The following is a 115343-nucleotide window of genomic DNA, read 5'->3' on the forward strand; positions in this document are numbered from 1 at the left end:
CACCGTTGACGTGGAAGATGGGCGCTTCGACCATCTTGAAGATGTCGGTGCAATACAAGGATGAACGATAGTCGCGCGGATCAGAGGTGGTGAAACCAATCTGGTTGTTGATCACGATGTGCATCGTCCCGCCCGTGCCATAGCCGCGGGTCTGGGAGAAGTTGAGCATCTCCTGGTTCACGCCCTGCCCGGCAACAGCGGCGTCGCCATGGATCAGCACCGACAGCACCTGGCTCTTCTCCGTGTCCTTTCTTCGCACCTGACGCGCATACACCGAGCCCACGACGACCGGGTTGATGATCTCGAGGTGCGAGGGGTTGAACGCCAGCGTGAGGTGCATCGGCCCACCCGCGGTCATGACGTCACTGGAGAAGCCCATGTGGTACTTGACGTCACCCGCGCTCAGATCGGCCAGCGCCTTGCCTTCGAACTCCGAGAACAGCATGGACGGCGACTTGCCAAGCGTGTTGACGAGTACGTTGAGGCGGCCACGGTGGGCCATTCCGATCACGGTTTCTGCAACGCCATGGCCACCCGCCACACGCACGATCTCGTCCATCGCAACGATCGCCGTCTCCCCACCCTCGAGTGAGAAGCGCTTCTGACCGACGTAGCGCGTGTGCAGGTAGCGCTCCAGCGTTTCTGCCGCGGTCGTGCGCTCAAGAATGCGCTTCTTGACCTCAACCGAGAACTTCGGCGTCCCCCGCACGCTCTCCAGACGGCTCTGGATCCAGCGCTTTTGCGCGATGTCGGAGATGTACATGTACTCCGAACCGATGGAGCTGCAGTAGGTCTGGCGTAGCGCCTCGAGGATCTCACGCAGGCTGGCGTGTTCGGTCGAAAAGCCGCTGAAGGAGCCGACATTGAAGCTCTTCGACAGATCGGCTTCGGTGAAACCGTAGTAGGACGGCTCGAGTTCCGCGATCTGGGGACGCTCGGTGCGCTTGAGCGGATCAAGACTGGCCCAACGGTTGCCCAGGAAGCGATAGGCGTTGATCAGCTGCAGCACGGACACTTGCTGCTTGTCCTCGCCACCGCCGGAAACAACAGTGCGTACCGGACCGCGCTTGGCCATCTGTTCGAAGGCCGCGATCACCGGCCCATGCGCGACGTCGCGGGCAGCCGCTCCCGACTGGCTTTGCAGCTGGTCGAAGTACGCACGCCAGTCATCCGAAACCGAACTCGGATCGGCGAGATAGTTTTCGTACTGCTCTTCAATGAACGGCGCATTCGAGCCGAACAAGTGCGAGGTTTTTTCGAGTTGCTTCATCATGATGAAAGCCACCTGTATTTTATGTTCCCTGCTCGCGGCCTGGCCTGCTTGCAGGTAATTGCGCTGATCGAAGGCGGCGTGGATCGAGGCTCGATGGAAAAACGGGATGACAGCGCACGCGCGATCACCCCGTCACCGTCAGACTCGGCGGCGCCTCCCTCCCCTCTCCATCGTCTCTTACGGACGCTGATCGATGGCGGTCACGTCGCGTCGCGCCGCACCGGTGTACAACTGACGCGGACGACCGATCTTGTATTCCGGATCGGTGATCATCTCTTCCCACTGGGTGATCCAGCCCACCGTGCGCGCGAGCGCGAAGATGCAGGTGAACATGGAGGTCGGAATACCCAGCGCCTTCTGCACGATGCCCGAATAGAAGTCGACGTTGGGATAGAGCTTCTTCTCGACGAAGTAAGGATCCTCAAGCGCGATTCTCTCCAGCTCCATCGCGAGCTTGAACAGACGGTCGTTCTCGAGACCGAGCTCCTTGAGCACCTCGTTGCAGACCTTGCGCATCAGCGTGGCACGCGGATCGAAGTTCTTGTAGACGCGGTGGCCAAAACCCATGAGCTTGAAGCTGTCGTTCTTGTCCTTGGCACGTTCAATGAACTCCGCCACGCGTGACACATCACCGATCTCTTCCAGCATGTTCAGGCAGGCCTCATTGGCGCCACCGTGCGACGGTCCCCACAGGCAGGCAATGCCCGCCGAGATGCAGGCGAACGGGTTCGCACCCGACGAACCGGCGAGGCGCACGGTCGAGGTCGAAGCGTTCTGCTCATGATCGGCGTGCAGCGTGAAGATGACGTCGAGCGCACGCACCAGCACCGGATTCGGTTCGTATTTTTCGCACGGCGTGCCGAACATCATGTGCATGAAGTTGGCGGTGTAGCTCAGATCGTTGCGCGGGTACATGAAGGGCTCGCCCTTGTTGTACTTGTAGGCCATGGCAACGATGGTCGGCAGCTTGGCAATCAGGCGGTTGATCGAGATGCTGCGATGCTTGGCATCGGAGAAATCCATGGCGTCGTGATAGAAGGCCGACAAAGCCCCCACCACGCCCACCATCACCGCCATGGGATGCGCATCACGACGGAAACCAGAGAAGAACTTCGTGATCTGGTCGTGCAACATCGTGTGGCTCTTGATGGTGTGCTCGAACTCGGCTTTCTGCTCTGCGTTCGGTAGCTCACCGGTCTTCAGCAAATAGGCCACTTCGAGAAACTCGCAGTTGTCAGCCAGCTGCTCGATGGGGTAGCCGCGATAGAGCAATTCACCCTTGTCGCCATCAATGAAGGTGATGTCAGACTTGCAGCTCGCCGTCGAAAGAAAGCCTGAGTCATAAGTGAACAAGCCGGTCTTGCTACCCAGCGTACGAATGTCGATGACATCCGGGCCATGGGTGCCGGTCATCACCGGAAATTCGACGGTCTTGCCATCGACGGTTAGCGTTGCCATGCGTTCAGTGCTCATAGATCGTCCCTTCTACTAGCCGGTTAAACTGCTTGTCGTATCGTGATCGTAGCTGCAGCCTCAGGACTGACGCAGCAGGCCGATCATCTCTTGCCAGCGGTCCACCTCACATGCCTTGCTGCCATTGACCAGAGCCCAGATGTCATAGTCATCGCAACGCAACAGATCGTCCAGATCCGCCAATTGATCGTCGGTGAGACGATCGAAATCCCGCTCCAGGAAACGCGTAAACACCAGATCGAGCTCAAGCAGCGCCCTGCGGCACTGCCAGCGGATACGGCCCCTGTTCATGCTCATGCACTTACCATCCTCAGACTGCACGCCGAACCATCATGTCCTTGATCTTGCCAATCGCACGCGTCGGGTTGAGACCCTTCGGGCACACGTCGACACAGTTCATGATGGAGTGGCAGCGGAACAGGCGATAGGGGTCCTCGAGGTCGTCGAGACGCGCGTTGGTGTCCTGATCACGGGTATCGGCGAGGAAGCGGTAAGCGTTGAGCAGACCGGCAGGGCCGACGAACTTGTCTGGATTCCACCAGAACGACGGGCACGAGGTGGAGCAGCACGCGCACAGGATGCACTCGTACAGACCGTTGAGTTCTTCCCTGTCCTCGGGCGTTTGCAGACGCTCACGCTCGGGCGCGGGGTCGTTATTGACCAGGTAGGGCTTGATCGAGTGGTACTGCTTGAAGAACTGCGTCATGTCGACGATCAGGTCGCGAATGACGGGCAACCCGGGCAAGGGGCGCAGGGTGATGGGCTGCGACAGCGCGTCCACATCGGTCAGACAGGCGAGGCCGTTCTTGCCGTTGATGTTCATCGCGTCCGAGCCGCACACGCCTTCGCGGCATGAACGACGGAAGGACATTGAATCATCCTTGGCACGCAGGCGAACCAGCGCATCGAGCAGCTTCTTGTCGGAGGGCTCAAGCTGGACCGAGATGTCCTGCATGTAGGGCTTCTCGTCCTTGTCCGGATCGTAGCGGTAGATCTTGAAATTGACGGTACGTTTGATCATGAATAGTTCTCCCGGCGCTCAGTAAGTGCGCTTGGCGAGCGCAATCGGCTCGACGTCGTCGGACAGCGGCTTGAGGTTGACCGGCTTGTAATCGAGGCGGTCGCCCTCGCTGTACCACAGGGTGTGCTTGAGCCAGTTGGCATCGTCACGGCCGTTCGGATTCTCCGCCGTGTCCAGGGCGTCATCACGCACATGGGCACCCCGCGATTCCTTGCGCGCCTCGGCCGAAACGATGGTGGCACGCGCGACCTCGATGAGGTTGTCGAGTTCCAGCGCCTCCATGCGGGCGACGTTCCACACCTTCGACTTGTCTGCGATCTCGGTCCGCTTCACGCGCTCGGCGATCTCGGCGATCTGCTGCACGCCTTCCTTGAGCAGGTGATCGAAGCGGAACACGCCAGCGTGCCTCTGCATCGAACGCCGCATGTCCGCACCCACCTCGAACACACTCTCGCCGCCGGTCTGCGACTCGAGTCGAGCCAGACGCGCCAGCGAAACATCGGCTGCATTCGCGGGCAGCGGCTTGAGCGCGAGCTGGCCAGACTGGAGGTCTTCGACCACGGTCTCGCCAGCCGACTTGCCGAACACCAGCAGATCGAGCAGCGAGTTCGTGCCCAGACGGTTCGCGCCGTGCACCGAGGTACATGCGCACTCACCTGCGGCGTAGAAGCCGACTACCGGGCTGTTGGGATTGCCCTCATGCGGCACCACGACCTGGCCCTTGTAGTTGGTCGGAATACCGCCCATCTGGTAATGGCAGGTCGGCACGACCGGGATCGGCGCCTTGATCGGGTCCACACCGGCAAACTGGATAGAGATCTCACGAATGCCGGGCAGGCGCTTCATGATGTTCTCGGGCGACAGGTGGGTGATGTCGAGCAGCACGTGATCCTTGTCCGGACCACAGCCGCGACCTTCGTTGATCTCGGTGGTCATCGCACGCGAAACGATGTCGCGCGAGGCCAGATCCTTCAGGTTGGGCGCATAGCGCTCCATGAAGCGCTCACCCGAGGCATTGCGCAGGATGCCGCCTTCGCCACGAACCCCCTCGGTGATGAGCACGCCGGCGCCGGCGACGCCGGTCGGATGGAACTGCCAGAACTCCATGTCTTCCAGCGGAATGCCTGCCCGTGCAGCCATCCCCAGTCCATCACCCGTATTGATGAAGGCGTTGGTCGAGGAGTGATAGATGCGGCCCGCGCCGCCGGTCGCGAAGATGGTGGCCTTCGAATGGAAGATCGAGACTTCTCCAGTCTCCATTTCCATTGCGGTCACGCCGATGACGTCGCCGTCGCCGTCGCGGATCAGGTCGAGCGCCATCCACTCGACGAAGAACTGGGTGTTCGCGCGCACGTTGCGCTGATAGAGCGCGTGCAGCATGGCGTGACCGGTACGGTCAGCGGCCGCACAGGAGCGCATGACCGGCGCCTGGCCGTAGTTCATCGAGTGGCCGCCGAACGGACGCTGATAGATCTTGCCGTTGTCGGTGCGATCGAAAGGCATGCCGTAGTGCTCGAGCTCGATGACGACTTCGTTCGCCTTCTTGCACATGAACTCGATCGCATCCTGGTCACCCAGCCAGTCCGACCCCTTCACGGTGTCGTACATGTGCCAGTGCCAGTTATCCTCAGTCGAGTTGCCGAGCGAAGCAGCCACGCCGCCCTGCGCCGCGACCGTATGCGAGCGCGTCGGGAACACCTTGGTCAATACGGCGGTCTTCAGGCCCGACTCGGAAAGTTGCAATGCGGCGCGCAGACCTGCACCACCCGCGCCGACGATTACGGCATCAAAGGTACGCTTAGCGACATTCACGCTTACAGCCTCCAAAGAATCTGGGCTGCCCAACCGGCATAACCGACGAGCAGGAAAAGGGTGACGAGATGCAAGCCGAGGCGCACGCCAGTGGGCTTGACATAGTCCATCCACAGGTCGCGCACGCCAACCCAGGCGTGATAGAACAGGGACAGGAAGAACAGGAAGCTCAGAAAGCGAAACAGTCCTCCGGAGAACAGGCCACTCCACGCCTCATGGGTGAATTCAGGCAAAGTCAGCGCACAGACCGCGAAGATGACCGTATAGATGGCCATGTACACCGCAGTGGCACGCTGCCCAATCCAGTCCTTGAGGCCGTAGTGCGCGCCTACAGGTTGACGGTTCACCATAGTTTCACCCCGATGATGACGGTGAGCACGATGCTCACGACCAGTACGATGCGCGACGAGCTGCGCGCCGCCGGAAGATCCGTGCCCTTGTCCAGATCGAGGAGAAGGAAACGGATGCCGGCACAGAAGTGGTGCATGTACGCCCACAACAGACCGAACAACAGCAGCTTGACCAGTGGATGCCCGACTACTGCACTGAAGGTCACGAAGGTCTCGGCCGAACCAAGACTGCGATCCAGAAGGTAAAGCAGGAAAGGCAACAACAGGAACAGGCCTACGCCGCTGATGCGATGAAGGATGGAAACAATGCCCGGCAATGGCAGCCGGATCTGGTTCAAGGCCAGAAACTTCGGCCTTGGTTTGCGTACAGTCACTTCTGACATGAAGACTCCCCTCTACATGCACGACGGCAGCGCCGCCGCCGACCTCGAAAATACCTACAGCCCATACGTAACGATACGTAATCTGTAATTATAACGCTGTAGCGCAGCGCAACATTAGGTCAATTCAGCTCATTCAGATAAAAGTGCTCTGCCGTCGAATACAAGCCACGACGCCACTCCACCGGCTTGTCGCCATAGGTGTAGGTGACCCGTTCCACCGACAGCAGCGGCGTACCCTCGGCGACCTTCAGCGCCTCGCTTGCGTTGCGATCGGCGGCCACCGCGCGGATTCGCTCCTGAGCACGAATCATGCGCAGGCCGAAGCGGGTTTCGAACAGACTGTAAAGAGACCCGTTCCAGCTCTGCAAGACTTCGGCAGTCAAGCCCTGGAAGGTCTCTCCAGACAGGTAGATCTCATCAATCACCACCGGCTTGAGCGCAAACTGGAGCAGACGGCGCACGATGATGATAGGTGCGCCCGGCTCGATTGCCAGCATGCGCGACGCCTCCTGCCCGGCCTTCGCGCGCCAGCAATCCAGCGGCACGCTGGTGGGGTGAGACAGGTCGCCATCGAGGGGCACCAGACGCAAGAAGCGAAACAGCGCGCGCGGATCGTTGTGCGACGCAACGTAAGTACCCTTACCCTGTTTGCGCACAAGCAGGTTTTCAGCCGCCATCTCGTCAATCGCCTTGCGCACGGTGCCCTGCGACACCCCGAAGCGCACCGCCAGTTCCTGCTCACTCGGAATCACCTGACCGGGTCGCCACTCACCCGCCTCGAGCGCCTGAGTGATGAGCGCTTTGATCTGGCGGTACAGGGGGCTGAAGGTGGGGGCATCCTGGGACATGCGCGGCATTTGATCACAAAAAAAAAGGCTCGTCTATAGCCTGTCTTATGTCTTATATAAGACATAAGTGATAATTTGACAGCCGGCATTTTTCTACTTAGTATCTGCGCGCCCCAATGTATGCGGCGCGGATGCCGCGGCAACATTTGCTGCAACACCTGCTACGACCTGCAAGCGAGGCACCAGTTCTCGAAACCGACACCACCGACCGTCTTATTCAGAGGGAGTATTCACATGAGCAAAGCCCCCATGCGCGTTGCTGTCACCGGCGCCGCCGGTCAGATCGGCTACAGCCTGCTGTTCCGTATCGCCAGTGGCGAAATGCTGGGCAAGGACCAGCCCGTGATCCTGCAACTGCTTGATCTGCCCCAGGCGCAGAAGGCGGTGAAGGGTGTGATGATGGAGCTTGAGGACTGCGCCTTTCCTCTGCTGGCCGGCATGGTCGCCACCGATGACCCCAACGTCGCTTTCAAGGATGCTGACGTCTGCCTGCTGGTGGGTGCCCGCCCGCGTGGCCCCGGCATGGAGCGTGCAGACCTGCTGACTGCCAACGGCGCAATCTTCACCGTGCAGGGCAAGGCCATTGCCGAAAACGCAAACGAGAACGTGCGCGTGCTGGTCGTGGGCAACCCGTGCAACACCAACGCCTACATCGCTCGCGCTGCGGCGATCAAGGTCGGGCGCACCAACCCCGATAACTACCACGGCATGCTGCGCCTGGATCACAACCGCGCACTGTCACAACTCGCCGCCAAGACCGGTCGCCCGGTCGCTTCGCTGAAGAAGATGGTGGTGTGGGGCAACCACTCGCCGTCGATGTACGCCGACTACCGTTTCTGCGAGTCCAACGGCGACAGCGTCAAGGCACTGGTCAACGATCACGCCTGGAACAACGACGTGTTCCTGCCCACCGTGGGCAAGCGTGGCGCGGCCATCATCGAGGCCCGTGGCCTGTCGTCGGCCGCTTCCGCCGCCAACGCCGCCATCGACCACGTGCGTGACTGGGTGCTCGGCTCGGACGACTGGGTCACCATGGGCGTGCCCTCGGACGGCTCTTATGGCATCCCCGAAGGCATCGTGTTCGGCGTGCCGTGCGAGTGCAAGGACGGCCAGTTCAAGGTCATCAAGGGGCTGGAGATCGACGAATACTCCCAGGGCAAGATCAGCATCACCCTGAAGGAACTCGAAGACGAGCGTGCCGCTGTTGCCGACATGCTGAAGTAAGACTCGCGAGCGCGGCCTGAAGCCGCGTTTGCACCGGGCCACGGGTTAAAATCCGTGGCCTTTTTTGTTTCTGCCGCCCCAAGGAGAACCCGCATGCGCCTGCACCCTGACGCCGTCCTGTTCGCTGGCGAGAAGCCCTTTCCGGCGCTGCCCGCGGTTGATCACTATGCCGGTGCCCACAAGCTGATGCTCAAGGCCCTGAAGCTGCAGCAGGAACTGGGCCCGATCTTCGACCTCACCTGCGACTGCGAAGATGGCGCACGCGCTGGGGCGGAGGCCGAGCATGCGCACATGGTGGCGGAGTTGGTGAATGGCACAGACAACCACTTTGGCCGCGTGGGTGTGCGCATCCACGACATCACTCATTCGCACTGGGTCGAAGACCTCGAGATTCTGGTGCGCGGCGCAGGCCAGCGCCTGGCCTTCATCACCCTGCCCAAGGTGCGCTCGGCACAGGATGTGCACACCCAGATCCGCGAACTGCGCCGCATCGAGACCGACTGCGCCCTGGCGCGGACCTTGCCGGTGCACATCCTGATCGAGACCCATGGCGCCCTGCGCGAGGTGTGGGATATCGCCGCGATCAAGGGCGTGGAGTCGCTCGACTTCGGTCTGATGGATTTCGTCTCTGCTCATCATGGCGCGATCCCGGGCAGCGCGATGAAAAGCCCGGGGCAGTTCGAACACCCGCTCATCGTCCGCGCCAAGGCGGAAATTTCGGCCGCCGCGCTTGCCAACGGCGTGGTGCCAGCACACAACGTCACCACCGAACTGAGCGATGTCGCCGTCATCCGCCATGACGCCGAGCGCGCGCGCAAGGAGTTCGCTTACCTGCGCATGTGGAGCATCCATCCCAACCAGATCCTGCCCATCATCGCCGCCATGCAGCCGGACTTCTCCGAGGTGGAGGAAGCGCTGCAGATTCTCATCGCCGCCCAGGACGCCGACTGGGGCCCCATACAGCACGGCGGGCGCCTGCACGACCGTGCGTCCTATCGTTATTACTGGGAGTTGTTGCAGCGCGCGCGCAACACCGGCGTGCACTTGCCGGACGACGCACGCAGCCGTTTCTTCCCGCTCTGAGCGCCACCGCCAATGAGCGAAAACGCGGCCGGGAGCACAGAGGCAGAGCTGACAGAAGAGCCCGCTTTTCTCGACGCAGGCACAGCCGCGTATCGGCGCGCCAATCTCGCCATGTTCGTCGGCGGCTTTGCCACCTTTGCCATGCTCTATGGCACGCAGCCCATCCTGCCCTTGCTGAGCGAGGCCTTCGACATCAGCCCGGCGAGCGCAAGCCTGTCCGTGTCCGCCGGCACCGCCGCGCTCGCGCTCTTGCTCATCCCGGCCAGCATCCTGTCGGACCGCATCGGGCGCATGCGGGTGATGAAGACCTCATTGACGCTCGCGGCCATCGTCGCGCTCGCCTCCCCCTTCGTCACCGACTTCAACCAGCTCCTGGTCCTGCGTGCCCTGCTCGGTGCTGCGCTGGCCGGTCTGCCCGCGGCGGCGATGGCCTACCTCGGCGAGGAGATCGCGCCCCAGGCCCAGGGCCGGGCAATGGGTCTGTACATCGCGGGCAACGCACTCGGCGGCATGAGTGGACGCTTCATCTCGGCACTGGTGGCGCAATGGAGCTCATGGCGGATCGCGCTGGGCGTGCTCGGCGTGCTCGGCGTCATTGCCGCATTCCTGTTCTGGCGCAGCCTTCCCGCCTCGCGTCACTTCAGCCCACGCGCCGCACGCCCTGCCAGGATCCTGTCCGACGTCCGCGCCCTGTTCAGCGATGAGGCGATGCCCTGGCTGTTTCTGACCGCCTTCCTGCTCATGGGCGCCTTCATCGGGCTCTACAACTACCTCGGCTTCCGTCTCATGGAAGCGCCCTTCGGCCTGAGTCAGAGCGCCATCGGCGCAATCTTCGGCCTCTATCTGCTCGGCACCTGGGCCTCGGCCTGGAGCGGCCAGCTCGCCGACCGCCATGGCCGACGCAACATCCTGTGGATCATGGTGAGCGTGATGGCGAGCGGCCTGCTCGCGACCCTGTCGCCAGCGCTGCCCATCATCATCGCGGGAGTGGCGGTCTACACCTTCGGCTTTTTTGCCGCGCACTCGGTGGCCAGCGGCTGGGTCGCACGGCGTGCCAACGAACGCCGCGCGCTGGCCGCCGCGCTTTACCTGAGCAGTTATTACCTGGGCGCAAGCGTCATCGGCACCCTCGCCGGCCCGGCATGGACACTCCATGCCTGGGGCGGGGTGGCGCTGGTGGTGGGCACCTGCCTGGCTGCGACCCTGCTCCTGGCTGGATTCCATCTGCGCCGCATCGAGCCGCCACGCCGGCCTTGAAAACACGGCCGCCATAGCGGCGAAGGCCCTGGCTACTTGAGATTGCCGGACAGGAACTGACGCAGACGTTCGCTGCGCGTGTTGCCGAACACCTCAGCGGGCAGCCCTTCCTCCTCCACCACGCCCTGATGCAGGAACATCACCTTGCTCGACACTTCGCGCGCAAAGCCCATCTCGTGCGTGACCACAATCATCGTGCGCCCCTCCTGCGCCAGGCCACGCATGACCTTGAGCACATCGCCGACAAGCTCAGGGTCGAGCGCCGAGGTCGGCTCATCGAACAGGAGCACAGCCGGCTCCATGGCGAGCGCGCGCGCAATGGCCACGCGCTGCTGCTGACCGCCCGAAAGATGGACGGGGTAGCTATCCCTGCACTGCGCAATGCCGACCTTGTCCAGGTAGGCCAGGGCACGCTCGCGTGCCTCGCGCCGCGACACACCCAGCACATGCACCGGCGCCTCGGTGACGTTCTCGAGCACGGTCATGTGCGCCCACAGGTTGAAATGCTGGAACACCATCGCCAGGCGCGTGCGCAGGCGCTGCAACTGTTTGGCATCAGCAACACGCAGATGGCCGTTCTTGCCCGCCACCAGGCGGATCTCCTCACCGGCCACCTGGATGCGGCCCGCATCGGGCTGCTCGAGAAAATTGATGCAGCGCAAAAAGGTACTCTTGCCCGAGCCGGACGAGCCGATGAGCGTGATCACATCACCTGCTTCGGCCGCCAGGGACACGCCCTTCAACACCTCATGATCGCCATAGCGCTTGTGCAGGTTTTCGACGCTGAGCTGAGTCATCTGGGAGTCCGGAAAATTGCGGTCACGCGGGCTTATGCAGCGCCTTGCGCGGCTGCAAATGGGCGAGCCAGCGCCGCTCGGCGAGGCGGAACAAGCCGACGAGGGCAAAGGTGAGGGCAAGATAGATCAGGCCCGCAAAGACAAAGGCCTCGAACGGCGCAAAGAACTGCGAGTAGGCGTTGCGCGCCGCACCAGTCAAATCGACCAGCGTGATCGTTGACGCGATCGCGGTGCCGTGCAGCATGAAGATGATTTCGTTGCTGTAAGCCGGCAAGGCGCGGCGCAAGGCACCCGGCAGCAGGATGCGGCGCAGCATCGTGAACCGGCTCATGCCACAGGCTCGTGCCGCCTCGATCTCCCCATGCGGCGTCGCGCGCAAGGCGCCTGCGAGGATCTCGATGGTGTAGGCACAGGTGTTGAGGGCAAAGGTGAGCAGCGCGCAGCCATAGGGGTCGCGCAACACCAGCCAGAAGCGGTTGCCGTCCGCCCACTGCGCCTGCATCCACTCGAACTGGCCGAGCCCGTAATACATCAGCAGCAACTGCACCAGCATCGGCGTGCCACGAAAGAAGTAGCCATACAGCCACACTGGCCCATGAACCCAGGGATTGGGCGAGACACGCAGGACGGCGAGCGGAATCGCGCACACCAGCCCGGCCGCCAGCGCAAACACCGTGAGCTGCAGCGTCAGCCACAGACCGGCTGCATACTGCGGCCAGCTCTCGCTGAATAGACTCCATTCGATCATGCCGTCGCCTTGCGCACGCCGACCGAATAGCGGCCTTCGAGCCAGCGCAGAGCCAGCCCGGAAAGCGCGGTGAGGGCGAGATAGAAGACGCACACCGCCAGGTAGAAGACGAAGGGCTCACGCGTGGTGCGACCGGCCTGGTCGGCGAGCCAGGTGATGTCGGAGAGACCGATGATGGACACCAGCGCCGTGCTCTTTTGCATCACCTGCCAGTTGTTGCCCAGCCCGGGCAAGGCGTGGCGCAACATCTGCGGCACAAGAATGCGACGAAACACCTGTGCCCGGCTCATGCCATAGGCGCGCCCGGCCTCGAGCTGCCCCACGGGCACGGCGAGAAAGGCGCCACGAAAGGTCTCGGTGAAATAGGCGCCGAAGATGAAACCCAGCGTAGCAACCCCCGCCACAAAGGGATTCACGTCGACATAGTCCCAACCCAGCGCGTCCGTCACCCGGTTGACCGCCATCTGCCCCCCATAGAAGACAAGCAGCATCATCACCAGATCAGGGATGCCGCGCACCACCGTGGTGTAGGCGGTGGCGGGCAGGCGCAGCACGGCATGCGAGGACAAGCGCGACGACGCCCCCGCAAGACCGAGGGCGAGCGCCAGCAGCAGCGACAGGAGGGCCACCTGCAAGGTCACCCAGGCGCCAGCGAGCAGGGAAGGAAAATAACCGTAGAGCATGATTCAGCCGACGCGCACGCAGCCAGCCATAGCGCAGCCGCAGCAGTCGGCACATCCGCCGCGATCAGTCACCGTAGATGTCGTAAGAAAAATACTTCTTGCGGATTTCGTCGTATTTGCCATTGGCGCGGATCGCCGTCAGAGCCTGATCCAGCTTGAGTTTGAGCTCCTTGTCCTGCTTGCGGATCGCAATCCCCACACCCTCACCGATCACCGCCTTCTCATCCGCGTTGCGGCCGTGGACGAGACCACCCATCACCGCAAAATCCGCCCCCGCCGGGGTTGCCAGGAAGCCTCCGTCCGCCATCAGGGCATCGAGCCAGCTGGCGTCGATGCGGCCGGCCTCGAGGTCGAGATAGGCTTCCTCCTGGCGCGCATAGCGCACCACCTCGACGCCCTGGTCGGCCCAGAAGCGGCTGGCGAAGTTGTCTGCGACGGTGCCGCGCTGCACACCGATGCGCTTGCCCTTCAAGGCCTCGGCCTGGGGCAGGAGCGGAGCCCCCTTGCGCGCCACCAGCGCGAGCGGAGTGGCGTAAAACTTGTTGCTGAAGGCGACGCGCTTCTTGCGCTCCTCGGTGATCGACATCGACGCCGCGATCGCGTCGAACTTGCGGCTCAGCAGCGCCGGGATCATGCCGTCCCACTCCTGCTTCACCCAGGTACAGCGCGCCTTCATCTGTTCGCACAGTGCATTGCTGATATCGACCTCGAAACCCTGCACCTCGCCCTGGGTATCGACCATGTTGAACGGCGGGTAAGCGCCCTCGGTGGCAAAGCGGATGCTGTCCCAATCCTTGGCGAGCGCGCCCTGCGCAACAAGTGTGAGCGCAGCGAGCAGAAGACTACGTCGAAGCATGGCCGAATCCTTCAAATCGTTGTAACCCGCGCATTGTAACCACAGCCATTGATCTCAACGCAGCGCCTAAAGCCTGTTCGTGCTGCTGCGCTGCGGCAAAGATGATCAGATCAGGCAACGTTTCACCGCCGCCGCAAACAGGTCAGCGGCCGGCGGATGGAAGCGAAAGAACAGCTCTGGCTCGATCAGTTCGAGTTCCATGAGCCGGAAGTCTCCTTCGCGCCGGGTGACGAAATCGACCCGCGCATACGATGGCGGACGTGGGCACGCAGCCACCGCAGCTTCTGCAAAGCGGCATTCAGCCGCGCTTGGCAGATGTGCTTCGACCTTGCCGCCATGGTCGTCCTGAACACGAAAATCACCGGCGCGAACCGTCTTGCGAATGGCATGCGAGGCACGCCCATCGATGACGATCAAGGACAGCTCACCCGTGTCCACGATGGCAGGCTCGAAGGCCTGCACCATCATCGCCTCACCCGCCACGCAACGCGCAAAGCACGCCTCGCTGGCCTCGACATCGGCACGGCCGACGCGGTAGGTCAGCCGCGCTGCACCGGACACCACGGGCTTGAACACCACCTCGTCCCAGCCACGCTCCTGCATGACGTCGGCCAGCGACGTCGCTTGTGCGCGTGCCAGAAAGTGCGTGGGGACGATCGCCACCCCGGCCCGCTCCAGATCAGCCAGGTAGCGCTTGTCGATGTTCCAGCGAATCAGCTCAGCATCATTGATCAGGCGGGTCTGTTGCGACACCTGCCCGAGCCAGGGCTCGAACTCATTGAAGCGCTCGAAATAATCCCAGGTACTGCGGAATACTGCAGCGCCACAGCGCGACCAGTCCATTGCCGGATCGCTCCAGGAGCGTCGTGCAACGCTCAGCCCCAGTTTCGCCAGCGCCGCAACGACGAGCCCCTCCTCCTGTGCAATCTGAGCCTGATACCAATTGTTCAGGTCGGGATGAAGGTAACGGTCTTCGGTGAGAATGACGATATCGACTGGTTGTTCAAGCATCGCGTCTTTTTGTGCAGATGGCGGCCGGTGATTCTAGCAAGCGCAGCAGACCTGCTGTGCTGGCCACGGCCAGGAGCTTGATGCTCGATTCAATCGACAACCTTGCCTACGGCGCCCTTTGGATCGCAGGCGATAGCAGGCGTCGGCAAAACAGTCACCCTTGGGAATATCAGCTTGGCAGCCCGGGCATTTCAGCTCTCAAGCAGTTCGGGCGCGTTTGATCACAAACTCCCAGCGCGCACCCTTCTTGCGCTTCGATGCCATGCACCCCCCCGCCGCGTTGCGTCCGCCTCTGACTGGGCGAATCTCGGGTGGATGATAGCGTTTTTTGGTTGGAAGTGACTGGCTTAGGCGGTGGTAAAAGCAGGAAAGCCCGCATCTGCGGGCTCTCTTTTTTCTAATGAATCAAAGAATTAGTGGTAGGTGCTGACGGGCTCGAACCGCCGACATTCGCCTTGTAAGGGCGACGCTCTACCAACTGAGCTAAGCACCCACTCTGGATTTGATGTTCAATCCAATGAAGCCAGTCAGTTTACTGCATCCTTGAGACCTTTGCCAGCGCGGAATTTCGGGACCTTTGCCGCCTTGATCCTGATGTCCTTGCCCGTACGTGGATTGCGGCCGGTCCGTGCCGCTCGTTCGCCAACGTAGAAGGAACCAAAGCCTACCAGGGTGACGGTATCCCCGCTCCCGAGCGCTTCCATCACCGTAGCGAGTGCCGCATCAAGAGTTCGACTCGCGACCGCTTTCGAAACCCCGGCGCGCTGCGCAACAAGCTCTGTCAATTCTGATTTGTTCACTGGTACCCCTCCGAAAGTTCACTGCGATGGGACTGAGGTCACTGCATTGCGCGCAAGCGGCGGGATTGCGGGTAAGAGCGCGGCAAATCCTGATTCCGGGTTTTATAGCGTGCGCAATTCGGCAATGTCAACGACGAAGCCACAAGCTGCTCGCGCAGTTTGTGGCTTCGTTATCTCAAGCGCCCTGCAAACTCATACCGAGCGCGCGCAGCAAGCACAGCTTAGTGGGGACGCGGCGCCGAGGCCGAGACCTCCTCCCCTTCAGTCGGCGTGGCGGGAACCGGTGCAGTGGCGATCTCCGGCAGCGGCTCGGGGCTACGCTCCAGGGCATGCTTCAGGACCTGATCGATCCACTTCACCGGCACGATTTCCAGCGCATTCTTGATATTCTCAGGAATTTCCGCCAGATCCTTGACGTTCTCTTCCGGAATCAGCGCCGTGCTGATGCCCCCGCGAACCGCTGCCAGCAGCTTCTCCTTCAGGCCGCCGATTGGCAGCACTTCGCCACGCAGCGTGATCTCTCCCGTCATCGCCACATCACAACGCACCGGGATGCCGGTCAGCACCGACACCAGCGCGGTGCTGATCGCGACACCTGCAGACGGGCCATCCTTCGGGATCGCGCCCTCCGGCAAGTGGATGTGCATGTCGCTCTTCTGGTGGAAGTCTTCCTCGATGCCCAGCGAGCGCGCACGCTTGCGCACCACCGAAAGCGCAGCCTGGATCGACTCCTGCATCACCTCGCCGAGCTTGCCGGTGGTGAGAACCTTGCCCTTGCCGGGCAGCTGCACCGCCTCGACCGTGAGCAACTCGCCACCCACCTCGGTCCACGCCAGACCGGTTACCTGGCCAATCTGGTTCTGCTTCTCGGCCATGCCGAAGCTGTACTTGCGCACGCCAAGGAAGCTATCCAGATTATCGGCATCGACGACGATCCTGGTATCGCGCGCCTTGAGCACGAGCTGCTTCACCACCTTGCGGCAAATCTTGGACAGCTCGCGCTCAAGACTGCGCACCCCCGCTTCACGGGTGAAGTAGCGCACGACATCGCGCACCGCATCCTCGGTCACCAGGAGTTCGGTCTGCTTGAGCCCGTTGTTCTTTATCTGCTTGGGGAGCAGATAGCGCTGGGCGATGTTGATCTTCTCGTCTTCCGTGTAGCCGGACAGACGAATCACCTCCATGCGATCAAGCAGCGGCGCCGGAATGTTCAGGGTGTTCGCGGTAGCAACGAACATCACATCCGACAGATCGAAGTCGACCTCGATGTAGTGGTCCTGGAAGGTATGGTTCTGTTCAGGGTCCAGCACCTCGAGCAAGGCCGAGCTCGGATCACCCCGGAAGTCCATGCCGAGCTTATCGACCTCGTCGAGCAGGAACAGCGGATTCTTCACCCCCGCCTTGTTCATGTTCTGCAGGATCTTGCCCGGCATGGAGCCGATGTAGGTGCGGCGATGGCCGCGGATCTCGGCCTCGTCCCGCACCCCGCCGAGCGCCATGCGGATGAACTTGCGGTTGGTGGCCTTGGCGATCGACTGCCCGAGCGAGGTCTTGCCGACCCCAGGCGGGCCAACCAGGCACAGGATGGGCGCCTTCACCTTGTCCACGCGCTGCTGCACGGCGAGGTACTCGAGAATGCGCTCCTTGACCCGGTCAAGCCCGTAGTGATCCTGGTCGAGGATCTTTTCCGCTGCTGCCAGATCCTTGCTGACGCGCGACTTCTTCTTCCACGGCAGGCCGATGAGGGTGTCGATGTAGTTGCGTACCACCGTGGCTTCGGCCGACATCGGCGACATCAGGCGCAGCTTCTTGAACTCGGACTGAGCCTTGGCCAAGGCCTCCTTGGGCATGCCGGCGGCCTTGATCTTCTTGTCCATCTCCTCGAGATCGGCACCCTCCTCGCCCTCTCCGAGCTCCTTCTGGATGGCCTTGACCTGCTCGTTGAGGTAGTACTCGCGCTGACTCTTCTCCATCTGGCGCTTGACGCGACCACGGATACGCTTTTCCACCTGCAGGATGTCGAGCTCGGCTTCGAGCTGATTGAGCAGCTTCTCGAGGCGCTCGCCGGTGTCGAACATCTCCAGCACTTCCTGCTTCTGCTCGAGCTTGAGCGGCAGGTGCGCGGCGATGGTGTCGGCCAGACGACCGGCTTCCTCTATCCCGGCCAAGGAGCTCAGGATTTCAGGGGGAATCTTCTTGTTGAGCTTAACGTACTGATCGAACTGGGCAACGATGGCGCGGCGCATGCCCTCCATCTCGTTGGAGTCGCGCTCGGTGAGCGGAACCGGTGACACTTTGGCAACGAACAGCTCGTGCAGGTCTTCCACCGAATCCACGTGTGCGCGACGCACGCCCTCGACCAACACCTTGATGGTGCCGTCGGGCAGCTTCAACATCTGCAGGATATTGGCAACGCAGCCGATGGAGTACAGATCTTCAACCGCGGGCTCATCCTTGGCTGCAGACTTCTGTGCGACGAGCAGAATGCTCTTGCCCGCCTCCATGGCACTTTCGAGTGCCTTGATCGACTTGGGCCGCCCCACGAAAAGCGGGATGACCATGTGCGGGAACACCACCACGTCGCGCAGAGGCAACAGCGGCATTTCCATTTGTTCCTGGGGGAGGTCAGCGGGACCCGACATTTTCATTTTCCTTAAGCGAAAGGTCACACCCATATATGGGCGTGACCTGGAAATTCAAGCGGCGGGTACGGCAGGCGGCGCTGAACTCTACGCCTCAGTTGGCGCCTGAGACCTTTTGCTGCTCCGCATAGATCAGCAGCGGCTTGCCGCCCTCTTCGATCGTGCTCTCATCGACCACGATCTTTTCCACCCCGGTGAGGGTGGGCAGGTCGTACATGATGTCGAGCAGTGATGCCTCGAGAATGGATCTAAGACCACGCGCGCCGGTCTTGCGCTTGATGGCCTTGCGCGCCACGGCGTGCAGTGCCGTCGGTCGAATCTCAAGTTCGACACCTTCCATCGAGAACAGTTTCTGGTACTGCTTGACCAGTGCGTTCTTGGGTTCGACCAGGATCCGGATCAAGGCTTCTTCATCGAGCTCCTGCAGGGTGGCAACCACCGGCAGGCGCCCGATCAGCTCGGGAATGAGACCGAACTTGATCAGGTCTTCGGGCTCGACCTGGCGGAAGGTGTCGGTGGCACGCTTGCCTTCCTTGCTCTTCACTTCGGCACCGAAACCGATCCCGGCCTTTTCGGTGCGGTTGAGGATGACCTTTTCCAGACCGTCGAATGCACCACCACAGATGAACAGCACATTGGTGGTGTCGACCTGGATGAAGTCCTGGTTCGGGTGCTTGCGTCCGCCCTGCGGCGGGATCGACGCGACCGTACCCTCGACCAGCTTGAGCAGGGCCTGCTGCACGCCCTCGCCCGACACGTCGCGGGTGATCGACGGGTTGTCGGACTTGCGCGAGATCTTGTCGATCTCGTCGATGTAGATGATGCCGCGCTGCGCCTTCTCCACGTCGTAGTCGCACTTTTGCAGCAGCTTCTGGATGATGTTCTCCACATCCTCGCCGACATAACCCGCTTCGGTCAGCGTCGTCGCATCAGCCATCACGAACGGCACGTTGAGCAGGCGCGCCAGGGTCTGCGCCAGCAAGGTCTTGCCCGAACCGGTCGGGCCGATCAGCAAGATGTTGCTCTTGGCCAGTTCGACGTCGTCCTGCTTGTCATCGATGTGGCGCAGGCGCTTGTAGTGGTTGTACACCGCCACCGACAGGTTGCGCTTGGCCTGGGTCTGCCCGATCACGTACTGGTTGAGGATGTCGCAGATTTCTTGCGGGGTCGGCAAGGCCCCGTTGTTGTTCTCCGGATCTGCAGCGCCGATGATCTCGTCACGGATGATGTCGTTGCACAACTCGATGCATTCGTCGCAGATGAAGACCGAAGGACCGGCGATCAGCTTGCGCACCTCGTGCTGGCTCTTGCCGCAGAAGGAGCAGTACAGCAGCTTGTCGCCGCCAGCCTTCTTGTCTGTCATGTCGGGGGTTCTCCTGAATCAGGTATCGTCACGGCTGGTCAGGACCTTGTCCACCAGGCCGTACTCCACTGCCGCCGCGGCAGACATGAAGTTGTCGCGATCAGTGTCCTTCTCGATGCGCTCGAGCGGCTGGCCAGTGTGATGCGCAAGCATGTCGTTGAGGCGCGAGCGCAGATAAAGAATTTCGCGGGCATGGATCTCGATGTCCGAGGCCTGTCCCTGGAATCCACCCAGTGGCTGGTGAATCATCACGCGCGCATTGGGCAGGATGAAGCGCTTGCCCTTCTCGCCCGCTGCCAGCAAGAAAGCGCCCATGCTCGCCGCCTGGCCGATGCACAGCGTGCTGACATTGGACTTGATGAACTGCATGGTGTCGTAGATCGCCATGCCTGCACTGACCGAGCCACCGGGTGAGTTGATGTAGAACGAGATGTCCTTGTCGGGGTTCTCAGACTCGAGGAACAGCAACTGCGCCACGATCAGATTGGCGGTCACGTCATTGACGGGTCCGACAAGGAACACCACCCGCTCCTTCAGAAGGCGCGAATAGATATCGTAGGCGCGTTCGCCGCGGCCACTCTGTTCGACCACCATCGGGACCAGGCCGAGACCGACCGGGTTCCATTCACTACCGTGCTGGGGTGTTCCTTGCATCATTCGTCAGACCCTTTGCGGACTCAGGCCGCGTTGCCCATCAGTTCGTCGAAAGCCACGTCCTTGTCAGTGGCTTGAGCCTTGGTGCTGACCCAGGCGACGACGTTGTCTTCGATCACCACGGCTTCGGCTTGCGCCAGCCGGTCTGGTTGAGCGTAATACCAGTCCACAAGTTCCGAAGGATCCTCGTAGCTCTGCGCCATCTCCTCGACCAGCGTGCGTACCTGCTCGGGCTTGGCGTGCAGTTCGTTGGCCCTGACCAGCTCGGCCATGATCAGGCCAAGCTTCACGCGCCGCTCGGCCTGGTCGGTGAACCACGAAGCCTCGACGGGAATGTCCTTGGTCTTGAGGCCACGCATCTCCAGGTCGCGGCGGGCGTTGTCGGCCAGCTGCTGCGACTCGGCCTGCACCAGCGCCTTGGGCACTTCGATCGGGGTGACGGCAAGCAATGCGTTCATCACCTGCTCCTTGATCTGCGCCTGGATGCGACGCTTGACCTCACGCTCGAGATTGCCTTTCACCTCTTCGCGCAGCTTGGAAACATCACCGTCAGCCACACCCAGCGAGCGCGCAAAGTCGGCATCGACCTCGGGCAACACCGGCCCTTCGACCTGCTTCACCACGACCTCGAACTGGACGGCCTGTCCTGCCAGCTCGGTGGCGTGATAGTCGTCCGGGAAGCTCATGTCGAAGGTCTTGCTCTCGCCCGCCTTGAGGCCGGTGACCGCGACTTCGAAGTCCTTCAGCATCGCGCCAGCGCCAATGACGAAGGGGAAGTCCTCAGCCTGCCCACCTTCGAAAACCTCACCCTCCTTGCGCCCGGTGAAATCGATGACGACGCGATCGCCTTCAGCGGCAGCACGCTCGGCCGTGGCGAAGGTGGAGCGCTGCTTGCGCAGGATATCGAGGGTCTTGTCGACCTCGGCATCACCCACGGCCAGGACGGGGCGTTCGATCTTCTGCTCGGCAAACTCACCGATCGCGATCTCCGGATAGACCTCGAATACCGCGCTGAACTCAAGCGTGCCTTCGGCCGCGCCTGCTTTGGGCTCGATGCTCGGGTAGCCGGCCACGCGCAGATTCTGCTCGCGCACCTGCTCACCGAAAGCCTTTTCAACGGCTGCACCAACGGCCTCGCCGCGAGCCTGGCTACCGTGCGTCTGGGCGACGATCTTCAGCGGCACCTTGCCCGGGCGGAACCCAGGCATCTTCACCGTGCGCGCCATGCGCTTGAGGCGCGCATCCACTTCCTTCTCGATGTCTGCCAGCGACACGGTAATGTCGATACGGCGCTCGAGCGCGCTGGGGGTTACCTGGTTCTGCTCCATTGAGTCGATCCTGAGAAGTCAAAAAATCTGTTCCCGCCGCGTCATGCAAAACGCCCGAATCCGGCCCGAGCGCATGCCTCGCCAGCGTTAACGCGTTGAACGAAGAGCGGGATTCTAGCACAGCGTGCGCGCCCCGCTTGACCACAGCAAAGACGAGTTCTCGCACCATGTGGTCCGTCTGCGCGGCTTTGGCGGACAACTCGAAGCCAGCGCCGACGGCGCGCCGGCTAGCGCCACGCACCAGGTCCATACCGAAAAACGCCGATCTTCCTTGGCGCGAGACGAGCGCCGCGCACAGAACAGGACGTAAAATCCGGGGCTGACCCCCGGAGCTCGAGCATGTTCAGTGCATCACTTCCCATCTACCGCATCGCAGGCGTGCGCGAAATCGAAGGCAAGCTCATCCCCAGCGCGCGCCCCTCACTGATGGAGCGCGCCGGACGCGCTGCGGCCGAGGACGCAGTGCACCTGATCATGGATCGCCCAGGCCCTATCCTGATTGCCTGCGGGCCGGGCAACAATGGCGGCGATGGCTTCGTGATGGCGCGCCAGCTACGACAGGCGGGCCGTGAGGTCCAGGTCGCCTTTGCCGGCAGTGCTCAGGCCCTGCCAGCTGATGCCGCCAAGGCCCATGCGGATTACACCGCGGCTGGAGGCAATGTGGTTTCCGATCTGCCGGCAGCGCCCGCCCACGGCTGGGCACTGGTGGTCGACGCCCTGTTCGGTATCGGCCTCAAGCGCGCCATCGAGGGCCGCTACGCTGGCTGGATCCAGACCCTCAACGCCCAGCCTGCGCCGCGCCTGGCGCTCGACGTGCCCAGCGGGCTCGACGCCGACACCGGACAGCCCTACGGCACCACCTTTCGTGCCACTCACACCACCACCTTCATTGCGCTCAAACCCGGCCTGCTGACCAACGACGGCCCCGACTACTGCGGTGAGATCAAGGTCCAGCGCCTCGACATCGATGCCCCCGCCTGGCTCGCCGCAGCGGGCCAGGCCATCACGCCCGCCCTGTTCAGGGACCAACTCCAGCCGCGTCCGCGCAACAGCCACAAGGGCCTCTATGGCGATGCCGGCATTCTCGGCGGCAACGCCGGCATGGTCGGTGCGGCCCTGCTCGCCGGGCGCGCCGCGTTCTGGCTGGGCACGGGTCGTGTCTTCATCGGCCTGCTCGACGCCAACGGCCCCGCCGTTGATTTTGCCCACCCTGAATTGATGCTGCGCCGCGCCGCGCATCTGCCCGAACGCCTGAGCGCGCTCGCGATCGGCCCCGGCCTGGGCACGGAAACCGGTTCGGCGGCATTGCTGAGGACCGCGCTGGAACGCGACATCCCGCTGGTGCTCGACGCCGACGCCCTCAATCTGATCGGTGCCGATCGTGAGCTGCAGGCAATTCTGGCAAGCCGCGCCGCGCCCAGCATCCTCACCCCGCACCCTGCCGAAGCCGCACGCATGCTGGGCGTCAGCACCGCCGCAGTGCAGGCCGATCGCCTGCAGGCCGCGCTCGACATCGCACAGCGCCACCGCGCCCTGGCGGTACTGAAGGGCTGCGGCTCCATCATCGCCACCGCCGACGGGCGCTGGTTCATCAACGCCAGTGGCCACCCCGGCATGGCCAGCGCCGGCATGGGTGATGTGCTCACCGGCCTGGTGGTCGGACTCCTCGCCCAGGGCTGGCCTGCAGAGCGCGCGCTGATTGCCGCCGTGCATCTGCACGGCGCCGCCGCCGATCGGCTGGCGCGCGAGGGCATTGGCCCCATCGGACTGAGCGCCAGCGAAACCATAGACGCCGCGCGCGGCGTCTTCAACGGCTGGCTGATCGAGGCCCAGCAAGGCAGCCCGCGTGACAAGGGGCACGAGGCCCGCCACCTCACTGCACGCAACGGACCTTGAGTGGCGCGCAGACTCGTCAGAGGGGGAAGGCAGTGCGGGCACAGGCATGCCGGGAAGACCGCGGTGATACCATGCGAGGGTCAATGACTCACCTCTGCCCAAGACCATGCTCTCTGAACAGCTTCGCGTCGAAATCCAGCGCAACATCGCCGCTTCCCTGGCCGAAGATATCGGCACCGGCGACCTCACCGCACGTCTGATTGCCCCCGAGACCGAGGCCCGGGGCCGGGTCATTACCCGCGAGGACGCGGTGATCTGCGGCACGGCCTGGTTCGATGCCACTTTCGCCGCGCTGAGTCCGGCCGCGGTGGTGAGTTGGCACGTCAAGGATGGCGACGCGGTGAAAGCCGGCGAGGTGTTATGCGACATCATCGCGCGCGCGCGCGTGCTGCTGACCGCCGAACGCAGTGCGCTCAACTTCCTGCAACTGCTCTCGGGCACGGCCACGGTCACACGTCGCTTCGTCGACGCGGTCGCGGGCACCGGCGCGACCATTGTCGACACCCGCAAGACCCTGCCTGGCCTGCGCCTGGCGCAGAAGTACGCGGTCGCGATCGGCGGCGGCAGCAACCACCGCGTCGGCCTCTACGACGGCATCCTGATCAAGGAAAACCACATCATCGCGGCCGGCGGCATCAGCGAAGTGGTGAAGCAGGCGCGCAGCATCGCCCCCTCAAACGTCTTCATCGAGGTCGAAGTGGAGAGCCTGACCGAGCTGAAGGACGCGCTCGATGCGGGCGTAAAAATGGTCCTGCTCGACAACATGAGCCTGGAAGACATGCGCGAAGCGGTCGCGATCAACGCCGGCCGCGCACAGCTCGAAGCCTCTGGGGGCGTCAACCTGGAGCGTGTGCGCGCGATTGCCGAAACCGGTGTGGACCGCATCTCGATCGGCACGCTCACCAAGGACGTGCGCGCACTCGATTTATCCTTGCGCCACGTCGAGGCCTGAGGGCTGGGTGATGGAAGACAAGCTGCCACGCTGGCCCAACGTACCCGCCTGTTATGGCTGGCTGTCGCTGGACGCCCGCGGACGCTGGCGCCTGCAGGACGAAACGATCTCCCACCCGGGCATGATCGCCTTTCTGGATGCCAACTACACCTGCGAGGCCGATGGCAGCTGGCTGGTCAACAACGGCCCGCAGCGGGTGTATGTCAGACTGGATTCCGCACCCTGGATCCTGCGCCTGCAGCCCGACCATCGATTTCTCACCCATAGCGGACGCTGCGTCAGCCCACACGGTGCGATCTTGCTCGACGGGGACGGCCGCGTGTTCATGGATACCGACGCTGGCCCGGCTGCGCTCGACGACCGCGACCTGGCGATGCTGTTTGCCGATGTGCGCACCACCGCCGGCGAGAGCGCAAGCGAGTCCGATCTGCTGGCACTGATGAGGCAGGCAGGGGTGAGGTCGGAGGCGACCCCGCCACCCGCGGCGGATTCAGCCGCCGCTACCGTCAATCTGCAATGGCACGGCCTCCCGGTTCTGAGCCTCGGACACGAGCACGCCGCGGCGCGCCTGGGCTTCATTGCCAATCCGGCCCCTGCAGATGCGGCGCCCGGGCAGGCTGCGCCGTCCTGAACGCAAGGTGCTGAGCGAGGCCGCTCAGACGTGAGCGCTGATGAAGCGCTTCACCAGATCAACGTCGGGCGCCATCACCTCGACCCGTTGCGGCAACTTCTCCATGCCTTCCATCTCTGCCGGGCGCTCGGGCTCGCGCCCCAGCGCCTCGACGATGGTCTCGGAGAACTTGACCGCCTGCGCCGTCTCCAGCACCAATATCGGCACAGTTGCCGGCACTTCATCCCTGCACTGCCAGGCCACCTTGAGGCCATCGGCGGTGTGGGTGTCGACCATCACACCGTAGCGCTCATAGACCTTGCGGATGGTTGCGATCCGGTCGGCATGACTGCTGGCGCCCGACACGAAGCCAAAGTCGGCGATGCGCGCGAATTCAGCCGAGCCGGACAGGTCGAAAGCGCGCCCGGCATCGACCTCAGCCCATAGCGCCGCGACTTTTTTCGGGTCGCGACCGACCAGATCGAACACGAAACGCTCGAAGTTCGACGCCTTGGAAATGTCCATCGACGGGCTGGAGGTGACATGGGTCTCGGCGGCCTTGCGCGGGCGGTACACGCCGCTGCGAAAGAACTCGTCGAGCACGTCGTTCTCATTGGTGGCGAGGATCAGCCTTGCCACCGGCAAGCCCATCTGGCGCGCAATATGACCAGCGCAGATGTTGCCGAAATTGCCCGAGGGCACGCTGAAGGCGATCTGTTCGTCGTTCGAGCGCGTGGCCGCGAAGTAGCCCTTGAAGTAGTACACGATCTGCGCCGCGACGCGCGCCCAGTTGATCGAATTGACTGCGCCAATCTTGTATTCGGCCTTGAAGGCGTGGTCATTGGAGACCGCCTTCACGATGTCCTGCGCATCGTCGAACATGCCGGTGACGGCGATGTTGAAGATGTTGTCGTCCTGCAGCGAATACATCTGCGCACGCTGAAAGGCGCTCATCTTGCCGTGCGGCGAGAGCATGAACACGCGCACGCCGTGCTTGCCACGCATGGCGTATTCGGCTGCGGAGCCGGTGTCGCCGGAAGTGGCACCCAGGATGTTGATGGTCTCGGCGCGCTTCTCCAGAACATACTCGAACAGGTTGCCGAGCAACTGCATCGCCATGTCCTTGAACGCCAGCGTGGGGCCGTTCGACAGTTCCAGCAGTCCCAGCCTGCCCTCCTCAAGCCAATGCACCGGCGTGATGTCGCTGGCCTTTTCGCCTGCGCGCGCATGGCGATACACCTCGGCGGTATAGGTTTTATTGCAGATGGCCCTGAGTTCATCCGCCGGAATATCGGTGATGAACCTGGAGAGGATCTCGAACGCCAGTTCTGCGTACGACAAACTCCGCCAGGCATCGAGTTCGGCGCGCGTCACTTGCGGGTAGTGCTCGGGCAGGTAAAGCCCGCCATCAGGCGCCAGGCCACCCAGCAGGATGTCGCAGAATTCAGGCTTGGCAGCCTGGCCGAGGTGGCCACGGGTGGAGATGTACTTCACGGAGCAGTCCTTCAGAAATCATGATGGGCAGGCGCAAGCGCACGAAGCTCGAATTCTAACGAATTCGTCTGCTGCTTCGGGCCTTTGCGAGCACTACAGCGGCTCACCCTGCAGTCCGGGTCCCACACAGCACATCGGCCCGCAAGCGGGCCGATTGTAGGGGCGAATCTGCGTGCACGCCCCGGAGAGCGCACAGCGCTCAAACTTCTTCGAGGCGAAAACCGATCTTGACCGTGACCTGAAAATGGCCAACCTTGCCATCCACGACATGACCCCGCGTTTCGACGACTTCGAACCAGTCGATGTGACGGATGGTCTGAGCAGCCGATTCGATTGCGTTGCGGATCGCGGCATCGGTGCTTTCGGGGGAGGATCCAACAACTTCAAAAAGCTTGTAGATGTGATTGGACATTTCTTGTCTCCTGTTGGCTGTGGCGATGTCGGCCAGGGAGCACACAGAATCCACTCAAAGCAAACGCTCAGCCTTGCCGGACCTCAGCTTGCCGCTGCTCGAAGCCTCGCACCGACGACCGATAGGCGCGCATGCCGAGCACCGCGACCACGGCGAGAATGCCGATGAAGACAATGAGCTTGAATGTCATGCGAATCGATTCCCTTGCGTCCCTGAACCTCTGCCGGCAAGCCGCGAGGCGGCGCCGACATCTGCAGTGTAGCGGCTAAACGACGGCGCGGCATGGCTGCTGCCGCCATCCACCCCAGGGGCAAGCCCCCTCAGCCTGCATTCGCCTCCAGCCACGCAGCCCGTTCAAGCCAGCGCTGTGCCTTGTCCGTAGCCAGACCGGCAGCGGCGGCAATCTGTCGCAGCGCCACCGGGTCGGGTCGATGGGCCATGACCGTGTCCCAGTAATGGACCAGCGTCAACCAGGGGTTGGGGCGTTCAAGCAGCACGATTTCGTCTCCGGCGCACAACCTGCCTTCGTCAAGCACGCGGTAATACCAGCCGGTGACGCCCGCGGCCTCGACGAAACGCGAAGCGCCGTCCACCTTGAGGCGACGATCGATCTTCCAGCACGGTGAGCGCGGCTGGCTGAGCTGGATGCGTGCCTCACCCATGCCGAACACGTCACCGATGCACACATCGTGCTCGGTCATGCCCCGCGTGCTGATGTTCTCGCCCAGCACGCCCGGCCCGAGCAGGCTCGCACACTGCGGCCACTCCTGCGCGAGCAGCGCATAGTGTTCAGCGGGATACTGATGCAGCGCCTTCTCCGGGCCGCCGTGATAGCGCAGATCAGCCTGTTCATCGCCCTCCAGCCCATTCGTTCCCAAGTGCTGCGGACCGTCAACCGCAGACTTGAAGATCCCGCTTGGCTCACCATCGGGCAGCATCAGCTTCACCCGCCCGGTAAAGATCTGGTCGATTCGACTCTTCATGGCTCAGGACAGACTTTCCACACGCAACTTCGTCACCTTGCCCTGCACCGACTCCAGCACCTCGATCTTGGCAATCGCGGCGTTGGCGTTGCGCTCCACCGTGCGGTGCGTGAGCATGATGATGTCCGTATCCGATTCACCCGCGGCCGCCTCCTTCTGGATCAGCGCCTCGATCGAGATGCTGCTGTCGGCGAGGATGCGGGTGATGTCGGCGAGCACCCCCGGCTTGTCCTCGACCCGCATGCGCAGATAGTAGGAGGTGATGACCTCGTCGATCGACAGCACCGGCACGTCGCGCACCTGGTTGGGCTGGAAGGCCAGATGCGGCACACGGTGCTCCGGATCCGAGGTGTGCAGGCGGGTGACGTCCACCAGGTCGGCGATCACCGCCGAGCCTGTCGGCTCGGCGCCGGCACCCTTGCCGTAGTAAAGCGTGGCGCCGACGGCGTCGCCCTGCACCAGCACCGCATTCATCGCGCCTTCGACATTGGCGATCAGGCGCCGCTCGGGGATCAGCGTCGGGTGCACGCGCAACTCCACCCCCTGTTCGCGGCGGCGGGCGATGCCCAGCAGCTTGATGCGATAACCCAATTGCTCGGCGTAGCGGATGTCGACCGCGTCGAGCTTGCTGATGCCCTCGACGTAAGCCTTGTCGAACTGCATCGGGATGCCGAACGCGATCGCGCTCATGATCGTCGCCTTGTGCGCGGCATCCACGCCCTCGACGTCGAAAGTGGGGTCGGCCTCGGCATAGCCTAGGGCCTGCGCGTCCTGCAGCGCGTCGGCAAAGCTCAGACCCTTGTCGCGCATCTCGGAGAGGATGAAGTTGGTGGTGCCGTTGATGATGCCGGCGAGCCATTCGATGCGGTTTGCAGTCAGCCCCTCGCGCAAGGCCTTGATGATGGGGATACCACCGGCAACTGCGGCCTCGAAAGCCACCATCACGCCTTTTTTCTGCGCAGCGACAAAAATCTCGTTGCCGTGCATGGCAAGCAGCGCCTTGTTGGCGGTGACCACGTGCTTGCCATTTTCGATCGCCTGCAACACCAGCTCCCTGGCCACGCCGCAGCCGCCGATGAGCTCGACGACGATGTCGATCTCGGGGTCGCTGACCACGGCAAAGGCGTCATCGGTCAGCCTGGCGTCGCCTCCGGTGACCTTGCGCGCCAGCTCCAGATTCTTGTCAGCCACGACGGTGATGCAGATCGGTCGACCGGCACGACGGGTGATTTCTTCGGCATTGCGCTTGAGAACGGTGAAGGTGCCGCCGCCGACGGTACCGATGCCCAGCAGGCCAACATTGATCGGTTTCATGCAGTAAGTTCCGTGAGGTATGGGGAGTGTCAGAGAGGGGATTGACGCAGAACTGCGGGCAACATCAGGTGCCGTGGCGCTTGCGGTAATTGCCGAGAAAACGCGCCAGGCGCGAGATGGCGTCGCGCAGCTCGTCTTCGTGCGGCAGGAAGACGAGGCGGAAGTGATCGGGTTGCGGCCAGTTGAAGCCCGAGCCCTGCACCAGCAGCACGCGCTCCTCTTCCAGCAGTTCGGCGATGAAGGCCTGGTCGTCCTCGATCGGATACAGCTTCGGGTCGAGGCGCGGGAACATGTACAAGGTGGCGTCGGGCTTGACGCATGTCACGCCCGGAATCTTCGTGATCAGCTCCCAGGCGAGGTCGCGCTGGCGGCGCATGCGCCCACCTTCGGCGACCAGGTCGTCGATGCTCTGATAGCCACCGAGCGCGGTCTGGATTGCGTACTGGCCGGGCACGTTGGCACACAGGCGCATCGAGGCCAGCATGTTGAGGCCTTCGATGTAATCCGCCGCACGACGTTTGTCGCCACACACCACCATCCAGCCCGCGCGGTAGCCGCAGGAGCGGTAGTTCTTCGACAAGCCATTGAAGATGATGGTGAGCACGTCCTCGGACAGCGCCGCCACCGAGGTGTGCTTGACGCCCTCGTACAAGACCTTGTCGTACACCTCATCGGCGTAGAGGATGAGGTCGTGCTCACGGGCGAACGCGATGATGTCCTTCAGCGTCTCATCCGGATACACCGCGCCGGTCGGATTGTTGGGATTGATGATGACGATGGCACGCGTCCTGGGCGTGAGCTTGGCACGCATGTCTTCCATGTCCGGCAGCCAGCCCTTGCTCTCGTCGCACAGGTAATGCACCGGCTTGCCGCCGGACAGGCTCACCGCCGCGGTCCACAGCGGATAGTCGGGCGCAGGGACCAGCACCTCATCACCGACATCGAGCAAGGCGTTCATCGCCATCACGATGAGCTCGGAGACACCGTTGCCGATATAGATGTCCTCGATGGTCACACCCTTGATGTTCTTTTCCTGGGTGTAATGCATCACCGCCTTGCGTGCCGCAAAAATGCCTTTCGAATCCGAATAGCCCGCCGCATTGGGCAGGTTGCGGATCATGTCCATCTGGATTTCTTCGGGGGAGTCAAAGCCGAACGCGGCAAGGTTGCCGATGTTGAGCTTGATGATCTTGTGCCCCTCATCCTCCATCTGCTTGGCGCGCACCAGCACCGGGCCACGGATGTCGTAGCACACGTCAGCAAGCTTCGCGGACTTGCGAATCGGACGCGCGACCGCTGCACCCGCCTCGGCCTTGACTGCCAGCTCTGGGGATACCGTTGCGAGTTCGAGTGTCTTCACCGCTTTCATGATGGCCTTTCCTGCAGGAGGGAAACGGACGGCAGGGGCTTACCCCTCGCCGCAAAAGATTGTTATCTTAGCCGCGCTGCCGCACTGCGGCAATTTTGCTGCACACAGCACGCGCCCTCAGGGCGGGCGACTCGCGATCGCGGGCATCAGGCGCGGTGTGCGGCCATCCTCAAACTCCCCATGAAACCCCATCGAGAGCCGCACGATGAAGCTCCATCAGGACAACAACGACAACGCAAACGTCGTCACCGGCTACGGCGACGACCACATCATGGTCAATAAGCTGCGTCACGACGGCAACCTGATCCTGACCGCGGACAGCATCCACGCGCCCTGGGCGCCCTTGGTGCGCGGTGACCTCGTCGCCCTGAGCGCAGAGGATCTGGCTGCCGTGGCCGCACTGCGCCCGGAGATCATCATCGTCGGCACCGGTCGGCGCCAGCGCTTTCCCGCGCCGGTCCTGCTGCGGCCCCTGATCGAGGCCCGTATCGGCTTCGAATTCATGGACCTGGCCGCAGCCTGTCGCACCTACAACATCCTGGTCGCGGAAGGCCGCGCGGTCGCGCTCGCCCTGTTGTTCGAATCTGCGCCCTGAGTCTTCGGTCAGGGACGTCCTCGTCTCCGGCACACCGCGCCAGCGCCCGACCTGCCGCGGTGAAACCTTGCGTCGCCAGGCTGAGTCCAAGCCTGTATCACAAGCGGGCGGCACACCCCATCGCGCCCAAGCCTTGCTTGCACCACCCGCCTCCCCTTCACACTCGATCCCGGAGCCCCCAATGAGCCTCGCCCCCGAATTCAGCCTGCCCGCCACCAGCGCACGCCAGATCAGTCTGTCCGAACTGCGCGGCAAGATCGTCGTGCTCTATTTCTACCCCAAGGACAACACCCCTGGCTGCACCAACGAGAGCAAGGATTTCGGTGCGCTGAACGATGAATTTTCCGCCGCTGGCTGCGAGATCTTCGGCATCAGCCGCGACAGCATCAAGAGCCATGAGAACTTCAAGGCCAAGCTCGAGCTGCCCTTCGACCTCATCTCCGACACGGACGAAGTTGCCTGCGAGGCCTTCGGCGTGATGAAGCTGAAGAACATGTACGGCAAGCAGGTGCGCGGCATCGAGCGCAGCAGCTTCGTCATCGACGCCGAAGGCCGCATCGCGCGCGAATGGCGCGCGGTGAAAGTGCCCGGCCATGCCGCAGAAGTTCTATCCTTCGTGCAGTCTCTCTGACCGAGACCCGCCTCTTTCTTCCACCCTCCTTCGGCCCCAGACCATGCCCGCGACCGCCAAGACCAAGACCAAAGTCACGACGTCCGCCGCTGCCAAGCGCAGCAAGGCGACAAAGAAGACCGGCTGCAAGCTGTTCGTGCTCGACACCAATGTGTTGATGCACGACCCGACCAGCCTGTTCCGCTTCGAGGAGCACGATCTGTTCGTGCCGATGATGACCCTGGAGGAACTCGACAACAACAAGAAGGGCACCACCGAGCTTGCGCGCAACACCCGTCAGGCCAGCCGCATGCTCGATGAAATCGTCAGCAGCGCGCCCGACGACATCGTGGCGGGGATCGCGCTCGAGGGCCCCTCGCGCAACATGGCAAGTGGTCACCTCTTCCTTCAGACCGAGGCCATCAACGTCGTCCTGCCCGCCGCCCTGCCCACTGCGCGCGGTGACAACCAGATCCTCGCGGTGGTGATGCATCTGGCCGAGCACCACGCAGAGCGCGAGGTCATCCTGGTGTCGAAGGACATCAACATGCGCATCAAGGCGCGCGCACTCGGGCTGGCGGCACAGGATTACTTCAACGACAAGGTTCTTGAAGACAGCGACCTGCTGTACACCGGAACGCGCGAACTGCCGGCCGACTTCTGGGAGTCCCACGGCCGCGGCATGGAGTCCTGGAAGGAGGAAAGCCACACCTACTATCGCCTGACGGGGCCGCTTGCCCCCGACATGCTGATCAATGAATTCGTCTATGAGCCTGAGGGTGACAATCCGCTGCAGGCCAGAGTCAAGGAAGCGAACGGCTCCAGCATCCTGCTCGAGACGCTGGTGGACTACAGCCACCACAAGAACAACGTGTGGGGCATCACCGCGCGCAACCGCGAACAGAACTTCGCGCTCAACCTTCTGATGAATCCGGACATCGACTTCGTCACCTTGCTGGGTCAGGCCGGCACCGGAAAGACGCTATTGACGCTCGCCGCAGGCCTCACCCAGGTGCTGGAAAGCAAACGCTACGCCGAGATCATCATGACCCGGGTCACCGTGTCGGTGGGCGAGGACATCGGCTTCCTGCCCGGCACTGAAGAGGAAAAGATGACGCCATGGATGGGTGCGCTCGAGGACAACCTCGACGTGCTCAACGGCACTGCGGGTGAAGGAGGCGACTGGGGGCGCGCAGCCACTCGCGACCTGATCCGCAACCGGATCAAGATCAAGAGCCTGAACTTCATGCGCGGGCGCACTTTTCTCAACAAGTTCCTGATCATCGACGAGGCGCAGAACCTCACGCCCAAGCAGATGAAAACCCTGATCACCCGCGCCGGCCCTGGCACCAAGGTGGTATGCATGGGCAACATCGCGCAGATTGACACGCCCTACCTGACCGAAGGCTCCTCGGGACTGACCTTCGTCGTTGACCGCTTCAAGGGCTGGGCACATTCAGGCCACGTCACCTTGCAACGCGGCGAGCGCTCCCGACTCGCCGACCACGCGGCCGACGTCCTTTGAAGCGGGGGCACCAAGCCTTCGCCGGCGCGCAAGACCCTGCTTATAAACAGGTTCTTGGGCGCCATGAGTGCCTGCGTGCGCGGCTAACCTATAATCGTCTCATTCAATCGACGACAGAGCCGTCATGATCGCCAATGCCGCCGACTTGCTGGTGGGCGCCAGCACCGACTTCCTGCGCAGGTTCGCCCCCTTCAAAGACATGGAGGCGGATGCCCTTGCCTTCCTCGCGCAGCACGCAGTGCTCGCCTTTCACGCGCGCGGCGACAACATCCTGACCCCGGAGATGGGCGCCCCGCGCCATTTCTACATCGTCCAGCGCGGCAAGATCCAGGCCCGTCAGACCGGCTCGACCACCACCACCGAGTACACCAGCCTGAACCTGGGCCAGGGCGAGTGCTTCCCGATCGGAGCGATATCTGCCCAGCGCCCTTCGACCAATGCTTACGTAGCAATCGAAGACAGCTTCTGCCTGCAGATCAGTACCGAAGAATTCATGCGGCTGATGCAGATGAGCCCGGTCTTCCATCTGTTCTGCACGCAATACATCGCCGGCCTGCTCAATCAATCGCGCCGGCAGCTGCAAACCAACTTCTCGCAGCGTGCGGCCGAACAGCACACGATGACCACCCAGCTCGGGCAGCTCATCAAGCGCGAGCCGGTCTGCGTCAGCGCAGACACGCCGACGCGTGCGGCACTGGAGCAGATGAAGCTGCAACAGGTCGGCTGCCTGGTCGTGGTTGACCAGGAAGGTCGTCCGGTCGGCGTGCTTACCCAGAGTGATCTGCTGCCACGCGTGATCCTCGCCGACTTCGATCTTCTGCGCCCGATCGGCGAATTGATGACGGCCAATCCGCACCAGCTCGCCAGCACCGCTTCGGCCTATGACGCCATGCTGGAGATGGCGGCGCGCGGGGTGCGACACATTCTGGTCGTTGACGCCGAAGGCCTGCTCAGGGGGGTGGTCTCCGAACGCGATCTGTTCTCACTGCAGCGCGTCAGCCTGCGCCAGATTCGCGCCGGCATCGACAACGCGGCCGACCTCAGCGCACTGCAGCGCGCGAGCACGGACATTCGCCAGCTCGCGCTCAAGCTCATCGCTCAGGGCATAGGCGCGGAACAGCTTACCCAGTTCATCTCCGCACTCAACGACGCACTCACCCGACGCATCATCCAGCTCGCACTGGAGACGCACGATCTGTCCGGCGTGGACTTCGGCTGGATGGCCTTCGGCTCCGAGGGCCGGCATGAGCAAACCCTGTCCACCGACCAGGACAACGGAATCATCTGGCGCTGTCCCGAATGGGAAAAGCCCGCCGCCATCCGCAGCCGCCTCATCGAGTTCGCCAAGGACGTGAACGCCAGCCTCGCTGCTTGTGGCTTTCCCCTGTGCAAGGGCAACATCATGGCCAGCAACCCGGCGCTGTGTCTGACCCTGGACGAGTGGAAGTCGCGCTTTGGCGCGTGGATTCGAGAGCCCCATCCCGAGGCCCTGCTCAACGCGTCGATCTACTTCGATTTCCGGGTCATGTACGGCAATGAACGCCTGGGTGACCAGTTGCGGGCCTGGCTCAACAAGACCGTACGAGGCAACTCCGCCTTCCTGCGCATGATGGCGGCGAACGCGCTGAAGGTCGCCCCGCCGCTGGGTCGTCTGCGCGACTTCGTGGTCGAGGATGGTGGCAGCATCGACCTCAAGAAGTCAGGGGCACGGCTTTTTGTGGACGTAGCGCGCATTCTCGCCCTGCGCACCGGCGTCGACTCCTCCAGCACCGCACAACGTCTGCGCCAGGCAAGCACCAAGATGGGCGTATCGGCCGATGAAGTGGCTGCCATCGTCGACGGCTTTCACTTCGTGCAGTTGCTGCGCCTGCGCTCGCAACGCCTCGATACCGAGCACGGCGCGCCCGGCGACAATCACGTCAACCCCGACTCACTGAACGAGCTCGATCGCAACATCCTGAAAGAAGCCTTTCGCCAGGCGCGCAAGCTGCAGACCCGGCTCAAGCTCGACTATCAACTATGACCAACTGGCTCGGACGTCTGCTCACACCCCGGCCCGGCGCAGGCCCGACCAGCGCGGCCTCCGCGCACGCCCTCAAGCACTGGAGCGACCTGCCACCTGCTGCCATCGACGCAGCGCATTTCGAAACGCGCTACATCGTGCTCAACACCGAAGCCAGCGGCCTGGATATCGACAAGGACAAGCTGCTCGCGGTTGCGGCGGTCGCAGTCGATCGCGGCGTGCTCAATCCGCACGACAGCTATTACGGCGCGCTCGCCCCCGCCCCCGACGCCACCCTGGCCGAGCTGTTGCTGTTCAGCGGCAAGCACCCGCTGGTCGTCTTCAATGCCGCCTTCAACCGCAGCGTGATCGAGCGTGCACTGGAAGAACACCTGGGCGTTACCGTCGCCAGCCTGTGGATTGACCTCTATTTCCTGCTGCCCGCCTTGTTTCCTCAACACCAGGATCGGCCCGCGCGGCTCGCGGCCTGGATGGAGAGCTTCGGCATCGACACTTTTCAGCGCCATCACGCCCTCGGCGACGCCTGGGCCATCGCCCAACTCCTGCTTGCCGCACAGGCCAAGGCATCGGCGCGCGGCGCGCACTCACCGCAAGCGCTTGCCGACATTGAGCGCAGCTACCGCCAGCAACGCAGCCGGCTGTGAGCCCCGCCCGCGCCCGCACCTGACCTGCCCCATGGATAGCGTGCGCCGCCGTTTACAATTACCGTACGCCTGCGTATATTGCGCGCAATGCAGATTCGGCACCTTCTCTTCGCGCTGACGCTCGCTTTCTCGGGGCTGCAGTCCGCCCTCGCAAGCGAGACGCTCCAGGCACAACCAGATTCCGACTCGCACTTATCCACGCTGGATGAGTACGGTTCAGTAGCCGAGCAACTTGTTGACCAGGCCCTTGACTACCTTGGCGTGCGCTACCGCTCGGGTGGCACCTCGCCCGAAACCGGGCTCGATTGCAGCGGCCTGGTGCTCAATGTCTTTCGCAACGCGATTGGTTTCGACCTGCCCCGCACAGCGGCGGAAATGGCGCGCATGGGTGACAAGATCGGCCGCAAGGATCTCAAGCCGGGCGATCTGGTGTTCTTCAATACGATGCGCCGCACCTTCTCTCATGTAGGCATCTATCTGGGCGACGGCAAGTTCGTTCATGCACCGTCCAGCGGCGGCAAGGTACGCGTGGAGGCCATCTCCACCAACTACTGGTCCAAGCGTTTCAATGGTGCACGCCGCCTCATCGACGAAGGCAGCACCCCCAGCGCCGGCGCGTTCTTCGCCATGCGCTGATCCAGCCCCACGGAGCAACGCTGCGCGGGCGGTCCGCCTTGCCGCTTTGCCCCACAGCGCTCAGGCACGACAGCCGGGTGCGCTCGACGCTGCGCCACACTCAGCTCCAAATTCCCCCATATTCGCTGCGGCTCAGTGCACGCGGCGACATTTCGTCACTTCGCAGCAGCGGGCACACTTGTCGGTCATGCGTTGGCCGAGCGCCTGTTGCAGGGCGCAAGTCGAGCGTCGGCAACACACGAACATCACCCCCTGGCGGTTGGCGGCCTCGCGAAAGCGCTGCATGACGTTGTGGCCGATGAAATCAGTAAACAGAATCACCACTTCAATACCGGCGGGCAGCTTGCCACTGCGACGCTGATGCGTCGTGTCGCGCCCGCTGACGTGAGCCGCAATACGGATACCAAAGCCCGACAGGATGTCGGGAATATTGCCAAGGCGGTCCGCGCCAACGAGAAGTGCATCCATGCTCTGCCTCTTAGTTGAGAATTGTTCTCAATATTAAGACATGGAATGCGAATGATTTGCAACTGCGAACTCTTCTCGTTATGATCCGAACCCTGCACCTGTCCATTGCAATTCACCGCAACAACTCATCTCAAGAACTCTCGAAAGGCTGCTGCCCATGATGATGAAGAAAGCCGTTTTCACTGCCCTGCTGTCGACCTCCGCTCTTGCCGCCTTCGGCGTGCACGCGGCTGACACCGAACTGAACATCTACTCTGCCCGCCACTATCAGACCGACGAGGCGCTGTACGGTAACTTCACCAAACAGACCGGCATCAAGGTGAACCGCATCGAAGCCAAGGAAGACGAGCTGCTCGAGCGCATCCGCAACGAGGGCGCGAACAGCCCTGCCGACGTCTTCATCACGGTGGATGTTTCCCGCCTCGCCCACGCCGACCAGATGGGGATCTTCGCCCCCGTGAAATCTGCGCTGCTCGATGAGCGCATTCCCGCCAACCTGCGCACCGAGCGCTGGTTCTCATTCTCGACGCGTGCCCGCATCATCGTCTACAACCCTGAGCTGGTTAAGGCCGAACAAGTCCAAAGCTACGAACAACTCGCCGACCCGGGGCTGAAAGGCAAGGTTTGCACGCGCTCGGGCAGCCACCCCTACAACCTGTCGCTGGGCGCGGCGATGATCAAGCACAACGGGGCGGACGAGACCGTGAAGTGGGCGAGCGGCCTGGTCGACAACTTTGCCCGCGCCCCCAAGGGTGGCGATACCGACCAGATCAAGTCGGTCGCTGCAGGCGAATGTGGGGTGGCGATCGCCAACAGCTATTATCTGGCGCGTCTGATGAATTCGACCAAACCCGACGATCAGGCGGTGGTGGATAAGATCAAGGTGGTGTGGCCAAACCAGCACAGCTGGGGCACCCACATCAACGTCTCGGGCGCGGGCATGCTCAAGAGCGCCCCGCACAAGGAAGCAGCCGTCAAATTCCTCGAGTACCTGGCCTCGGACGAAGCCCAGGCCTATTTTGCCAATGGCAACAACGAATGGCCGGTGGTCGCGTCGGTCAAGGTGGACAACCCGGCGCTCGACAAGCTCGGCAAGTTCAAGGCGGACTCGATGCAGATCGGCGAGCTCGCCGACACCGTGGCGCAGGCACAAAAGATCTACGACCGCGCCGGCTACCGCTGATCCACGGCACAGCCGCAGCGTTCAGCGCGGCGCCATCTCGGACAGGGGCTGCACGTCCTCGGGCGCGCAGCCCCTGTCCTTTTCCGTGCGCGCCAGCACCGCGCGATTGCGCCCGCTACGTTTGGCCTCGTACAAGGCCTCGTCAGCGCGGGTGAAGATCACATCAAAGCCACTGTCCTCGGCATCGAGCATCGCCACCCCGATGCTGACCGAAAAAGGCAGGGGCGCATTGCTGACGATGGCAGGATTGGATGCAATCAGATCGCGCAGGCGCTCGGCCGCGCGCAAGGCCCCCGCGGCATCGTCGATGCAGGGCAGGAGCACGCCGAACTCCTCACCGCCCAGGCGCGCAAATACGTCCACCTCACGCAGATGGCCGCTCACAAGCCCGGAAAAATGGCGCAGCACCTCATCGCCCGCGGCATGACCCCAGGTGTCGTTCACGCGCTTGAAGTGGTCCAGGTCGATCAGCAGAAAACCCGCGTTCGAACCGTGACGACGCACGCGACCCAGTTCGCCATTGGCCATCTCGGTGAAATAACGCCGGTTCCAAAGACCGGTCAGTGGATCGCTGGTCGCCAGCTGCAGCAGACTCTCCTCCATGGCCTTGCGCGAGGAGATGTCCTGATGCAGACCGATGGCCCGCAGCGCCTTGCCCTCCTCGTCCCGCTCCAGCACCCGCCCGGCATCCTGCACCCACACCCAATGGCCATCGCTGTGGCGCATTCGATATTCGGCGGTATAGGACTTGGTTTCACCGCGTAGATGCGGCCCGAGCGTAGCCTGGATATGGCCCCAGTCCTCCGGGTGCACGAGCGCCTCCCAGCTCGACACGTCCTGCGCAACCTCATCCAGCGTGCGCCCGAGCATCTCTGCCCACAGGGGGCTGAAGGACATCCTGCCAGTGCCGATGTCCCAGTCCCAGATCCCCAGGGAGGCACCCTGCAAGGCCATCAGCAAGCGCTGTTCGCGCTCGGCAATCTGCTCGCGCACCCGGCGGCGCTCGGTGAAGTCGCGGCTGATGCCAATCTCGCCAAGCAGCGCGCCCGCCTCGTCATGAAATGGAATGTGCAAGGTGTCGAACAGGCGCATGTTGCCATCGGGCCCCTCAATCCACTCCTCATGCCGCTCAGGCTTGCGCGCCACTGCCGCGCCGCCTGCCTCTCCGGACTGCTGCATGCCCGGCCCGAACAATTCGGTATCAGTGTGCCCGATCAGGCTCTCCTCACTGAGGTCGTAGCAGCGGCTGAAGGCCTTGTTGCAGCCCAGATAGGCGCCGCGGGTGTCCTTGAATGCGATCAGGTCCGGCACCGAGTCGATCATCGCGCGCAACAGCGCCCGCTCTTGCGCCAGAGCCGCATGCGGCTCGCGCACCCCAGCGCTGAACACGGCCTTGTAGATCATCACCGAGGCGGCGAGCTTATTGCCATGGCCGAGCACGTTGAACACATCCGAAACATCGACATAGAGCGTGAAATACAGCTCGGCCAGTGCCATCGTCCATGCCGCAGCCGCAAGCCAGGTCAGTGCGCGCACGCCATCTCGAACACCGCGCGCAAACAGCAGCAGCGCAGCCACTGCATAGGCGGCGGCCAGAACGTACTCGATCCTTATCTTCAGGGCGGTGATGCCCTGCCCGGGGACGAAGGTTTGCGGCAAGGCATGGGGCTGAAACAGGATTACCCAAGCCATCAGGGTCACCGCCGCCAGCACCGCGAGCAAGCTCAGGCGCAGCCGTGTCACCGACCACCGTGTGCAGCCAAGAAAGGGCAGCACCAATAGCCCGAGCACGGCGAATGAGCGCGCCACCAGCCAGAAATTGATCGCCTTCTCGGCACCGCTTGGGGTGATGAACACCGGCATTCCGGCATAAGAAAGAACGTGCAGAAAGTCGCTCAGCCCCACCGCCAAAAAAATGATCCCCAACCACACGAATGGGCCGCTTTGCGGCGTACGGCGCAGACTCCAGCCGAGCCCGAACACCATCGCCGACACGGTGATGGAAAACACCTCCAGCGCGGTGTGCAGGGCAAGGTAATGATCGGGAGCGGAAAACACCTGCCACGCCGGCAGCACGCTGCCAAAGGCAAACAACACGCTCAGAAAGAGGGCCCAGCGCGCAGGCGCGAGCTTGAGCGCCTGCAGCAAGCTGCGGCTCAGAGGAACTCCAGGCAAGAGCGATTTCATGATGATCGGCAGGTCCGGCGCGTGGCACGACGCAAGCGCTATTCACGAGCTTGTTATTTTTCGGGAATATCCTTGTTTGCGCCCGATTATCGCCCAAGCCAGCCACAAGCCACGCAAACGATGTCCACACAGTGCGTCCTGTGCCACGGTGCACAGGTGTCTTTCAGCGCTGGGCTCAGTCCCGGCGGCGTCCGCCCTTGAGTATCTGACGCGAGATCACGAACATCGGCAGCAGCCCCACCGCAACAATGATTAGCGCCGCGGTGGACGCTTCGGCAAGACGCTCATCCGCGGCCAGGGTGTGCGCCTGGGTGGCCAGGGTGTCGAAGTTGAAGGGGCGAATCACCAGCGTGGCGGGCAACTCCTTCATCACATCGACAAACACCAGCAGCGCAGCCGAGAGCAAGCTGCCACGCAGGATAGGGACATGGACACGGCGCAGCGTCTCCCACTTGCCGCAGCCCAGACTGCGCGAGGCGTCGTCCATGCTCACAGTAATCTTCCCCAGGCTGGACTCAACGGCGTTCAGTGCCACCGCCAGGAAGCGCGCCAGATAAGCGTAGATCAGCGCCGCAATGCCACCGCTCAGAATGAGCCCCGGGTTAACGCCGAAACTGGCCTGCCAAACCTGCACCAGCCAGGTGTCGAGCCGCGTCACCGGGATCAGCACGCCCACTGCGATCACCGACCCCGGCACGGCGTAGCCCAGACCGACGATACGGTTCATGGCCGCAGGCAGGGACGAGCGCGCCAGCCGTGCCGCGTAGGCCAGCAGCACGGCCAGCACCACGGCGATCACCGAAGTCAGCGCCGCAAGCACAAAGCTGTTGCGCGCGAGGTGCACAAAGCGCGGGCCGAACTGAGCATCACCTTCGACAAAGGCCATATGCAGCAACAAGGCCGCCGGCAACAGAAAGCCCAGCAGCAAGGGCATGAAGCAGGCAAAGCTGGCCAGCAGCCCCAGCCCCAGCGGCAAGCGTCTGCGCGCCGGTGCCCCTTGCTGGCGCGAAGTGTTGTTGAAGCGCGCACGGCCACGGCTCGCAAACTCAAGACTGAGCACGAGCACGACGAAGGTGAGCAGTGCGGCCGCAAGCTGAGCGGCAGCAATGCGGTCGCCCAGCGAGAACCAGGCGCGGTAGATGCCGGTGGTGAAGGTCTGCACACCAAAGTAGGACACGGTGCCAAAGTCAGCCAGCGTCTCCATCAGGGCGAGCGCCGTGCCCGCGACCACGGCGGGGCGGGCCAGTGGCAGCGACACGTGAAGGAAGCAGCCCCAGGGCCCCAGACCCAGCGAGCGTCCGGCCTCGAGCATGCCACCCGCGCGTTCGAGGAAGGCCGTGCGCACCAGGATGTAGCAGTAGGGATAGAGCACGAACATGAACATCGTCACCGCGCCGCCCACCGTGCGCACGTCCGGGAACCAGTAGTCCCCGGCACGCCAGCCGAAGAATGCACGCAGCCCACTCTGCACCGGCCCGACAAACTGCAGGAAGTCGGTGTAGGCGTAGGCCATGACATAGGCCGGCATCGCCATCGGCAACACCAGGGCCCATTCGTAGAAGCGGCGACCGGGGAAATCGAGCATGGTCGTCAGCCAGGCGGTGGTGATTCCGATCGATGCCACGCCCAAGCCCACGCCCAGGCACAGCACGACGGTGTTGAAGACGAAATCGCCCAGCACCGTATCGCTCAGATGCGCCCAGGTATCGCCGGTACCACCGACAAAGACGTTGGAGAACACCGATAGCACTGGCGCCGCGATGAACACGGCAATGATCACCGCAGCCAGGGTCAACACGGACCCATTCGCAAAGCCGCTCAGGCCGCTTGCGGCCCGCCCCCCCTTCAGTTTCATCCGTCGTCCGTTGTGTTCGCGTCGTTATCGGGCCGGGCTTTTCGCCTCATGATCCCTTGGTATGGCGGGAATTATAATTGATCGCATTTGCAACGCTGCGATGCAATAATCCACCTCGTCACTGGCCAACTCCCCGCCATGTCCCATCTCCAGCTCATCGACATCGACCTCGCCTTCGGTCCGCATCGCATTGTCCACAAACTGTCGTTCAGCCTCGAGAAAGGCCAGATCGGCTGCCTGCTCGGCCCTTCGGGCTGCGGCAAGACCACGGTGTTGCGCTGCATAGCCGGCTTCGAGCGCGTGGCCGCGGGCGAGATACGGCTGGGCGGCGAGGTGGTCAGCACCGCGCGCATGCATCTCGCCCCCGAGCGCCGGCGCATCGGCATGGTGTTTCAGGACTACGCCTTGTTTCCCCACCTCTCGGTCGCCGACAACATCGGCTTCGGGCTGCGCGCAGAGGCCAGCACCACGCGCGACGCACGTGTGGCCGAGCTCCTGCAGCTGGTCGGACTCGCCGGCCAGGGCAACAAATATCCGCACGAAATGTCGGGTGGCCAGCAGCAGCGCGTCGCCCTCGCGCGCGCGCTCGCACCGCGCCCCAGCCTGTTGCTGCTCGATGAACCCTTCTCCAATCTCGACGTGGAACTACGCGAGCGCCTGTCCTACGAAGTGCGCGACATCATCAAGGTGGCCAAGACCACGGCAATCCTCGTCACCCACGACCAGAACGAGGCCTTCGCCGTCGCTGACGAGATCGGCATCATGCACGAGGGCCGCATCCAGCAGTGGGATACGCCCTACCAGCTCTACCATAAACCGGCAAACCGCTTCGTGGCCGACTTCATCGGCCAGGGCGTGTTCATCGAAGGCCGCATGCTCGACGAACGCCATGTCCAGATCGAGCTCGGCGTACTCGACAATTCGGCCCCGCTGCTGTGCGGCGAGGATAGCCGGAGCTGTCGACTCGATCTGGCGGTGGACGTGCTGCTGCGCCCGGATGATGTGGTCCATGACGACAGCAGTGCACTCAAGGCTGAAGTGGTACACAAGGCGTTTCGCGGCGCCAACATCCTGTACACCTTGCGCCTTGGCAGTGGCGTGAAGGTATTGTCGCTGGTCCCCAGCCATCACAACCATGCGCTCGGCGAGCGCATCGGCATCCGTCTGGCCGCCGATCACGTGATCACTTTCCAGGACCAGCCTGGTCACAAGGCCATCGCCGCGACGCTGAAATGAAACGCACATGATCCCGTGGCTGGAAGGCGCACCCGGTTTTCCACCGCTCGAACAGGCTCTCACCGAACCCAATGGCCTGCTCGCCGCCGGCGGCGCGCTGGAGCCACAGTGGCTGCTCACCGCCTATCGCCAAGGCATTTTTCCATGGTACAGCCCGGGCGAGCCTATCCTGTGGTGGAGCCCGGATCCGCGCCTGGTGTTGCTGCCCGACGAGCTCCACATCAGCCGCTCCTTGCGCAAGACCTTGCGCCGGCGCCCTTTCGAGTTGCGCGTCGATAGCGCCTTCAGCGCCGTGATCGAGGCCTGCGCTGCGCCGCGCGCGCCCGCCACCGGCACCTGGATCAGCGCCGAGATGCGTGCCGCCTACCTGGCCATGCACGAACTCGGCTATGCGCACAGTGTCGAATGCTGGCGTGACGGTCGCCTCGTGGGCGGCTTGTATGGCATGGCGCTGGGTCGGGTGTTCTTTGGCGAGTCGATGTTCTCCCTAGCCACCGATGCGTCAAAAGTCGCATTCGCCCACCTCGTGCGCTTTCTGCGCACGCAAGGCTATGCCATCATCGATTGCCAGATGAAGACCGCGCACCTGATGTCCCTGGGCGCACGCGAGATTACGCGCCAGCAGTTTCTTGACATGCTGGACCAGCATGCGTGCGCGCCCCGGTCCCTGCATCGATGGCCGGCTGCGAGTCTGGCGGACATGGACTGGAATTAGAAGCAGAGCGAGCTCCGCGGGCGGCGAGACGATGCAAAAAGACTACCCCTACGCACTCATCCAGTTTTACGCGACCGCAGCTTACGCGTGCTCTTACCTCCCCGCGCGCAACGCTCGTTCGCAGGTCGCCACCCCCGGACATCTGATCGACACCCACATCTACGGTGAACTGGTGCGGCGCGGTTTCCGGCGCAGCGGGGTGTTCACCTATCGTCCCTATTGCGACACCTGCAACGCCTGTGTCCCGGTACGCATCCCGGTGCAGGACTTCCACCCCGACCGCAGCCAGCGCCGCGCACACCTGCGTCACCGCGATCTGCACATCGTCGAGCGCCCCCTGGCCTACGTCGAGGAGCACTACGGCCTCTACCAGCGTTACCAGGCTGCGCGCCACTGCGGTGGCGGCATGGATCTCGACAATCGCGAGCAGTACACCCACTTCCTGCTGCAGAGCCATGTGGACACACGCCTGGTCGAGTTTCGCGATCAGCACGCCCTGCGCATGGTCAGCGTCATCGATCTGCTGGAGGATGGCCTGTCCAGCGTGTACACCTTCTATGACCCGGATCTCCCACGCAGCGCCTTCGGCACCTACGGCATCCTGTGGCAGATCGAGGCCTGTCGTCGCCTGGGCCTGCCCTACGTCTATCTTGGCTACCTGATCGGTGAGAGCCCGAAAATGGCCTACAAGGCGCGCTTCCGCCCCCTGCAGGCGCTGCGCAATGGGCGATGGGAGCCGCTCTCGGAACCCGTCCCGACACCGGCCACGGACGCTCGCTAGCTGCCAGCCATCGCCTGAGCTCGGCCGAATCGCTACAATCTCGCGATGCTCTATGACCTCGCCCGCCCCCTGATTTTCTCCCTCGACCCGGAAACGGCTCACGACTACACCCTGCGTGCCCTGAGTCTGGCTGGGCGCATCCTGCCCGCCGGCCAGCCTGAGCCGGCGACGCCGATCGAAGTGATGGGTTTGCGCTTTCCCAACGCCATCGGCCTCGCGGCCGGTCTCGACAAGAATGGCGCAGCCATCGACGGCCTCTCCCGCATGGGTTTCGGCTTCATCGAAATCGGCACCATCACTCCCCGCCCCCAGCCCGGCAACCCGCGTCCGCGCATGTTTCGCCTGCCCGAAGTGCAAGGCATCATCAACCGCATGGGCTTCAACAACCACGGCGTCGATGCGCTGCTTGCCAACGTCAAGGCGGCGAAGTTCAGCGGCATCCTCGGCATCAACATCGGCAAGAACTTCGATACCGCAATCGGACGCGCAGCCGACGACTATCTGGCCTGCCTTGAAAAAGTCTATGCGCGGGCGAGCTATGTCACGGTCAATATTTCTTCACCCAACACCCAGAACCTGCGCCAGTTGCAGGGCGAGTCCGAGCTCGACGACCTCCTTGGCCAGCTCAAGCGCGCACAGACGCGGCTGGCTGAGCGCCATGGCCGCTACGTGCCGCTGACCTTGAAGATTGCGCCCGATCTCGACCAGGCACAGGTGATCAACATCGCTGACGCGCTGCGCCGCCATCACATCGATGGCGTGATCGCCACCAACACCACGATTGCACGCGACAAGGTGCAAGGCATCCGCCATGGCAACGAGCTTGGCGGGCTATCAGGTGCGCCGGTCTATGAAGCCTCAACCCAGGTCGTGCGCCAGCTCGCCACTGCTCTTGGCGGCGAGCTGCCCATCATCGCTGCTGGCGGCGTGCTCGATGGCGCGGGGGCACGCGCAAAACTCGAAGCCGGAGCAAGGCTGGTGCAGCTCTACAGCGGTCTGATTTATCGTGGCCCCGCCCTGGTGCGGGAATGCGTGCGCGCCACCACTGCCTGAACGCCGAGCACCCATTGAGGAAAGCACGGGGCGGCAGCCTCGATGCAAGTCGTTAGAATGCCCGCGTTCGTACCCATCATCGCCCCTGGAGATTCCGCATGAACCCACGTCGTCAGTTCATCCTGTCCGGCACCGCGCTCGCGCTTGCCCTCAGTCTGCCGCTCAGCGCCAGCGCAGCGCAGCCCGCGCAACTGGGCTTCGTCTACGTCAGCCCGATCGGTGACGCGGGCTGGACCTTCCAGCACGACCAAGGCCGCAAGGAAATGGAGAAAGCCCTCGGTGACAAGGTGAGCAGCCGCTACGTCGAGAGCGTGGCCGAAGGTGCGGACGCCGAGCGCGTCATCCGCGAGTTCGCCGCCAGTGGCAGCAAGATCGTGTTTGCGACCAGCTTTGGCTACATGAACTACGTCGAGCGCGTCGCCAGGCAGTTCCCCAATGTCACCTTCCTGCACGCCACCGGCTACAAGTCCGGCAAAAACTTTGCCAACTACAACGCGCGCTTCTACGAGGGCCGCTACATCAATGGCGCCATCGCCGGCAAGATGACCAAGTCGAACATACTTGGCTATGTTGGTGCCTTCCCGATCCCGGAAGTCCTGCAAGGCATCAACGCCTTCACCCTGGGAGCGCGCAGCGTCAATCCCAACGTCGAGGTCCGGGTGATCTGGGTAAACAGCTGGTACGACCCGGGCAAGGAGCGCGAGGCGGCGATGACGCTCATTTCACAGGGCGCGGACATGCTCACGCACCACACCGACTCGACCGCCACCGTTCAGGCCGCGGAGGAGAAAAACGTGTACTCGTTCGCCTACCACTCCGACATGTCCAAGTACGGCCCCAGGACCCAGCTCACCGCCACCACCCACCACTGGGGCGATTTTTACACGCGCACGGTGAACGCGGTGCTGGCGGGTACGTGGAAGCCCGAACCCGTATGGGGTGGCTTCAAGGACGGCATGATCGGCATGGCACCCTTCAACCCCGCCATACCGGCCGAGGTGCAGACCCTTGCCAGAGACCTCGAGCGCCGCATGAAGGCGGGCAGCTTCCATCCCTTCACCGGCCCGGTGCTTGACCAGGCCGGCAAGGAGCGGCTGGCTGCCGGTGCGGTAATGGAGGACGGCGCGCTGGGCAAGATGGATTACTTCGTGCAGGGCGTCACTTCGCGCCTGCCCTCAGCGAAGTAGGACCGACGCAGAACCGAAAAAAGCCCGCCACCTTTGAGGTAACGGGTTTTTTTCGTGCACCTGCCCGGAAACAGGGAAGAACGGCTCAGATGCCGTGCTTCTCGCTCACCATCGTGTTGACCAGGGTCAGAACTTCGCGGCTGGCAGATTCGGCAGCACTCAGCGCCGACACCAGCACCTCGCGCATCGCATCCGCATCCGTCTCGCTCTCATTGATGATCTCCAGCGCCTGTCTGATCGAGTCATGAACACGCTGGTGTGGCTGCTCCAGCGCGGCATAGGCACGTGTGGCGCCAAACTGGGCCTTGCCCGGCCCGCCGTAATACCAGTTCCCGAGGCGACAGTCGCGATGAGGGACAGCGACCAGACTTGCCTCCGCGCCCTCGCCCTTGCGCTCGATCGCCACGTAGGCATTCTGCATGTAGAGGATGTGATCCATCTTCACCAGCGAGGCAAAGGACAGGTCCTTCGCCCGGTTCAGCTGCACGATGGTGTCTTCGGATGAACGCGCCACGCTGGCAAACTGGTCACGAAAAGCCGACACCTCACTGCTTACCTGCGCGCTCTTCTCGCCCACCCCTGCGGTCTGTTCCACCATGGTGCCGACCCGTACGCGGAAGCTCTCGATCAGCTGACTGATCTCGGCGGTCGCTGCCTTGGTGCGCTCGGCGAGCTTGCGCACCTCGTCCGCCACGACCGCAAACCCCCGGCCCACTTCGCCCGCCCGTGCAGCCTCGATGGCGGCATTGAGCGCCAGCAGATTGGTCTGGTCGGTGATCTCCGAGATGATCAGCACTGCGCGATCGATCGAACCACTGGCCTCACCGAGATCGCTGGCCGCCCCGGCCATATCCTGCATGCGGTGATTGATGTGCTCCAGGGAATCACCGATGCGCACCACCTCCTCACTCGAACGGCTGGCGCCGTCGCGGTTGTCCTGAGCGATTTGCAGCACCGAATCCATCTCGTGCGCAATCTTGAGCAGATCGTTCTGATTGCCCTGCAGGTTGCCCAAGAGGTTTCCGGTATTGAGCGCATGCATCTGTGAGCTCAGGCGATTGCGCACGACATAGCGTGCGTTCTCCTCCATGGTCAGGATGGCCTCATTGACATCAACGAGCGACTTGGCGAACTGGCCGGGCAGGCCCTTCACCAGGGCATGACGGTGGTAGATGCCGTGCGACACCCTTTCGAAACAGGTCGATATTTCCTTGAAATAGGTTTCCACCACGTCGAGGAGTTCGTTCAGCTCCCACGCCACCTTGCCGACCTCTCCCAGACCGCGCGTGTCGGTCACACGACGGTGCAGATCGCCATTGCGGCAGGCGAAGATGATCTCTTCCATGCGCTGCAGCGTTTGCAGCGGGCGTTGAAAACGCCTCCACGCATAGATGCTGAATGCAAGTGCGAGCAAGGGGATGCAGACTGCAACTGCGCTGAGGCCGTGATCGACAAAATCCCATAGCGCCAGACTGAATGTCAGGGTGACGAAGACAAGGCAGAAAATGAAGAACTGTCGATCGAGAAAGGGCGTTCCGCTGTGCTGCGATCGGGAATTCCTGGTGGACATCGCGGGCTCCATGATCAGTCTCGGCAGCTCGCGAGCGTGAACTGCTCGAAGCTCACCTTCCGCTCGGCCATTGCACTTTTTAGCCATGCCAGCGAGGCCTCAGGCGCGGCCGCACTGCCCGCCTGACGCTCTATGCGCAGCATTTCGGCGTAGAGATCCGAGGCCTCGCGCACTGCATCAGGTGACACACTGCGGCGCACGGAAAAATAGCCGGCGACCTCACCCGTGGCATTGCGATCGAGGGTCACGTTGGCCAACACCCAGTAGAAATGTCCGTCAGCGGTCAGATTCTTCAGTACCCCGAAAAACTCGTTTCCAGCCTTCAGCGTATCCCACATCAGGCGATACACACCGCGCGGGACATCAGGATGGCGGACAACATTGTGCTGCTTGCCCATCACCTCATGTTCGGCATAGTTGGAGATACGCATGAAGGTGCGATTGACATAGGTGATATGGCCTTTCATGTCGGTCTTGGAGACGATCAGATCATTCTCCTGCAGTCGTACTTCCTGCGCTGTTGGACGAACTCCGGACTTCATGTTGCATTTCTCCACGGACGCATCATGGGTGGCACCAGTCTGACTGGTCTTGGCAGCTTATCGGCAGCGTGGACGAAAACTCAAATCACGCCACCCCTATTTTGTACAACTTAATCAGCATTGGCAGGGTGGCGGGCAGGGGCATCAGCCGCAGCCTCGTCCTGTGCCGGCTTGCCATGCAGCACACAGGCGGCGACCGCGGTAGCAATTGCGTCGGCCATGCGCGCGATGCGCACAGGATCGCGCAACAACAGTTCCTCATCGCGGTTCTTGATCACACCGGCCTCGAAAAGCACCGCCGGCATGCGTGCATGGCGCAACACCGCCAGCCCGTCGTAATAATGCACCGCATGCTCAAAGTCAGCGTATGTGCGACGTCGCCCGTTCTTGTGAGTAGGCATGAAGCCCATGCGCTGCAAGCGTGCGCCGATCACGCGTGCACACAGGATGCTATGTGCCGTGTCGGGGTTGTCGCGGGAGACGAAGAGCGAATGTCCGGCATGATCGTCATTGAAATCCAGCGTCTGACCGCGCCATTGCCACGACTGCAGTTCGAACGCATTGACCGAGTCATGATGAAGGGACAGCAGCAGGTCTGCGCCCTCGGCAGCCTGCGGCCTGGCCTGCAGGCTGTCAATGCGGCCGTCCGCGTTGATCAGACGCACCGCAAAGCCCAGCGTGTTCAGCGTCGCACGCAGCGCCTGCGCGAGCTCGTGGTTGAACTCGAATTCAGTGCGCCCGCGTGCACTCGTCGCCCCCGGTGCAAGCAGGGTATGGCCGACATCGACCGCGATCTCCGCGCGAACGGCCGCGCCGGCCAGCACCGGAGCCGCCATCAGCGCCCACAGCAGAACCGCCGAGTGCGCCCCTGCCATCGTCTTTCGCCCTATCATCACCACCCTCCAAGCCAGCACACACGGGCCTTCGCGGGGCACTGTCAATCTTGATGCAAATCATGGAGGACGACTATCGCCCCCCCTACCATGCAGCGACCATCGGCACACGCCGTGGAATGTAGTACCACTCAGTTGTACCCCTGACCACCGACACCAAACCTGAAAACGAGACCAAAGATGAGGAGTGCGCGATGAGCGGCATATTCACCAAATCAATGGCGCGGAACATTTTCTATGGGGGAACGGTTTTTTTCTTCCTCCTGTTCCTTGCGCTGACCTTCGACACCGAACGCGAGTTGCCGTCGCGAGACAATCGGGAGAACCTGACTGCCGAAGTAGCTGCCGGCAAACACATCTGGGAAACACGCAACTGTATCGGTTGCCACTCCTTGCTGGGCGAAGGCGCCTACTTCGCTCCGGAACTCGGCAACGTATACACCCGCCGTGGTCCGGAATTCATCAAGGCTTGGATACAGAGCATGCCCACAGAGGCTCCGGGTCGCCGCCAGATGCCGAACTTCAATCTGTCCGACGAAGAGCTTGACCAGCTCGTGGCCTTCTTCAAGTACACAGCGGGGATCAACACTTCCAACTGGCCACCCAACATCGAAGGTTGATTGAAACCCGGAGACCACAAAGGGATCATATATGCAATACAAATCACAAGCGGTCGCCATGCCCTACTTCATAGCGGCGATCGGGCTATTCGTAGGGCAAATCATTTTTGGCCTGATCATGGGTCTGCAGTACATCATCGGTGATTTCCTCTTCCCGGAAATTCCCTTCAACGTGGCCCGCATGGTCCACACCAACCTGCTCATCGTGTGGCTGCTGTTCGGCTTCATGGGGGCGGCGTACTACATGGTTCCGGAAGAAGCGGAAACCGAACTCTACAGCCCGAAGCTGGCGCTGCTGCTGTTCTGGGTCTTCCTCGTCGCCGGCGCAGCCACCGTTCTCGGCTATCTGCTGGTGCCTTACGCCACACTGGCCGAGATGACGGGTAACGACCTGCTGGCCACCATGGGGCGTGAGTTCCTCGAGCAGCCGCTGCCGACCAAGGTCGGGATCGTGGTCGTTGCGCTTGCCTTCCTGTTCAACATCACGATGACGAGCCTGAAGGGCCGCAAGACCGCGATCAGCATGGTGCTGCTGCTCGGTCTGTGGGGTCTGGCGATCTTCTTCCTGTTCTCCTTCTACAACCCGGTGAACCTCGTTCGCGACAAGTTCTACTGGTGGTGGGTTGTGCACCTTTGGGTGGAAGGCGTGTGGGAGCTGATCCTCGGTGCGCTGCTGGCCTTCGTGCTGATCAAGGTGACCGGTGTCGACCGCGAGGTCATCGAGAAGTGGTTGTACGTGATCATCACCCTGGCGCTGATCTCCGGCATCATCGGTACGGGTCACCACTACTTCTGGATCGGTGCTCCGGAGTACTGGCAGTGGTGGGGTTCGATCTTCTCCGCACTGGAGCCGCTGCCCTTCTTCGCCATGACCGTGTTCGCCTTCACCATGGTCAACCGTCGGCGTCGCGAGCATCCGAACAAGGCGGCCGTGCTGTGGGCGCTGGGAACTGGCGTGATGGCCTTCCTCGGTGCCGGCGTGTGGGGCTTCCTGCACACCCTGGCTCCGGTGAACTACTACACCCACGGTTCGCAGATCACCGCAGCCCACGGGCACATGGCCTTTTACGGTGCCTATGTGATGGTGGTGCTCACCCTCATCAGCTACGCCATGCCGATCCTGCGCGGGCGTGCCGCCAACTCCAACAAGGCGCAAGTGGTGGAGATGTGGAGCTTCTGGCTGATGACCGTGGCAATGGTGTTCATCACCCTGTTCCTCACCGCCGCAGGCATCCTGCAGGTGTGGTTGCAGCGCGTGTCCGACGCACCGATGTCCTTCATGGCAACTCAGGACCAGCTCATGCTGTTCTACTGGATGCGTGAATGGGCGGGTGTGATGTTCTTCGTCGGCCTGCTGGTGTATGTGGCCAGCTTCTTCATCAAGGGCGAGACCCGTTCCGCCAAGGCATGACGACACAAGCTGTGTCTCCGTAATAACGCCTGGGTGACTAGGTAAAGGGGTTGGGGCGGCCGAGGCCGCCCCCTTTTTTTGTGCACTGCGCCGAGCGACGGCAAGACAGCCGTTAGAATTCCAGCTCCGCCTAGCGCCCACCCCGCCGGAAGACATCGTGCCCCGCCCCACCCGCCTCAGCCCTGATCGCCCGCAACGTATCGCCATCAATGGTTATGGCCGCATCGGGCGTTGCTATCTGCGCGCACTGCATGAAGCCGGCCTCAGCGCACAATTCAGGGTGGTGGCGATCAACGAGCCCGCCGATCTGGCCAGCATCGCCTACCTCACCCGCTTCGACTCGACCCACGGCCGCTTCCCTGGCGAGGTCGCCGTCGCCGATGACAGCCTGCTCATCAATGGGCAGGCCATCGCCATCTCGCATGCCACCACACCGGAAGCAGTGCCCTGGGCAAGTCACGATATCGATCTCCTCATCGAATGTTCAGGCCAGTACGGCAGCCGGACCGAACTCGAACGCTTTCTGCACGCAGGCTGCCCACGCCTGCTGCTATCCCAGCCCGGCAACAGCGCCGAGGACGTCGATGCCACCATCGTGCACGGCATCAATGACAGCAGCCTCACCGTCGATGCGCGCCTGGTGTCCAACGCCTCATGCACCACCAACGCGGTCGTGCCGGTTCTCGCCCTCTTGCAGCGTGAGTTCGGCCTTGAGAACGTGCTGCTCACCACCTTGCATTCGGCCATGAACGATCAACCCTTGATCGACGGCTACCACCACTCCGACCTGCGTCGCACGCGATCGGCCATGCAGTCGATCATCCCGGTATCGACCGGGCTCGCGCGCGGTGTGGAGCGTCTGCTGCCCGTGCTCAGCGGCAAGGTCCAGGCCAAGGCCATTCGGGTGCCTACCCATAACGTATCGGCCATCGACATGGTGTTGCAGCTGGCAAGAGACGCCGACATCGAGCGCGTCAACGCCTTATTGCGCAGCGCCGCAGAACACGCCTGCCGCGGCCTGATTGCCTGGTCCGACGAGCCCCACGTATCCATCGATTTCAATCACGACCCGCATTCAGCCATCGTCGACGGTGGCCAGACGCGCATGCTCGGGGCCAGGCTGCTCAATCTTGTCGTCTGGTTCGACAATGAGTGGGGCTTTGCGAGCCGGATGGTGGATGTGACGCGCCACTGGCTGGGCAAGGTGCTCACGCCTGCCACGGCCTCAGAGCTTCAGGCTCTTACGCCCTTGCTGCGGCGTGACCAGAGCAATTAACCACGATCAAGTTAATTCACCGTACCCCTGCCTAGACTTGCGCTCATGAAACAAGAAACGCTCACTGCAGGCACCACGGCACCCATGGTGCAGGAATCCCGCCACAGACTGGCGGGCGACATCGCGATCTGGATCTTCATCCTCGCCGAGTTGCTCGCCTTCGGCGTCTTCTTCATCGCCTACGCCTTCACCCGCGCCAACCACATCGAGCTGTTCGACGCCGAACAGGCGGCGCTGAACCGCAACGCCGGGGCGCTCAACACCGTGCTGTTGCTCACCGCGAGCTACTTCGTGGTGCGCGCCGTCCAGGCTGCCGAGCGTCTCGCATCCGCCGCCAGCGCACGCTGGCTGCTCGCGGCAATTGCCTGCGGTGCCGGCTTTGTGGTGGTGAAGCTGTTTGAATACGCGGCCGCGTTCGAGCACAACATCAGCCTTTCAAGCAGCCCGTTTCACATGTTTTATCTGTCCCTGACCGTCTTTCACTTCATGCACGTCATCCTCGGCATGGTGATCCTGACGGCCATGTGGAACGGTGCACGCGCCGGACGCTATCGGCCGGGCGACATGAACGGACTGGAGACGGGCGCCGCCTACTGGCACATGGTGGATCTGGTGTGGCTCATCCTGTTCCCGCTGGTCTATGTCATTCACTGAGGGGACAAGCATGAATTCCCACCTTCACGGCACGCCGCGCCGCGCCACCTGGCTGTGGGCAACGCTGATCGTTGCCACCCTGCTCACCTGGGGCATGGGAGCGAGCGGCGCCACCGGTCGCGGCGCAATCGCCATTCTGGCCGCCATCTCCTTCTGGAAGGGTGCGGTCATCATTCTCGACTTCATGGCACTACGCCATGCACCGCTGCTGTGGCGTGTCGTCACCCTGGGCTGGATGATCGTGGTCTGGGCCGTGATCGCCATCGCATACATCAAAGGACTGCCACAATGAAGCCGGACACCCCCAACCTCGACATCCCGTACTACCAGGCTGGCGGCAATGAAGTCGAGGTGTTTGAGCACGCGTGGAGAAACCGCCTGCCGCTGCTGATCAAGGGTCCGACCGGTTGCGGCAAGACCCGCTTCATCGCGCACATGGCTGCGCGGCTCGGGCTGCCACTGTATACCGTGGCCTGTCACGACGATCTGACCGCCGCCGACCTCGTCGGCCGCCACCTCATTGGTGACGGCAAGACAGTATGGTGCGACGGCCCGCTCACGCGCGCCGTGCGCGAGGGCGGCATCTGCTATCTGGATGAGGTGGTCGAGGCCCGCAAGGACACCACCGTCGTCCTTCACCCCCTGGCCGACGACCGCCGCATCCTGCCCATAGACCGCACCGGCGAAGTACTCGAGGCACCGCCCAGCTTCATGCTGGTGGTGTCCTACAATCCAGGCTATCAGAACCTGCTCAAGGGCATGAAGCCGTCGACGCGCCAACGCTTCGTCAGCGTACGCTTCGACTTCCCGCGTGCTGAACAGGAAGAGGCCATCCTCATCGGCGAAACCGCCTGCCCGCCCGACCTCGCCCGTCGCCTGGTGGCGATCGCCGGCGCGCTGCGTGCCCTGAAGGACCGCGATCTGGAGGAAGCCGCCAGCACCCGCTTGCTGATCTATGCCGCCCTGCTTATCAAGGACGGCATGGACCCGGTTGCGGCCTGTCGCGTGGGCATCATCGAAAGCCTGACCGACGACGCCGAGGTCGCTGAAGCCCTGATGGAGGTGGTGTCGGCGACCTTCGGTCGCTAAGATGCCCACTCCGATGACCACTAAAGACGCTGCCTTCCACCGCCACCCCATGCCCGGTCCGCCTTTGGCGATTGTCGCCGAGGCCCTGTTCGTCATCAACCTGATGCTGCTGCCCGGCCTCGCCTTCCTGGCGCTGATGGTGTTGTGGATCAAGCACCGCAATCATCCCGACCCATTGGTACGCAACCACCTGCGCCAGACGGGCTGGACCTGCATCACCGGCGGCACCCTGCTGGTGAGCGCCAGTGTGGGCATTTTCGTGCTCGGCGGTTTCGACAATCCATGGTCGTGGGTGATCGGCGTGCTCTACTTCACCTTCGTGCACTCCTCCCTGATCCTGCTTGGCGTGCTCGGCCTGGCGCGGGCGATGAACGGCCGCAACTGGCGTTATCCGGTTTTCGGACCACGGGAAAATGTCTGAGCTGAGCGCTCAGCGCGACACTGACCGCGCCGACAACAGACCCCGACGCTTCATCCCGATCGCGTCGGCTGCTTCAGTCGGACTGGCATCGACCCGCCGCCAACAGCGTCAGCGCGTGGCGCTACAGATGGGTTTTTTCATCCTGTTCGTGCTCGCACCGGTGTTCGACATCTTCCGCTACGACCTCGACGCGGACCATGCCTGGCTGCTCGGCATGGAATGGCGCCTGGGGCTGGACGACTTTCTTGCCGGCAAGGCCAGCGCGCTCGAGGCCGCAGGCAACATCATGTTGCGTCTGTTCGTGCCCCTGTTCATCGGCGCCGGAGTGCTGCTCGGCGTGGCGTGGAAATGGGGCCGGCTGTATTGCGGCTGGCTGTGCCCCCACTTTTCCGTGGTCGAGACCATCAACAGGCTGATGACCCGCGCTTCGGGCAAACCCAGCGTGTGGGAAAGATCGACTTCGCCGCCGTGGCAAGCCGACGGCAGCAGACTGAAGGTTGATGCGCGCTGGTGGGCAGTGGTGCTTCCCGCTGCGGTGACTTTCGCCTTTCTGTGGGCGGTGGTGCTGCTGACCTACCTCCTGCCCCCCGCCGAGGTGTACAGCAACCTCTTCCACGGCGAACTCACGCGCAACCAGTTCATCTTCATCACCGCAGTCACGGTGGTGCTGAGCCTGGAGTTTCTCTTCGCACGCCATCTGTTCTGTCGCTTCGTGTGCGCCGTGGGCCTGTTCCAGAGCCTGGCCTGGATGAGCAACAGGAACGCGATGGTGGTGGGTTTCAAGCGCGAGCGCGCAAGTGACTGCAGCAGTTGCCTGCCCGAGCGCCAGTCCGCATGCGATGCGGTGTGCCCGATGCGGCTGCGGCCGCGCACCATCAAGCGCCACATGTTTACCTGCACGCAGTGCGCCCAGTGCGTCGATGCCTGCGCCGAAACCCAGCGCGACAACCCCGAGGGGCCGCTGCTGACCTGGGTCTCGGGCGAAGCTGCGCGACAGAACGAGGCGGGCTTTCGAACCGTCAGGGAGCGTTGAGTCATGGAAGAAGCCGTAGGCAAACTCTGGCACCGTCTCATCACCCGGGCCGCCGGCGGGCACTTCCCCGAGGCCGTGGTGAAACTGAAGGAAATCGAACGCATGACCGGCGTCTTTTTCCGCGCCCTGGGCGGAGACCCCGGACTGCGTGTCGCCGCGGCTACAGCCGACGTACATGGTGCGCGCCGCAGCCTGCTGTCACGCATCGCCGGCAGCGACGAGCGCACCCCGCGCGCGCGCATGGACGCCATCACCCTGCGCCTGCCGGTCCAACTTGATGCCTTGCCCGAGCGCGCACTGAACCGCGACCTCTACTTATGGCTGGCCGCCATCGCCGCCGCACAAGGCAAGCCCAGGGGGGCGCAGGACGAAACCGCGCTGGCCCAAGCCCTGACCCAGCTCGCGCCCTTGCCTGAAGGCGCCAGCGCCGACCCGGCGAGCCTTGAAGTACGCCTCAACCAGCTCGCCACCCTGCGTGCACTGCTGCGCTGGCCAGGTCTGCGCACGCGCTACGAGCGCCTCGTCGCCGCCGTCCTCAAGCAACGCCCTGACCCCGCTCGCCTGCCGCCGGTCGAAGCCGAACGCGAGCGACTCATCCGTCAGGCGCTGACCACACCCGGCAGCGTCGCGGCCCTGCCCGCGCTGCCCCCCAAGGGCATGCCGCACCAACCGGTGCTGCTGTGGCTCAGTGATCTGGTCTCGCCGCTTGCTGTCACCACCCCTAGCGGAGCCGGCGCCGAGGCCGTTGCCAGCGCACCCCGCCCGAAGGGCGACGATGAAGAAACCGAGCGCCAGGCGCACCGCGTGGAGCGGGTCGAGGACGCACCGGAAAAACACGGCCTGATGATCGTGTTTCGCGCCGAAAGCCTGCTCTCGGTGGCCGAGTTCCTCAAAGTCAAGCGCAGCACCGATGACGACCCCGACGACAATGCCGCCGACGCTGCGGCCAATCTCGAACAGCTGACCCTGTCGCGCGACGAGGATCGCATCGCCTCCAAGATCCGTTTCGACCTCGACCTACCCTCCGCCGCCGAGGACGACGTGGTGCTTGGCGAAGGCATCTCCCTGCCCGAATGGGACTATCGCAAGAGCCTGCTGCGCGAGGACCATGTGCGTTTGCAGGAACTGGCCGCCTCGCCGCGTGACCCGCGTGCCGCACCGACGCCACTGCCGCAGCACCTGCGCCGCACCGCGCGCCACCTCCACCGCCAGTTCGCGGCCCTGCAGCCAGGCCGGCGCTGGCTCAAAGGCCAGGCCGACGGCACCGAACTCGACATCGACGCCGTGGTGCGCGCCACCACTGATCGCGCCATCGGCCAGCACCCCTCCGACCAGCTCTATCTGTCACTGGAAAAGCGCGAACGCGACCTGGCCTGCCTGGCGCTGGCCGATCTATCGCTGTCGACCGATGCCTGGATCTCCTCCGACGCTCGCGTCATCGACGTCATCCGCGACTCCTTGCTGCTGTTCGGCGAAGCCTTGTCCGCCACCGGCGACCGTTTTGCCTTGTGCGGTTTCTCATCGGTCAAGCGCAGCAACGTGCGCTTCCATCGCCTGAAAGACTTCTCCGACCGCTTCGATGACAGCGCGCGTGGTCGCATCATGGCGATCAAGCCCGGCTACTACACCCGCCTCGGTGCGGCAATCCGGCACGCCACCAGCGTGCTGGAAAAACAGACTGCAGCCCGCCGCATCCTGCTCATCCTGTCCGATGGCAAACCCAACGACCTTGACCTGTACGATGGCCGCTACGGCATCGAGGACACCCGTGTTGCGGTGATCGAGGCACGCGGCCGTGGGATCGTGCCTTTCTGCGTGACGATAGACCGCGAAGGCGCCAGCTACCTGCCCCACCTGTTCGGGCCGGCGGGCTATGCGGTCATTCGCCAACCCGACGAGCTTCCTGCTCGTTTGCCGATGTTTTATGCCCAACTCACACGCTGACATGAACCAACCGGATACCCTGTGCCAGGAGGGGCTGCGTGCACCAACCTCCAGCGCGGACGACGACGCCCTCTCTCCCGAGGTCGGGCGCCTGTGTCGTTTATTGCGTCAAGCACCGATGTTCCGCAGTCTGGGCTGCGATGAAATCGCACGCTTCGCACGCGGCGTGCGCGAGATCAAGGCAGCGAAGGGCGAAATCCTCTTCCACCGTGGTGATGCGTGCAATGGCTTTCATCTCATCCTGTCTGGCCAGATCAAGCTCGCCTTCACCTCGTCCGAGGGCAACGAAAAGGTTGTCGACATCCTGCGCACCGGCCAGAGCTTTGGCGAAGCGGTGATGTTCATGGACAAGCCCTACGTGGTGATGGCTCAGGCCCTGGCCGACAGCACGCTGCTGCACATCGGCAAGCAGGTGTTCTTTGAGGAAATGAACAACGATCCGCTGTTCTGTCGCAGGATCATCGCCGGCCTGGCACAGCGCCTGCACCGTCTGATGGGCGACGTCGAGAGCTATTCACTGCGCTCGGGGCGGGAGCGCATCATCGGTTATCTGCTGCGCGAAGAAGAGACGATTGGCGACGCCGCCAGCGTCGGCCGCGTGTCCATCCGCCTGCCCACCAGCAAGGGCACGATCGCATCGCGTCTGAACCTGACCCAGGAACACTTCTCGCGCATCCTCAACGAGCTGACAAGTTCAGGCCTGATCGAAGTCGAGGGCCGCACCATCCACATCCCGGACATCGGCCGCCTGCGTTGCAATGTTGAGTAAGAGCGAAAACACTCGACCGCATTTGAAACAAGAAGTGGCCACTGTGTGTAGGCGAATGAGTCCGGATGAGCTTGGCTACGTGCACTCTTTTCGGTACCAGGTCCGGATCGAACATCCAAATATCTTATTATCATTTCCGGGCACAGCCGATTGACTTGATCTGCCGATGGCCAAGGATGTCTTACAAGATGACTATTGGACGCACCTCATGAACAATGACTCCCCCGAACGCAGGTCAGCCTCCTCGCCATCTGGTGACGCCAGCCCCGGTTGCGATCGATGCCGCGATCTTGTGCCCTTGGACTTCGAATTCAGCATGGCCTTTCAGCCCATTGTCGATATCACCCAGCGCACAGTCTGGGGCTGGGAAGCCTTGGTACGAGGCATCGAAGGCGAGGGGGCAGCCAGCATTTTAGCGCGCGTGAATGACGGCAATCGCTATCAGTTTGACCAAAAATGCCGTGTGCGAGCCATCGAACTGGCGCAGAAACTAAGCTTGCCGTCACGGCTGTCGATCAACTTTCTGCCAAATGCCGTCTACGATCCACGTTCTTGCATGCGCGTGACCACCGAGGCTGCAAACCGCGTTGGCTTTCCGCTTGAGCGTCTGCAGTTCGAAATCACCGAAGTCGAACAAGTGCGCGACGATGGACATTTGCGCGACATCGTCAATGAATATCGTGCAATGGGCTGTGGCACAGCCATCGATGACTTCGGCGCGGGTTACTCAGGGCTGAATCTACTGACCCACTTCCAGCCCGACGTACTCAAGATCGATATGAACCTCATTCGCGACATCGACCAGGATCGCACTCGAAGGCTGATCGTTCATAACCTGGTTCAGCTTGCGGCCGACTTGCCGTGCACCCTGATCGCCGAAGGCATCGAAACCATCAACGAAGCCCGCTGCCTCGCTGATCTTGGCATCCGCTTGCATCAGGGCTACGCCTACGCACGCCCTGGCTTCGAAACCCTACCCCAACCTGACCCAACGCTGCTCGCGCACGTCCATTCGTGCTAAGCCACAGAGCAGCGGGCTCTGTGTAAATACGTACTCACTGCCGCCCTGTCACCCCTTCAGCCAGCCTTGCCGTCCGCCCGCGCGCGCAGCAGGAACGGCGTGTAGCGCCACAGGTAGAGCGCAAAGCCCAACGCCCACAGGGTGGCAGCAGCATGGACGCCGGCCAGCACCGCAGCCGGAATCGCGACTACCGTGAGCACGCGAGTCACAGCCGCCAGTTGCACCAACACGTACGCCGCGGTCTCGATCGGTCCGGCTGCCAGCATGCGTCCGGTATGGCCTAGCGCGGTGCGCGTCATCATGCCGATGATGAGCCCGCCGGTGGCGCCAATGGCCAGCGCATGCACGCCCGCCGTACGCGGCAGCACGCCAAGCTGGGCCAGCGCAATGAGGGCCAGCCCGGTCGGAATCCACATGTAGGACAGATGCAGGATCCACACCAGCGGCGTCTTGCGCGTCGCCCATGGGTTCCAGCCGCCTACTCGCAGCGCCTGCGCCAGCGCGGCGGCGATCGACACCGGCGCCGCCCAGGCGCCCGCCGCCGCGGCCCAGAGCAACAGCGCCACACCGGTCAGGATCACTGCGGCCCAATCGACCCATGCCTTACGCCATTGCTTGATGTTGCGCACGGCGTTAGCGGTGAACATCGGGATCACCCGCCCACCGATCACGCTCTCGAGCACGATGATCAGACCCAACGCCAGGTGCATGGCCATCAGCGGATCAAACGCGATCACCTCCAGCACCGCTAGATGGAACAACAGGTTCGCCAGCGCCAGCATGACCGGCAGCATGCCGACGAAGTAATTGCGCTTGCTCTTGGCCTTGATCAGTACGCGCAGCATCAAGGCCGCCGCAATCGGCAGAAAGGCGAGATCGACTACTGCGACCCAGGCCCCACTGCCGAAAGCCATTGCCAGCCGGCCGGCGAGCCACAGGGCAGCGAGCATCGCGAGCAAGCCGTCAGTTGGCGTGTCCAGACCCGTCCAGTTGCGCCCTGCAGTAAGCAGGAAACCGATGATCACCGCCACCGCAAAGCCGAAGATCATCTCGTGCGCGTGCCACCAGATCCCTGGAATAGGCAGTTCCAGCCCGCCGGAGAAGGCCACCGCCCACACCGGGATGGCCACCGCGGCGAGAATCGCGGCAAGCAGGTAGAGGGGACGGAAGGCCAGCGCCCACAACGAAAAAGTTTCGGGCGGGATACGTTTGGTGGTGGGTTCTTCCAGGGGAATCAGTGCCATGTTGCGAGCTCTCTATCAGGGTGTTACGGGGCACTCAATGACTGGTGCCTTCTTCGCGTGTGATCTTGTTCCACACGTTGTACTTGCCTACCGGCTTGCGCATCGGCAAGCGCTTGATTTCCTGCAGACTCTGCGCGTCGTAGACAATCACCGCGCCGTCGTCCTCCCACAGGCTGGCGAGCGCATGGCGGCCGTCGCGGGTGAACTCGACATGGGCGAGCGTCTTGCCGGGCTCGCCGCTGATTTCCTTCACCACCTCCAGCGTCTGCTTGTCGATCACCTGCAGGATGTGCTTGGCCTGCGGACTCATCATGGAGTCAACAAAAGCGTAGCGGCTGTTGGCGTGGCTGCGCAGAAAGAAGCCCGGGCCGCGCGTGGGGATGCGCTTGATGACCTCCCAGCTGCGCATGTCGATCACCGTGACTTCGCCCGCCTTGAGGTTGGTGCTGGCCATCACCGTGCGCAGCTTGCCGCTGCCATCGGTCCATTCCCAGGTGATGCCCGAGCCCAGGTGGGGCATGCCATCGAGCGGCAGGTTGGCGATCTTGCGCCGCACGTCGAGATTGACCACCTGGCCCACGCCCTCACGCGACGCCCCCATCAGCTCGGAATAGTCCTGGGTGAAGAAGAAGTCATCGAGCACTTCTTCGAGCATGGTGCGGCGTGGATTGAGATAGCCGGGGATGAAGCTGCCTTCGCGTTGAGCATAGTCGTGGATGAAGCCGGTGGGGATGTCCTCGACCGCCTTGGTGTAGCTGATCTCCCACACCTCGGGCACATCCTTCAGCGCGGCGATGAAGGACTGACGCGGCGTGGCGTCATACACCGCCGACACCCGCGAACTCTTCTTGCCATCGCGATCGGTGGCGGCGAGGGTCTTGATCAGATTGAGCTCACCGTCGAGCAGCACCAGGCTGTTGGGCAGATAGTTGGCCACCGCCACATGATTGCCGTCGGGGGACACGGCGACGTTGCGGGTATTGATGCCCGCCCTCACCTCGGCCACCACCTTCAGGTTCCACAGATCGAACTTGGTGATCCAGCCATCGCGCGAGCCGAAGAACACATAGCGCCCGCCAGCCGCGAACTTGGGGCCACCATGGAGCGCGAAGCGCGACTGGAAGCGGAAAATGGCTTCGAGCCTGTCGCCGTCGAGCACGCTGACGTGGTGGTCACCCGCCTCGACAACGAGGAAGAGGTTCAGCGGGTCGGCGTCGAACACCGGCGTACTGGACAGCGTGGCGGGGTCGACATGCTGGATGCGCGAGGCGCGGATGTCCTCATCGCTCCAGCTTGGCGCGGGCTCGACCGGGCTGTAGATGAGCTCGACCAGGGCCGCCATCTCGTCCTTGTTCAACTGCGCGGCAAAGCCCGGCATCTGCGTCGCCGTGCGCCCTTCGGCCACGACCTTGAGCGCATCGGGTTTGCGCAGGCGTGCCAGGTTGTCGGGCAAGAGCGCAGGCCCCATCAAACCGAGGCGATTGTGTGCATGGCACTCGGCGCAATGCTGGGCATAGAGGGTTGCTACGGGAAGAGAGGCGGTCTGCTGTGCAGGAGCGGGCACAGCGCCCTGCCCTGCGGCGACCGACAGCGCCGCCCCGCAGGCAACAACACCGACAACGATGGCACGCAGCGAGCTCATGCAGACACCTTGGCAATGCGCACCCAGGGCGTCGTCACCACGCGCTCTCCACCTTCATAATCAGCCGCGCTGACGCCGATTTCGTCGTCATCGAGATAGCAGGCAGGGTCTTCCGCCCACGGGTTGCCGGTGACCTGCGAGGCGCGCACGCGCGAGCTGCCATTGCAGATGTCGAGATATTTGCACGCACCACAACGCCCCTCAAGGCTGCGCGGATGCTGCTTGAGACCAGCGAGCAGCGGATTGGAGAGGTCATTCCAGATCTCGCCGAAGGCGCGCTTGCGCACGTCACCCAGCGGCACATGCCACCACATGGTGTCGGGGTGCACGATGCCGAGGTTGTCGATGTTGGCGACATTGACCCCGCTGGCATTGCCGCCCCACTGTCGCAGCTTGGCTTCGATGTGCGCCGCACGCTCGGGGAAGCGACGCATCACCCACTGCAGCATGAAAGGCCCATCCGCGTCGTTGTTGCCGGTGACGAAATCCTTCTCTATCCCCCGCTGATGAAGCTCGAGACAGGTCTCGAACAACAACTCCATCGCCTCGCGGGTGGTGCGGTGATGCGCGTCACCGGCGCGGTTCTTGTTGCCACGGCCGGCGTAATTGAGGTGAGAGAAATAGAACTTGTCGATGCGCTCGTCTTCGACCAACTTCAGCAATGCCGGCAGGTCATGGGCATTGCCTTCGGTCATGGTGTAGCGCACGCCAACCTTGATGCCGCGTTCCACGCACAGGCGGATGCCGCGCATCGAGGCCTCGAACGCGCCTTGCTTGCGGCGGAAATGATCGTGCGTGGCGCCGATGCCATCGAGGCTGACGCCGACGTAATCGAAGCCGATCTCGTCGATGGCGTCGATGTTCGAGTCATCGATCAAGGTACCGTTGGAGGACAACGCCACATAGAAACCCATGGCCTTGGCACGGCGAGCGATGTCGAAGATGTCGGGTCGCAACAAGGGCTCGCCGCCGGACAGGATGAGCACCGGCACACGCGCTGTCTTGAGCTCATCCATGACCTTGAACACTTCGTCGGTATTGAGCTCGCCGGGGAAATCCTTGTCGGCGGAGATCGAATAGCAGTGCTCACAGGTCAGATTGCAGCGCCGGATCAGGTTCCAGATGACGACCGGGCCGGGCGGATTGCGGCGCGGCGCGACCGCAGTGGGGTGATCAAGCTCGCGGATGAAGTTGGCAATGCGGAACATGAGGGCTCTCCTGAGTGCATCCCATTAGAGCCGAGCACCTGCGCAGGGAAAATGACCCGGGTCAAGGGCTTGATGAAATGCACCCGGAGATTCGAACGAGGAGCCCATACGAGCAGCGCAGGGACGACCCGAAGGTCGCGTGAGGTCCGGAACTCGGAGCGTTTTCACTCCGTCCCCAGCCCTTTGCAGCGTCAGCCACGCACGATCTTAGCCACCAATGCGCAGGCCGGTCTTCTTGAGTATTCCGGTCGAGAACAGCACGTCGCGGCGCCGGCATGCGCCTTGAAACTCGCGCTCGATCAGGGCGGCAATCTCGGCCACACGCTCCAGCGCAGCCTCGCGGCTGGCTGCATGCACCATGGCAAAGAGGTTGTAGGGCCAGTCCGGCAGGTGGCGCGGGCGGCGATAGCAGTGCGTGACGAAGGCCAGGCCGCCCACGCGCTCGCCCACCGCGTCAACCACGCTATCGTCGACGTCCCACACGCTCATGCCGTTTGCGGTGTAACCAATGGCGTAGTGATTGGGCACCGCACCCATGCGCCGGATGCGGCCGTCGGCCAGCATCGCCAGCAGGCGGGCGCGCACCGTGGCCTCATCGCTCGCGACACGCTCGGCAACCGCCGCGTAAGGCCGGGGCACCAGGGGCAACCCGCCCTGAGTGGCGAGCACGATGCGGCGGTCAAGCTCGGCCTCGCTCGCGGGCGCGGTATCGACTAAATTCATCAGGCCTCCAGCTTCATCTCGACAAAATACTCGCGTTCTTTCGGAAACAGGTGCACCGTCAGGGCGGTGAGTGCCTCGATGCGGCGGGCGCAGGCAGCAATGCCCTCGGGGGCCTCGGTGGCGAGCACGAACCACATGTTGAGCGCGTGCTCACGACGATAGTTGTGTGCCACCTCAGGGCATGCGTTGACCGCATCCACCACGCGCTGCCAGTCGGCCTCAGGCACGGCCATCGCCGCCAGGCAGAACGCGCCACCCATGCGCTCGATCTGGAACATCGGGCCGAAGCGCGTCAGCACGTGATCATCGAGCAGCGCCTGCAGGCGCTGGATCACTTCACTCTCGGTGAGCCCGAGTGAGGCGCCCACCGCCGCGAAAGGCGCCTCCAGCACAGGGAAGTCACCCTGCAGCGCGTTGATCAAACGCCGATCGACGGCATCGGGCTCGCGGCGTGCGGCCACGCCGCGGCGGCTGGCGGGCTTTTGATCGGTGAGCGCTGCATCTGTTTCAGACATGGGCGTCCTCCTTGGTGGCGAGATAGCGGGCGCCGGTCTGCTTGAAGCGCCGACAGCTGAACAACACATCATGTGCGTGCACGTCCAGGCCGAGCCGTGACGCAATGTCGGCGCGCGCAGCCAGCACCTCGTCGCGCGCGCTGCCGTGAATCATGCAAAACAGGTTGTAGGGCCACTGCGCCCCTGCGCGCGAACGCCGATAACACAGCGTCACCGCAGGCTCGGCGGCAAGGCGACGACCGAGCTCGGACACACGTTCATCGGGCACATCCCACACGCACATCGCATTGGCGTCGAGGCCAAGCTCGTGATGACGCACGACCACGCCAAGGCGCCGGATCAGCCCCTCTGCCAGCCAGCGCTCGATGAGCTCGATGCTCATCGCTTCACTCAAACCCACCTCGCGCCCCAGCGCTGCGAAGGGCGCGGGCAGCAGCGGCAAGCCCGCCTGCAGCACCGCCAGCAAAGCCTGCTCGAGTTCGGGCAGCGCACACGCCGAGCCAGCCACCTCCCTCAGCTGATGTACGACTGCATCCGCCGCGACCGCCCGCTGCTTGCGTGCCGAACCGGCGCCAAGGTCGAAACCCAGATCGATATGGAACTCTTCCTCCAGCGGCAACACGATGACAGCGCAGCCGGTATCCCCTTCGATGCCGGCCACGACCTCACGCAGCGCCTGCTCGGATGCCGCCGTGAGCACGAACCACAGGTTGTAGTGATGCTCGCGCTGATAATTGTGGTTGATTGCCGTCTCGCTGCTGACACGCGCAGCAACCTCTTCCAGCCGATCGATGGGGGCGGCCAAGGCCGCAAGCGCGCTCGCGCCGAGGCGACGCGGGGCAAACACCGCCCCGACGCGGCTCACCAGGCCATCGCCCTGCATGCGTCGATAAGCCGCGATGACCTGATCCTCGTCCAGTCCCACTGCCTCGCCAATGCGGGCGAAGGGGCGCGAGACACAGGGGAAATCACGCTGCCACTCGTTGAGCAGACGAAAATCGACCGCATCCACCGTCTGCGGCAGGCTCACGCTGCGCGGCATCAGAAGCCCGTGCGCGCGGCGCGCGTGGTGAAGAAGATGCCGCTCGGGCTGGCGGCATCGAAGCCACCGATCTGCTGCTTGGTTGCGGTGTCGAAGATGACGACCTTGTTGTCATCACGCGACGACATCCACACCTCCTGGCCCTTGGACAGAAACTCCATGTGCAGGATGCCGCGACCCGGTTGCAGGGTGTGCGTGACCTTGCCGCTGACGGTGTCGATGACCTGCACCCAGCCGTTTTCCGGAAAGGCGAAGTTCACCCAGATCTCGCGGCCGTCGGGGCGCGCCATCACGAACACGGGCTGACTCCTGACCGGGATGCGGCCGACCTCCTGCCAGTCATCGGTGTCGACCACCAGCACTTCATGGCGCCCGATCGCCGGCAGATAGGCATGACCCGCGGCGACCGACCAGCCGCGCAGGTGCGGCATCTTGTACACCGGCAGCGGTGCCTCGCCCTTGCCATAACCGGCGAGTATCTTGCGGCTACCCTGATCCAGGTTCCACAGATCCAGCATCGCCAGACCATCCTCGCCGAACAGGCCGGCAATGTAATGACGGCCATCCGGCGTCACCAGTGCGTCGTAGGGCTGCTTGCCACCGACGAAACGCTCGGTCTGCGGATTGCGCGGGTCGGAAAAGTCGGTGATCCAGATCTCGCCAGCCTCGAACAGCGAATAGATGAAGCGCTTGCCCGACAAGTCTGCGAGACCGACCACCTTGGAACGGGTGCCGTCCGCCGTGATCGCCGGCACCTCGGCGAGGAGCTCGAGCGTGTTCGCATCGAAGGCCTTCACCCCGCCTGGAGCATAGTTCTGCGCCACGACGATGCGACCATCATGCGAGATCGAGCCGCCGATCGCATTGCCGGCCTGAATCACGCGCGCGACGATCTTCGCCTGCAGCAGATCCACCTTGGTCAGGCCGCCATCGCGGCCAAAGACGAAGGCGTAGCGCGCGTCGCGCGAGAACACCACCGAGGCGTGTGACAGGTCGCCCAGGCCGTCTACGGTGGCGAGCACCGCATGGGCGCTGGTGTCGATGATCTTGACCCGGCCATCGGCACGCTCGATCACCACCCCCAGATCGCCGGTGCCGCGCAGCGCCGGTGCCTCAGGCAGCGCAGAGCAGGCCGAGAGCAGCCAGACGATGGCGGGCAGGATCAGTGCCCACAGGGCGGGCGGCGCGAGACGCACCGGGGTGGACGAGGACATGGAAACTCCAGCGGTAAAAAGATGGCCTGAATGAGAATGAGGAGGGGGCGACCCAGGGCTCAGCGCGCGGCTGGCAGACCTGTGTCGGGCGGAAAGCCGCGCATCAGCTGGTCGACGATCCACTCGGCCTCGGGCTCGCTGACGATGCCCAGAAAGGGCGGCATGGGCGTCCCGGGCCGACCACTGACGACGGTGGCGACGAGCCCCTCGAAGGGCCTGTCGGCGAGCACGGCGGGCGTCAGCGCGGGACCCAGGCCACCGGCCAGGGTCAGCCCATGACAGGAGCCACAGTCCTGACGAACGATGTGGATCAGCTCGCGCGCGCGCTCGGCTTCAGGCGCAACCGGCTTGCCTTCGGCCGCCGCGGCGAACGCGGCGATCAGCGCCGCACCAACAAAAACTGCCACATGGGCAAGCAGAGGAGGAACTTTCATCACGCATTCCAAGGCCGGGACAGTGCAGCAGAGCATGGCGGCAAGCCTGCAGCGATACCTTGACTCGCATCAACCCTGCCACCGCTGCGGTCTTGCGCAGCGTTCAGGGTGCGACGATGACCGCGCCCTTCATCTCTGGATGCGGACCGCAACGATAGTCGAAGCGACCGGCCTGATCGAAGGTCCGCGACCACTGCTCGCCCGGGAAGAAACGCTCGGACTCCTCACCCGTGGCGATGAACAGGACCGAATGACTGACGCGCTTTTCGACGTTCAGCCAGGTCACGGTGTCGCCGGGCTTGATCGTGAGCTCGCCCGGCGTGAACGTGTACTTGAGGATCTGCACCTCATGCTCGGCCGCCCACGCTGTGCTCGCCATCGGCGCCAGCGCCAGCAACAACGCCAGCACAGGCGCACGGCCCTTCCTGCTGTCCTGCCTACTCATCGCCTTCCCTCCTTTTGGAACTCGACACAGCGTCGCTGACGCTGCGCCAAAGCACAACGGGAATCCGCACTGCCTTGCGCGGATTCCCGTCATTGCTCATTTCTGCGTCACCGTGACCAGCGCAGGCAGCGTGCCCGCCTGGCAAGAACGTCGCGCAGGGCCGCCTTATTGCTTGGCGGCAGTCACATCGGCCTTGGCGTCGATGCCCAGCTTGTAACCCAGCGATACATGGTGGAAGCGGCCATGCGCGTTGTCGTCATGAATGGCGAAGCCGAAGTTGTAGGTCTTGCCTGCCTCAAGGGCCACATCGCCTTCACCGCCGGTGAACTTGCGCGTGAACACGACCGTCCAGTTATCGCCGTCCTGCTTGCCTTCGGCACTGACCAGCGCACTACCACCTTCCATCACGCGCTTGTCGGCAACGTAACCGTCATAGCCCTTGTTTTCGCCGCTACGCCACTGGTGAAGATCGTAGTAGCGGCCATCGGCAAGCGACGCCTCCTTGACGTATTTGGTCTTGGTGTCTGCAGCGCCGGGCATGGTACGAGAATCGAGGTGGCAACTCGCCCAGCAACCGCTTTCATCGGCCAGCGCCACCTTGCCGCCGGACTCGAGCATGAACGCGATCTTGACCGGGTTCTTCTCGTCCATCTTCGGTGCGCCCGAAGCAGCTGGCTGCTTCCAGGAAAAGCGCAGATAAAGATTGCTGCCATCATGCGCCGCCTGCACCTTCACCGGAATGGAGGCGGCCTTGCCGGCGATCGGCGTCGGCTCGATCTTCTGTCCGCTGACCATCTTCTTGCCCATGTCGGCGGCTTCTTCATCATGACAGCCGGCACAGGTTTCGCCTTTCTTCAGCGCGCGTGCCCCGCCATGCTCGGTACCCTTCTGGATCCATTCCAGCGGCGATACGCCCGGGTAGAACAGGGTGATGTCCTTGGCGGCAACCTTGCTCCAGTCGGCCGGTGCGGCGGCCAGGGACGAGCCCGCGCCGAGGGCGAGAATGGCACCAGCGGCACCGGCAATGATCGTTTTCTTCATGTTCGATTCCTCTCAGTGGGTGGTAGGACAAGCGTCGCACACAGGCGAATCACTCCTCGTCTTCCTCGGTCATGCCTTCGGGCTTGTGGTGTGCAATACCCTTGTGACAATCGATACAGGTCAGGTTGTCCTCAATCGCCATCTCATGCTGCTTGCGCGCACGTTGTTTCTGCGCCTCCGAGTTCATGCTCTCGAAGCTGTGGCAGTTGCGGCATTCGCGCGAATCGCTGGCCTTCATGCGTGCCCATTCGCTACGCGCAAGCTTCAGACGCTTGGCTTCGAACTTCTCGCGTGTATCGATTGTACCCGTGAGTTTCCCCCACACCTCCCGCGACGCCTGAACCTTGCGGATCATCTTGTGCGTCCAGTCCTTCGGCACGTGGCAATCCGGGCAGGTGGCGCGAACGCCAGTGCGGTTGTTGTAGTGGATTGTTTCCTGGTATTCCATGTAAACGTTGTCTTTCATCTCGTGGCACGAGATGCAGAACGTCTCGGTGTTGGTCGCTTCCATGGCGGTGTTGAAGCCGCCCCAGAACAGCACGCCCAACAACATGCCGATGGACAAAAGGCCACCCAGCGAATACTTCGCTGAAGGTCGGCGCAGGCGAGCCATGAGGCCGCCGGAGTGTTGTTGTTTGGATTTGTCTCGGTCTGTCATGTATGTCCCCTCGTGCCCCCGCGCCGCAGCGCGGGGGTCCGGGTCAATGATCGTCTAGGCGATCAATAGACGTCGTGCATCGTGTTGAAAACGTTGAACTTGCCGGTCGGGGTCACGATAGCAGGATCGGTGATGACCTTCTTCAGCTTCAGCGTCTTGTCGTCGTAGATCACGATGGCAGACTGGTCGGTCTTGCCACCCCACAGCGAGATCCACACTTCGTCGCCTGCTTCGTTGTACTCAGGCTGCACCGCACGACGGATGGCCTTGCCTTCGGGCAGACCCGAATCCTTGGCGACGTCGATACGCACCGGCGCCTTGGACAGGTCGTTACGATCGAACACGAACACGGACTCAGCAAGCTCGCGCTCGGGGTTCATCGGCGCGTCGGCCCAGAAGTTCTTCGACTTCGGATGCGTCTTGACGAACAGGTTGCCCGCCCCCGGCATCTTCAGCTCCTGAACCACCTTCCAGTTGTTGGCCTTGTACTTGGCGTACTTGGCATCATCCGAAGCGGTCGAGATCAGCGACACTACCGCATCACCCAGGTGGCCCGTGGCCCACACCGGTCCGAAATCCGGATGGACGAAGTTGGCACCACGACCCGGGTGCGGGATCTTCGCAGTATCAACCAGCGCAGCCAGCTTTCCGGTCTTGGTGTCGACCGCAGCGACCTTGTTCGAGGCGTTGGCAGCAACCATGAAGTAGCGGCCCGACGCATCCCAACCGCCGTCATGCAGGAACTTGGCGGATTCGATCGTCGTCGTCTTCAGGTTCTTGAGGTCGGTGTAGTCAACCAGCAGGATCTGGCCGGTTTCCTTCACGTTCACCACCCACTCGGGCTTCTGCATCGAGGCGACGATGGACGCCACGCGCGGCTCCGGGTGGTAATCGCCATCAACCGTCTGACCGCGAGTCGACACGACCTTGATCGGCTCCAGCGTCAGACCGTCCATGATCGAGTACTGGGGCGGCCAGTAGGTGCCACCGATCAGGTACTTGTCTTCATAGCCCTTGAACTTGGAGGTATCGACCGAGCGCGCGTCGGAACCGAGACGGACCGTAGCCACCGTGGTCGGCTCTTCGTAGAACATGTCGATGATGGTGGTCAGACCATCGCGGCCGACGGTGTAGACATAGCGTCCCGAAGCCGACAGGCGGGAGATATGGACCGCATAACCGGTGTCGAGAATCTTCCAGATCTCGTGCGTATCGCCATCAACCAGAGCCAGCTTGCCAGCGTCACGCAGGGTGATCGCGAACACGTTCTTCAGGTTGACCTTGTTCATCTGCTTGGTCGGACGCTGATCGACCGGAACCAGCAGCTTCCAGCTGTCCTTCATGTCCTTGAGCGAGAACTCGGGCGGAATCGGCGGCTCGTTCTGGATGTAACGCGCCATCAGGTTGATTTCATCCTTGGTCAGGATGTCGTCGTAGTTGACCATGCCGCCTTCGGTACCGTAGGCAATGATCTTCTCGAGACGCTCGGTGCCCAGCTTCAGCGTACCGCCCTCAGTATGGGTGCCGTCAGCCAGCGTCTTGGCCCAGTTCGGCTCAAGGTTCTTGCCCGTGGCGCCCTTGCGCAGCACGCCATGGCAACCGGCACAGCGCTCGAAGTAAATGAGTTTGCCCTGCTCCATCTCCGCCGCGGTCAGCTGCGGTGCGGTTTGCGGGGCGGTCTCCGCCCATGCACTTCCAAGCGCCAGCGGCAACACTGCCAGCGCCAAGGTTTTGCCAATCCAGCCTTTGTTTTGCATTTCCCTCTCTCCTTGAACATCTCGGGACGATGAACTTACACAGCGACGTCAGTATCGATTTAGCAGCACCCCTTAATCCTTGATTTGAGTTAATTTTCCCCACGCCTTGTGGGGATACAGTTTCGCTACTCGCTCGGCGAACCCAAATCGCCGAATGAATAAGTGAAATTGAATATTCGCTGCTGCGCTGCACCCTTCAAGCGCTCACAGCATCCCCTGGAAAAGCCGGAGCCGTTCCATGTACGCCGCCACCTCTGCCCGAACGCTTGCCCTCAAGTCCTTCCACACGGCATCGGCGCGCCAGGCCGTCAGCTGTGCGAGCGTGCCCCGGGCCGGCAGCGCGCCCCCCCGCATGGAGGAAAAGGCCGCCCCACACCCGAAAGGCTGTGTCCATCTGGTTGGCGCGGGACCGGGCGACCCCGAATTGCTGACCTTGAAGGCGGCCCGCCTGATCACATCGGCAGAGGTCGTGGTCTATGACAACCTCGTGGGCAAGGCCATCCTCGAGCTGATCCCGGCGACGGCACGCCGAGTGTATGCCGGCAAGGAAGCGGGGAATCACGCCCTGCCACAAGACGAGATCAACCAGTTGCTGGTCGATCTTGCACGTCAGGGCCTGCGCGTCGTTCGCCTGAAGGGCGGCGACCCCTTCATCTTTGGCCGCGGTGGAGAAGAAATGCAGGCATTGCAGGCCGCAGGCTTTTGCTGCGAGATCGTACCGGGCATCACCGCCGCCGCCGGCGCGGGGGCCAGCACCGGCATTCCGCTCACGCACCGCGAGCATGCTCAGACCCTGGTGTTTGCCACCGGCCACCTCAAGGACGATACCGTCGATCTGGACTGGGACGCACTCACGCGCCCAAACCAGACGGTGGTCATCTACATGGGCCTGGGCGCGCTGGACATCATCTGTCAGCAGCTCATCGCCCACGGCCTGCCCGCGCACACGCCTGCCGCCGTGATTCATGGTGCGACGACGCCCGCACAGTGCGCCGTGTACAGCAGCATCGCGGGGCTGCCTGCAGCCGTTCGTGAGGCAGGGCTGAAGCCCCCCGCCTTGATCATGATCGGTCAAGTCGTCGGGGTCGGCGATGCAAGGCTGCAGGCGGCATCGACCCCGGCCATGAGTGGCACCCAGTTCGCCTGATGCGGGCGCACTGAAAAAAGCGGTTGCGACCAGGCCCTCCGAACACCGCTGTTCCGCCCAGGAATCCGGTCGCACCCCCTCGCGCAATACGCAGATCTGCCCGCGCCCTGTGCGTCAACCGCTCCCATTCCAGCAGCATGGGGTGAGGACGGGCAGCGCAGCTGATGCCGACACAAGGCTTATATAATTTGCGCTTGAATTTTCCACGCGCGGATGCCCATTCATGGCTGAAGAAAACCAGTTTTTCCGTCCCGTACGCGACTTTTGTCAGCGCAAGGTGATGACCTGCGGGGCCGACGATGCGCTCGTTGAAGCCGTGATAACGATGCGCGAGCGCAACATCTCCAGCATGGTGGTGCTCAAGGACGGCATGCCCGACGGCATCTTCACCGACCGCGACCTGCGCAACAAGGTCGTCGCCCCGGGGCGCTCGCCGTCTGAATTGAAGGTCGGCGATGTCATGCACTCACCTCTGATCACCATCGGTGACGACGACCTGCTCTACGAGGCGCTGCACCGCATGTCGCGCACGAAGATCCACCGCCTCGTGGTGGTCGATGACAAGGGCGCGCTCACGGGCATCATCACCGACACCGACATCCTGCGCTTGCAGGCGCACTCACCACACCAGCTGGTGCTCGACATCGAGAAGGCCGCTTCGATCGACGATCTGCGCCAGCTCCACACCCGCATCCAGAACCTGGTGCTGCATCTGTCCGGGACCGGCATCGCAATTCGCGACATGGTCAAGCTCATCGCCAATCTCAACGATCAGGTGCTGATCCGCCTGATCGAGCTGCTACGTGCCGACAAATACAGCGATCTCACCGACAACTTCGCCTTCGTCGTCATGGGGAGCGAAGGCCGTGGCGAACAGACCCTGTCGACCGATCAGGACAACGCGATCATCTACGACGACGAGCTCAGCGCCGCAGAACTCGCTCGCCTCGAAGCCTTCTCGCACGACCTGATCGACACCCTCATTTCGATCGGTGTCCCCCCCTGCAGCGGCGGCATCATGGCGCGCAACCCGCAATGGCGGCACAGCCTGTCGACCTGGAAATCCGAGCTGAACCGCTGGCTGTCCACACCAACGCCGGAAAACGTCATGACCGGCAGCATGTTCATGGATCTGCGGGCCCTGTACGGCCGTCATGACCTGGTGCAGACCCTGAAGCAGCACGCCTATCGCACCCTGAGCAATGATCAGGGCTTCCTCATGCGCATGGCGCAGAACATGACCAACTTCGTGCCGCCGCTGGGCTGGTTCGGCAAGATCAAGCTGGAAAGATCTGGCCCGCAGCGCGGCAAGCTCGACATCAAGAAGGCCGGCATCTTCGCCATCACCGATGGCATCAAGGCCCTGGCGATGGAAGCGAACAAGCTCGAAGGCAGCACCCACGACCGCATCGAAGCCCTGACTGCAGCGGGGGTGCTGAAAGCAGAAGATGCGAAGAACCTGCTCGCCAGCTTCGACTTTCTCGTCATGACGCGCCTGCGCGGCCATGTCGAGGCACTGCGCGCCGGCGCCGAACTGAGCAATTACGTGTCAATGGAAATGCTCAACGTGATGCAACAAGGAGAGTTGCGCCTGGCGCTCGAACAGGTGGCGAAGTTTCAGGGCTTCGTCAAACATCACTTCCGTCTTCACCTGCTGCGCAACTGATAGCAGGGGGATCGCCTCAAGCCTTGCTGCGATCCCTGCTCAGGCGCCCGCCTCGGCCTCCTGCACCTCACTGCGCGTGACGCGCACCGCCGTCGGTCTTGGCACGATGTGCCGGCCGGCCGCTTCCGCGCTGGCGCGGGTGAAAGCCGCCCCGAACAGCAGGATCAGCGACGAGTAATTCACCCACATCAGCAGCAGCACCAGGGAGCCCGCCGCACCGTAGGTCGAGGCGGTGGCGGTGGTGGACAGGTAAACCGCAATCAGCGCCCGGCCCAGCACGAACAACACGGAAGTCACCAGCGCCCCCAACCACACATCCCGCCAGCGCAGCACCACGTCGGGCAGCACACGGAAGATGGTGCCGAACAACAGCGTCACGACGATGAGCGAGACCCCCCAGTCCAGCCCCAGCAACACAAAGCCCGGCACCGGCAGCCAGTCCTGCGCAAAGGCCACCAACGCGCGCACGGCCACGCTCAGCAGCAGCGAAACCAGCAACACGAAGCCGATCGCCAGCACCACCGTGAGTGACAGCAGGCGCGCCTTGAGGTAGATGAAGACCCCACTGCGCGTGGGGCGCGGGGCCACCCCCCAGATTGCATTGAGCGCGCCCTGCATCTGCGCGAACACCGTGGTGGCGCCAAACACCATCGCGCCAAAGCCCGCCAGCGTCGGCAGCAGACCACTGTGCTCAATGCGGCTGTTTTCCACCGCAGTCTGAACCGCGGTGGCCGCCTCAGCGCCGATCGTCGCCTGCAACTGCAGCACGATCTCGCCCTGCGCCGCGCTCTCGCCCAGCACCAGGCCCACGATGCTGACCGCGACGATCATCACCGGCGCCACCGAAAACACGGTAAAGAAGGCAAGCGCTCCCGCATGCACGAACACCTGCGCCTCCAGCCACACGCGCACGCTCGCTTTCGCCACGTTCACCCAATACCGCGCCAATGAGCTCATCGATACGTTTCCACGAAATTCAATACAGCCATCATTTAGCCCACCTCAGCAGGCACAGGCAAGCCCGGCGCAGAATCGCGCTCACCCGCTGTTCGCCCTGATCGAACACAAACCTTGCACGCTCAGGGCCGGAAGCAAGACCCTTGACTGCGGTAAACTGAAACGTGTCGAACCCTTCCCTCCGGAGCCCCTGATGAGCCTGCTCGCTCAACTGAAGAACGATTCCCTGCTTGCACGCAAAGCCGCCGACCGCGTGCGCGGCACCTTACTCAGCACCCTGATCGGCGAGGCCGAAATGGTCGGCAAGAACGCCGCCAACCGCGAAAGCACCGACGAGGAAGTACAGCAGACGATTCGCAAGTTCCTGAAGAACAACCAGGAAGCGCTGGGCGTGATCAAGGATGAAGAGCGCCGCGCCGTGCTCGAACAGGAATCCGCCATCCTCACTGCCTACCTGCCGCCGCTCGCGAGCGACGCCGAGGTGCAGGCCTTCATCGCCGCAAGCGTGGCCACCCTTGCCGAACGCGGGCCGAAACAGATGGGCGTGGTGATGGGTGCGCTGAAGGCCAGGTACGGCAGCGATTTCGATGCAAAGCTGGCCAGCGCCTGGATCAAGGACGCCTTGCGCTGAACCTTGTCTCCCTGCTGGTTGCCTAGCGCAGCGCAGCGTGGATGTGTTCGGCCAGCTTGCGGCTGACACCTTCCACCCGGCACAGATCCTCGACGGTGGCTTCGCGCACGCCATCCAGTCCGCCAAAGGCGGCAAGCAGGTTGCGCCGGCGCGCGGGGCCCACACCGGGGATGTCATCGAGCTTAGAGCCGATCCGCGTCTTGCCGCGCTTGGCGCGGTGGCCGGTAATGGCGAAGCGGTGGGCTTCGTCGCGAATCTCGACGATGAGATGCAGCGCCGCCGACTCTCCCCCCAGCACCAGACCTTCGCGCCCATCGGGAAAGATCAGGGTCTCGAGGCCGGCCTTGCGCCCCTCGCCCTTCGCCACCCCCACCATCGCCACCGCCTCCAGGCCGAGCTCGGCAAGAATCGCGCGCGCAGCGCTGACCTGGCCCTTGCCACCGTCGATCAGGATCAGATCCGGACACACGCCCTCGCCGGCCGCGACCTTGCCATAGCGGCGCTCAAGCGCCTGACGCATCGCGGCGAAGTCGTCGCCCGGGGTGATGCCCTTGATGTTGTAGCGGCGATATTCGGCGCGCTTCATGGCGCCGGCCTCGCACACCACGCAGGACGCCACCGTGGCCTCGCCCATGGTGTGGCTGATGTCGAAGCACTCGATGCGTTGCGGTGCCTCGTCCAGGTCGAGCGCCACGCGCAGGGCCTCGAGGCGCTGCTCGATGCGACCGGTGTCACGCGCGCGCGCCTGGATGGCCAGCCGTGCGTTGTTTTCCGCCATCTCCATCCACGCCTTCTCCCCAGCAAAACGCGGCGACACCACGCCCGGTGGACGATCGCTGATTTCAACCAGGATCTCGCGCACCGGCTCGGGGGCAAGATTGACCAGCAGCCGGGCCGGGATCGGATGCTGGCTGTAATGCTGTTCGACGAAGGCGAGCAAGCTGTCGGCCGCACCCGACACCGCCGCGCCGCTCGGAAACTGCGGTCGGTCGCCAAGGTGGCGGCCGCCGCGCACCATGGCGATATTGACGCAGATGAGTCCATCGGACTCGACCGCAGCGAGGATGTCGACGTCTTCGTCCTTACGGCTATCGACGAACTGTTTGTGCAGCACCGCCTGCAGCCCGCGCAGCTGATCACGACAGGCCGCGGCTTCTTCGAAGGCCAGGCGCTCGGCCGCGTCCTGCATGCGCGCGCTCAGCGCCTCCACGACCTCGTTGGTCTGGCCGTCCAGAAGGCGAGTCGCGAGCTTCACGTCCGCTGCATAGGCGGCGCTGTCGATCAGGTCCACACAGGGTGCGGTGCAGCGCTTGATCTGGTGCAGCAGGCAGGGGCGCGAACGGTTGGCAAAGACACTGTTCTCGCAGGTGCGCAGCTGAAAGGTTTTCTGCAGCAGATGAATGCTTTCGCGCACCGCCCAGGCGTTGGGGAAGGGCCCAAAGTAGCGTGCGCCCTTGGTAAAAGCACCGCGGTGGTAGGCCAGGCGCGGGAAGGCGTCGGCGGAGAGCTCGATGTAGGGGTAGGTCTTGTCGTCGCGAAAGAGGATGTTGTAGCGCGGCGCCAGGCTCTTGATGAGGTTGTTCTCGAGGATCAGGGCCTCGGCCTCGGAGCGCGTGGCGGTGGTTTCAACACGCACGATCTGCGCCACCATCATGGCGATGCGCGGGCTGGAGAGCGTTTTCTGGAAATAGCTCGACACCCGGCGCTTGAGGTTTTTCGCCTTGCCGACGTAGAGCACCTTGTCGTCGGCGCCGATCATGCGATACACGCCGGGTTCCTCGGTGAGGGTGCGCAGGAAGGGCTTGGGGTCGAAGACGGGGGTGGTTGGTGTCGGAGCGGTCATGGGGCTTGGTGGTGTTTCAGCGCGAAAGCGTTCAGTCATTGGAGTGGATGCGGGGCATTTGTTCCGTGGGCTGCGGAACTCGCTCGCCATGCTCGCTCAGACAGTCCTCGCCCACTGCACAAACGCCCCGCACCCACTCCAGCGCAGGCTCGTGATCGGCGAGCGGTGGTTCTGCATGTCCCGCGCGCCGGGTCCTTATCCGTTCCTGGGCAACCGTTCAGTGCGCTGCTCGCCGATTGTGGCTGCGGTCATGCTGGGTGTGGAGCCTGAGTCATCGGGGATGGCTGCGACACGTTCGCGGGCGTGGACATAGGCCGCGTGCAACTCCAGCGCGAAGGGGTCGGTGAGCCAGGGCGGGGCTGGCGTGGCAGGGACGATTGCGGCCAGGCGGGCGAGCTTGTCCCTATCTGGAATCGGAGCCCAGCGATCCAGCAGCTCGGCAACCAGGTCGGGACGGTTGCACACCAGCAACATGTCGCAGCCCGCGCCGTAGGCGGCCTTGGCGCGGCCGACGATGTCGCCGGCGACACGAGCGCCTTCCATGTTGAGGTCATCGCTGAAGATCACGCCCTTGAAGCCAAGCCGATCACGCAGCACCTCCTTGAGCCAGAAGGCGGAAAAGCCGGCAGGCTGGGGTTCGGCGCTGGGGTCAGCACGCGGATAGATGACGTGGGCCGGCATCACTCCGGCGAGCTGACGGCCCAGACGATGGCGATAGGGAGCGATGTCCTCTTCCCATACGGTAGCGAAATCACGTTCATCGAGCGGAACTGCGTGGTGTGAATCTGCCTCCACCCAGCCATGACCTGGAAAATGCTTGCCCACCGCTCCCATCCCCGCCCATGCCATGCCGGCCACCAGCGCCTGCGCGAGCGCAGCAACCGTCTGCGGATCACGATGAAAAGCGCGGCTGCCGATGGCGCTGCAGACCCCGTAGTCGAGATCGAGCACGGGCGCGAAGCTGAGATCGACACCATGGACACGCAACTCGGCCGCGAGCACGAAGCCGGTCGCCTGTGCCGCTTCGAGCGCGCCAAGGTGGTCCTGTTCCCACAGCGCGCCGAGACTGCGCATCGAAGGCAGGCGGGTGAAGCCTTCGCTACGGAAGCGCTGCACCCTGCCCCCTTCATGATCGACCGCGACGATCAGCGCCGGGTCACGCAAGGCGCGAATCTCGCTGGTGAGTGCGCACAGCTCATCCGAGCCAATGAAGTTGCGTGCAAACAAGATCACGCCGCCGACCAGCGGATCGAGCAGACGCTCGCGCTCGTCGTTGGTGAGGACGGTGCCGACGACGTCGATCATGACGGGGCCGCGCGGCCGGTGGATGGGCAGGGACAGGTTCATCGCATTCTCATGTCGCACAAGATCACTGTTTGCGGGGGGGCTGAGGCGCCGCCGAACCGCCTGTGAACGGTGTGCCGTTCAAGCCTGCTCGATGACGGCAAAGGCCACCACCGTGTCGTCCTCATCCGTAATGCTGAGGTGGGCACGCAAGCAATTATTTTCCATGTGCAGCGTCAACCGTTCGTCGTAGACATAGCGTGGCTTGCCCAAGGAGTCGTGGCCAACCGCGACCGCGTGCAGGGTTGCGGGCACTGCGACGCCGGTACCGAGCGCCTTGCCGAAGGCTTCCTTGGCAGCAAAGCGCTTGGCGAGGAAGCGTGCGGGGTCGCGGTGTGCACGCCAGGCCTCGACTTCGGTCGCGGCGAGGATGCGCAGGGCGAAGCGCTCGCCGTGGCGCGCGAGCGCGGTGCGCAGGCGCTCAACGCGCACGATGTCGGTGCCGATGCCGTGAATCACGCCCTGCCTCGCTCCACCGCTCTCAGCCCATCTGCGCGGCTTCGCGCAGCAGGCGCTTCATCTCGGCGACCGCCTGACGCAGGCCGACGAAGATCGAACGGCTGACGATGGCGTGGCCGATGTGCAACTCACGAACGCCGTGCAGGCGCGCAATCGGCCCTACGTTGTAATAGTTCAGCGCGTGCCCAGCATTGAAACGCATGCCCAGATGGCGGACCGCCTCGCCGGCGCTGCGTATCTTGTCGAGCTCGACCCGCACCGGCGCTGCTTCGCTATCGCGTCCGGCGCCATGGAAGGCGTGGGCGTAAGGGCCGGTGTGGATTTCGCACACGCGGGCGCCAATACGCGCCGCAGCCTCGATCTGTTCGATTTCGGCGTCGATGAACACACTGGTGACGATGCCGGCGTCGGCGAGGCGGGCAATCACGTCCTTGAGGCGCAGCTCTTGCGCGATGATGTCCAGCCCACCCTCGGTGGTGACTTCGTGGCGCCCCTCGGGCACCAGCATCGCCATCTGCGGTCGGGTACGGCAGGCGATGTCGACCATCTCGTCGGTGGCCGCCATCTCGAGGTTGAGCTTGACCTGGGTGAGCTCGGCGAGGCGGCGCACATCGTCATCGTTGATGTGGCGCCTGTCCTCGCGCAAGTGGATGGTGATGCCATCGGCGCCACCAAGATGTGCCTCCACCGCCGCCCACGCCGGGTCTGGCTCCCAGGTACGACGCGCCTGGCGCAGCGTGGCGACGTGGTCGATATTGACGCCGAGTTCGATCATCACAACTCCTGCAGTTCCTTCAACACCCGGCGCGAATGCAGCGGCTTTCCGCCCAGGGTGTGGTTGATCAGCATGCGCAACAGATGCTTGGACTGGGCCAGCGTTTGCGCACGGGAAAAATCATCGTCAGCCATGTCGAGCAGGGTCTGCCCCGAAATCAGCGGCTGATCGCCCACTGCCGTGGGATCAGTGCAGTCGACGCCTTCCTCGGCGAGCGTCTCCAGCCGCACCGGACCACGCTCGATTACATAAAGGTAGCGCTCGTCCGGCTGCACGGCTACGCCGCTGTCGCCTTCGACCACAAGCGCCGCCTCGTAGCCGAGGTCCTGCAGCAGCGCCAGCTCGAAGCGGCGCAGGATGGGGGGCTGCGACTCGCCGCGACCGAGCGCCGCCATGGCCTCGGCATAGGCTGCAAACAGGCGCGGATGGGGGTCCTCGCGCGCGGTGAGGCGAACCAGCAATTCATTGAGATAGTAGCCGCAGAGCAGCGCACGCCCGATCAACAAGGGCTGACCACCCTGCCATTCAGCGCGGATCAGGGTCTTGACCTCGCCTGCGCCCGACCAGTCCATCAACAGCGGCTGGAAGGCCATCAACACACCGCGAAGCTGGGACAGCGGACGGCGTGCGCCCTTGGCGACAAGCCCGACCCGACCCAGGTCGCGCGAGAAGACCTCCACGATCAGGCTGGTCTCGCGCCACGGCAGGCCATGCAACAGCCAGGCGGGCTGCTGCTCGATGCGTTGCTTCGCGCCCGCCATCTGCCGCTGGCCGCCTTACTCGTAACCGAGGCTCTTGAGCGCGCGCTCGTCGTCAGCCCAGCCACTCTTGACCTTGACCCAGACTTCGAGATAGACCTTGCCGTCGAAGAGCTTCTCGAGCTCGACGCGCGCTTCGGACGAGATGCGCTTGAGTTTTTCGCCGCCGTGCCCGATCACCATCGACTTGTGACCGGGCTTATCGACGATGACCGCGGCGAAGATGCGACGCAGATTGCCTTCGACCTCGAACTTCTCGATCTCGACCGCAATCCCGTAGGGCAATTCATCACCGAGCAGGCGGAACAGTTTCTCGCGCAGGAACTCGGAGGCGAGAAAGCGCTCGCTGCGATCGGTGACCGCGTCTTCCTCGAACATCGGCCTGCCCACCGGCAGCAGGGGGGTGGCGGCCTTGATCAGGGAGTCGATGTTGCGCCCTTTCTCGGCAGACAGCGGCACGATCTCGGTGAAGTCGCGCAGCTGGCGCAGCTCGTCGATGTAAGGCAGCAGGCGGGCCTTGTCCTTGAGCTGATCGATCTTGTTGATCACCAGGATCACCTTGGACGATTCGGGAATCACCCCCAGCACCTTGCGATCATCATCGCTGAAGCGGCCGGCCTCGATGACGAAGAACACCAGGTCGACGTCAGCCAGCACCTGCGACACGGTGCGATTCATCGAGCGGTTGAGCGCATTGCGGTGATGGGTCTGGAAACCCGGCGTATCGACAAAGACGAACTGGGCCTCGGCTTCGGTGAGGATGCCGGTGACGCGGTGGCGCGTGGTCTGCGCCTTGCTCGAGACGATACTGATCTTCTGCCCGATCAGACGATTGAGCAGGGTGGACTTGCCGACGTTGGGGCGACCGACAATGGCGACGAAGCCGGCGCGAAAGCCGTCCGCGTCGCCATGCATGCCAGTGCTGTCATCCGGGTGTTGTTCGTTCATTTGTTCCTCAACTCCGCCAGCGCAAGCTCGGCCGACTGCTGTTCCGCCACACGGCGACTGGGGCCACGTCCGAGGGTGCGGACACCAAATCTGGGCACTTCGCAGGCCACCTCGAACTCCTGCGCATGCGCCTCGCCCAGCGCCTGCACCATCGAATACGTCGGCAGCGCCACCTTGCGCGCCTGCAACCATTCCTGCAACACCGTCTTCGGGTCCTTGCTCGGGCGTCGCGGATCGACCTCGGCCAGCAGCGGCACATACAGGCGATTGATCACGGACTGCGCCACATCGAAGCCGGCATCCAGGAAAACCGCCGCGAACACGGCCTCGAGCGCATCAGCGAGGATGGACGGACGGCGCGCACCACCCGACTTCAGCTCGCCTTCGCCAAGGCGCAGGGCGTCGCCCAGATCGAGCTCGAGCGCGATGCGATAGAGCGCATCCTGACGCACCAGCGAAGCGCGCACGCGCGACAACTCACCTTCGCGCAGTTGTTCGAAGCGCGCGAAAAGCGCCATCGACATCACGCAGTTGAGAATGCTGTCACCGAGAAACTCGAAGCGCTCATTGTTGGGCTGACCGAAGCTGCGGTGGGTCAGGGCCTCGGCGAGCAAGCCGCTGTTCGCAAAACGATGTCCGAGGCGCGCTTGAAATGCGTCCAATGTCATGTCGTCAGCGCGCCTTGCTGCTGGCATGGAATTCGATCAGCAAACTGAGGTTGGCGACCATCGGCACCGTGCGCACGTAATCGACTTCGACCACGGTCTGGTTGCCGTCCTTGACGATCTCGAGATCCGAGCCTGCGACCGATGAAATATTGTCGATCTCGCCACGGCGATCGAAGCTGCGGCGCAGTTCGGCTGCGGTCGCGCCATTGTCACCCTCACTGGCGAGCACGCCGACGATGCGCTCGATCGCCAGGTATTCGGTGACCGCCGGAACCGTCCGGAAAACCATCAACAGCACGAACACGGCAATAACGCCAAGCAGCAGCATGCCGACCAGGCTCACACCACCCTGATGCTTGCGGTTCATCATTTTTTCCACCTTCAGTGAAAGCGGCCAATGCGCTTCATGTCGTTGAAATTGAACCAGATGAAAAAGGCCTTGCCAACGATGTTCTGTTCCGGCACGAAACCCCACACCCTGCTGTCGCTGCTCGCGTCGCGGTTATCGCCCATCATGAAGTAATGCCCGGCAGGAACCGTACACGCCACACCGCTGCTGGTATAGGTGCAGTTTTCACGGCCGGGAAAATTCATCACCTGCGGCACGAATGCCGGTGCGTCCTGCTCGATCAGCACCGAATGCTCGACTTCACCCAGCCTCTCGGTGAATTGCGGCGAGTAATAGAGCCGATCGGGGTGCAGGTAGGTACCCGACTCCTCAAGCGCAACCGCTTCGCCATTGATGACAAGACGCTTGTTGAGGTATTCGACGCGGTCACCGGGAAGGCCGACGACGCGCTTGATATAGTCCAGCGTGGGGTCGGCGGGATAGCGAAACACCATCACGTCGCCACGTTGCGGCAGATTGACGTCAATGATCTTCTTGTTGATCACCGGCAGCCGAATGCCATAGGTCCACTTGTTGACGAGGATGAAGTCGCCCACGAGCAGGGTCGGAATCATCGAGCCCGAGGGAATCTTGAACGGCTCGACGACGAAGGAGCGCAGGCCGAACACGATCAGGATCACGGGGAAGAAGCTCGCACCGTACTCGACCCACCACGGCGCGGGCGCATTGGCGGCGCGCTGCTTGCGGGCGTGGAAGAAATCGAAGAACCACAGCGCGCCGCTGGCAAGGAGCAGGAGAAAGAGGATCAGTGCAAAGTTCATGCGCTTGCCGTCACTTGCCTTCGTCGGTGCGCAGGACCGCGAGGAAGGCCTCCTGCGGGATCTCGACGTTGCCGACCTGCTTCATGCGCTTCTTGCCTTCCTTTTGCTTCTCGAGCAGTTTCTTCTTGCGTGAGATATCGCCGCCGTAACACTTGGCGAGCACGTTCTTGCGCAAGGCCTTGATGGTCTCGCGCGCGACGATGTGCGCGCCGATCGCCGCCTGCACGGCGATGTCGAACATCTGGCGCGGGATCAGACCGCGCAGCTTGGTGGCAAGCTCACGGCCGCGATATTGCGCGCTCGCGCGGTGCACGATGACCGACAAGGCATCGACCTTCTCGCCGCCCACCATCAGATCGAGCTTGACCAGGTCTGCCGTGCGATATTCCTTGAACTCATAGTCGAGCGAGGCATAGCCGCGCGACACCGACTTCAGGCGGTCAAAGAAGTCCATGACCACTTCGTTCATCGGCATCTCGTAGATCAGCTGCACCTGGCGGCCGTGGTAACGCATGTCCACCTGCATGCCGCGCTTCTGGGTGCACAGCGTGATCACCGAGCCGACATATTCCTGCGGCAGGAAAATCGTGGCGGTGATGATGGGTTCGCGGATCTCGGCGTACTTGCCGACTTCGGGAAGCTTCGCGGGGTTCTCGATGTGGATGATGTCGCCGTTGTTGAGCACGACTTCGTACACCACCGTGGGCGCGGTGGTGATCAGATCCATCTCGAACTCGCGCTCGAGGCGCTCCTGCACGATATCCATGTGCAGCAGGCCGAGAAAGCCGCAGCGAAAGCCGAAGCCCAGCGCCTGCGACACTTCGGGCTCGAACTGCAACGAGGAGTCGTTCAGGCGCAGCTTCTCGAGCGAATCACGCAACTGGTCATATTCGGACGACTCCACCGGATACAGGCCGGCGAACACCTGCGGCTTGATCTCCTTGAAGCCGGGCAAGGCCCCGGTAGCCGGCTTGTTTGCCAGCGTGACCGTGTCACCCACCTTGGCGGCGTCGATCTCCTTGATGCCGGCGATGATGAAGCCCACCTCACCGGCGCACAGCTTGTCGCGGGCAACCGAGTGCGGGGTGAACACACCAACCTGATCGCAGGGGTACTGCGCACCGGACGACATCAGCAGGATGCGGTCCTTGGGCTTGAGCACGCCGTCGACCACGCGCACCAGCATCACCACGCCGACGTAGTTGTCGAACCAGGAGTCGATGATCAGCGCCTTCAGCGGCCCTTCCGGATTGCCCACCGGCGGCGGGATACGGGCGACGACGGCCTCGAGCACATCGACCACGCCCAGGCCGGACTTGGCCGAGCACAGGATGGCTTCGGATGCATCGACGCCGATGACGTCCTCGATCTCCGCACGCGCGCTCTCAGGGTCGGCTGCGGGCAGATCGATCTTGTTGAGCACCGGCACGACTTCGACATTGAGCTCGAGCGCGGTGTAGCAGTTCGCCACCGTCTGCGCCTCGACGCCCTGCGAGGCGTCGACCACCAGCAGTGCGCCCTCGCAGGCAGACAGCGAGCGGCTGACCTCGTAGGAGAAATCGACGTGTCCCGGAGTGTCGATCAGGTTCAGGTTGTAGACCTGACCGTCCTTGGCCTTGTAGTTCAGCGCGGCCGTCTGCGCCTTGATGGTGATGCCGCGCTCGCGTTCGATGTCCATCGAATCGAGTACCTGCGACTCCATCTGGCGGTCGGACAGGCCCCCGCAGAAGTGAATGATTCGATCGGCCAGGGTGGATTTACCGTGGTCGATGTGGGCGATGATCGAGAAGTTTCTGATGTGGTTCATGCGAAACGAAAAGGGTGCCTTGCAGCACCCTTTTGCGGAATGGTTGGCGTCGTCAAGCCCGCGATTCTAGCGGAAAAACGCTGCAATAAGCGCGCACTACGGCCTCATCGAGGTGGTAATGGCAGAGTTCATGGTCGCCGTGCAGCAGCACCGGTACCCACTCGCCCCAGCGTGCTTCCAGCGCGGGATGCTCATCCACGTCGAGCACCTCGATGTCCCAGCCATACTCGTCGGCAATGGGCTGGAGCGCATCGACCAGAACATGGCACAGATGACACCATTGTCGGCTGAGCACAGTGAAGCGTTGGCGATCAGCATTCATTTCCATCACTCCGCGCTCAGACTGACAAAGGAGCTGGCATCACCGCGCCTCACCAGCAGCGTCACCTGCTGCCCAGGCTGAACACCGCCCACCAGGCGGTTGAACTCCGCGGTGGAGCTCAGCGTGAGCTGGCGCCCGCCGATCACCAGCGCCAGGACGAGGTCTCCCGGGCGGATCTCGGCACGCGCTGCTGCGCCCTGCGCACGTTCGACGATAAGACCGGCGTCGATGCCGCGCTCGCGGCGCTGGGCGGGCGTGGGCAGGGTCAGAACCAGGCCGAGCCGGTTGGGAGCGGGCAACAGGCGTGTCGGCGCCCCCGCGACGGGTGCTTCCTTGGGGTCCTGCCATTCGCCGACCGTCACCTGCACGCTCAGGGGCGCACCACCGCGAAAGACATCCACTGCGACCAGCGATCCCGGCTCGACGGCGGCCACGATGCGCGGCAGATCGCTCGAAGCATCGACCTCCCTGCCCCCGAAGCGCAGGATCACATCACCCTGCAACACACCGGCGCGGGCCGCCGGGCCGTCGAGCTCAACCGAGCTCACGATTGCGCCCGCTGCACGCGGCAGCCCGAAACTGTCCGCCAACTGCCGCGTCACTTCCTGAATCGCGACGCCGATGCGTCCACGCTGCACGCGCCCCTTGCTGCGCAGCTGCTCCTGAACGCCCATCGCAAGGTCGATCGGAATCGCAAACGAGACGCCCATGTAACCGCCGGTGCGACTATAGATCTGCGAATTGACGCCAACCACCTCGCCTTTCAGGTTGAACAGCGGGCCGCCGGAGTTTCCTGGATTGATCGCGACATCGGTCTGGATGAAGGAGACAAAACTCTCGTCAGGCAAGGCGCGCCCCTTCGCACTCACGATACCGGCCGTCACCGACTGCTCGAAACCGAACGGCGATCCGATCGCCAGCACCCATTCACCCACCTTGAGCTTGTCCGGATCGCCCAGGGTGACGGCGGGCAAGCCGCTCGCCTCGATCTTGATCAGGGCCACATCACTACGCACATCGGCACCGATCACCTGCGCCGGATACTCACGCTTGTCGGCAAGGCGGACAAGAATCTCCTCCGCCTCCTCGACGACGTGCGCGTTGGTCAGGATGTAACCGTCAGCACTGATGATGAAGCCCGACCCAAGAGACGGGTTGTCGGGGTCGGCGCCGGGAAACTCGGGCCGCTTGGGGATGAAGCGGCGAAAGAAGTCGAACATGGGGTCCGACTCATCGATGCCCGGAAAGGGCTGCGGCATCTGCGGCCGCTCGGCACGCGCCTGGCGGGTGCTGATATTGACCACAGCCGCGCCCTGCCTTTCCACCAACGCCGTGAAATCCGGCAGCTGGGTGGCCGCCGCCATGGGCACGAGGAGAGAGCTCGCGACCGTAGCAGCCACAGCGACAAGTTGACGCAGCGAGACAAAACTCATTGATTTTCCGCGATCGACTGCAAACAGACTACTTGCGCGGCAAGCTCCATGCGCAACTGGGCACGCCAGTTGCGGCTGCGAAACAGCACGCGATTGAGGGCAAAGGCCAGCAGCAAACCAGCCAGCCCGCCCAGCGCCGCGCCGAGATCGCCCGCACCGTCTGCAGACCACACCTCGCCGAGCGCGGCGCCGGCGACGAGCAGCACGACCCCAAGTCCGTAGCTCGCCAGCGCGGCCTTGAGCGGCGCGCCGTCGGGAATGCTGATCACCACCTTGTCTCCGGCGCGCAGCTCCAGCGCCGTGGGCAAGACAAACTCGGCCTTCGGCAAGCCGAAGGCCTGCGTGATCTGCACCGAACGACAGCCTCCCGGCTCATCACACCGCCCGCAGCCACCGCCCGCATCGGTGACACGCAACCAGGCGTGTCCCGTCTCGACGCGCAGAACCTGCGCCATCGCCTGCATCACTGCACCGCGGGCCGGATGGCATCACCGATACGCTTTACTGCCGCCTCCGGCACTTCACCCAGCGCGGTGATCAAATGCCCATTGAGGACACGCTTGTAGATGCTGATCGCGCCACTGGCGAGCGCGCCAAGCCCGAGCGTCGTGGTGTCGGCCACCGGTTCGATGAACACCGACACCGACGCCAGCCCATCGCTGAAAACCATGTGCACTGCCTGACCGCGATCGGGTCCCAGCGGCCTGCGCATCACGGACGTCAGCACATAGCCGGGGACTTGCTCGACCACTACCCAGCCACTATCGGCTTTCGCCAGTTCGCTGCCACGGGCGTTCACGACGCGCCAGCCTTCGATATCCGGAAAGCGCGGCTTGAGCAGATCGTCACTGACCTCGCCACCGATGCGGACGTCGCTGAAGCCAAACTGCTCCATGACCTGTCCTGCCGCATTCACGGTACGGGCTTTCAACAACAGGCCGGAATGCAACTCAGCCCACAGCGTATGGCCGTAGCGCAATTCGTCGCGTGGCTCGAGAACGATCGACTGCGCTTCCATACCGGCCACGCGCACCACATCTCCCTTGCGGATGCGGTAGGTTTCGGCCAGGCCCACCGGCGACATCGGCAAGCGTGCCGGAAATGCACGGCGCCCGGTTGCCTCATCGATGATCACGGTCTTTTGTTCGGGCAGCACACAGCGCACTTCAGCGCCACTGCGAATCACCTCGCGCGGACTGCCATCCATCACTTCCAGGCGCTCGTATTCCAGCCCGCCCTCAAACCTGTGCGCGATGCGCGAGGTTTCAACCTGGCCGCCCGACTGGTAGATGAAGGTGCCCACGTAATTGAGTCGCTGCCCTGCCGAAGCAATGCGTCCGAGCCATGCCAAGGGGTCGTCGGGCGTGTCTGCAAGCGCGGGCAGATGCAACAAGGCGGCACAGATGCCGACAATGGCGGCAAACAGCCTCATCGACCTGTACCTGCACTTTGCGCCGAGACGGTCCGCACATACTGCACTGCAGCCGGCATCGGCCCGCCACTGACACCCTGATGTGCGAACACGTATTCGCGCATGGGGTCGTCCGCATGCACCTGGGCGCCGCCAGTGAGACTGCCCATCTGCGCGCTGGCAGCCAGCAGCGGCTGGGCAGAGATGCGCTGCACCGCGACGCTCGCAGGCGCCACCGCCGCATCCTGGGAGTAAAGGGTGGCGGCCACGAGCCCTACCGCAGCGACGCCCATCACCGACGCCGCGATCGGCATCAAGGCCTGCAGCGCAGAGCGGCGGGCCGCAGTAGCGGTGGACGCGGCAGGCGCAAGCACCGTCGGCTCCGCTTCCAGCCCTGCCATCACGCGATCGACGAAATCAAGCGCTCCAGCACCGTCGCCGCGAATATGGTCGCCAATCAGGCAATACGCCTCCCAATCCTTTCTCAACAAATCATCACGGCGGAGCCTGTCAAAAACCGGGCGCATCGTATTTTCGTCAAGATCTCCATCGATCAGGGCTGAAAGCTTGTCCTTCATGCGTACACCTACCAACGTTTGTCCGGGGCCGTATCGAGCAACGGCCGCAGGCGTTCTGCAATCGCTTCACGCGCGCGAAATATCCGCGAGCGCACCGTTCCGATCGGGCACTCCATGATGTTGGCGATTTCCTCATAACTGAGCCCATCGAGCTCGCGCAACATGATGGCCGTTCGCAACTCCTCGGGTAGAGCTGCCATCGCCTCTTCGATGGTTTCGCCAATCTGGCGCGTCATCATCAGCCGCTCTGGCGTGTTGATATCGCGCAGTTGATCCCCATCTTCGAAGTTCTCCGCTTCCTCGGAATCGAAACTCGTGGAAGTCGGTGCCCTGCGTCCCTGCGAAACCAGATAGTTCTTGGCGGTGTTGATACCGATTCGGTACAACCACGTGTAAAACGCACTGTCCCCGCGGAACGAACCCAGCGCACGGTAAGCCTTGATGAAGGTCTCCTGCGCCACGTCTTCGACTTCGGCTGAATCGCGAATCAGGCGGGACAACAGGCGATGGAGCTTGCGCTGGTACTTGGTTACCAGCAAGCCGAAAGCCTGCTTGTCGCCGCGCTGCACGCGTTCGACGAGCTGCTGATCGATTTCACGATCGGTCATGGAGTGTTCGTTCTTCCCGGCTATTCAAATGACAAAACACCAGGATTATAAGCGAGCACCCCAGCCCTCACCAAAAGTAGAAGTTAAAAGCACAGACACAGGGCCTGCTGATTAGTTCATACGCTGGCAAGGTCTCTTGCCCCTGTTCGCCCTCGCGCGGCTGCCGCGCTGGCGAGGTGTGCAGGCGGCATCTGCCGTGGCCACGGCCATGCGTGCTATATTTTTGCCTCTTTTCCACGAGCTCGAGCGACATCTTGCTGAAACAGTACGACGTACTCATTCTTGGCAGCGGCGCGGCCGGCCAGTCGATGGCTCTGCGCCTCGCCGACAGCCACAGCGTCGCCCTCGTCACCAAGCGTGAGCTCGCCGACAGCGCGAGCAACTGGGCGCAGGGCGGGATTGCCGCCGTGCTCGACACCGCCGACAGCATCGAAGCGCACATTCAGGACACCTTCACTGCTGGCGCAGGCCTGTGTGACCCGGACGCGACGCGTTTCGTGGTGGAGAACGGCAAGCGCGCGATCGAATGGCTGATCGACCGCGGCGTCCCATTCACCCGTGAGCCGGACACGCAGCTGGGCTATCACCTCACGCGCGAGGGCGGGCATTCGCACCGGCGCATCATCCATGCTGCCGACGCCACCGGCGCCGCGCTGCAGTCGACGCTGTCGGCGCAGGTTCGGGCGCACCCCAACATCGACATCTTCGAGCACCACATCGCGGTCGACCTCATCCTCGGCGACAAGGTCGGCCACTCGGGAGAGGGCTGTCTCGGCGCCTATGTGCTCGATATCGAGGCCGGCAAGGTGTTGACCTTCGCCGCGCGCAACACGGTGCTGGCGACCGGCGGCACCGGCAAGGTGTATCTGTTTACGACCAACCCCGATGTCGCCACCGGCGACGGAGTGGCAATGGCGTGGCGTGCAGGTTGTCGGGTGGCGAACATGGAGTTCATCCAGTTCCATCCGACCTGCCTCTACCACCCGCAGGCAAAGTCCTTCCTCATCTCCGAAGCGGTGCGCGGCGAGGGGGGCTTGCTGAAGCTACCCGATGGCACGCGCTTCATGCCGGAGCACGATGCACGCGAAGAGCTGGCGCCGCGCGACATCGTCGCCCGCGCAATCGATTTCGAGATGAAAAAACGCGGTCTCGATTGCGTCTACCTCGACATCAGCCACAAACCCGCAGCCTGGCTGCACGAGCACTTCCCCAACATCCACGCGCGCTGCCTTGAGCTGGGCATCGACATCACTTGCGAGCCGATCCCTGTGGTCCCTGCCGCGCACTATTCCTGCGGCGGCATCGTCACCGACCTGGCTGCGCGCACCGATGTCCCCGGCTTGTACGCGGTCGGCGAATCAGCCTGCACCGGCCTGCATGGGGCGAATCGACTGGCGAGCAACTCCTTGCTCGAATGTCTGGTGTATGGAGAGGCCGCCGCTCAGGACATCCTCTCCAAGCCCGTACAGGCCGCCCCTGACTTGCCTGCCTGGGATGAGAGCCGTGTCACCGATGCCGATGAGGAAGTGGTGATCTCGCACAACTGGGCGGAGCTGCGGCGCGCAATGTGGGATTACGTGGGCATCGTCCGCACCACCAAACGTCTCAAGCGCGCACAGCATCGCATCCGCTTGCTGGAGCGCGAAATTCACGAGTTCTATTCAAACTTCCGCGTCAGCAATGATCTCATCGAGCTACGCAATCTGGTGCTCACCGCTGACCTGATCGTGCGCTGCGCCCTGAAACGCAAGGAAAGCCGAGGCTTGCACCACTCGCGCGACTATCCCGACTTGCTGCCACGAGCCCGCGCCACGATACTGCGCCCCCCACGCCGGCACAGGCGAAGCTGATCAGTCGCCGCGCAACAGGGCGGATTTGTGCCGCAGCCATATGCGCAGCGCGCGCCACTGCCTCGATGGCGTATTCGTGCGCACCAGCATCAGGCGTTGTCGCACGCGCTCGCGCGTTCCCTCCTGCGCGTCCACCAACACCACCAGCGGCAGCCATAGCGCCCAGCCAAAGTCGACCGCGCCTGCACCCACGCGGTAGTCGAGCACCTCGTCAGCGCACACGCAGGTGAGCATGCCGTCTGCGTGCACGACAAGCGCCTTTCCCGCTTTTGCATGCTCCTGCCTGAGCGCGAGCAGCAGCGAGCCGAACACGCCACACCAGAGCAGCAGGCTCACCCCTCGCAATGGCGACCACAGCACGCCAGGCTGTAGCAAGGCCAGGCTGGGGACATGAAAAAGCGTCCATCCCGCTGCAGCATGCGCTGCGAGGATGGACGCGATCACCAGCTTCGAGGGCTGGAGTGGAATCGTCAGCGGAAAGTGCATGGCATCACCATGCGACATTCACCTCAAAACTTGCGGAACACCAGGGTACCGTTGGTACCGCCGAAGCCAAAGTTGTTCTTCATGGCGAGCTCGATCTTCATGGGCCGCGCAGCATTGGCGCAGTAGTCGAGATCACACTCCGGATCCTGCTCGAAGATGTTCATCGTCGGCGGAGAGATCTGGTTGTGCACCGCGAGCACGGTGAACACCGACTCCAGTCCGCCCGCACCCCCCAGGAGGTGGCCGGTCATCGACTTGGTGGAGTTGACCACCAATTTTCTGGCGACATCTTCACCAAAGGCGAGCTTGATCGCTTCGGTTTCGTTCTTGTCGCCAAGCGGCGTCGAGGTGCCGTGCGCGTTGAGGTATTGAATCTGATCCGGCGTCACACCGGCATTCTGCATTGCATTGAGCATGCTGCGGCGCGGGCCATCGGTGTCTGGCGCCGTCATGTGGTAGGCATCACCGCTCATGCCGAAGCCAGCCAGTTCGGCGTAAATCCTGGCGCCACGACGCACGGCGTGTTCGTACTCCTCGATCACCATCACGCCGGCGCCCTCGCCCAGCACGAAGCCGTCGCGATCCTTGTCCCATGGACGACTGGCGGTGGCCGGATCGTCATTACGGGTGGACAAGGCCTTGGCCGAGGCGAAGCCGCCAATGGCAAGATGAGTCACGGTCGACTCCGCACCACCGCACACCATGACATCCGCGTCACCGTATTCGATCATGCGCGCGCTCATGCCGATGGCGTGCAGTCCGGTGGTGCAGGCAGTCACCACCGCGATGTTGGGCCCGCGCATGCCGAACATGATCGACAGATTGCCGGAGATCATGTTGATGATGGTGCCGGGGATGAAAAACGGCGAGATCTTGCGCGGACCGCCGCCGAGATAGTCGTCGTGTGTTTCCTCGATCATCGGCAAGCCGCCGATGCCCGAGCCGATATTGACGCCGATACGATCGGCGTTGCTGTCATTGACCTCGATGCCGGAGTCGCGAATGGCCTGAATACCCGCAGCCATGCCGTAGTGGATGAACACATCCATGCGGCGCGCTTCCTTGGCGGAAAGGTATTCGGTGACGTCGAAGTTCTTCACCTCACCCGCGATGCGGCTAGAGAACGCGCTCGCGTCGAAACGGGTGATCGGTCCAATGCCGCTCTTGCCGGCAAGCAGATTTTCCCAAGCTTCGGGAACAGTATTGCCGATCGGCGAAATGGCGCCCAGACCGGTAACCACGACTCTACGACGCGACAAGGGCGACTCCGTTGAGATCAATGACATGAAAAGGGGGCAGGCCCGGAAACCGCCTCGGCGGCATCCGGACCGCGGGTACTCAAGCGCAACAAATTACTTCTTGAGATGGGCGTTTACGTAGTCGACCGCCTGCTGCACGGTGGTGATCTTCTCCGCCTCTTCGTCCGGGATTTCGCACTCGAACTCTTCCTCGAGCGCCATGACCAATTCCACGGTATCAAGCGAATCCGCGCCAAGATCATCGACGAACGAAGACTCGATCTTGATCTCCGACTCGTTCACGCCAAGCTGCTCAGCAACGATCTTCTTGACGCGTTGTTCGATGTTCTCCATGAACCAACTCCTTCCGTGAGTGTGACGTGTGTGTTGAAAAAGCCGGCGTATTCTACCAAAAGCCGGCCAAACTACTATCCTGACTGTTCCTCAGGACATGTACATGCCGCCGTTCACGTGCAGGGTGGTCCCGGTAACGTAAGCGGCAGCAGGCGAAGCGAGGAATGCGACCGCAGCGGCAATCTCTTCCGGGCGCCCCAGACGACCCAGCGCAATATTGCCCAGCAGCGCGTCGCGCGCCGCTTCGGGTAGTGCACGGGTCATGTCAGTGTCGATGAAGCCGGGTGCCACACAGTTTACCGTAATGTTGCGACTACCAAGCTCACGCGCCAGCGCGCGCGTCATGCCCGCCACACCGGCCTTGGCCGCGGCGTAGTTGGCCTGGCCGGGATTGCCGGCACTGGCCACCACCGACGTGATGTTGATGATACGGCCATTGCGCGCCTTCATCATGCCGCGCATGACGAGCTTGCTGAGACGAAACACGGCGCGCAGATTGGTGTCGATGACGGCATCCCACTCTTCATCCTTCATCCTCATCGCCAGGTTGTCGCGGGTGATGCCGGCGTTGTTCACCAGGATGCCGATCGCGCCAAAACGCTTCTCGACCTCACCGATCAAGGCTTCACAGGCGCCTTCGGCGGTGACGTTGAGCACCATGCCAGCGCCCTTGGCGCCCGCATCCGCAAGCGCCTTTTCGATCTCGGCCGCTCCCGCATCTGAGGTTGCCGTTCCGACCACCGTGGCACCAAGACGGCCGAGTTCAAGCGCCACCGCGCGACCAATGCCGCGTGACGCGCCCGTCACCAGCGCAACCTGTCCATCAAGCGCAAGACTCATCCCTTACCTCACCGCCACAATCGACTGCTCAAGGCTCGCCGCATCATGCGCCGAACCGCCCTCCACTTCCCTGGCAATGCGCTTGCTCATGCCCGCCAGCACCTTGCCGGGACCGCACTCAATGACATGCGACATGCCACGACCAGCCATGGCCTGAATCAGCTCGATCCAGCGTACCGGCGAGAAGGCCTGGCGCACAAGCGCATCACGGATTTTCTCGGGCTCGGCATAGACCGCGACATCGACGTTGTTGATCACCTCGATCTCCGGCTTGCAGATGCTGACATCGGCCAGGCGCTGCGCCAGGCGCTCGGCGGCCGGACGCATGAGCGCGCAATGGAAAGGCGCGGACACGGGCAGCAGCAGCGCGCGCTTGGCGCCTCTTGCCTTCGCCAGTTCCCCTGCGCGTTCGACGGCCGCTTTCGCGCCGGCGATGACGATCTGTCCCGGAGCATTGAGGTTGGCCGCCTCGACCACCTGCCCCTGGGCGGCCTCGAGACAGAGCTCGCGCACGGCGTCGGCCTCCAGCCCCATGATGGCGGCCATTGCCCCTTCACCCGCGGGCACCGCCTCCTGCATCGCCTGGGCACGAAAACGCACCAGCGGCACGGCATCGCTGAAGGCCAGCGCGCCTGCCGCGACCAAGGCGGAATACTCGCCAAGGCTGTGTCCAGCGACCAGCGCGGGCTTCGGCCCGCCCGCCGCCAGCCAGGCGCGATAGACCGCGACCCCCGCCGTCAGCATCAGCGGCTGAGTGTTGACGGTCAGGGCCAGGCGCTCGGCCGGCCCATCGCAGACCATCGCCCACAGATCCTCACCCAGCGCAGTGGACGCTTCGGCGAAGGTTTCACGAATCACGGCAGACTCACCATAGGCGGCCATCATGCCCACCGACTGCGAACCCTGCCCGGGAAACACCAACGCAAATGCCATGCCTGCTCTCCGCCTCTCAGAAATTGATTTGAATGATCAGAAGTCGATCAGGGCCGCGCCCCAGGTGAAACCGCCACCGACACCTTCAACCATCAGCCGCTGTCCTGCACGGACCTTGCCGGCGCGCACCGCCTCGTCGAGCGCAAGCGGAATCGATGCGGCCGAGGTGTTGCCATGATGATCGAGCGTGGTGATGACCTTCTCCATCGGGATGCCCAGACGCTTGGCAGTGGCCTGGATGATGCGGATGTTGGCCTGATGCGGGATCAGCCAGTCTATGCTGTCCGCGCGCTCGCCGGCCTGCTCCAGTACTTCGTGAGCCACCTCGCCGAGCACCTTCACCGCAAACTTGAACACCGCCTGGCCGTCCATGCGCAGGAAGGGATCACCGGTGATCTGCCCCGCAGCGACGCCGCCGGGCACGCACAGGATGGCGTGATGACTGCCGTCGGCATGCAGCGCCGAGGCCAGGATGCCCGGTCGCTCCGAGGCCTCGAGCACGACCGCGCCCGCCCCATCACCGAACAGCACGCAGGTCGCACGGTCGGACCAATCGAGAATGCGCGAGAACACCTCCGCACCAATCACCAGCGCACGCTTGTGGCTGCCGGAGCGGATGAACTTCTCCGCCACCGACAAGCCGTACACGAAACCACTGCACACCGCCTGCACGTCGAAAACTGCCCCGCCATTGCGGATGCCGAGCTTGGACTGAACAAGTGCTGCCGTACTCGGAAAAATGAAGTCCGGGGTCGAGGTGGCGACGATGATCAGATCGATATCCTCAGCTGTGCAAGCTGCGGCCTCGATCGCCCTTTGCGCCGCCACCACCGCAAGGTCGCTGGCGCCGACGTCGGCTGCAGCCAGATGGCGGCTGCGGATGCCCGAGCGACTGACGATCCATTCGTCCGAAGTCTCGATACCGCGCGCCACCAGGTCGTCGTTGCTCACCGGCTCACCGGGGAGGAAACTGCCCGTGCCCGCGATCCTTGCGTAGATCATGTGTTCACCTCATTCATGCTCGCCATGCGTTCGGAAATGCGTTCGATGAGCCGATTGGACGCGGCATCGGCCGCGCGCGCAAGTGCATTGGCAAAAGCCACCACGTCGGCCGAGCCGTGGCTCTTGAGCACCACCCCGCGCAAACCCAGCAGAGGCGCGCCGTTGTACTGACGATGATCGACGCGCTGCTTGAAGCGCTTGAGCACCGGCATGGCCACAAGCGCCATCAGCTTGCTCAGTGGCGAGCGACTGAATTCCTGCTTGAGGAAGGCGCCGAACATCTGCGCCAGGCCCTCTGAGGTCTTCAGCGCCACGTTACCGACAAAACCGTCACACACCACGACATCCACTGTACCTTCGTAAATGTCGTTGCCCTCGACGTTGCCATAGAAGTTGAGCCCACTGGCGCGCAGCAACTCGCCCGCCTCCTTCACCACGTCGTTACCCTTGATCGCCTCTTCGCCGATATTGAGCAAACCGACGCTGGGACGCTCCTTGTGCTCGATGGCGGCCACCAGCGACGAACCCATCACGCCGAACTGCAACAGATGTTCGGCCGAGCAGTCGACGTTGGCGCCGAGGTCGAGCACATAGGTGTGTCCGGTCATGGAGGGGAGGACGGAGGCAATGGCCGGGCGGTCGATACCCGGCAGCGTTTTCAGCACGAAGCGCGAAATCGCCATCAGCGCACCGGTATTGCCGGCGGACACGGCAGCGCACGCCTCGTCGGCCTTGACCAGGTCCACCGCGACCCGCATCGAAGAGTCCTTCTTGTTGCGCATCGCAATGGCGGGCGGGTCGTCCATGGTGACGACCTGAGAAGCCGGTCGCAGCCTGAGACGGGCTCCGAATTCGGATTGAGCCGCACCGAGCAGAGGCACAATGGCCTCTTCCTGGCCGACCAGAATTACATTTGCAGCAGGACGGCTGCGCAGGAAGGACAGCGCAGCGGGCACGGTCACGACCGGGCCGTGATCGCCACCCATGCAGTCGATCGCAATGGTGACACCCATCGGTATCTCGCGTGACTCAGACGTAGAATTGGGGAATTACGCGGAAAAAAGGCGGCGCAGGCGCAATGCGCCATGCGCCGCCCTCGCGTTCGAGAGGCGGAATTACTCGCCCTTGGCTTTCATGACCTTCTTGCCGCGATACACGCCGCTGGGGCTGACGTGGTGACGCAGATGAACTTCACCCGTGGTCGGCTCGATCGCGAGCGCCGGAGGGGTGAGGAAATCATGTGCGCGATGCATGCCACGCTTCGAAGGGGACTTCTTGTTCTGCTGGACGGCCATTGAAAAACTCCTGATACAAATTGATGCGCCTAGTCTGCGCGATTGCTGCCTCGCAGCGACGCAAGCGCAGCGAAAGGCGATTCTTCACCCGCCCCATTACGGCCCAGGGGCGAGTCACATTTTTCGTGTCGTGGCGCAAGCGGCAATGCAAGCAGAATTTCTTCCTCAAGCAAGGCCATCACATCCAGACCCTCTTCGACTTCGATCGCATCGACCTCGTCGTCTTCCAGCTCTTCGTCCGGGATCTGCTGCCCGGCACGTACCGGCTGCAGAACCGTGGCGATGGCCAGTTGCCAGTCGATGCCATTCAAACACCGCTGGCAGCGCAGACTCAGTGCTCCGTCGATAAGGAGCTTGAGCCGGGGCTCTTCCCTACCGGAAAGCATCGAACTTTCCAACCAACCCTCCAAACGCCAACTCAGCACAGCATTGACGTCTGCCAACGAGTCTTTCAGGCGCGGAAGTTTCGCCACTTCCACCTCACCCGACTGGGTGCGAGCTTCAGCGGCAAAACGAAACGGGTCAATGACTTTGCCCAACGATGCGTTTTGTGGCGACATAAGCCCGGCATGATATTATTTTTTCGGGCTGCGTGTCAAAGCCGTGATGTGCGACCGCCTGTTTCGGCTTCAAGCCGACCGCAGCCTCGAAGGCGCTCAACGCTTCGCACACCTGTCGTTGCAGGGCGCCTTGTCTCCTCACGACACGAAATTTCACCTGTAGCCCATCCCATGAAGCTCGTCCTCGCCTCCACCTCCAGCTATCGGCAGATGCTGCTCGAACGCTTGTCGATTCCGTTCGAGCTTGCCCGCCCCGACACCGACGAAACCCCGCTCCCGGGCGAGCCGCCCGCGACGACCGCGGAGCGACTCGCCGCCGAAAAGGCGCGGGCGGTGGCCGCAGCCTGGCCGGACGCACTCATCATCGGCAGCGACCAGGTTGCCTACCTCGGCGATCAGGTCTTCGGCAAGCCGGGCACCGAATCCCGCGCTGTCGCACAGTTGCAGCAGATGAGCGGACAGACCGTCGTCTTTCACACCGCGCTTGCGCTGCTCAACACCCGCAGCGGCCGCCTGCAGACCGCAGGCATCCCGACCCGCGTGCGTTTCCGCACCCTCACCGAGGCCGAGATCCGCCGCTACGTCGCCAAGGAGCAGCCGCTGGACTGCGCCGGCAGCGCGAAGTCCGAAGGCCTGGGCATCTCGCTGCTCGAGGCCTTGTCGGGCGACGACCCCACCGCGCTCATCGGCCTGCCCTTGATCGCCCTGTCGCGCATGCTGCGCGCCGAAGGTCTGGAACTGCCATGAGCGGCCCCGACAAACACCTGGAGCACGGCACCCTGTTCCTGGTACCGGTCGCGCTCGGCGACACCCCGTGGCCGGGCTTCATGCCGGCGCAGGCACAATCCATCGCCGCAAACCTGCATCACTTCGTGGTCGAAACCGCACGTGCGGCAAGAGCCCACCTCAAGCAGCTCGACTATCCCCACCCCTTGCGCGACACGGACATCCGCGAACTGCCCGCAGACCCGGCCAAGGCGCGGGACGCCGAATTTGACGCCTTGCTCGCGCCCGCACTCGAGGGCAAGGACATCGGGCTCATGTCCGACGCCGGCTGCCCTGCGGTCGCCGACCCTGGCGCGCGTCTGGTGGCACGCGCCCACGCTCTGGGCATTCGGGTTGCCCCCCTGGTCGGCCCATCATCGATCCTGCTGGGCCTGATGGGCTCAGGGCTCAACGGCCAGGGTTTTGCCTTTCACGGCTACCTGCCGGTCGGCGAGACCGAGCGCGACCACAGCCTGCGCGCGCTGGAAGACGAATCAGCACGACTGGGCCGCACCCAGATCTTCATCGAGACCCCATACCGCAACGAGCGCATGTTCGAGGCCCTGCTCAAGACCTTGAAACCCGGCACCCGGATGTGCGTTGCCTGTGAGCTCACCACCCCACGCGAGCTGATCCTGAGCCGCAGCATCAGCGCCTGGAAAAGGACGGATCGCCCCCTGCTCGCCAAACGCCCCACGCTGTTCCTGCTGCTCGCCTGAACTGCGGCCCCGCAATGGCTGTCGGGCTGCTTCAGGCGCGCTCGAGCAGCCAGCGTGCCATGTCGCGCGGCGTGTGCACACAGGCGAGCGGGCTCTCCCTCTCCAGCGCGGCGCGCGGATGAGCACCGAAACTCACCGCCAGGCCAGCAACGCCGGCGTTCTTCGCCATCTGCAGATCATGCGTGGTATCTCCCACCATCAGCGTGGCCGCCGGATCCACACCGAGCTCGTCCATCAGCTGCTCCAGCATTGCCGGGTGCGGCTTGGAAAAACACTCGTCCGCACAGCGGGTGGCGTGAAAATGGGCGCCCAGGCCGGTCTGCACCAGAGCCCGATCGAGCCCGCTGCGACTCTTGCCGGTCGCCACACCCAGCAAACGGCCGCGCGCCGCCAGCTCGGCAATCAGCGTCGGCACCCCCGCAAACAGCTTCAGCTCGTGGTCCTTGGCGAGAAAATGCTGGCGGTAGCACTCGATCATGCGCGGATAGTCCGCCTCCTGCAGATCGGGCACGGCGTGGCGCAGTGCCTCACCCAGCCCCAGGCCAATGACATGGCGCGCCTGTGCGTCGCTGGGCACAGCGAGATCGAGGTCACGGCATGAGGCCTGGATCGCGCGCGCGATGGCTGCAGCCGAGTCGAACAGCGTGCCATCCCAGTCAAAAACGATCAGTTCGAAACGTTCAGCCATTGGCTCCCTCCGCAGCATCCAGGGCATCGACGAAGACTTGCAGCTCCTCGGGCAACGGCGCCTCAAAGGACATCGCCTCGCCGCTCAGCGGATGGTTGAACTTGAGCTGCGCGGCATGCAGGAACATGCGCTTGAGCCCTTCACGCTCGAGCCGCTTGTTGAGCGCGAAATCACCGTACTTGTCATCGCCACACAAAGGAAAGCCGAGGTGGGCGAGATGGACGCGAATCTGATGCGTGCGCCCGGTCTTCAGCTCCACCTCGAGCAAGCTGTAGTCACGCCACCTTTTCACCAGACGCATGATGCTGTGCGCAGCCTTGCCCTCCTCACTGACGCGCACGCGGCGCTCACCGCCGGGAGTCAGATACTTGAACAAGGGAAACTTCACATGCTGCAGCGGGTTGTTCCAGCGCCCGGGCACCAGGGTGAGATAGCGCTTCTCCATGCGCCCCTCGCGCAGCATGTCGTGCAGCGCGGTGAGCGCGGAACGCTTCTTGGCCACGATCAGCAGGCCCGAGGTCTCGCGATCGAGCCGATGCGCCAGCTCGAGCATGCGCAGCTCGGGGCGCTGCACACGCAGCTGCTCGATGACGCCATAGCTGATGCCGCTGCCGCCGTGCACCGCCTTGCCCGAGGGCTTGTCGATGATGAGCAGGGCATCGTCCTCGAACACCACCGGCAGCGCCTTTCCCGCCGGTGCGAGGGCGTCACGCTGCGGCTCGGCGACCCGCAGCGGGGGGATACGCACCTTATCACCTTCGGCGAGGCGATAAGTCTGCTGCACCCGGCCGCCATTGACTCTCACTTCGCCACTGCGCAGGATGCGGTAGATATGGCTCTTGGGCACGCCTTTGGCGATGCGCAACAGGTAATTATCGATGCGCTGACCGGCCGCAGCCTCGTCGATGCGCTCGTGTCTTACCGCAATGCTTTTGCCTTCGATAGGGGTCATGAAATATACTTGCGAGCGGTTGACCCGGTCGCTGCCAGCCAAGTGCATCACGTTGAGGTTTCGTGCATCAAAACGCCGAAGCCGACAGACGACGGCAGACTGCTGGCGATGAGCCCTGAAGAGCGCTCCCGGCGTCACCACTGCCTACCACTCAAAGCCGAAAAAGGCGCCGATGGTAACGCAATCGCCACCTTCGATACACCCATCCAGCCCACGGGTTGGATTTTGACGCGTTACTCGCATTTGCAGGATCAAATGTTCTGGCCCGAAAGCCCCAAACGGCGCACGAGCGGGAACAAGAGAATATCGACCAGCCGACCCATCATAGCCAGACAAACCCGCCGGATGAATACAGAAGCCCCTCCCAGATAGCTCCTGAACCCGGAAAGCGCGATGGTGCGCGCCGTTCGTCCTGCCCGTGCGATGACGCGGGAGAACGATCCATATGAAGCGCATGCTTTTCAACGCGACGCAGGCCGAAGAATTACGCGTCGCAATCGTTGATGGTCAGAAACTGATCGACCTCGATATCGAATCGGCCGCCAAGGAAGAACGCAAGAGCAACATCTACAAGGCGGTGATCACCCGCATCGAGCCCAGCCTCGAAGCGGCTTTTGTCGACTACGGCGCCGAGCGCCACGGCTTTCTGCCGTTCAAGGAAATCTCCCGCTCCTACTTCCAGCCCGGCGTTGACGCCGGCAAGGCCTCCATCAAGGAGGCGCTGCGCGAAGGGCAGGAACTGATCGTTCAGGTCGAAAAGGACGAGCGCGGCAACAAGGGCGCCGCCCTCACCACCTACATCTCGCTCGCCGGACGTTACCTGGTGCTGATGCCGAACAACCCGCGCGGCGGCGGTGTTTCGCGCCGTGTCGAGGGTGACGAGCGCGCCGAACTACGCGAGATCATGGACCAGCTCGACGTACCGCAGGGCATGAGCCTGATCGCCCGCACCGCTGCCATCGGTCGCAACGCCGAAGAACTCGGCTGGGACCTGAGCTATCTGATGCAGCTGTGGCGCGCGATCGAAGGTGCTGCCCAAGGCCAGAGCGGCGCCTTCCTCATCTATCAGGAAGGCAGCCTGGTCATTCGCGCCATCCGCGATTACTTTCAGCCCGACATCGGCGAGATCCTGATCGACACTGACGACGTCTATGAGCAGGCACGCCAGTTCATGGCCCACGTGATGCCGGACAACGTCAACCGCGTCAAGCGCTACAGCGATGACGTGCCACTGTTCTCACGCTTCCAGATCGAACATCAGATCGAATCCGCCTACTCGCGCCAGGTCGGCCTGCCCCTGGGCGGCGCCGTGGTCATCGACCACACCGAAGCGCTGGTGTCGATCGACGTCAACTCGGGCCGCGCCACCAAAGGCTCTGACATCGAGGAGACCGCCTTCCGCACCAACTGCGAAGCGGCCGATGAAATCGCCCGTCAGCTGCGCCTGCGCGACCTGGGCGGCCTGATCGTCATCGACTTCATCGACATGGAGTCGCAGAAGAACCAGCGCGAAGTCGAAAGCCGCCTGCGCGACGCGCTGCGCCACGACCGCGCCCGCGTTCAGACCGGCAAGATCAGCCGCTTCGGCCTGCTTGAGCTGTCGCGCCAGCGTCTGCGCCCGGCACTGGCCGAAACCAGCTACATCACCTGCCCGCGCTGCAACGGCACCGGCCACATCCGCAGCACCGAATCGTCCGCCTTGCACATCGTGCGCATCCTCGAAGAAGAGGCGATGAAGGAAAACACCGGCGCGGTGCACCTGCAAGTGCCGGTCGACGTCGCCACCTTCCTTCTCAACGAAAAGCGCGTCGACATCGCCCGCATCGAACTGCGCCACAAGGTGCAGCTCATCATCGTGCCGAATCGCCACATGGAAACGCCGGCACACGAGATCATCCGCCTGCGTCACGACCAGCTCAACGTCGAGGACATCGCGCTGGCGAGCTACCAGATGGTGCAAAAACCCAGCGAGGAAGAAGGGCGCCTGCCCAACAAGGCCAACGAGCGTCCCCCGCGCCCTGAGGCTGCGGTGAAGGGCATCGCACCCTCGCAGCTCGCACCGCTGGCCAGCACGGCTGCACCTGCCGCTGCCCCCAGCCCCACCACCGCCGCACCGGCGCCGAAAAGCCTTCTGGCCCGCATCATGGGCTGGTTCAGCAGCGACAAGCCACAGCCTGCACCGGTTGAGCTTGTCGTCGATACCGCTCCGAAGCGCGAAAGTCGTGGCCGCAGCGAGCGCAACGGCAGCGACAGCCGCCGCAGCAATGGCAATCGCGGCCGCCGCACTGAGCGCGACGGCGAAACGCAGTCCAGCCGCAGTGCCCGCGGCGAGCGCCAGGACGGCAACGACAAGCCCCAACGCGCTACACCTGCGGCAGAGAAGGCAGAACGCCCCGATCGTGCTGAACGCCCCGAGCGCGGAGAACGCTCCGAGCGTGGCGAGAGCCGCGGCCGTAGCCGTACCCGCCCCGAGCGCAGCACCGAAGCCGCGTCGACCGACACCAGCGATGAGCTGCTGAAGGCCAGCGCAGCCAGCGTAGTGGCGCTGGAAGCCACAGGTGTTACCGAAGCCGCACCGGCTGAAGCCAGCAGCGCGGAGGACGGAGCACCGAGCGAGAAACGTCGCCGCCGCGGCCGTGGCCGTGGTCGCCGTAGCGGTGAGGCACAGACGGGCGCAACCCAGGCTGGCGAGGACAACGCGTCCGCACAGGTCGATCATGTGGAGAAGCTCGACGAGCTCGTCGCGGCACCGGATGCGCAGGCTCAGCCAAGCGAGACGCAGATCAGCGCGCCTCCCCTGGTCGAAGCGGTTCAAGCCGAAGTCGCCGTTGCGACGCCTGTCGCTGTCACTGAGCAGGCCACTGCTGCTGAGCCGGTTGCTGCTGAACCGGTCGCTGCTGAACCGGTCGCTGCTGAGCCGGTTGCGCGGGAGTCGGTGAGCGAGGCTGTCGAACTCGCGGCGCCGACGCCTGTTGCGCAGGAGCCCGCAGCTCTGCCGCTGCCCGTTTCGGAAGCTGCAAGCAGCGCGCAGGTGAGGTTTGAACCCGCGAGTGAAGCCCCTGCTCCGCTCAAGGTCGAAGCCCGAACCGAGCTCGAGACCAAGGCTGAAGAGCCGCAAGCTGCAGTCACAGAGGCCCCAGCCGTAGTCACAGAGGCCGCAGTTGCAGCCCCAGCGCCTGACATCGCGAGCGCAGCAGCCGTGACGGCTGAGGCGTCTGAGCCTGAGCAGCCCGCAGTGACCACCGCAGTCACCACGACTCCCTCGCTGATCGAGCGTGCGGTGAGCGCGCACGCCAGTGAAGCCGCTGCCATGCACGAAGCTCCGGCAGCCACCGCGACCGCAGCAAGCGCAGCCGTCGCCAGCGAAACCCCTGCCACGCAGGCGCCTGAAGCCCCAGGCTCGACGATCAAGCCCGAGGCAGCACCAGCAAGCGGGCTGATCATGATCGAGACCGACCCCGACAAGCGTGCCTCCTTCGGCACCGGGGCACCGGAACAGCCCGTCCGCCTTGGCCGCAAGCCCCGTCCGGCGCCGGTCGTGGTTGAAGAGCCGCTGCAACAGGTCGAGACCAGGTAAGCGTCGCGTCCTCGCGCACCAGTAAAAAGGCCATCCGCAAGGATGGCCTTTTTACATTCATGCTCCGCACAACTCGCTCACCACCTCTGGACTCAAGCGCTCAGGCTTGTGCCCTCAAGGCTTCGAGCATGCCCTGAACCCCGTCCTCACACATATCGAGCACCGCATCGAAGCCCCGCGGTCCACCGTAGTAGGGGTCAGGCACCTCGTCGAATTCGCTGTCGCGGGCATACTCCATGAACAGCCGCAAACGCGGTCGATAGACCTCCGGACACAGCCGCTGCATGATCTCCAGATGCCCTCGGTCCATTGCCAGGACGAGGTCGAAGCGCTGAAAATCCAGCACTTCCAGCTTGCGCGCACGTAGATCGGCAAGATCATAGCCGCGCAACTGGGCCACCTTGCGCGTGCGCGGATCGGGTGCCTCGCCGGCGTGGTAGCCATTCGTACCGGCGGAGTCCACCTCGATCGCGTCAGCAAGCCCCGCGGCCTGGATGAAATGGCGCGCCACTGCTTCCGCCGTCGGCGAACGGCAGATATTTCCCGTGCATACGAACAGGACTCTGGTCATTGCGCCCCTCCTCCGTCAAACACTGCCGTGCTGGTCTGCGCCAAATACACGCTGACGCAGCTTGAACAGCTCGTCACGTGCCGCACCGGCCTTCTCGAACTCCAGATTGCGGGCATGCTCCTGCATCTCCTTCTCGAGACGCTTGATCGCCCGCCCCAGCGCCTTCTCGTCCATCACCGCATAGTCGGCGCCTTTCTCGGCCACACGTGCGGCGTCACGCTTGGCCCCATCCGAATCATAGACACCATCGATCATGTCCTTGATGCGCTTGCTCACTGACTTCGGCACGATGCCATGGGCTTCGTTGAAGGCAATCTGCTTCACCCGGCGGCGGTCGGTTTCGCCGATCGCCGCCTTCATCGAATCGGTCATGCGGTCGGCGTAGAGAATAGCAGTTCCGTGCAGGTGGCGAGCCGCGCGGCCGATGGTCTGGATCAGGGAGCGCTCGGAACGCAGGAAGCCCTCCTTGTCGGCGTCCAGGATCGTCACCAGCGACACCTCGGGAATGTCCAGACCTTCGCGCAGCAGGTTGATGCCGACTAGCACGTCGAACTCGCCCAGACGCAGATCACGGATGATCTCCACGCGCTCCACGGTATCGATGTCCGAATGCAGATAGCGCGCGCGGATGGCGTTGTCGGCCAGATAGTCCGTCAAGTCCTCCGCCATGCGCTTGGTCAGCACGGTGACCAGCACGCGTTCATTGACCACCAGCCGCTTCTTGATCTCGGAGAGCAGATCATCCACTTGCGTCAGCGCCGGTCGCACCTCGACCCTGGGGTCGATGAGCCCGGTCGGGCGCACCAGCTGTTCCACCACCTGACCCTGGTGTTCGGCCTCGTACTTAGAGGGCGTTGCCGAGACGAAGATCGTCTGCGGCATCAGGCGCTCGAACTCATCGAACTTCAGCGGCCGGTTATCCAGCGCCGAGGGCAGGCGAAAGCCGTAGCCGACGAGGTTTTCCTTGCGCGAGCGGTCACCCTTGTACATGCCGCCGACCTGGCCGATGGCGACGTGCGACTCATCGATGAAGAACAGCGCATCCTGCGGCAGATAGTCGATCAGCGTCGGCGGCGGCTCACCCGGGCCACGCCCGGACAGATGGCGCGAGTAGTTCTCGATGCCCTTGCAGAAACCCATCTCGTTGAGCATCTCGAGATCGAAGCGGGTGCGCTGCTCGATGCGCTGCGCCTCCACCAGCTTGCCCTCGCGCTGAAAGAAGGAAATGCGCTCCCTCAACTCCTCCTTGATCGCCTCGATCGCCTGCAACACGGTCGCGCGCGGGGTCACGTAATGGCTGGAGGGATAAACGGTGAAGCGCGCCATCCTGTGCTTGAGGTGGCCGGTGAGCGGGTCGAACAGGGTCAGGTGCTCGATCTCATCGTCGAACATCTCGATGCGCACCGCCAGTTCGGCGTTTTCAGCCGGGAAGACGTCGATCACGTCGCCGCGCACCCGAAAAGTGCCACGGCGGAAGTCAATGTCGTTACGGGTGTACTGCATCGCCACCAGGCGCTGGATGAGATCACGGTGCGCGATGTGTTCGCCTTCGCGCAGATGCAGGATCATGGCGTGGTAATCGACCGGATCGCCGATACCGTAGATGCACGACACCGTGGCCACGATCACCACGTCACGGCGCTCCATCAGGCTCTTGGTCGCCGACAGCCGCATCTGCTCGATGTGCTCGTTGATCGACGAATCCTTCTCGATGAACAGGTCGCGCGAGGGCACATAGGCCTCGGGCTGGTAGTAGTCGTAATAGCTGACGAAATACTCCACCGCGTTCTCGGGCAGGAACTCCTTGAACTCGGCATACAGCTGCGCCGCCAGCGTCTTGTTCGGCGCCAGCACCAGCGCCGGGCGCCCCATGCGGGCGATGACGTTGGCCATGGTGTAGGTCTTGCCCGAGCCGGTCACACCCAGCAAGGTCTGGTACATCAGACCATCTTCCACCCCTTCGCACAGCAAGCGGATGGCCTCGGGCTGATCGCCGGCGGGCGCAAAGGGCTGATGCAGCCGGAACGGACTGCCCTCGAAGCTGATCACCGGCACATCCGCCACGCGCTCGGCCCCACTCTGTCCCGCGCGCTTGCTTTCGTGCCCGGCCTTGCTGCCTTCGTTGTCGCGTTCACTCGCCATGCTAAAATTCCTGCCTGCTTTCGCGCCGCACACCAAAATCGGTTGCGGCAGACGAAAACATCGATTATTTCCCAAATCGCAGCACAAGGCACGGCACTTCGCCGTTCCCGCGTTGCGACCCCACTGCTTACCACTGGAACGACTGGAGTTCTCATGTCCGCTTCGATCTTCGCCGCCGTCGAGATGGCGCCCCGTGACCCGATCCTTGGCCTGAATGAGGCCTTTGGCGCCGACACCCGCGCCGAAAAGGTCAACCTCGGCGTTGGTGTGTATTACGACGACAACGGCAAGATCCCGCTGCTGGCCGCAGTGCGCACGGCCGAGAAAGCCCGCCTCGAAGCCATGCCGCCGCGCGGCTACCAGCCCATCGAGGGTCTCGCCGCGTATAACAGCGGCGTGCAGAACCTGCTGTTTGGCAAGGATTCGGAGCTGGCCAGCAGCGGCCAGGTTGTCACCATCGAAGCCCTTGGCGGCACTGGCGCACTGAAAGTCGGCGCCGACTACCTCAAGCGCCTGCTGCCCGGCGCCAGCGTCTACATCTCCGACCCGAGCTGGGAGAACCACCGCGCGCTGTTCGAGTCCGCCGGTTTTCAGGTCAACAACTACGCCTACTACGACGCCGCCACCCGCGGCGTGAACTTCGCCGGCATGAAAGCCAGCCTCGAGGCCGCGCCCGCCGGCTCCATCATCGTGCTGCACGCCTGCTGCCACAACCCGACCGGTGCCGACCTGTCTGACGCGCAGTGGGACGAAGTGGTTTCCGTGTGCCGCAGCCGCGGCCTGGTGCCCTTTCTCGACATGGCTTATCAGGGCTTCGCCGACGGCATCGACGCCGACGCAGTTGCAGTGCGCGCGTTCTCGGCCAGTGGCCTGCAGTTCTTCGTCTCCAGCTCGTTCTCGAAGAGCTTCTCGCTCTATGGCGAGCGCGTCGGCGCGCTGTCCATCGTCACCGCCAGCAAGGAAGAAGCCGGCCGCGTGCTGTCACAGGTCAAACGCGTCATCCGCACCAACTATTCCAACCCGCCCATCCACGGCGGTGCGATCGTCGCCGCCGTGCTCAACTCGCCCGAGCTGCGCCAGATGTGGGAAGACGAGCTCGCCGGCATGCGCGAGCGCATCCGCGCCATGCGCACCAGCCTGGTCGAGCAGCTCAAGGCCGAAGGCGTTGCGCAGGACTTCTCCTTCGTCATCGCGCAGCGCGGCATGTTCTCCTACACCGGTCTTAGCGCGGAACAGGTCGAGAAGCTGAAGGCCGACTTCGGCATCTATGCTGTGTCGACCGGCCGTATCTGCCTGGCCGCGCTCAACACCAGGAACATCAGCTACGTCGCCAAGGCGATCGCGCAGGTGATCAAGAGCTGAAGCAGCGGGGTGTCGGACGAGCTCAACCAATAAAAAACGAGCCCATGACTTGACGCAAATGCGCGCCCTGCCTACAATGCGCGCCTCTGTTCCTCGATAGCTCAGTCGGTAGAGCGCCGGACTGTTAATCCGTAGGTCCCTGGTTCGAGCCCAGGTCGAGGAGCCAAGTTTCAACACTTGGTGTTTCGCAAGGGAACAGCAAGTTGCAAAAAGAGTAATTCCTCGATAGCTCAGTCGGTAGAGCGCCGGACTGTTAATCCGTAGGTCCCTGGTTCGAGCCCAGGTCGAGGAGCCAGAAAATTCAGCACGAAAAAAGGCTTTTGGTGAATTCACCAAAAGCCTTTTTTCGTTCCGTCTGCCTTCCATGCGCTGCATCGCGCGCACCACCAGGCGAGCCACAGCGAAGTTATGTACGCCAGCGCACAGACCCGCGAGCGAAAATGACCGACGGTGACAGACGGGTGCCTTGACCAGGCATCACTGAACTACGCGCGCTCAATCCATGGATCGACGTTGGAAGGCGCACCCAACCACAGGAATTTGTCTGAACGCTGGCCAAGGCTCGAATCCACAGCATGGAGGGAGAGTGACCTTGAACGATGCTGCGCTTCATGTCTTCCTGATCGCGGACAACGCCGCTGACGCTGAAGTCGTCGAAGCTGCGCTCACGCAAGAGCGCAGCATGCCTTGTCGGGTAGAGCGCGCGCCCAGTCTCGCTGCAGCATTGAACCGCCTGGGCAAAGTCAGCTTCGATGTCATCTTGCTCGACCTTGGCTTGACCGATGGCAAGGGCCTGGGGAGTTTCGAGTCCGTCCGCGCGGCGGCACCCAATGCCTTGATGCTCATCCTGTGCTCGGGCGACGACGAGTTGCGTACGCAGCAGGTGCTGGCTTGCGGTGCTGATGATCATCTCGACAAGGGCCGACTCGACCCCTACTGGCTACCGCGCACCCTGCACTACCTGATCGAGCGCAAAGCCATACGGCTGGCCCTCACCCTCAGCGAAGCGCGCTTTCGCGCCATGAGCGATGCCTCTCCGCTTGGCATCTTCGTCTCCGGCATCGATGGCGAATGCATCTATACCAACGCCGCTTACCACCAGATCTCGGGCTTGAATCTGGAACAGACCCTGGGTACGAACTGGAGCATGGCGATCCATCCGGACGATCGCCAGCAGGTCTTGCAGCAATGGCGTACTGCAGCGCTTGGCGGAGCACCGTTCAAGTCGGAAGCCCGTTTCCTGCGCGCTGATGGCAGCGTCGTGTGGACGCGCTTGCACGCGGCAAGCATGCACGATGGGCGCGAGCTGCGCGGCCATGTGCAGACCGTTGAAGACATCAGCGCACGAAAAACAGCCGAAGATGCCTTGTTTGAAGAGAGAGAACGCGCACTGGTAACACTCAACTCGATTGGTGATGCGGTGTTGAGTACCGATCTGACGGGCAATGTGAGCTATCTGAATCCGGCTGCCGAAGCGATCACCGGCTGGCTTCAGGCAGAAGCCATCGGCAGACCGCTTACCGAGGTTTTCCGCATCATTGACGGGGCCACAGGCGAGGTCGCGCCCAATCCGGCACAACGAGCGATCGAGGAGAATCGCACGGTCGGGCTGGCGGCCGATACCGCCCTGCTGCGTCGCGATGGCCGGGAGTTGGCGATCGAGGACTCCGCGGCGCCGATTCACAATCGGAACGGACGGGTTACCGGGGCTGTCATCGTCTTTCGCGACGTCAGCGAATCACGCAGCATGGTGCTGAAAATGGCGCACATGGCCCAACATGATGTCCTTACCGGCTTGCCCAACCGAGCCTTGCTCAACGACCGCCTTGCGCGATCCATCGGTCTCGCTCAGCGCCATGGCAAGCGGGTCGGGCTTATGTTTCTCGACCTCGATCACTTCAAGCGCATCAACGATTCGCTCGGGCATGCGGCGGGCGACGAACTGCTGCAACTGGTCGCAGAGCGCCTGATGCTGTGCGTCCGTAGCACCGACACTATTTGCCGACTGGGGGGAGACGAGTTCGTCATCCTGTTGGGCGAACTCGAAGCGGGCCACGATGCGGCGCTGATTGCCGAGAAACTGATTGATGCCTTTGTTGAACCTTGCTTGATCGCCGATAGAGAGCTTCACGTTTCCATGAGCATCGGCATCAGCATCTATCCGGATGACGGCGACGATATCGATGCCGTGATGAGAAATGCCGATACAGCGATGTATCAGGCCAAGGCCAGTGGCCGCAACAATTTCCAGTTTTTCACGCCAGCAAGCCCGATGCTGCAAACATCTTCGGCACCGTGATCAGCATGGGAAAGAGCCTCAAACAGCGCATCCTCACTCAAGGCGTACGGCTTCGCCGGATGGCAGCCGAACACGATAGAGCCCCACCTGGCCATCCGTGATGTAGATCAGCCGACTCCGTGCTTGGGCACCCAGGCAGTCATGGGCGCACTAGCGGCCAACATGCCTATGTGCTCCAGCACATAGACGCCGCTGTCATGGTTGACTAGGCTGAACGAGGGGGCTTTCGAACATTCGCGCAGCAGCGGCCCAGCAAGCAGAAAAGTTCGGACTTCCTCTCAGGAAAGCCCGCCATGAATCAACTGGTGGGCATTTTGGATGTTGCCAATTTCGCAATGCGCTCGGCGTTGTGAAAGTTTTTGTTTCTGGAATGGGCACTCAATTTGAAACCCGGCAAGTCGCTTACGGAGTCTTTCAGCCAGTTGCTCAAGGGCCGTCGCAAGGCTGGCTGGTTGGCAACGCCGCCACCTGAAGAAGCCCCGCTGCGGGCCGCCTTGTACAGTGCCGACCAGATGGCGCAACACGGCAAGGCGTTGGCTGCGTCGCACCGTCTTGTCCCCAACGCGGTCGCCGATCGTCTGCTCCTTCGTCTGGCTGACAACGAACAGGTCCTGGTCGACGTTTGCCGCCGCTTGACTTCCCTTGTCACCGACAAGCGTCGGATCACGCCCGCCGGTGACTGGCTGCTCGACAACTTCTACTTGATCGAGGAGGAGATCCGGACAACGAAACGGCACTTGCCCAAAGGGTATAGCCGGGAACTGCCGCGGCTGTCCAACGGCCCGTCGGCTGGCCTTCCGCGTGTTTACGACATCGCGCTGGAAACCGTTGCGCATGGCGATGGGCGCGTCGATCCGGAGACCTTGAGGCGCTTCGTGGCGGCCTATCAGACCGTCACCGACCTGCGTTTGGGCGAGCTGTGGGCGATCCCGATCATGCTGCGCCTGGCCGTGATCGAGAACCTGCGCCGGGTGGGCATACGCATCGCAGCGGCCTGGGATGAACGCAAGCTCGCCGAGCTGTGGGCGGAGCGCATGATCGAGACCGCCGAACACGATCCCAAGAGTCTGATTCTGACCATCGCCGACATGGCGCGCTCGAAGCCGCCCATGGGTAGCGCTTTCGTCGCCGAACTGGCCCGTCGTCTGCAGGGTCGTGGCCCGGCGCTGGCGCTGCCATTGACCTGGATCGAACAACATCTGGCCGAGTCCGGCCTGACCGTCAGCCAGATGGTACAGACTGAAAACCAGATCCAGGCGGCCTATCAGGTCTCGGTCAGCAACAGTATCGGCAGTTTGCGCGTCATCAACGCGATGGACTGGAAGACCTTTGTCGAAACCCAGAGCATTGTCGAACAGACGCTGCTTGGCGACCCCGCCGGTGTCTATGGCGCCATGGATTTCGCCACGCGTGACCGTTATCGCCATGCGATCGAAGCACTTACGCGAAAAACCGAGCTGTGTGAACGATCACTGGCGGCCAGAGCGCTGGAACTGGCGCGCACGGGTGCTGAGCGCGGCGGTGGGCCGGCTGAACACGTCGGCTTTTATCTGATCGGCCCCGGCCTGCCCGTGCTCGAAAGCACGCTGAAGCTGCGTCATTCCTTTCACGACCGTGTGCGCCGTGCAGCGGGCCGCAAGCCGCTTCTGATCTACCTCGGCAGCATCGGCATCATCACCGCCCTGCTCACTGCTTACCTGATCGCGCCCACCATTGCGGTCGGACTGCCGCTGTGGGCGATGATTTTACTGACGGCACTGGTGTTGCTGGCGACCAGTCAACTGGCGGTCTCCGTGCTCAACTGGCTGGCCAGCCTGGCGGTCGTGCCGGACGCACTGCCCAAGATGGACTTCTCCAAAGGCATTCCACCCGACTCGCGCACCTTGGTCGTCGTGCCCACCATGCTGAGCAGCGCAGCGGCCATAGAAAACCTGGTCGAGGCCCTGGAGGTGCGCTTCCTGGCCAATCGCGACCCCTCCCTGCATTTTGCGTTGCTGACTGACTTTCTCGATGCCGACACGGAAACGCTCCCGAGCGACGCGGCCCTGCTGCAGTTGGCCAGTGCAAGCATCGATGAACTGAATGCAAAGTTCGGGACCAAAAACGGCTTCACCACGGGAGGGGTGTTCTTCCTTCTCCACCGCCCACGGCGCTGGAATCCGCAAGAAGGCTTGTGGATGGGCCATGAGCGCAAGCGCGGCAAGCTCGCCGATCTGAACGCGCTGCTGCTCAAGGGCCAGGCCGAGGGTTTTTCGCACATTGTTGGCGAAACGAGCTGTCTGCACGGCGTCCGTTACGTCATCACCCTCGATACCGACACCCAGTTGCCGCGTGATGTCGCGCGACAACTCATCGGCACGATGGCGCATCCGCTCAATCGCCCCCGCTTCGACGCCAGCCTGAAACGGGTTGTGAGCGGTTACGGCATCCTGCAGCCGCGGGTCGCGATCAGCCTGCCGAGCAGCCAGCGCTCGCGGTTGGCTCGGCTCTACAGCGGGGACGCTGGAATCGATCCGTATACCCGCGTCGTGTCGGACGTTTATCAGGATCTCTTCGGCGAAGGCTCCTTCATCGGCAAGGGCATCTATGACATCGAAGCCTTCGATCGCGCCATGGGCACCTGCTTTCCGGAAAACCGTGTTCTCAGCCATGATCTGCTCGAAGGCTGCTACGCCAGAGCCGGCC

111 protein-coding genes and 3 tRNA genes (2 of these 114 cut by a window edge) are annotated in these 115343 nt (G+C 63.1%); 41 read left to right on the plus strand and 73 right to left on the minus strand.

All coding sequences use genetic code 11. The features are described from left to right. The 8 genes from M622_RS27265 to M622_RS27300 all read right to left on the minus strand — a co-directional run. On the minus strand, positions 1-1273 hold the beginning of the coding sequence (locus M622_RS27265; RefSeq protein ID WP_031346569.1) for a 2-oxoglutarate dehydrogenase E1 component. It extends 1580 nt beyond the left edge of the window; 1273 of the gene's 2853 nt are visible here — the first part of the coding sequence; the start codon lies at positions 1271-1273; the stop codon falls past the left edge of the window. Positions 1274-1450: 177 nt separating this feature from the next. Further along, positions 1451-2746 carry a citrate synthase gene (gltA, locus tag M622_RS27270; protein WP_021248785.1) on the minus strand — a complete coding sequence of 432 codons (1296 nt, stop codon included), beginning with the start codon at positions 2744-2746 and terminating at the stop codon, positions 1451-1453. 60 nt (positions 2747-2806) lie between these two features. After that, positions 2807-3043 (minus strand): succinate dehydrogenase assembly factor 2, encoded by a 237-nt coding sequence (locus tag M622_RS27275; RefSeq protein ID WP_031346571.1) that lies wholly within the window; start codon positions 3041-3043, stop codon positions 2807-2809. 13 nt (positions 3044-3056) lie between these two features. Beyond that, positions 3057-3767: a succinate dehydrogenase iron-sulfur subunit gene (locus M622_RS27280; protein ID WP_021248787.1), complete on the minus strand. Its 711-nt coding sequence runs from the start codon at positions 3765-3767 to the stop codon at positions 3057-3059. An 18-nt stretch (positions 3768-3785) separates the two neighbouring features. Further along, complete coding sequence (sdhA, locus tag M622_RS27285) at positions 3786-5579, minus strand: succinate dehydrogenase flavoprotein subunit (RefSeq protein ID WP_021248788.1); 1794 nt, start codon at positions 5577-5579, stop codon at positions 3786-3788. 2 nt (positions 5580-5581) lie between these two features. Beyond that, on the minus strand, positions 5582-5929 hold the full coding sequence (sdhD, locus tag M622_RS27290; protein WP_021248789.1) for a succinate dehydrogenase, hydrophobic membrane anchor protein: 348 nt from the start codon (positions 5927-5929) through the stop codon (positions 5582-5584). Further along, on the minus strand, positions 5923-6312 hold the full coding sequence (gene sdhC / locus M622_RS27295) for a succinate dehydrogenase, cytochrome b556 subunit (protein ID WP_031346573.1): 390 nt from the start codon (positions 6310-6312) through the stop codon (positions 5923-5925). Before sdhC ends, sdhD begins: the two co-directional genes overlap by 7 nt. Before the next feature lie 119 nt (positions 6313-6431). Beyond that, a complete protein-coding gene (locus tag M622_RS27300; protein WP_031346575.1) occupies positions 6432-7160 on the minus strand; it encodes a GntR family transcriptional regulator in 729 nt (242 codons plus the stop codon). A gap of 234 nt (positions 7161-7394) precedes the next feature. Between M622_RS27300 and M622_RS27305 the strand changes: the two genes are divergently transcribed. The 3 genes from M622_RS27305 to M622_RS27315 all read left to right on the plus strand — a co-directional run bounded on the left by M622_RS27305 (position 7395) and on the right by M622_RS27315 (position 10724). Continuing rightward, positions 7395-8384: a malate dehydrogenase gene (locus M622_RS27305; protein WP_031346577.1), complete on the plus strand. Its 990-nt coding sequence runs from the start codon at positions 7395-7397 to the stop codon at positions 8382-8384. Positions 8385-8477: 93 nt separating this feature from the next. Beyond that, positions 8478-9467: an HpcH/HpaI aldolase/citrate lyase family protein gene (locus tag M622_RS27310; RefSeq protein WP_021248793.1), complete on the plus strand. Its 990-nt coding sequence runs from the start codon at positions 8478-8480 to the stop codon at positions 9465-9467. Between the two features lie 12 nt (positions 9468-9479). Further along, a complete protein-coding gene (locus tag M622_RS27315; RefSeq protein ID WP_021248794.1) occupies positions 9480-10724 on the plus strand; it encodes an MFS transporter in 1245 nt (414 codons plus the stop codon). Positions 10725-10756: 32 nt separating this feature from the next. Here the strand turns inward: M622_RS27315 and M622_RS27320 are convergent, their stop codons facing one another. From M622_RS27320 to tig, 11 genes are all read right to left on the minus strand, one after another. Then, complete coding sequence (locus M622_RS27320) at positions 10757-11521, minus strand: ABC transporter ATP-binding protein (RefSeq protein WP_021248795.1); 765 nt, start codon at positions 11519-11521, stop codon at positions 10757-10759. A 22-nt stretch (positions 11522-11543) separates the two neighbouring features. After that, complete coding sequence (locus tag M622_RS27325; protein ID WP_021248796.1) at positions 11544-12269, minus strand: ABC transporter permease; 726 nt, start codon at positions 12267-12269, stop codon at positions 11544-11546. Next, positions 12266-12952, minus strand: coding sequence for an ABC transporter permease (locus tag M622_RS27330; protein WP_021248797.1), 687 nt, complete (start codon positions 12950-12952; stop codon positions 12266-12268). The genes M622_RS27325 and M622_RS27330 overlap by 4 nt, the downstream gene beginning before the upstream one ends. Positions 12953-13016: 64 nt before the next feature. Next, a complete protein-coding gene (gene aotJ, locus M622_RS27335; protein WP_021248798.1) occupies positions 13017-13808 on the minus strand; it encodes an L-arginine-binding protein AotJ in 792 nt (263 codons plus the stop codon). A gap of 105 nt (positions 13809-13913) precedes the next feature. After that, the gene (locus M622_RS27340) at positions 13914-14819 is read right to left on the minus strand and encodes an ATP-grasp domain-containing protein (RefSeq protein ID WP_021248799.1); all 906 of its coding nucleotides are present in this window, start codon (positions 14817-14819) and stop codon (positions 13914-13916) included. Positions 14820-15236: 417 nt separating this feature from the next. Then, a tRNA-Val gene (locus tag M622_RS27345) sits at positions 15237-15312 on the minus strand. Positions 15313-15346: 34 nt separating this feature from the next. Then, positions 15347-15619 carry an HU family DNA-binding protein gene (locus M622_RS27350; RefSeq protein WP_021248800.1) on the minus strand — a complete coding sequence of 91 codons (273 nt, stop codon included), beginning with the start codon at positions 15617-15619 and terminating at the stop codon, positions 15347-15349. 221 nt (positions 15620-15840) lie between these two features. Further along, complete coding sequence (gene lon, locus M622_RS27355; RefSeq protein ID WP_031346578.1) at positions 15841-18261, minus strand: endopeptidase La; 2421 nt, start codon at positions 18259-18261, stop codon at positions 15841-15843. Between the two features lie 94 nt (positions 18262-18355). Then, complete coding sequence (clpX, locus tag M622_RS27360; RefSeq protein WP_021248802.1) at positions 18356-19624, minus strand: ATP-dependent Clp protease ATP-binding subunit ClpX; 1269 nt, start codon at positions 19622-19624, stop codon at positions 18356-18358. Positions 19625-19642: 18 nt separating this feature from the next. Beyond that, positions 19643-20281 carry an ATP-dependent Clp endopeptidase proteolytic subunit ClpP gene (gene clpP / locus M622_RS27365; RefSeq protein WP_031346579.1) on the minus strand — a complete coding sequence of 213 codons (639 nt, stop codon included), beginning with the start codon at positions 20279-20281 and terminating at the stop codon, positions 19643-19645. Between the two features lie 20 nt (positions 20282-20301). After that, positions 20302-21606, minus strand: a complete 1305-nt coding sequence (gene tig, locus M622_RS27370; RefSeq protein WP_021248804.1) for a trigger factor — start codon at positions 21604-21606, stop codon at positions 20302-20304. Positions 21607-21945: 339 nt separating this feature from the next. Here tig and M622_RS27375 point away from each other — a divergent pair, with 339 nt between their 5' ends. The 3 genes from M622_RS27375 to M622_RS27385 all read left to right on the plus strand — a co-directional run bounded on the left by M622_RS27375 (position 21946) and on the right by M622_RS27385 (position 25085). Beyond that, entirely contained in the window at positions 21946-23502 is a 1557-nt protein-coding gene (locus tag M622_RS27375) for an NAD(P)H-hydrate dehydratase (RefSeq protein WP_021248805.1), read from the plus strand. A gap of 106 nt (positions 23503-23608) precedes the next feature. After that, positions 23609-24454 (plus strand): carboxylating nicotinate-nucleotide diphosphorylase, encoded by an 846-nt coding sequence (gene nadC / locus M622_RS27380; protein ID WP_021248806.1) that lies wholly within the window; start codon positions 23609-23611, stop codon positions 24452-24454. Positions 24455-24464: 10 nt separating this feature from the next. After that, positions 24465-25085 carry a DUF2946 family protein gene (locus M622_RS27385; RefSeq protein WP_021248807.1) on the plus strand — a complete coding sequence of 207 codons (621 nt, stop codon included), beginning with the start codon at positions 24465-24467 and terminating at the stop codon, positions 25083-25085. Between the two features lie 24 nt (positions 25086-25109). Here M622_RS27385 and thrC read toward each other — a convergent pair whose 3' ends face one another. From thrC to M622_RS27410, 6 genes are all read right to left on the minus strand, one after another. Then, a complete protein-coding gene (gene thrC, locus M622_RS27390) occupies positions 25110-26558 on the minus strand; it encodes a threonine synthase (protein WP_021248808.1) in 1449 nt (482 codons plus the stop codon). 199 nt (positions 26559-26757) lie between these two features. Next, the gene (locus M622_RS27395) at positions 26758-26970 is read right to left on the minus strand and encodes a dodecin (protein ID WP_021248809.1); all 213 of its coding nucleotides are present in this window, start codon (positions 26968-26970) and stop codon (positions 26758-26760) included. Positions 26971-27037: 67 nt separating this feature from the next. Then, positions 27038-27160 carry a hypothetical protein gene (locus M622_RS40690; RefSeq protein ID WP_021248810.1) on the minus strand — a complete coding sequence of 41 codons (123 nt, stop codon included), beginning with the start codon at positions 27158-27160 and terminating at the stop codon, positions 27038-27040. A 130-nt stretch (positions 27161-27290) separates the two neighbouring features. Then, positions 27291-27953, minus strand: coding sequence for an MOSC domain-containing protein (locus M622_RS27400; protein ID WP_021248811.1), 663 nt, complete (start codon positions 27951-27953; stop codon positions 27291-27293). 3 nt (positions 27954-27956) lie between these two features. Further along, positions 27957-29267 (minus strand): homoserine dehydrogenase, encoded by a 1311-nt coding sequence (locus M622_RS27405; protein WP_021248812.1) that lies wholly within the window; start codon positions 29265-29267, stop codon positions 27957-27959. A 64-nt stretch (positions 29268-29331) separates the two neighbouring features. After that, on the minus strand, positions 29332-30636 hold the full coding sequence (locus M622_RS27410; protein ID WP_021248813.1) for a pyridoxal phosphate-dependent aminotransferase: 1305 nt from the start codon (positions 30634-30636) through the stop codon (positions 29332-29334). Positions 30637-30841: 205 nt separating this feature from the next. Here M622_RS27410 and M622_RS27415 point away from each other — a divergent pair, with 205 nt between their 5' ends. From M622_RS27415 to M622_RS27440, 6 genes are all read left to right on the plus strand, one after another. Next, entirely contained in the window at positions 30842-31231 is a 390-nt protein-coding gene (locus M622_RS27415; protein ID WP_021248814.1) for an Mth938-like domain-containing protein, read from the plus strand. 181 nt (positions 31232-31412) lie between these two features. Then, complete coding sequence (locus tag M622_RS27420) at positions 31413-31862, plus strand: peroxiredoxin (protein WP_021248815.1); 450 nt, start codon at positions 31413-31415, stop codon at positions 31860-31862. 43 nt (positions 31863-31905) lie between these two features. Continuing rightward, complete coding sequence (locus M622_RS27425; RefSeq protein WP_021248816.1) at positions 31906-33366, plus strand: PhoH family protein; 1461 nt, start codon at positions 31906-31908, stop codon at positions 33364-33366. Between the two features lie 124 nt (positions 33367-33490). Beyond that, the gene (locus tag M622_RS27430; RefSeq protein ID WP_021248817.1) at positions 33491-35389 is read left to right on the plus strand and encodes a DUF294 nucleotidyltransferase-like domain-containing protein; all 1899 of its coding nucleotides are present in this window, start codon (positions 33491-33493) and stop codon (positions 35387-35389) included. Next, positions 35386-36033, plus strand: coding sequence for a 3'-5' exonuclease (locus M622_RS27435; RefSeq protein ID WP_021248818.1), 648 nt, complete (start codon positions 35386-35388; stop codon positions 36031-36033). Before M622_RS27430 ends, M622_RS27435 begins: the two co-directional genes overlap by 4 nt. 87 nt (positions 36034-36120) lie before the next feature. Continuing rightward, the gene (locus tag M622_RS27440) at positions 36121-36669 is read left to right on the plus strand and encodes a C40 family peptidase (RefSeq protein WP_021248819.1); all 549 of its coding nucleotides are present in this window, start codon (positions 36121-36123) and stop codon (positions 36667-36669) included. Between the two features lie 132 nt (positions 36670-36801). Here M622_RS27440 and M622_RS27445 read toward each other — a convergent pair whose 3' ends face one another. Next, on the minus strand, positions 36802-37137 hold the full coding sequence (locus M622_RS27445; RefSeq protein WP_021248820.1) for a DUF2325 domain-containing protein: 336 nt from the start codon (positions 37135-37137) through the stop codon (positions 36802-36804). Positions 37138-37300: 163 nt separating this feature from the next. On the opposite strand from M622_RS27445, the gene M622_RS27450 reads away from it, so the two are divergent. After that, on the plus strand, positions 37301-38320 hold the full coding sequence (locus M622_RS27450; protein WP_088178582.1) for a Fe(3+) ABC transporter substrate-binding protein: 1020 nt from the start codon (positions 37301-37303) through the stop codon (positions 38318-38320). 21 nt (positions 38321-38341) lie between these two features. Here M622_RS27450 and M622_RS27455 read toward each other — a convergent pair whose 3' ends face one another. Next, positions 38342-40507 (minus strand): sensor domain-containing diguanylate cyclase, encoded by a 2166-nt coding sequence (locus M622_RS27455; protein WP_052028692.1) that lies wholly within the window; start codon positions 40505-40507, stop codon positions 38342-38344. A 175-nt stretch (positions 40508-40682) separates the two neighbouring features. Then, entirely contained in the window at positions 40683-42362 is a 1680-nt protein-coding gene (locus M622_RS27460) for an ABC transporter permease (protein ID WP_021248823.1), read from the minus strand. 138 nt (positions 42363-42500) lie between these two features. On the opposite strand from M622_RS27460, the gene M622_RS27465 reads away from it, so the two are divergent. The 5 genes from M622_RS27465 to M622_RS27485 all read left to right on the plus strand — a co-directional run bounded on the left by M622_RS27465 (position 42501) and on the right by M622_RS27485 (position 47334). After that, positions 42501-43598, plus strand: coding sequence for an ABC transporter ATP-binding protein (locus tag M622_RS27465; RefSeq protein WP_021248824.1), 1098 nt, complete (start codon positions 42501-42503; stop codon positions 43596-43598). Positions 43599-43605: 7 nt separating this feature from the next. Continuing rightward, a complete protein-coding gene (gene aat, locus M622_RS27470) occupies positions 43606-44313 on the plus strand; it encodes a leucyl/phenylalanyl-tRNA--protein transferase (protein ID WP_021248825.1) in 708 nt (235 codons plus the stop codon). A 31-nt stretch (positions 44314-44344) separates the two neighbouring features. Next, positions 44345-45094 (plus strand): arginyltransferase, encoded by a 750-nt coding sequence (locus M622_RS27475; protein ID WP_021248826.1) that lies wholly within the window; start codon positions 44345-44347, stop codon positions 45092-45094. Between the two features lie 45 nt (positions 45095-45139). Next, positions 45140-46147: a quinone-dependent dihydroorotate dehydrogenase gene (locus M622_RS27480; protein WP_021248827.1), complete on the plus strand. Its 1008-nt coding sequence runs from the start codon at positions 45140-45142 to the stop codon at positions 46145-46147. A gap of 98 nt (positions 46148-46245) precedes the next feature. Beyond that, positions 46246-47334, plus strand: a complete 1089-nt coding sequence (locus tag M622_RS27485; RefSeq protein ID WP_021248828.1) for a BMP family ABC transporter substrate-binding protein — start codon at positions 46246-46248, stop codon at positions 47332-47334. 85 nt (positions 47335-47419) lie between these two features. Here the strand turns inward: M622_RS27485 and M622_RS40695 are convergent, their stop codons facing one another. The 3 genes from M622_RS40695 to M622_RS27500 all read right to left on the minus strand — a co-directional run bounded on the left by M622_RS40695 (position 47420) and on the right by M622_RS27500 (position 50339). Further along, positions 47420-48904 (minus strand): methyl-accepting chemotaxis protein, encoded by a 1485-nt coding sequence (locus M622_RS40695; RefSeq protein ID WP_021248829.1) that lies wholly within the window; start codon positions 48902-48904, stop codon positions 47420-47422. A gap of 14 nt (positions 48905-48918) precedes the next feature. Next, complete coding sequence (locus M622_RS27495; RefSeq protein ID WP_021248830.1) at positions 48919-49446, minus strand: PAS domain-containing protein; 528 nt, start codon at positions 49444-49446, stop codon at positions 48919-48921. A 110-nt stretch (positions 49447-49556) separates the two neighbouring features. Next, a complete protein-coding gene (locus M622_RS27500; RefSeq protein ID WP_052028694.1) occupies positions 49557-50339 on the minus strand; it encodes an N-acetylmuramoyl-L-alanine amidase family protein in 783 nt (260 codons plus the stop codon). 194 nt (positions 50340-50533) lie between these two features. On the opposite strand from M622_RS27500, the gene M622_RS27505 reads away from it, so the two are divergent. The 11 genes from M622_RS27505 to M622_RS27555 all read left to right on the plus strand — a co-directional run bounded on the left by M622_RS27505 (position 50534) and on the right by M622_RS27555 (position 60577). Beyond that, positions 50534-50959 carry a c-type cytochrome gene (locus M622_RS27505; protein ID WP_021248832.1) on the plus strand — a complete coding sequence of 142 codons (426 nt, stop codon included), beginning with the start codon at positions 50534-50536 and terminating at the stop codon, positions 50957-50959. A gap of 31 nt (positions 50960-50990) precedes the next feature. Beyond that, a complete protein-coding gene (locus M622_RS27510) occupies positions 50991-52370 on the plus strand; it encodes a cbb3-type cytochrome c oxidase subunit I (protein WP_021248833.1) in 1380 nt (459 codons plus the stop codon). 157 nt (positions 52371-52527) lie between these two features. Further along, a complete protein-coding gene (locus M622_RS27515) occupies positions 52528-53646 on the plus strand; it encodes a type I glyceraldehyde-3-phosphate dehydrogenase (RefSeq protein WP_021248834.1) in 1119 nt (372 codons plus the stop codon). Between the two features lie 45 nt (positions 53647-53691). Then, the gene (locus M622_RS27520; protein WP_031346589.1) at positions 53692-54300 is read left to right on the plus strand and encodes a cytochrome c oxidase subunit 3 family protein; all 609 of its coding nucleotides are present in this window, start codon (positions 53692-53694) and stop codon (positions 54298-54300) included. A 10-nt stretch (positions 54301-54310) separates the two neighbouring features. Next, a complete protein-coding gene (locus tag M622_RS27525; protein WP_021248836.1) occupies positions 54311-54592 on the plus strand; it encodes a cytochrome C oxidase subunit IV family protein in 282 nt (93 codons plus the stop codon). Beyond that, on the plus strand, positions 54589-55389 hold the full coding sequence (locus M622_RS27530) for a CbbQ/NirQ/NorQ/GpvN family protein (RefSeq protein ID WP_021248837.1): 801 nt from the start codon (positions 54589-54591) through the stop codon (positions 55387-55389). Before M622_RS27525 ends, M622_RS27530 begins: the two co-directional genes overlap by 4 nt. Before the next feature lie 13 nt (positions 55390-55402). Continuing rightward, on the plus strand, positions 55403-55810 hold the full coding sequence (locus tag M622_RS27535) for a magnetosome magnetite crystal formation protein family (protein ID WP_031346591.1): 408 nt from the start codon (positions 55403-55405) through the stop codon (positions 55808-55810). Further along, a complete protein-coding gene (locus M622_RS27540) occupies positions 55803-56843 on the plus strand; it encodes a 4Fe-4S binding protein (RefSeq protein ID WP_021248839.1) in 1041 nt (346 codons plus the stop codon). The genes M622_RS27535 and M622_RS27540 overlap by 8 nt, the downstream gene beginning before the upstream one ends. Positions 56844-56846: 3 nt before the next feature. Further along, a complete protein-coding gene (locus tag M622_RS27545) occupies positions 56847-58787 on the plus strand; it encodes a nitric oxide reductase activation protein NorD (protein WP_021248840.1) in 1941 nt (646 codons plus the stop codon). Between the two features lies 1 nt (position 58788). Further along, positions 58789-59556, plus strand: coding sequence for a Crp/Fnr family transcriptional regulator (locus M622_RS27550; protein ID WP_031346594.1), 768 nt, complete (start codon positions 58789-58791; stop codon positions 59554-59556). Positions 59557-59722: 166 nt separating this feature from the next. Further along, positions 59723-60577: an EAL domain-containing protein gene (locus M622_RS27555; protein WP_245543046.1), complete on the plus strand. Its 855-nt coding sequence runs from the start codon at positions 59723-59725 to the stop codon at positions 60575-60577. A gap of 56 nt (positions 60578-60633) precedes the next feature. Here the strand turns inward: M622_RS27555 and M622_RS27560 are convergent, their stop codons facing one another. From M622_RS27560 to M622_RS27615, 12 genes are all read right to left on the minus strand, one after another. After that, entirely contained in the window at positions 60634-61821 is a 1188-nt protein-coding gene (locus tag M622_RS27560; protein ID WP_021248843.1) for an NnrS family protein, read from the minus strand. A 34-nt stretch (positions 61822-61855) separates the two neighbouring features. After that, positions 61856-63463: a cytochrome D1 domain-containing protein gene (locus M622_RS27565; protein WP_021248844.1), complete on the minus strand. Its 1608-nt coding sequence runs from the start codon at positions 63461-63463 to the stop codon at positions 61856-61858. Further along, complete coding sequence (gene nirJ / locus M622_RS27570) at positions 63460-64671, minus strand: heme d1 biosynthesis radical SAM protein NirJ (RefSeq protein ID WP_021248845.1); 1212 nt, start codon at positions 64669-64671, stop codon at positions 63460-63462. The genes M622_RS27565 and nirJ overlap by 4 nt, the downstream gene beginning before the upstream one ends. Positions 64672-64878: 207 nt before the next feature. Then, positions 64879-65394, minus strand: a complete 516-nt coding sequence (gene ahbB / locus M622_RS40295; RefSeq protein ID WP_021248846.1) for a siroheme decarboxylase subunit beta — start codon at positions 65392-65394, stop codon at positions 64879-64881. Then, a complete protein-coding gene (locus tag M622_RS40300; RefSeq protein ID WP_021248847.1) occupies positions 65394-65909 on the minus strand; it encodes an Lrp/AsnC family transcriptional regulator in 516 nt (171 codons plus the stop codon). Before M622_RS40300 ends, ahbB (M622_RS40295) begins: the two co-directional genes overlap by 1 nt. Then, a complete protein-coding gene (gene ahbB, locus M622_RS27585; protein ID WP_021248848.1) occupies positions 65902-66951 on the minus strand; it encodes a siroheme decarboxylase subunit beta in 1050 nt (349 codons plus the stop codon). The genes M622_RS40300 and ahbB (M622_RS27585) overlap by 8 nt, the downstream gene beginning before the upstream one ends. Beyond that, entirely contained in the window at positions 66951-68165 is a 1215-nt protein-coding gene (locus M622_RS27590; RefSeq protein WP_021248849.1) for a cytochrome D1 domain-containing protein, read from the minus strand. The genes ahbB (M622_RS27585) and M622_RS27590 overlap by 1 nt, the downstream gene beginning before the upstream one ends. A 59-nt stretch (positions 68166-68224) precedes the next feature. Next, a complete protein-coding gene (locus M622_RS27595) occupies positions 68225-68599 on the minus strand; it encodes a c-type cytochrome (protein WP_031346600.1) in 375 nt (124 codons plus the stop codon). Positions 68600-68702: 103 nt separating this feature from the next. After that, positions 68703-69044 (minus strand): plastocyanin/azurin family copper-binding protein, encoded by a 342-nt coding sequence (locus M622_RS27600; protein WP_021248851.1) that lies wholly within the window; start codon positions 69042-69044, stop codon positions 68703-68705. Between the two features lie 165 nt (positions 69045-69209). Beyond that, on the minus strand, positions 69210-70085 hold the full coding sequence (locus M622_RS27605; RefSeq protein ID WP_021248852.1) for an ethylbenzene dehydrogenase-related protein: 876 nt from the start codon (positions 70083-70085) through the stop codon (positions 69210-69212). A 49-nt stretch (positions 70086-70134) separates the two neighbouring features. Next, positions 70135-70698 carry a NapC/NirT family cytochrome c gene (locus M622_RS27610; RefSeq protein ID WP_021248853.1) on the minus strand — a complete coding sequence of 188 codons (564 nt, stop codon included), beginning with the start codon at positions 70696-70698 and terminating at the stop codon, positions 70135-70137. Between the two features lie 107 nt (positions 70699-70805). Next, positions 70806-72500 (minus strand): cytochrome D1 domain-containing protein, encoded by a 1695-nt coding sequence (locus M622_RS27615; RefSeq protein ID WP_021248854.1) that lies wholly within the window; start codon positions 72498-72500, stop codon positions 70806-70808. 238 nt (positions 72501-72738) lie between these two features. Here M622_RS27615 and cobA point away from each other — a divergent pair, with 238 nt between their 5' ends. Further along, complete coding sequence (gene cobA / locus M622_RS27620; protein ID WP_040830595.1) at positions 72739-73647, plus strand: uroporphyrinogen-III C-methyltransferase; 909 nt, start codon at positions 72739-72741, stop codon at positions 73645-73647. Between the two features lie 223 nt (positions 73648-73870). Further along, a complete protein-coding gene (locus M622_RS27625; protein ID WP_021248857.1) occupies positions 73871-75313 on the plus strand; it encodes a DUF294 nucleotidyltransferase-like domain-containing protein in 1443 nt (480 codons plus the stop codon). Positions 75314-75352: 39 nt separating this feature from the next. Here the strand turns inward: M622_RS27625 and M622_RS27630 are convergent, their stop codons facing one another. Then, on the minus strand, positions 75353-76270 hold the full coding sequence (locus M622_RS27630) for a YihY/virulence factor BrkB family protein (protein ID WP_021248858.1): 918 nt from the start codon (positions 76268-76270) through the stop codon (positions 75353-75355). Positions 76271-76463: 193 nt separating this feature from the next. On the opposite strand from M622_RS27630, the gene M622_RS27635 reads away from it, so the two are divergent. Next, positions 76464-76901, plus strand: a complete 438-nt coding sequence (locus M622_RS27635; RefSeq protein ID WP_021248859.1) for a GatB/YqeY domain-containing protein — start codon at positions 76464-76466, stop codon at positions 76899-76901. Between the two features lie 22 nt (positions 76902-76923). Here the strand turns inward: M622_RS27635 and uvrC are convergent, their stop codons facing one another. The 16 genes from uvrC to rpoE all read right to left on the minus strand — a co-directional run bounded on the left by uvrC (position 76924) and on the right by rpoE (position 91025). Next, the gene (uvrC, locus tag M622_RS27640; RefSeq protein ID WP_021248860.1) at positions 76924-78744 is read right to left on the minus strand and encodes an excinuclease ABC subunit UvrC; all 1821 of its coding nucleotides are present in this window, start codon (positions 78742-78744) and stop codon (positions 76924-76926) included. 195 nt (positions 78745-78939) lie between these two features. Continuing rightward, a complete protein-coding gene (nagZ, locus tag M622_RS27645) occupies positions 78940-80085 on the minus strand; it encodes a beta-N-acetylhexosaminidase (RefSeq protein ID WP_031346607.1) in 1146 nt (381 codons plus the stop codon). An 84-nt stretch (positions 80086-80169) separates the two neighbouring features. Further along, positions 80170-80547: a holo-ACP synthase gene (gene acpS, locus M622_RS27650; protein ID WP_021248862.1), complete on the minus strand. Its 378-nt coding sequence runs from the start codon at positions 80545-80547 to the stop codon at positions 80170-80172. A 22-nt stretch (positions 80548-80569) separates the two neighbouring features. Then, positions 80570-81322: a pyridoxine 5'-phosphate synthase gene (locus M622_RS27655; protein ID WP_021248863.1), complete on the minus strand. Its 753-nt coding sequence runs from the start codon at positions 81320-81322 to the stop codon at positions 80570-80572. Then, positions 81322-82083, minus strand: a complete 762-nt coding sequence (gene recO / locus M622_RS27660; RefSeq protein WP_021248864.1) for a DNA repair protein RecO — start codon at positions 82081-82083, stop codon at positions 81322-81324. Before recO ends, M622_RS27655 begins: the two co-directional genes overlap by 1 nt. Before the next feature lie 15 nt (positions 82084-82098). After that, positions 82099-83028, minus strand: a complete 930-nt coding sequence (gene era, locus M622_RS27665) for a GTPase Era (RefSeq protein ID WP_021248865.1) — start codon at positions 83026-83028, stop codon at positions 82099-82101. After that, complete coding sequence (gene rnc, locus M622_RS27670; RefSeq protein WP_021248866.1) at positions 83025-83696, minus strand: ribonuclease III; 672 nt, start codon at positions 83694-83696, stop codon at positions 83025-83027. Before rnc ends, era begins: the two co-directional genes overlap by 4 nt. Positions 83697-83700: 4 nt before the next feature. Beyond that, positions 83701-84063 (minus strand): DUF4845 domain-containing protein, encoded by a 363-nt coding sequence (locus M622_RS27675; RefSeq protein WP_031346609.1) that lies wholly within the window; start codon positions 84061-84063, stop codon positions 83701-83703. A 14-nt stretch (positions 84064-84077) separates the two neighbouring features. Then, on the minus strand, positions 84078-84866 hold the full coding sequence (gene lepB, locus M622_RS27680; protein ID WP_021248868.1) for a signal peptidase I: 789 nt from the start codon (positions 84864-84866) through the stop codon (positions 84078-84080). 10 nt (positions 84867-84876) lie between these two features. Then, positions 84877-86673, minus strand: coding sequence for a translation elongation factor 4 (gene lepA / locus M622_RS27685; RefSeq protein ID WP_021248869.1), 1797 nt, complete (start codon positions 86671-86673; stop codon positions 84877-84879). 52 nt (positions 86674-86725) lie between these two features. Continuing rightward, the gene (locus M622_RS27690; protein WP_021248870.1) at positions 86726-86995 is read right to left on the minus strand and encodes a glutaredoxin family protein; all 270 of its coding nucleotides are present in this window, start codon (positions 86993-86995) and stop codon (positions 86726-86728) included. A 5-nt stretch (positions 86996-87000) separates the two neighbouring features. Then, positions 87001-88428 (minus strand): Do family serine endopeptidase, encoded by a 1428-nt coding sequence (locus tag M622_RS27695; RefSeq protein WP_021248871.1) that lies wholly within the window; start codon positions 88426-88428, stop codon positions 87001-87003. Then, complete coding sequence (locus M622_RS27700; RefSeq protein ID WP_245543047.1) at positions 88425-88883, minus strand: SoxR reducing system RseC family protein; 459 nt, start codon at positions 88881-88883, stop codon at positions 88425-88427. The genes M622_RS27695 and M622_RS27700 overlap by 4 nt, the downstream gene beginning before the upstream one ends. Before the next feature lie 8 nt (positions 88884-88891). Next, positions 88892-89860, minus strand: coding sequence for a MucB/RseB C-terminal domain-containing protein (locus tag M622_RS27705; RefSeq protein WP_021248873.1), 969 nt, complete (start codon positions 89858-89860; stop codon positions 88892-88894). Continuing rightward, positions 89857-90417, minus strand: a complete 561-nt coding sequence (locus M622_RS27710; RefSeq protein WP_021248874.1) for a sigma-E factor negative regulatory protein — start codon at positions 90415-90417, stop codon at positions 89857-89859. Before M622_RS27710 ends, M622_RS27705 begins: the two co-directional genes overlap by 4 nt. Positions 90418-90425: 8 nt before the next feature. After that, positions 90426-91025: an RNA polymerase sigma factor RpoE gene (rpoE, locus tag M622_RS27715; protein WP_021248875.1), complete on the minus strand. Its 600-nt coding sequence runs from the start codon at positions 91023-91025 to the stop codon at positions 90426-90428. Between the two features lie 254 nt (positions 91026-91279). Between rpoE and nadB the strand changes: the two genes are divergently transcribed. Further along, complete coding sequence (gene nadB, locus M622_RS27720; protein ID WP_021248876.1) at positions 91280-92875, plus strand: L-aspartate oxidase; 1596 nt, start codon at positions 91280-91282, stop codon at positions 92873-92875. On the opposite strand, the gene M622_RS27725 is transcribed toward nadB, so the two are convergent. From M622_RS27725 to M622_RS0120105, 9 genes are all read right to left on the minus strand, one after another. Continuing rightward, positions 92876-93361 (minus strand): hypothetical protein, encoded by a 486-nt coding sequence (locus tag M622_RS27725; RefSeq protein WP_157281984.1) that lies wholly within the window; start codon positions 93359-93361, stop codon positions 92876-92878. It abuts the gene before it with no gap. A gap of 23 nt (positions 93362-93384) precedes the next feature. Further along, positions 93385-94620 carry a beta-ketoacyl-ACP synthase II gene (gene fabF / locus M622_RS27730; RefSeq protein WP_031346613.1) on the minus strand — a complete coding sequence of 412 codons (1236 nt, stop codon included), beginning with the start codon at positions 94618-94620 and terminating at the stop codon, positions 93385-93387. Positions 94621-94713: 93 nt separating this feature from the next. Then, positions 94714-94953, minus strand: coding sequence for an acyl carrier protein (acpP, locus tag M622_RS27735; protein ID WP_021248879.1), 240 nt, complete (start codon positions 94951-94953; stop codon positions 94714-94716). Positions 94954-95043: 90 nt separating this feature from the next. Further along, complete coding sequence (gene fabG / locus M622_RS27740; protein WP_021248880.1) at positions 95044-95793, minus strand: 3-oxoacyl-ACP reductase FabG; 750 nt, start codon at positions 95791-95793, stop codon at positions 95044-95046. Positions 95794-95796: 3 nt separating this feature from the next. Continuing rightward, positions 95797-96726, minus strand: a complete 930-nt coding sequence (gene fabD / locus M622_RS27745; protein ID WP_021248881.1) for an ACP S-malonyltransferase — start codon at positions 96724-96726, stop codon at positions 95797-95799. A 36-nt stretch (positions 96727-96762) separates the two neighbouring features. Beyond that, positions 96763-97728 carry a beta-ketoacyl-ACP synthase III gene (locus M622_RS27750; protein WP_021248882.1) on the minus strand — a complete coding sequence of 322 codons (966 nt, stop codon included), beginning with the start codon at positions 97726-97728 and terminating at the stop codon, positions 96763-96765. Continuing rightward, complete coding sequence (gene plsX, locus M622_RS27755) at positions 97725-98741, minus strand: phosphate acyltransferase PlsX (protein WP_021248883.1); 1017 nt, start codon at positions 98739-98741, stop codon at positions 97725-97727. Before plsX ends, M622_RS27750 begins: the two co-directional genes overlap by 4 nt. Before the next feature lie 102 nt (positions 98742-98843). Beyond that, positions 98844-99023 carry a 50S ribosomal protein L32 gene (rpmF, locus tag M622_RS27760; protein WP_021248884.1) on the minus strand — a complete coding sequence of 60 codons (180 nt, stop codon included), beginning with the start codon at positions 99021-99023 and terminating at the stop codon, positions 98844-98846. Between the two features lie 29 nt (positions 99024-99052). Further along, a complete protein-coding gene (locus tag M622_RS0120105) occupies positions 99053-99562 on the minus strand; it encodes a YceD family protein (RefSeq protein ID WP_306415633.1) in 510 nt (169 codons plus the stop codon). Positions 99563-99754: 192 nt separating this feature from the next. On the opposite strand from M622_RS0120105, the gene M622_RS27765 reads away from it, so the two are divergent. Both M622_RS27765 and M622_RS27770 read left to right on the plus strand, forming a co-directional pair. Beyond that, positions 99755-100330 carry a Maf family protein gene (locus M622_RS27765; protein WP_021248886.1) on the plus strand — a complete coding sequence of 192 codons (576 nt, stop codon included), beginning with the start codon at positions 99755-99757 and terminating at the stop codon, positions 100328-100330. Next, positions 100327-101067: an SAM-dependent methyltransferase gene (locus M622_RS27770; RefSeq protein WP_021248887.1), complete on the plus strand. Its 741-nt coding sequence runs from the start codon at positions 100327-100329 to the stop codon at positions 101065-101067. The genes M622_RS27765 and M622_RS27770 overlap by 4 nt, the downstream gene beginning before the upstream one ends. Before the next feature lie 31 nt (positions 101068-101098). Here the strand turns inward: M622_RS27770 and M622_RS27775 are convergent, their stop codons facing one another. Continuing rightward, entirely contained in the window at positions 101099-101755 is a 657-nt protein-coding gene (locus tag M622_RS27775) for an HAD-IA family hydrolase (RefSeq protein ID WP_021248888.1), read from the minus strand. Then, positions 101748-102707, minus strand: a complete 960-nt coding sequence (locus tag M622_RS27780; RefSeq protein WP_031346617.1) for an RluA family pseudouridine synthase — start codon at positions 102705-102707, stop codon at positions 101748-101750. The genes M622_RS27775 and M622_RS27780 overlap by 8 nt, the downstream gene beginning before the upstream one ends. Before the next feature lie 445 nt (positions 102708-103152). Between M622_RS27780 and M622_RS27785 the strand changes: the two genes are divergently transcribed. Continuing rightward, a complete protein-coding gene (locus M622_RS27785; protein ID WP_021248890.1) occupies positions 103153-106284 on the plus strand; it encodes an Rne/Rng family ribonuclease in 3132 nt (1043 codons plus the stop codon). A 100-nt stretch (positions 106285-106384) separates the two neighbouring features. On the opposite strand, the gene M622_RS27790 is transcribed toward M622_RS27785, so the two are convergent. Next, positions 106385-106855: a low molecular weight protein-tyrosine-phosphatase gene (locus M622_RS27790; RefSeq protein WP_021248891.1), complete on the minus strand. Its 471-nt coding sequence runs from the start codon at positions 106853-106855 to the stop codon at positions 106385-106387. A gap of 15 nt (positions 106856-106870) precedes the next feature. Further along, complete coding sequence (gene uvrB / locus M622_RS27795) at positions 106871-108997, minus strand: excinuclease ABC subunit UvrB (protein WP_021248892.1); 2127 nt, start codon at positions 108995-108997, stop codon at positions 106871-106873. A gap of 153 nt (positions 108998-109150) precedes the next feature. Between uvrB and M622_RS27800 the strand changes: the two genes are divergently transcribed. The 5 genes from M622_RS27800 to M622_RS27820 all read left to right on the plus strand — a co-directional run. After that, a complete protein-coding gene (locus M622_RS27800; protein WP_021248893.1) occupies positions 109151-110359 on the plus strand; it encodes an amino acid aminotransferase in 1209 nt (402 codons plus the stop codon). A 90-nt stretch (positions 110360-110449) separates the two neighbouring features. Then, positions 110450-110525: transfer RNA gene (locus tag M622_RS27805), tRNA-Asn, on the plus strand. A 53-nt stretch (positions 110526-110578) separates the two neighbouring features. Beyond that, positions 110579-110654: transfer RNA gene (locus M622_RS27810), tRNA-Asn, on the plus strand. Between the two features lie 207 nt (positions 110655-110861). Next, positions 110862-112658: a diguanylate cyclase domain-containing protein gene (locus M622_RS27815; protein ID WP_245543048.1), complete on the plus strand. Its 1797-nt coding sequence runs from the start codon at positions 110862-110864 to the stop codon at positions 112656-112658. Between the two features lie 383 nt (positions 112659-113041). Continuing rightward, positions 113042-115343: the beginning of a glycoside hydrolase family 94 protein gene (locus M622_RS27820; protein WP_031346622.1), read on the plus strand. It continues 6479 nt past the right edge of the window; 2302 of the gene's 8781 nt are visible here — the first part of the coding sequence; the start codon lies at positions 113042-113044; its stop codon lies off the right edge, out of view.

It is taken from the genome of Thauera terpenica 58Eu, from assembly GCF_000443165.1.
GTDB lineage: Bacteria > Pseudomonadota > Gammaproteobacteria > Burkholderiales > Rhodocyclaceae > Thauera > Thauera terpenica.

Coding starts and splice junctions, on each gene's coding strand:
- gltA (WP_021248785.1), bottom strand. CDS start 2,746: ATGAGCACTGAACGCATGGCAACGCTAACCGTCGATGGCAAGACCGTC.
- M622_RS27275 (WP_031346571.1), bottom strand. CDS start 3,043: ATGAGCATGAACAGGGGCCGTATCCGCTGGCAGTGCCGCAGGGCGCTG.
- M622_RS27280 (WP_021248787.1), bottom strand. CDS start 3,767: ATGATCAAACGTACCGTCAATTTCAAGATCTACCGCTACGATCCGGAC.
- sdhD (WP_021248789.1), bottom strand. CDS start 5,929: ATGGTGAACCGTCAACCTGTAGGCGCGCACTACGGCCTCAAGGACTGG.
- sdhC (WP_031346573.1), bottom strand. CDS start 6,312: ATGTCAGAAGTGACTGTACGCAAACCAAGGCCGAAGTTTCTGGCCTTG.
- M622_RS27300 (WP_031346575.1), bottom strand. CDS start 7,160: ATGTCCCAGGATGCCCCCACCTTCAGCCCCCTGTACCGCCAGATCAAA.
- M622_RS27305 (WP_031346577.1), top strand. CDS start 7,395: ATGAGCAAAGCCCCCATGCGCGTTGCTGTCACCGGCGCCGCCGGTCAG.
- M622_RS27310 (WP_021248793.1), top strand. CDS start 8,478: ATGCGCCTGCACCCTGACGCCGTCCTGTTCGCTGGCGAGAAGCCCTTT.
- M622_RS27315 (WP_021248794.1), top strand. CDS start 9,480: ATGAGCGAAAACGCGGCCGGGAGCACAGAGGCAGAGCTGACAGAAGAG.
- M622_RS27320 (WP_021248795.1), bottom strand. CDS start 11,521: ATGACTCAGCTCAGCGTCGAAAACCTGCACAAGCGCTATGGCGATCAT.
- M622_RS27325 (WP_021248796.1), bottom strand. CDS start 12,269: ATGATCGAATGGAGTCTATTCAGCGAGAGCTGGCCGCAGTATGCAGCC.
- M622_RS27330 (WP_021248797.1), bottom strand. CDS start 12,952: ATGCTCTACGGTTATTTTCCTTCCCTGCTCGCTGGCGCCTGGGTGACC.
- aotJ (WP_021248798.1), bottom strand. CDS start 13,808: ATGCTTCGACGTAGTCTTCTGCTCGCTGCGCTCACACTTGTTGCGCAG.
- M622_RS27340 (WP_021248799.1), bottom strand. CDS start 14,819: ATGCTTGAACAACCAGTCGATATCGTCATTCTCACCGAAGACCGTTAC.
- lon (WP_031346578.1), bottom strand. CDS start 18,261: ATGTCGGGTCCCGCTGACCTCCCCCAGGAACAAATGGAAATGCCGCTG.
- clpX (WP_021248802.1), bottom strand. CDS start 19,624: ATGACAGACAAGAAGGCTGGCGGCGACAAGCTGCTGTACTGCTCCTTC.
- clpP (WP_031346579.1), bottom strand. CDS start 20,281: ATGATGCAAGGAACACCCCAGCACGGTAGTGAATGGAACCCGGTCGGT.
- tig (WP_021248804.1), bottom strand. CDS start 21,606: ATGGAGCAGAACCAGGTAACCCCCAGCGCGCTCGAGCGCCGTATCGAC.
- M622_RS27375 (WP_021248805.1), top strand. CDS start 21,946: ATGTTCAGTGCATCACTTCCCATCTACCGCATCGCAGGCGTGCGCGAA.
- nadC (WP_021248806.1), top strand. CDS start 23,609: ATGCTCTCTGAACAGCTTCGCGTCGAAATCCAGCGCAACATCGCCGCT.
- M622_RS27385 (WP_021248807.1), top strand. CDS start 24,465: ATGGAAGACAAGCTGCCACGCTGGCCCAACGTACCCGCCTGTTATGGC.
- M622_RS27395 (WP_021248809.1), bottom strand. CDS start 26,970: ATGTCCAATCACATCTACAAGCTTTTTGAAGTTGTTGGATCCTCCCCC.
- M622_RS40690 (WP_021248810.1), bottom strand. CDS start 27,160: ATGACATTCAAGCTCATTGTCTTCATCGGCATTCTCGCCGTGGTCGCG.
- M622_RS27400 (WP_021248811.1), bottom strand. CDS start 27,953: ATGAAGAGTCGAATCGACCAGATCTTTACCGGGCGGGTGAAGCTGATG.
- M622_RS27405 (WP_021248812.1), bottom strand. CDS start 29,267: ATGAAACCGATCAATGTTGGCCTGCTGGGCATCGGTACCGTCGGCGGC.
- M622_RS27410 (WP_021248813.1), bottom strand. CDS start 30,636: ATGAAAGCGGTGAAGACACTCGAACTCGCAACGGTATCCCCAGAGCTG.
- M622_RS27415 (WP_021248814.1), top strand. CDS start 30,842: ATGAAGCTCCATCAGGACAACAACGACAACGCAAACGTCGTCACCGGC.
- M622_RS27420 (WP_021248815.1), top strand. CDS start 31,413: ATGAGCCTCGCCCCCGAATTCAGCCTGCCCGCCACCAGCGCACGCCAG.
- M622_RS27425 (WP_021248816.1), top strand. CDS start 31,906: ATGCCCGCGACCGCCAAGACCAAGACCAAAGTCACGACGTCCGCCGCT.
- M622_RS27430 (WP_021248817.1), top strand. CDS start 33,491: ATGATCGCCAATGCCGCCGACTTGCTGGTGGGCGCCAGCACCGACTTC.
- M622_RS27435 (WP_021248818.1), top strand. CDS start 35,386: ATGACCAACTGGCTCGGACGTCTGCTCACACCCCGGCCCGGCGCAGGC.
- M622_RS27440 (WP_021248819.1), top strand. CDS start 36,121: ATGCAGATTCGGCACCTTCTCTTCGCGCTGACGCTCGCTTTCTCGGGG.
- M622_RS27445 (WP_021248820.1), bottom strand. CDS start 37,137: ATGGATGCACTTCTCGTTGGCGCGGACCGCCTTGGCAATATTCCCGAC.
- M622_RS27450 (WP_088178582.1), top strand. CDS start 37,301: ATGAAGAAAGCCGTTTTCACTGCCCTGCTGTCGACCTCCGCTCTTGCC.
- M622_RS27455 (WP_052028692.1), bottom strand. CDS start 40,507: ATGAAATCGCTCTTGCCTGGAGTTCCTCTGAGCCGCAGCTTGCTGCAG.
- M622_RS27460 (WP_021248823.1), bottom strand. CDS start 42,362: ATGAAACTGAAGGGGGGGCGGGCCGCAAGCGGCCTGAGCGGCTTTGCG.
- M622_RS27465 (WP_021248824.1), top strand. CDS start 42,501: ATGTCCCATCTCCAGCTCATCGACATCGACCTCGCCTTCGGTCCGCAT.
- aat (WP_021248825.1), top strand. CDS start 43,606: ATGATCCCGTGGCTGGAAGGCGCACCCGGTTTTCCACCGCTCGAACAG.
- M622_RS27475 (WP_021248826.1), top strand. CDS start 44,345: ATGCAAAAAGACTACCCCTACGCACTCATCCAGTTTTACGCGACCGCA.
- M622_RS27480 (WP_021248827.1), top strand. CDS start 45,140: ATGCTCTATGACCTCGCCCGCCCCCTGATTTTCTCCCTCGACCCGGAA.
- M622_RS27485 (WP_021248828.1), top strand. CDS start 46,246: ATGAACCCACGTCGTCAGTTCATCCTGTCCGGCACCGCGCTCGCGCTT.
- M622_RS40695 (WP_021248829.1), bottom strand. CDS start 48,904: ATGTCCACCAGGAATTCCCGATCGCAGCACAGCGGAACGCCCTTTCTC.
- M622_RS27495 (WP_021248830.1), bottom strand. CDS start 49,446: ATGAAGTCCGGAGTTCGTCCAACAGCGCAGGAAGTACGACTGCAGGAG.
- M622_RS27500 (WP_052028694.1), bottom strand. CDS start 50,339: ATGATAGGGCGAAAGACGATGGCAGGGGCGCACTCGGCGGTTCTGCTG.
- M622_RS27505 (WP_021248832.1), top strand. CDS start 50,534: ATGAGCGGCATATTCACCAAATCAATGGCGCGGAACATTTTCTATGGG.
- M622_RS27510 (WP_021248833.1), top strand. CDS start 50,991: ATGCAATACAAATCACAAGCGGTCGCCATGCCCTACTTCATAGCGGCG.
- M622_RS27520 (WP_031346589.1), top strand. CDS start 53,692: ATGAAACAAGAAACGCTCACTGCAGGCACCACGGCACCCATGGTGCAG.
- M622_RS27525 (WP_021248836.1), top strand. CDS start 54,311: ATGAATTCCCACCTTCACGGCACGCCGCGCCGCGCCACCTGGCTGTGG.
- M622_RS27530 (WP_021248837.1), top strand. CDS start 54,589: ATGAAGCCGGACACCCCCAACCTCGACATCCCGTACTACCAGGCTGGC.
- M622_RS27535 (WP_031346591.1), top strand. CDS start 55,403: ATGACCACTAAAGACGCTGCCTTCCACCGCCACCCCATGCCCGGTCCG.
- M622_RS27540 (WP_021248839.1), top strand. CDS start 55,803: ATGTCTGAGCTGAGCGCTCAGCGCGACACTGACCGCGCCGACAACAGA.
- M622_RS27545 (WP_021248840.1), top strand. CDS start 56,847: ATGGAAGAAGCCGTAGGCAAACTCTGGCACCGTCTCATCACCCGGGCC.
- M622_RS27550 (WP_031346594.1), top strand. CDS start 58,789: ATGAACCAACCGGATACCCTGTGCCAGGAGGGGCTGCGTGCACCAACC.
- M622_RS27555 (WP_245543046.1), top strand. CDS start 59,723: ATGGCCAAGGATGTCTTACAAGATGACTATTGGACGCACCTCATGAAC.
- M622_RS27560 (WP_021248843.1), bottom strand. CDS start 61,821: ATGGCACTGATTCCCCTGGAAGAACCCACCACCAAACGTATCCCGCCC.
- M622_RS27565 (WP_021248844.1), bottom strand. CDS start 63,463: ATGAGCTCGCTGCGTGCCATCGTTGTCGGTGTTGTTGCCTGCGGGGCG.
- nirJ (WP_021248845.1), bottom strand. CDS start 64,671: ATGTTCCGCATTGCCAACTTCATCCGCGAGCTTGATCACCCCACTGCG.
- ahbB (WP_021248846.1), bottom strand. CDS start 65,394: ATGAATTTAGTCGATACCGCGCCCGCGAGCGAGGCCGAGCTTGACCGC.
- M622_RS40300 (WP_021248847.1), bottom strand. CDS start 65,909: ATGTCTGAAACAGATGCAGCGCTCACCGATCAAAAGCCCGCCAGCCGC.
- ahbB (WP_021248848.1), bottom strand. CDS start 66,951: ATGCCGCGCAGCGTGAGCCTGCCGCAGACGGTGGATGCGGTCGATTTT.
- M622_RS27590 (WP_021248849.1), bottom strand. CDS start 68,165: ATGTCCTCGTCCACCCCGGTGCGTCTCGCGCCGCCCGCCCTGTGGGCA.
- M622_RS27595 (WP_031346600.1), bottom strand. CDS start 68,599: ATGAAAGTTCCTCCTCTGCTTGCCCATGTGGCAGTTTTTGTTGGTGCG.
- M622_RS27600 (WP_021248851.1), bottom strand. CDS start 69,044: ATGAGTAGGCAGGACAGCAGGAAGGGCCGTGCGCCTGTGCTGGCGTTG.
- M622_RS27605 (WP_021248852.1), bottom strand. CDS start 70,085: ATGAAGAAAACGATCATTGCCGGTGCCGCTGGTGCCATTCTCGCCCTC.
- M622_RS27610 (WP_021248853.1), bottom strand. CDS start 70,698: ATGGCTCGCCTGCGCCGACCTTCAGCGAAGTATTCGCTGGGTGGCCTT.
- M622_RS27615 (WP_021248854.1), bottom strand. CDS start 72,500: ATGCAAAACAAAGGCTGGATTGGCAAAACCTTGGCGCTGGCAGTGTTG.
- cobA (WP_040830595.1), top strand. CDS start 72,739: ATGTACGCCGCCACCTCTGCCCGAACGCTTGCCCTCAAGTCCTTCCAC.
- M622_RS27625 (WP_021248857.1), top strand. CDS start 73,871: ATGGCTGAAGAAAACCAGTTTTTCCGTCCCGTACGCGACTTTTGTCAG.
- M622_RS27630 (WP_021248858.1), bottom strand. CDS start 76,270: ATGAGCTCATTGGCGCGGTATTGGGTGAACGTGGCGAAAGCGAGCGTG.
- M622_RS27635 (WP_021248859.1), top strand. CDS start 76,464: ATGAGCCTGCTCGCTCAACTGAAGAACGATTCCCTGCTTGCACGCAAA.
- uvrC (WP_021248860.1), bottom strand. CDS start 78,744: ATGACCGCTCCGACACCAACCACCCCCGTCTTCGACCCCAAGCCCTTC.
- M622_RS27655 (WP_021248863.1), bottom strand. CDS start 81,322: ATGATCGAACTCGGCGTCAATATCGACCACGTCGCCACGCTGCGCCAG.
- recO (WP_021248864.1), bottom strand. CDS start 82,083: ATGGCGGGCGCGAAGCAACGCATCGAGCAGCAGCCCGCCTGGCTGTTG.
- era (WP_021248865.1), bottom strand. CDS start 83,028: ATGAACGAACAACACCCGGATGACAGCACTGGCATGCATGGCGACGCG.
- rnc (WP_021248866.1), bottom strand. CDS start 83,696: ATGACATTGGACGCATTTCAAGCGCGCCTCGGACATCGTTTTGCGAAC.
- M622_RS27675 (WP_031346609.1), bottom strand. CDS start 84,063: ATGAACCGCAAGCATCAGGGTGGTGTGAGCCTGGTCGGCATGCTGCTG.
- lepB (WP_021248868.1), bottom strand. CDS start 84,866: ATGAACTTTGCACTGATCCTCTTTCTCCTGCTCCTTGCCAGCGGCGCG.
- lepA (WP_021248869.1), bottom strand. CDS start 86,673: ATGAACCACATCAGAAACTTCTCGATCATCGCCCACATCGACCACGGT.
- M622_RS27690 (WP_021248870.1), bottom strand. CDS start 86,995: ATGAATGCTGATCGCCAACGCTTCACTGTGCTCAGCCGACAATGGTGT.
- M622_RS27695 (WP_021248871.1), bottom strand. CDS start 88,428: ATGAGTTTTGTCTCGCTGCGTCAACTTGTCGCTGTGGCTGCTACGGTC.
- M622_RS27700 (WP_245543047.1), bottom strand. CDS start 88,883: ATGGCGCAGGTTCTGCGCGTCGAGACGGGACACGCCTGGTTGCGTGTC.
- M622_RS27705 (WP_021248873.1), bottom strand. CDS start 89,860: ATGAGGCTGTTTGCCGCCATTGTCGGCATCTGTGCCGCCTTGTTGCAT.
- M622_RS27710 (WP_021248874.1), bottom strand. CDS start 90,417: ATGAAGGACAAGCTTTCAGCCCTGATCGATGGAGATCTTGACGAAAAT.
- rpoE (WP_021248875.1), bottom strand. CDS start 91,025: ATGACCGATCGTGAAATCGATCAGCAGCTCGTCGAACGCGTGCAGCGC.
- M622_RS27725 (WP_157281984.1), bottom strand. CDS start 93,361: ATGCACTTTCCGCTGACGATTCCACTCCAGCCCTCGAAGCTGGTGATC.
- acpP (WP_021248879.1), bottom strand. CDS start 94,953: ATGGAGAACATCGAACAACGCGTCAAGAAGATCGTTGCTGAGCAGCTT.
- fabG (WP_021248880.1), bottom strand. CDS start 95,793: ATGAGTCTTGCGCTTGATGGACAGGTTGCGCTGGTGACGGGCGCGTCA.
- fabD (WP_021248881.1), bottom strand. CDS start 96,726: ATGGCATTTGCGTTGGTGTTTCCCGGGCAGGGTTCGCAGTCGGTGGGC.
- M622_RS27750 (WP_021248882.1), bottom strand. CDS start 97,728: ATGATCTACGCAAGGATCGCGGGCACGGGCAGTTTCCTCCCCGGTGAG.
- plsX (WP_021248883.1), bottom strand. CDS start 98,741: ATGGGTGTCACCATTGCGATCGACTGCATGGGTGGCGATCACGGCCCG.
- rpmF (WP_021248884.1), bottom strand. CDS start 99,023: ATGGCCGTCCAGCAGAACAAGAAGTCCCCTTCGAAGCGTGGCATGCAT.
- M622_RS27765 (WP_021248886.1), top strand. CDS start 99,755: ATGAAGCTCGTCCTCGCCTCCACCTCCAGCTATCGGCAGATGCTGCTC.
- M622_RS27770 (WP_021248887.1), top strand. CDS start 100,327: ATGAGCGGCCCCGACAAACACCTGGAGCACGGCACCCTGTTCCTGGTA.
- M622_RS27775 (WP_021248888.1), bottom strand. CDS start 101,755: ATGGCTGAACGTTTCGAACTGATCGTTTTTGACTGGGATGGCACGCTG.
- M622_RS27780 (WP_031346617.1), bottom strand. CDS start 102,707: ATGACCCCTATCGAAGGCAAAAGCATTGCGGTAAGACACGAGCGCATC.
- M622_RS27785 (WP_021248890.1), top strand. CDS start 103,153: ATGAAGCGCATGCTTTTCAACGCGACGCAGGCCGAAGAATTACGCGTC.
- M622_RS27790 (WP_021248891.1), bottom strand. CDS start 106,855: ATGACCAGAGTCCTGTTCGTATGCACGGGAAATATCTGCCGTTCGCCG.
- uvrB (WP_021248892.1), bottom strand. CDS start 108,997: ATGGCGAGTGAACGCGACAACGAAGGCAGCAAGGCCGGGCACGAAAGC.
- M622_RS27800 (WP_021248893.1), top strand. CDS start 109,151: ATGTCCGCTTCGATCTTCGCCGCCGTCGAGATGGCGCCCCGTGACCCG.
- M622_RS27815 (WP_245543048.1), top strand. CDS start 110,862: ATGGATCGACGTTGGAAGGCGCACCCAACCACAGGAATTTGTCTGAAC.